Source organism: Photobacterium sp. 53610 (assembly GCF_036409375.1).
In the GTDB taxonomy this organism is placed as follows: Bacteria; Pseudomonadota; Gammaproteobacteria; order Enterobacterales; family Vibrionaceae; genus Photobacterium.
In genome coordinates, this window is the sequence record NZ_JAXOFS010000001.1 from 1 (window position 1) to 112431 (window position 112431).

The window sequence follows — 112431 nt, forward strand, 5'->3', positions numbered from 1 at the left end:
AGCCAGAGCCAGAGCCAGAGCCAGAGCCAGAGCCAGAGCCAGAGCCAGAGCCAGAGCCAGAAATAAACGTGGGTGGTTCTGAAGCACCTGCAGAGGTGATTGCGGAACCTGAGGCGATGTCTGCAGCTGATGAGCCAGTTTCTGGTGAATGGTCTGATGAACGGCCTGTGGACGATATTTCTCCGGAGTTCGGTGCTGAGCCTGCTCTGGTTGCCGCTGAAAAAGATGAAGCCGAAGACAGCCAGACCGAAATCTTATCTGACGATTTTTCTGAGTTACCTGATTTAACTGAGTCAGCGCTTGTGTCTGAGGAAGCGTCCCTGCAGGAAGAAGCAGTTGCTGATGATGAAGATGGTTTGAGTGAGGTTTTGGCAGCAGAAACGGAGATGGCCGCGGATGCTGAGGAAACTGTCAGTGCTGAACCGGATGCAGAACAGCTACCTGAACCCGTTGCTGATCAGGTTTCTGAACTGGTTTCAGATGCGATGCCTGAGCTGTCAGCTGAAGCACAGCACGAGTCAGCCGACGAGCCTGAGACAGTTTCTGACGAACTGGATACAGATACTGTTTCTGAGTTGCTGGTCGCAGCAGAATCGCCTGAGGATGAGTCTCCGGATGTTGAAATTCAGTCAATCCTGAACGATGAGCCTGCTGGTCATGATGACGTGAGTGATGTTGCTGATGAGACAACGACGCTGGATACGATTCATGAAGCTATTCAGGAGCCGATTCAGAATGAGGCTGACGTTGCCGAATCTGCTGACATCTTGCCTGATGAAGCTCCGGAAATACCGGAAGAAGAGTCTGGTGATAATGACACTTCAGCTCATTTGCATCGCGACAGTGACGAAGCATCGCAACAGATTGAGCAGCATCGATATGCCAGAGAGCTTCAGGATGAAGAGGTAACTCAGCCTGAAGATGAACTCGAGACGGTACAGCCTGAAGCGACGCTGGACCCGGCCTGGGATGAGGAGGTCGAGGGCCGTCAGACGCCGACGATCAATCTGGATGAGTTCCCTGAGTTCGATGAAGAAGATGCACTGTTGGATCCTGAAGCTGAGCCTTGGGAGGAAGAGGAACAGGCGTGGACTGATGAAGAAGCTCAGGCAGCACTGAACCGGGTCTCTGAGCAACTTCAGCTGGCCGCACAGGCTGCTGAGCGTAAAGATGAGCTGGCGCATGATTTGTCTCAGGTTGAGGATCAAGCAACTGATCTTGATGAAGCGCAATTCTCTGAAGTGTCCTCTGAGGACAGCGACGACGTCTTGCCTGAGGCGGTTCAGGAGAATATTCCTGAGGCAGCGGTTGAACAACAGGCGGAACCGGTTTCTGAACAGGCGGTGCCAATCCACGCACAATCTCAGTATGAGTATGCGGTCATTGATCCTGCGACATTGCCTGAGTTTGATGAAGATGATGCGCTGCATGCATCGTTTGAAGAGCAAATGGAGCTGGAGCAATATGAGCAGGAAATGAATAATGGTGCAGCCGATGAGGCAGACGCTGTCCGGCCGGCACCAGAACCAGAACCAGAACCAAAGCCAAAGCCAGCACCCGCGCTTCAGCCACAGCCGTCTGCTCCTCAGTTTGACTTGCTGAGCGATGAGGTCATCGATTCTGCGGGTCTGGATATGGCTGCGCTATTGGCTGAACCTGAGTCCGATGTCCCGAGCATGATGGCTGAGACAGACGATGGTGACGAATGGCCTTCATTTGCAGAGGAGGAAAGCATTCAGCCAATGGCGGATCAGGAACCTGAATTACCATTGACTCAGGATCTAACTGAAGCTGTTGAATTGGTTGATGAATCGGGTCTGAATGAAGTTGAGCCCATTGCTGAAAGTTCGCTGAATTCAGGGGAGCCTGAGCCATCGGTGCAGGCGCAAACGGAAGAGTTTGAGCACGAACAGTGGCTGTTGCACGAGAGTGTCCCGGCATCAGAACTCGAAGAGCAGGAATTGTCTCCGGAAGAAAGTGAAATCTGGGGCACGGATATTCCTGAGCCTGAACTGGAGAGTGAGGATTGGGGAGAACAGCCTTCATTGTCGGAAGAAACCGCCGAGGTGGAAGAAGACAAGCAGGCAGACAGCCAGCTGGTTCAGTCGCAGCACGAAAAAGAACCTTATATCAGTATTGATGAGCTGATGAAGGAGCTGGAAGGGGAGGCGGATCCGGATTTGGATACCGCGCCGCTGAAGCTGGATGTCGGGCTGGATGAGTTTCCGGATGTGCTGGCTGGTATTGGTGAGATTGATGTCGATGGTGCCGGTGAATACGCCAGCAAACTTGACCTGGCCAAAGCCTATCTGGAGATGAATGATATCGACGGTGCATATTTCCTGCTGGAAGATGTCGCTGAAAACGGGGATGGTGATGTCAGCCGGGAGGCGGCAAACCTGCTGTTAAAGATTGATCGATGATTTCATCGGGTGACAGTGAAGTGAATAAGAAGTCCGCAAGAGCGGACTTCTTTTCTTTTGGGGCTTTTTTTATAATCCCTGTTTTGATTCAGTCGGCCATCCGGCTGGCATGTACACCACAGAAGTAAGAGTTCAGAGATGCGAATTGCCTTAGGTATAGAGTACGACGGAAGCCGCTATTATGGCTGGCAGCGTCAGCGTGATGTTGACAGTGTTCAGGGGCGTCTGGAAGCGGCACTGAGCAAAATAGCCAATCAGGATATTGAGGTTCAGTGTGCCGGCCGAACCGATGCTGGCGTGCACGGTACCGGGCAAGTGGTGCATTTTGACTGTGATACGCCACGTAAGCTGGTGGCCTGGACCATGGGAACTAATGCTCATCTGCCGAAAGATATTGCGGTGCGCTGGGCGAAAGCAGTGCCGGATGATTTTCATGCGCGCTTCAGTGCTACGGCCCGGCGCTATCGTTACGTGATTTATAACCATGCCCTGCGTCCGGCAATTCTGGGTTCAGGGATCAGTCATTATCACGGTGCGCTAGATGCAGAAAAAATGCATGAGGCGGGACAGTACCTGCTTGGTGAGAATGACTTCACGTCTTTCCGGGCGGTATTTTGTCAGTCGCACAGTCCCTGGCGTAACCTGATGCATCTGAATGTCACGCGTCAGGGGCACTATGTAATCATTGATATCAAAGCAAACGCTTTTGTTCACCACATGGTGCGCAATATTACCGGCAGTCTGATTAAGGTCGGCCGTGGTGACGAGAAGCCGGAGTGGATTCAATGGCTGCTGGCGCAGAAAGATCGTACGCTGGCTGGCGCCACGGCAAAAGCCGAGGGGTTGTATCTGGTTCAAGTGGATTATCCGGATACATTTGAGCTGCCTGACGTGCCGGTGGGGCCGCTTTTTCTCTGATCTGAGTGCCGGGCATGGTTCCCTAAGAGGCTGATTCATTGTTTATAACGAAAAAATTATGCTGCTGAGTTCGCACTGCAACCAGAAAACACTAAAATTGAACAAAACTCAGACAAAGCGAGTGCATGAGTCATCAAACTGGTCGGTCTTTTTTCTTGAGCAAAGATCTCGTTAACTGTTTATTTCCTCAAGGTACTACCAGTTTTTTATCTACACCTCGCCGAGTTTGTGTTTTAATTCCTGACTTGTAATTATCGAATTGATTATCCTTTGCCTGCAGGGCGGGGGAGTTGTAAAAGAAAGGTCATTCATGAGCTGGCTTGAAAAGATCCTCACAAAAAGCAACATCGTAACGTCTCGTAAAGCGTCCATTCCTGAAGGGGTCTGGACGAAGTGTACCTCCTGTGAGCAGGTGCTGTACTACGCAGACCTTGAGCGCAATCTGGAAGTTTGCCCGAAGTGTGATCATCACATGCGAATGAAAGCACGTCGCCGTCTGGAAACATTCCTGGATGAAGAAGGGCAGGTGGAGATTGCTGCAGAGCTTGAACCGAAAGATCACCTGAAATTCCGTGATTCGAAGAAGTATAAAGACCGTATCGCAGCGGCGCAGAAAACCAGTGGTGAAAAAGATGCACTGGTCGCGATGAAAGGTACGCTGTTACAGCAGCCTGTGGTTGCCTGTGCATTTGAGTTCAGCTTTATGGGCGGCTCAATGGGTTCTGTCGTGGGTGCTAAATTTGTTCGTGCAGTTGATGAAGCCATCGCCAGTAACTGTGGTCTGGTGTGTTTCTCAGCCAGTGGCGGTGCACGGATGCAGGAAGCATTGATGTCTCTGATGCAGATGGCAAAGACCAGTGCTGCACTGGAGCGTTTGTCTGCCAAAGGGCTGCCGTTCATTTCTGTACTGACTGACCCGACCATGGGTGGTGTTTCAGCCAGTCTGGCAATGCTGGGCGACATCAATATCGGTGAGCCGAAAGCACTGATTGGTTTTGCAGGTCAGCGTGTTATCGAGCAAACGGTCCGTGAAAAACTGCCGGAAGGTTTCCAGCGGAGTGAATTCCTGCTGGAGCACGGTGCGATTGATATGATTGTTGACCGCCGTGAAATGCGTCAGCGTATCGGCGGGCTGCTGGCGAAGATGACTAACATTCCTTCACCGCTGGTGGTCCCGGTCGAACAACCGGCTGAGGCTGAAACGGACACAGATGCGGAGTCTGCCGAAGACAAAGCCTGATCGATTCAAATGAAAACGCCTGGTTCAGACCAGGCGTTTTTGATCCTGATGTCACACACCAACTCGCCATGTTAGCCAGAGGTCAAAACTGGCTGCGGGCTGCGCAATTTTGTCATTGTTCCACAATTCCTCGTATTGATGAGGATGCAGACATTAATTTCCGTGTACTTCGTGCTACATTATGCGACATCTTCTCAATTACATTAGTTAGTACAGTTTCATGTCTGATACCTCTGTAACGCCGCTGTCTGCACCTTCGGCAACCTCACCGTTGAATGATTGGTTAACCTATCTGGAGAATCTTCATACCAGCGCCATTGATTTGGGTCTGGAGCGTGTACAGACCGTGGGGGAGCGTGCCGGGCTGCGTAAACCGGCACCGACAGTCATTACCGTTGCCGGCACCAATGGTAAAGGGTCAACCTGTGCCATTCTGGAAAGCATTTTGCTGCAGGCGGGTTACACTGTTGGTGTTTACAGTTCTCCGCATCTGGTGCGATATAACGAACGTGTTCGCATCAATGGTCAGGAACTGGAAGACAGTGAACACAGCCAGGCTTTTGCGGCGATTGAAAGCTATCGTGAAACGACCAGCCTGAGCATGTTTGAGTTCGGAACACTGGCAGCCCTTCATTTATTCAAGACCCATCAGGTGGAAGTGGTTGTTCTGGAAGTCGGATTGGGCGGCAGATTAGACGCGACGAATATTGTTGATCATGATGTGTCTGTGATCACCAGTCTGGCCATCGATCATGTCGACTGGCTGGGCGATGACATCGAAGTGATCGGCTATGAAAAAGCAGGGATTTTCCGGGCAGGGAAACCGGCCATTTGCGGTCAGCCAAATCCACCGGCTTCTGTCGCAGCGCACGCCGACAGTATCGGTGCAGAGTTGTATCAGGTTGGCTATCAGTTTACCTATGAACAAACCGGTGAAACCTGGAACTGGAAGTGCGGTGCTTTTGATATGGAGCAACTGCCCCTGCCGGCTCTGCCGTTACCCAATGCCGCAACCGCATTGATGGCCCTGGGTGTGGCAGAACTGGATATCAGTGACCAGCATATTGTTGCGGGTCTGGTGAAGGTACGCCTTGCCGGCCGGATGGAAACCGTTGCCGATCATCCGCTGATTCTGCTGGATGTTGCGCACAACCCGCATTCGGCAAATTATCTGGCACGCCAGCTGAAAGCCCTGAAGAACATCCGTGAGGTTGGCAAGATTCACGGTGTGGTCGCAATGTTGCGTGATAAAGATATTCCGGCAACGCTTCATGAGATGCGTAAGGTCACGGATATTTGGTATCCGGCATCTCTGAACGGCCCTCGTGCAGCATCCGGTCAGGATATTGCTGCTCATCTGGATTACCGTGGCGAGGTGTACGATACACCGGTTGAAGCTTGTCAGGCTGCACTGTCTGCAGCTCAGCCGGAGGATGTCGTGATTATATTCGGTTCTTTTTATACAGTTGGCGAAGTGTCCAGCTACATGAAAACAATGCAGGAGTAAGTGTGGCGAGTAAATTTCAAAGCCGCCTGGTCGGAACAATTGTGCTGGTGGCTATCGGCGTAATTTTCCTGCCTGATTTTTTTGATGGTAAGAAGCAACACTTTCAGGAGCAGTTTGCCAGCATTCCGCTGCAGCCGCAGACCGGGGATGAAGAAAACTTCACGGTGATCCCGGAGCCGGTTGCCGCTGAAGCCGAGTTGCCACCGATGCCGGTAACCGAACAGATTGCCGGCAGTGACGTCCACTCAACGGTTGCTGAGCCCGTCAAAGTCAAACCACAGCCTGTCGGCGAACCACAGGCAGGGCTGAAGGACAGCGGCTGGGTGATTCAGCTCGGGGTTTTCAGAAACTTTGATAATGCTCATCAGTTGGTCGAGAAACTGAGAAGCAAAGGTTATCAGGCGCATGTGTGGCCCAAAGACCTGAAACCGGGTGATCTGGCCCGGGTCGTGGTGGGTCCTGAAATCGACAAAAATGCTTTGTCAGGGAAAGTAGACGAATTGCGTAAACTTACCGGACTAAACGGGCAATTGCTCAGATTTAACCCACTCAACCCTTAGGTAAACGTTTGCGTTCTGATTTTTTCTGTTAGAATACGCGCCAACAACAAGAAATAAGTAGAAGATGATCTGGATTGATTATGTCATTTTAGGGGTGATCGGCTTTTCCGCACTGGTCAGTTTGATCCGTGGTTTTGTGAAGGAAGCGCTGTCACTGGTAATTTGGTTTGCGGCATTTTTCATTGCCAGCAATTTTTACAAAGAGCTGGCGGTATATTTCACAAATATCCAGGATGAACTGATCCGAAATGGCAGCGCGATTGCGGTATTGTTCATTGCCACACTGATTGTGGGTGCCGTCGTGAACTATGTCATTGGGCAACTGGTCCAGAAAACGGGTTTGTCAGGCACCGACAGAGTTCTGGGGATAGTCTTCGGTGGTTTGCGTGGTGTGCTGATCATCGCTGCTGTCCTGTTTTTCCTGGATGCCTTTACCGGCTTTGCAAAAGCAGAATGGTGGCAGGCCTCTCAGTTGATTCCGCAATTTGGGGTCGTTATTGAGTGGTTTTTCTCTTACCTGAAAGAGAGTTCGAGTTTCTTACCCGGCGCGTTATAGCGCCGGATTTATATCAGTTGCATTGCGTAACAGTGATGGATAAGACACTGTTACTCAATACAATTATTGATGATCCATAACGAGGATTTAGGACATGTGTGGTATTGTCGGAATCGTGGGAAATACCCCGGTTAACCAGTCTATTTATGATGCATTGACCGTGCTGCAGCACCGCGGCCAGGATGCTGCCGGTATTGTTACCCTGGAAAGCAATCGTTTTCGTCTGCGTAAGGCCAATGGCCTGGTGCGGGATGTCTTCGAAGCAAAACACATGCAACGTCTTCAGGGCACTGTCGGGATCGGCCATGTCCGTTATCCTACGGCGGGCAGTTCCAGTGCTTCAGAGGCCCAGCCTTTCTATGTGAACTCGCCATACGGTATTTCACTGGCGCATAACGGTAACCTGACCAATGCCGCTGATATCCGGGATTCATTGTTTGAAAAGGCTCGGCGCCATGTCAACACGTCTTCCGATTCCGAGGTCCTGCTGAATGTTCTGGCGAACCAGCTGGAAGGTGCGACGAACTATCCGCTGACGTCTGAGGATATTTTTGCAGCGATCCGGGCTGTGCATAAAACGGTTCGTGGTGCTTATGCCGTGGTTGCGATGGTTATTGGGCATGGTCTGATTGCCTTCCGCGATCCGCATGGCATTCGCCCGTTGTGTCTGGGTAAACGTGAAATCGACGGCAAGATGGAATACATGGTTGCCTCTGAGTCTGTGGCACTGGATGCAGTCGGTTTTCAGTTCATGCGGGATGTTGCGCCGGGTGAAGCGGTCTATATCACTTTCGATGGACAGCTGTACACTGAGCAGTGCGCAGAAAATCCGGCCCTGAATCCTTGTGTGTTTGAGTTTGTTTACTTTGCTCGTCCTGACTCTTTCATCGATAAAATTTCTGTTTACAGCGCCCGTTTGAACATGGGTAAAAAACTGGGTGAGAAGATTAAGCGTGAATGGGATGACCTGGACATTGATGTCGTGATTCCAATTCCGGAAACTTCCTGCGACAGTGCACTGGAAATCGCCCGTACCCTGGATAAACCTTACCGTCAGGGCTTTGTGAAGAACCGTTATGTTGGCCGTACCTTTATCATGCCGGGTCAGCAATTACGTCGTAAATCTGTGCGCCGTAAGCTGAATGCGATCAGCTCAGAGTTTAAGGATAAAAGTGTTCTGCTGATTGATGACTCGATTGTTCGTGGGACGACTTCAGAACAAATCATCGAAATGGCCCGTGAAGCGGGTGCGAAGAAGGTGTACCTGGCTTCTGCAGCCCCGGAAATTCGCTTCCCGAACGTTTACGGAATTGATATGCCAAGTGCCAACGAATTGATTGCACACGGCCGTGAAGTGGATGAAATCTGCAAGATGATTGGTGCAGACGGACTGATTTTCCAGGATCTGCAGGATCTGGTGGATGCTGTCGGCGAAGGAAATCCGGATATCCAGCTGTTTGAGACCTCTGTGTTTAACGGCCACTATGTGACCGGGGATGTGAATCAGCAGTACCTGGAGTACCTGGAATCCTTGCGCAGCGAAGATGCCAAAACCCAGCGTGAGATTCAGCAGGAGCTGGCAAATCTGGAGCTGCACAACGAAGGTGTGTAAGACGGTTTGACTGCCATTCGGAGCAACCGAACTTAAAACAGAAAAAGGCAAGCTCACCGGAGCTTGCCTTTTTGTTTATTCAGTTACAGGTAGAAACGAATCATCTGAATGAATATCAGTGCATAAATTGAGGGCCTAAACCGACGTTCCACAGAATGACCGAGCCTGCGATGATAGAAACAAGTAATACGAGTCCGCAGGTTACGATAGAACTGGCATAGATAAAGCCCCGCTCTTCAGGAATATGCATCAGAATCGGTACACCGGTATACAGCAGATAAACGGAATAGGTAATTCCCACCAGACCGGCAATCATCAGGAACCAAAGTTGCGGGTAGAGCGCTGCGATGCTGACCATAAACAGAGGCGTTGCAGTGTAAGCGGCAAGTTCTAAAGCCTGAGTATAAGTTGGGGTTGACCCAAAGGTGTGACTCATCCAGTAGGTGAGGTAAGCCAGTGCAAAAACACCACCAATCAGCGCAACATACATGGCAACAGACATTCCCAGTGCGCTTGCTGGTGTCAGGTGAATCGGATCAACGGCACCCACGCGCCAGCCAATAAAAACACTTGAAATGTACGCAAAGATGGGGGGTAACAAAGCGACCAGCAGAATGTGGCTCAGGCTGCTTTGCACTCCTTCGTGTTGCTCATCAATGTTATGCCACTCTTTTTTGGGGTGAGTGTACAGCCCGAATAAATGTCCCAGAATCATAACCTATCCTCGTTATCTAGGGTGCTTCCGCACAACGCATTACAGGTTGTTGTTCAGAACACTGTCAGTGCATATCCGGACACCTGTGTGTTCCTTGTCTCTATAACATTTAGACGGGCTTCCGACACTTAGCAAGCCTGATGGTTAAGTCACCGGAGGATGATCAGCTTGTGCTGAAGAAGTGACTGGCAAATTCGATAAAGAGTCGCAGCTTTTCAGGCTGGTGATCTTTATGGTTATAGAGCAGGTAAACATTTCTCGGATTGGCTGACCAGTCACCCAGCACCCGAATCAGGTCACCGCTCAGAATATATTTCTCCAGCATGGCATCCGGCATCAGGGTGATCCCCAGACCCGCCACACAAGCCTTACGAACCACATTGAGCTGGTTGGACTCAAATCTGCCTTTGTCGTTGATTGTGATGGTTTCACCGGCTTTGTTGGTCAGGCGCCAGCGCAGCAGCGGGGAACCTTTCAGCAGGGCATGGCTGGATAAATCCTGCGCATGGGTCGGTGCCGGATGACGGCGCAGATAGTCCGGGCTGGCGACCAGAATATCTTCAACGGCGTTGATTTTACGTGCGATCAGTGCGGAGTCACGTTGTGGCCCGACACGAAAAATTACGTCCCAGTCTGTCGGGTCGAGTTGCTCTGGCTCATTACTCAGAAACAGTTCAATGCTGATCGCCGGATGTTCCAGCATGAAGGCATTCAGCATGGGTTGCAGCATGACTTTGCTCAGGTTGGTTGGCGCGGCAATTTTCAATCGTCCGCTCGCCCCTCTGGACTCATCGCGGATGTGCTCGGCGGTATCCAGCAACTGTTGCAGCAATGGTGTGCAGAGCTGGTAATACTGCTGGCCTGCCTCGGTCAGTGAGAGCTTACGGGCATGACGGTTGAGCAGCCGGAGATTCAGGCTGTCTTCAAGCGCCTGAATACGCCGGGTCAGGGTCGCAACGGGTACCTGATATTTGCGGGAAGCAGCGGTATAACTGCCTTCTTCAACCACAATGCGAAATAAATTTAAATCATCTAACTTCATAGGCGATGCGTGACTGGATATGAGAAAGTGGGAATTGTATAACAAAACACTCAGTGTGAAGAGGTTAAGATTTTGTGGAACGAAAAAACCAGAGGATATCCGTGACATCGTCAGATTTTGAGCTGGCTAACAGAACACTAAAACAAAAGTTTAAGGATAGCCTCAAGCCCTGACGTCGTGCGGTTTAGCGCCTATTCTAAATGAAAGCACCTACGGCGATGCTTCAGATTCAAACCAATTCACACGAAGGACGTGCCTGTTCTACAGAATCTCATTCTGCGGCACTTGGCCCCTTGCAACATGGAGGGCACAATCATTGTTAGAGGGTAAAGAAGTTCTCATTGTCGAAGATGATCCGGTCTTTCGACGGATGATCTCGGGGTTTCTGCACGCCCAGGGCTGTGAAGTCAGGGAAGCAGAGGATGGACTGCAGGGGTTACGGGCACTGCGCGACAGTATACCGGATGTACTTCTGTGCGATTTGGCAATGCCTGTGCTGACTGGGATGGAGTTTGTCGAGGAGGTTTCCCTTCACTATCCGATGGTGCCGGTCATTGTGATTTCCGGAACCGGTGAAATGGCTGATGTTGCGGCTGCGCTCCGGCATGGTGTGAAAGATTTTCTGGTTAAGCCGCTGGATAATATCATGGTGCTTAAATCGGCAATGATGTCAGTGCTCAAAGCGCAGGAGAACAGTGCAGAATACTCTGAATTTTCCAGTCAGCTGTTACAGCACGATGTTGCTGTGGATGAAGAACTGCAATGGCATCTCGAAGAGCTTGAATCTAACCCGGAAGCCGCGAGAGAATTGCTGGTCGGGCTGATGCCGGATACTCAGTCCCGTCAGGGAGACTGGCAGCTGAGTTATTGCGTTCTGCAATCGGCTGATGTTCAGCCCGTGTTGCTTGATTACACCTGGCTGATGGACGGACGACTGGCTTTTTATCTGCTTGATGCTGAGTCCGGCGGCCGGCATGGCGCTGCAACCGTTTTGTTGATTCGTGCTTTATTTAATGATTATCTGCGTAAGCATATGGCCACTGAAAATGATCTGAACAGCATGTTGAATGCTATTGAAAATGGGATGAAACAGTCTGGTTATGCCGTTGCAATTAAAGGGCTGTTTGGTATTTTTGATGCCTGTGACCGCAGTCTGTCTTTAATTTCAGCTGGCTCTGAAGCTGTGTTAAAAACCAGTGAAGGGGAATTCAGTGTTTCTGCCGGGTCATTTCTGGGGGAGGGCGCCCGAAAAAACAGGGTGTATGCCCAACTCCTTCCTCCTTCGGGAGCACGTCTCTCACTGAGTAAAATTGGAGCAGCGAATTTCAGCGTAACCATTCAGCGCCTGGAAGCGATGAAAGAAGCTGAAATACACCCTGCGGTCAAAGCAAAGACTACATTTCAATAAGATCTTTCTCTGTGCGAGACGATGGTTCTTTGTCAATCTCTGCTTTATATTCCTACGTTCTGCTGCAAAAACAGGCATAAAAGATTTGCTCCCCGAATCAGGGGAGGGAATCGGTTGAGGTTTAAGGCTCTCACCATATAATCATTTTGAGTGAAATTTTATCCGGGCAGAGGCGATATGAAAGATTGGTTTCTACTTTATTGCAAGCGCAGCGAGCAAGAGCGTGCGGTGGTCAATCTGGATCGTCAGGGAGTTGAGTGTTACTACCCTCAAGTGACTGTTGAAAAAGTCGTTCGTGGTAAACGGGTGACAGCTGCTGAACCGTTGTTCCCAAACTATATGTTTGTGAAGTTTGATCCTGAAGCCATCAGCTATACCACTATTCGTTCCACGCGTGGAGTCGCTGATTTTATTCGTCAGGGTGCGCATCCGCAAAAGGTACAGTCTGAGTTGATTGAACATTTAAGGTCGAATGAAGATTCTGAGGAGCAGAGGCAGAAATTGTCTAATCTGCCGATGCCAGGTGAAAGCCTGATATTAAATCATGGCCAGTTCCAAGGGCTTGAAGCGATTTATCAGGAACCCGATGGTGAAAAACGTTCTTTCATGTTGATTCATCTACTGGGTAAACAGGTTAAAGTCAGTGTGGACAATGCAGATATTGTCCGGCGTTGATCTGGGTACTGCCGGAACACTTCAGTATCCGGCGAATAGACTGTCAGCCATCATCACGAATGCACGGTGATAGGGGCGCAGGTCACGTTTTTACTGGCTTGATGCCTCGCTGTGCACCGCCAACTTTGTTATATTGCGGCTGACAATGACAACTTACATGGATAATGCAATGCAAAAATCTTCCCCAGTTCGTAAAGCGGTCATTCCTGTAGCCGGTTTAGGAACCAGGATGTTGCCTGCTACGAAGGCAATTCCGAAAGAAATGCTGCCAATTGTTGATAAGCCTTTGATTCAGTATGTCGTGAACGAATGTGTCGCAGCAGGGATCAAAGAAATTGTGCTGGTCACACATTCTTCAAAAAATTCCATTGAAAACCACTTCGATACTTCTTTCGAGCTGGAAGCAACATTGGAAAAACGCGTAAAGCGCCAGTTACTGGATGAAGTACAGAATATCTGTCCGAGTGATGTGACGATTATGCATGTCCGTCAGGGACAGGCGAAAGGACTGGGTCACGCCGTACTGTGTGCTCGTCCACTGGTGGGGAATGAGCCTTTTGCTGTTGTTCTGCCTGATGTGATTCTGGATGATACGGCTAGCGATCTTCACAGTGAAAATATGGCTGCAATGGTGAGACTGTTTAATGAAACAGGAACCAGCCAGGTTATGGTTGAACCTGTGCCAATGTCAGACGTGTCCAGCTATGGTGTGGCCGATGTCAATGGCGAGCAGATTGCACCGGGAGATTCGGCTCCTATGTCGAAGGTGGTTGAAAAGCCAGCCCGTGATGAGGCCCCGTCTAATCTTGCGATTGTCGGCCGTTATATTTTGCCGGCAGAGATTTGGGAACTGTTATCGAAAACACCGGTTGGTGCTGGTGATGAGATCCAACTGACGGATGCAATTGCCATGCTGATGGAGAAGCAGCCTGTCCATGCATTTCATATGACTGGTAAAAGTCATGACTGCGGCAGCAAGTTGGGTTATATGCAGGCGTTTGTTGAATATGGACTGCGTCACCCGGACTTAGGTGAGGACTTTGCAGCGTATCTGAAAACTCTGGCAAAGTAATTCACGAGATGACTCCGAAAAAGTAAAAGCGAGGCCTGGCCTCGCTATTTTGATTCTATTAACAAGAAAATATCTTCAACCTTCGTGGAACTGTTCGCAGGCAAGTAGGGTATTTTCAATCAGCGTCGCGACAGTCATCGGTCCGACACCGCCTGGAACCGGGGTGATGTGTTTAGCACGCTGGCGGGCAGCGTCATATTCAACATCACCGGCCAGAGTGCCGTTATCCAGACGGTTAATGCCCACATCAATGACCGTTGCGCCTTCCTTAATCCATTCCCCTGGAATAAAGTTTGGCTTACCGACAGCAACAACAAGAATATCTGCCTGACGGACATGGTTTTCCAGATCCTGAGTAAAACGGTGGCAGGTTGTTGTGGTGGCACCCGCCAGAAGAAGCTCCAGTGTCATCGGACGGCCAACAATATTGGAAGCGCCGACGATTACTGCATGCTTTCCGCGAGCCTGGATATTGTAACGCTCCAGCAGGGTAATAATCCCTTTTGGGGTGCACGAACGCAGCTTCGGAATGCGCTGGCACAAACGGCCTACATTGTAAGGGTGAAAGCCATCGACATCCTTCTCCGGATTGATGTGCTCCAGAACCTTAGTGGAGTCAATTCCGGCCGGGAGTGGCAACTGCACCAGAATGCCATCAATTGAACTGTCTGCGTTCAATTCTTCAATCAGTGCCAGTAATGTATCTTCAGTGGTGTTGCTTGGCAGATCAAAAGAGCGGGAGACGAATCCGACTTCTTCACAGGCCTTGCGTTTGCTGCCGACATAAATTTGTGAGGCAGGATCCTGACCAACCAAAATGACAGCCAATCCGGGTGCGCGTAAACCTGCTTCAATGCGAGCTTTGACACGAGCAGCAACTTCCTGTCTGACTGTTTGTGAGATAAGTTTTCCATCAATGATTTGAGCGGCCATGGTATTCCTTCGTGCAGAACTAATGAGCGGCGAGTATTGTCGCAGAGACCAAGGGGAAAATCCATAGCGCAAACGTTTGCTTTTTGTGGCGGCAGAGATAATGCGAGATATCTTTGTTAAAGATCAATTCAGTAACAGCCGGTGATTCATACAGTGAATTTGAAGTGATATGTTCAGGAAAAATTTGGCGTATAAAAAAGCAGCCATTTCTGAAAGCCGTTGCCTTAACTTTAACCGCTTGATTCATTTAGTTAAGGAAAATCACCTTTACCCGTTGACCTTGATCTCAGGCAACGTATAATTCCCCTCCGTTAACGCTGCTGCTCAGCAGCGATAAAGCGCCCTTAGCTCAGTTGGATAGAGCACGTGCCTTCTAAGCATGTGGTCGCAGGTTCGAATCCTGCAGGGCGCGCCACTTCCACTTCCTTTTCTTCATCAGAACTCCGATTGTTATTCATCTTCCAGAATTCATCCGATTTGTTTTGAAATGTTCGATTGCTGAACTTGCTCAATTTTCCTGCACTGAATCGATGTTTGAATAAAAAAACGCGCTTTGACAGTAATTTTTTCACGTTTTCTCTTGAAAATGCGAAATCAGTCCCTATCTTGTCGAAAGGCTTGCGCTTGGTGTGGCCCGGACGCCTCGACGAATGGGGGTGGGGCCGTTATAATACCGCGCTTTAATTTTAGTCTTAGATGCGATGACCAGCTAAGACTGAAATGGAATGAACAGAATTCAGGCGTTATGGTGTTGAAGCCGTAACACGAAAGGATGCCAGCGTCAGCAGAGCTCTGACGGGCAAAATAACTCAGGCAACCTGAGTCAGTTTTGAGGTTTATGAAAATGCAAGTTACCGTTGAAACCACTGAAGGCCTAGAGCGCCAACTTACAATCACTGTACCTGCTGCAAATATTGAAGATGCAGTGACTGCGCAGCTGAAGCAAATTGCTAAAACTCGTCGTTTCGACGGTTTCCGCCCGGGTAAAGCACCACTGAAGATGGTTGCTCGTATGTTCGGCGCATCTGTTCGTCAGGATGTACTGGGTGAAGTGATGCAGCGTCACTACATCGAAGCGATTGTGAAAGAGAAAATCAATCCAGCTGGCGCACCAACTTTCACGCCAGTAGACATGGCCGAAGGTAAAGATCTGGTATTCAAGGCAACTTTTGAAGTTTTCCCTGAAATCGAACTGGCCGGTCTGGACAAGATTGCAGTTGAAAAACCAGCGGCTGAAGTGAAAGAAGAAGACGTAGCTCAAATGCTGGAAACTCTGCGTAAGCAGCAGGCGAACTGGAAAGAAGTAGACACCGCAGCTGAAGCGAGCAGCCGTGTAACGCTGGATTTCACTGGCTCTGTTGACGGTGAAGAGTTTGAAGGCGGCAAAGCTGAGTCTTTCCCACTGGTGATGGGTCAGGGTCGAATGATCCCAGGCTTTGAAGAAGGCATCGTTGGTAAGAAAGCTGGTGAAGAATTCAATATCGATGTGACTTTCCCAGAAGAATACCACGCAGAAAACCTGAAAGGTAAAGCTGCAGTCTTCGCAATCAAACTGCACAAAGTTGAAGCTCAGGAACTGCCTGAGCTGACTGAAGAGTTTGTGAAGAAGTTTGGTATTGAAGACGGTTCTGTTGACGGTCTGAAAGCTGAAGTTCGTAAGAACATGGAACGTGAACTGAAGCAAGCAATTAAAGCCCGCATCAAAGATCAGGTTCTGAATGGTCTGATTGAGCAAAACAACATTGACGTTCCTGCTGCTCTGATTGATCAGGAAGTGAACGTACTGCGTCAGCAAGCAGTTCAGCGCTTCGGCGGTGATGCTGCGAATGCGCCAGAACTGCCACGCGAGCTGTTTGAAGAACAAGCGAAGCGCCGTGTCGTTGTTGGCCTGCTGCTGGGTGAAGTGATCAAGGCCGAAGAACTGAAAGCTGACGACGAGCGTGTTAAGGCGCTGATCACTGAAATGGCATCTGCTTATGAAGATCCATCAGAAGTTGTTGCATACTACGAGAAGAATGAGCAGTTGATGAACAACATGCGCAATGTTGCTCTGGAAGAACAAGCGATTGATGCTCTGCTGGCTAAAGCACAGGTTTCAGAAAAAGAAGTTGGCTTCAACGAGCTGATGAACCAGCAGCAACCAGCTGCTTAATTGACTGAAATGACTGTAAAGATTTGACTTCTTTTCAAATCTTCTGCTAACAATGGTCCGTATGAGTCAATCATTCGGGCCATTTATTTTTTAGGGAAATCAGGTTATGAGCTACCAAGATAATAATGCCATGTCGCCAATTATGAATGCGCTGGTTCCTATGGTGGTCGAGCAGACCTCGCGTGGTGAACGTTCCTACGACATCTATTCCCGGCTATTGAAAGAGCGTGTGATTTTTCTGACCGGACAGGTCGAAGATCAGATGGCGAATCTGGTTGTGGCGCAGCTGTTGTTCCTTGAGTCGGAAAACCCTGACAAAGATATTTTCCTGTATATCAACTCTCCTGGCGGCTCCGTTACCGCAGGGATGTCAATCTATGACACCATGCAGCACATCAAGCCGGATGTCAGTACTTTCTGTATGGGGCAGGCCTGTTCTATGGGCGCATTCCTGCTGGCCGGCGGTGCAAAAGGAAAACGTTTCTGTCTGCCGAATTCCCGTGTGATGATTCACCAGCCACTGGGTGGTTTTCAGGGCCAGGCATCGGATATTCAAATCCATGCTCAGGAAATTCTGACCATCAAAAAACGACTGAATCATCTGCTGGCTGACCATACCGGACAGCCACTGGAAATTATCGAAAGAGATACAGACCGGGACAACTTCATGTCTGCTGATCAGGCAGCGGAGTATGGATTGGTCGATGCCGTTTTGAATAAGCGTGACTAACCTGTCATTATGGTGCACAGTGTTCTGAATGGGCAAGGTGACAGCAAAATGACGAGAGTTGTTATACACTCAAAACAAGGCAAAGATGGGTGAAACCCAATATGAGGTTAGCGAATGACAGATAAGCGAAAAGAGAGTGGTAGTGGAAAACTGCTGTACTGCTCTTTCTGCGGGAAAAGTCAGCATGAAGTTCGCAAGCTGATTGCTGGCCCTTCTGTGTATATTTGCGATGAGTGCGTCGATCTGTGTAACGACATCATTCGCGAAGAAATCAAAGAAGTAATGCCAAAGCGCGATGGCAATGAACTGCCAACGCCACGAGAGATCCGCACGCATTTAGATGATTATGTCATCGGCCAGGATCACGCTAAAAAAGTATTGGCTGTAGCTGTCTACAACCACTACAAGCGTCTGCGAAACGGTGACACCACCAGTGATGGTGTTGAGCTGGGCAAAAGTAATATCCTGCTGATTGGCCCGACGGGTAGTGGTAAAACGCTGCTGGCGGAAACGCTTGCACGTATGTTGGATGTGCCGTTCACAATGGCAGATGCAACGACCCTGACCGAAGCTGGTTATGTGGGTGAAGACGTAGAGAATATTATTCAGAAGCTGCTGCAAAAATGTGATTATGACGTTGCTAAAGCAGAGCGCGGTATCGTCTACATTGATGAAATCGATAAGATTTCTCGCAAGTCAGATAACCCATCGATCACGCGAGATGTCTCGGGTGAAGGTGTTCAGCAGGCTCTGTTGAAACTGATTGAAGGAACGGTTGCTTCAGTGCCACCACAAGGCGGCCGTAAACATCCGCAGCAGGAATTCCTGCAGGTTGATACTTCGAAAATTCTCTTTATCTGTGGTGGTGCGTTTGCAGGTCTGGATAAAGTGGTTGAGCAGCGTGTTGCGACCAGCTCCGGCATTGGTTTCGGTGCAGAAGTCCGTTCAAAAGATAAACGCAACTCGCTCAGCGCATTGTTTGAGAAAGTCGAACCTGAAGATCTGGTGAAATACGGTTTGATTCCAGAGTTTATCGGTCGTTTGCCTGTGACCGCGATTCTGAGTGAACTGGATGAAGCCGCGTTGGTTCAGATTCTGCGTGAACCGAAGAATGCACTGACCAAGCAGTATGCAGCTTTGCTGGAACTGGAAAATGTTGAGCTCGAATTCCGTGAAGACGCGTTGCAGGCGATTGCCCGTAAGGCGATGGAACGTAAAACGGGTGCGCGTGGTCTGCGCTCAATTGTGGAAGCTGTTTTGCTGGATACCATGTATGAACTGCCATCAGCAGAAGGCGTGAGTAAGGTTGTTATCGACGAATCAGTAATTAAAGGTGAGTCAGAGCCTTTACTGATTTACGAGAACACTGAAAATCAAGCCGCAGGCGGCGAGTGAGTGGTTTCGAAACGTACAATTTGAGTCAATAAAGGAGGCATTGGCCTCCTTTTTAATTTTCTGGCAAATCGACCGTTGAATCTTGTCTGTCTGCCCCCATATACTCACTAAAAGAGACTGAACGGAAGAGAGAACAATATGAACCTGGAGCGTTCGGAACGCCTTGCTATTCCCGTTCTGCCACTGCGTGACGTGGTGGTCTACCCTCATATGGTTATTCCATTGTTTGTAGGCCGGGATAAATCGATTCGTTGCCTTGAAACCGCAATGGATAACGACAAACAAATTTTGTTGGTTGCTCAGAAAGAAGCAGCAACTGATGAGCCTACCGTTGACGATCTCTATGATGTCGGTACTGTTGCTACGATTCTTCAGCTTCTGAAATTGCCTGACGGCACTGTGAAGGTGCTGGTGGAAGGTCAGCAGCGTGCCAGCATTCATAAATTGACTGATGATGAATTTTTCAGCGCGGAAGCAGAGTTTCTGGTCACCCCTGAAATGGATGAGCGCGAGCAGGAAGTCCTGGTTCGAACCGCGATCAGTCAGTTTGAAGGCTTTATTAAGCTCAATAAGAAGATCCCACCCGAGGTACTAACTTCTCTCAACGGTATTGATGACGCTGCACGTTTGGCAGATACCATTGCCGCGCATATGCCACTCAAATTGGCAGATAAGCAAAAAGTGCTGGAAATTGTGGATATTACGGAACGTCTTGAGTTCCTGATGGCCATGATGGAATCTGAAATTGATCTGCTGCAGGTAGAAAAACGTATCCGCGGCCGCGTCAAAAAGCAGATGGAGAAAAGCCAGCGCGAGTATTATCTCAACGAGCAGATGAAAGCGATCCAGAAAGAGCTGGGTGAGCTGGATGATGCTCCGGATGAGTTCGAGTCGTTGAAAAAGAAAATTGACGAGTCGAAGATGCCGGCTGAGGCGCGTGAAAAAACGGAGCAGGAACTGCAAAAGCTGAAGATGATGTCTCCGATGTCAGCGGAAGCGACCGTGGTGCGTGGCTATATCGATTGGATGCTCAGTGTGCCATGGCACAAACGCACCAAAGTGAAAAAAGATCTGACGAAGGCAGAGGAAGTCCTGAATGCGGACCACTATGGCCTGGAACGCGTCAAAGACCGTATTCTGGAGTACTTAGCGGTTCAAAGCCGGATCAATAAACTGAAAGGCCCGATTCTGTGCCTGGTTGGTCCTCCGGGTGTGGGTAAAACCTCTCTGGGACAATCTATTGCAGCTGCTACAGGTCGTAAGTATGTGCGTATGGCTCTGGGCGGAGTTCGTGATGAAGCGGAAATCCGCGGTCATCGTCGTACTTATATTGGTTCAATGCCAGGTAAGCTCATTCAGAAAATGGCAAAAGTGGGCGTGAAAAACCCATTATTCCTGCTGGATGAAATCGATAAAATGTCATCAGACATGCGTGGTGATCCGGCATCAGCACTGCTGGAAGTTCTGGACCCTGAGCAGAATAATGCCTTTAATGACCATTACCTGGAAGTTGATTACGACCTGTCGGATGTCATGTTTGTTGCGACATCGAACTCAATGAACATCCCAGGTCCGCTGCTGGATCGGATGGAAGTGATCCGTCTGTCTGGGTATACCGAAGACGAGAAACTGAATATTGCCAAGCGCCATCTGCTTGAAAAACAAATTAAGCGGAATGGTCTGAAGTCAGGTGAGGTCGAAATCGACGACTCGGCCATCATTGGTATTATTCGTTACTATACCCGTGAAGCGGGTGTGCGGAGTCTGGAACGCGAAATTTCTAAGCTGTGCCGTAAGGCGGTGAAAGAAATTCTGTTGAATCCGGCTGTGAAGAAAGTCACGATTAATCAGAGTAATCTGAAGCAGTATCTGGGTGTCCAGCGTTTTGATTTCGGTAAAGCGGAAGAAAGCAACCGTGTTGGCCAGGTGACCGGTCTGGCATGGACCGAAGTTGGCGGCGATCTGCTGACGATTGAAACTGAGTCAATGCCGGGTAAAGGAAAGCTTTCCTATACGGGTTCATTGGGCGATGTCATGCAGGAGTCCATTCAGGCTGCAATGACAGTGGTTCGTACTCGTGCTGAAAAGCTGGGAATCAACAGTGATTTCTACGAGAAACGTGACATTCATGTCCACGTACCTGAAGGTGCGACACCAAAAGATGGCCCGAGTGCCGGTATTGCAATGTGCACAGCATTGGTTTCGAGTCTGACGGGGAATCCGGTTCGCAGTGATGTTGCGATGACGGGTGAAATTACCCTGCGCGGTGAAGTACTGCCAATTGGTGGCCTGAAAGAGAAGCTGCTGGCAGCTCATCGTGGCGGCATTAAAACGGTGCTGATTCCGAAAGAGAACGAGCGTGATCTGGAAGAGATTCCTGACAACGTGATTGCTGATCTGGAAGTGCGTCCGGTCCGCTGGATTGACGATGTTCTGCGAATTGCTCTGGAAAATAACCCTACTGGGATTGAGCTTGTAAACGCTCAAAACAGTGATATGCAGCAAAATTAGCACATGTAAGGGGCTGACTGTGATTGAAATCGCTTGTCAGCCTTTTTCTGTCTGGCTATAAGTGGAGTCTGATTTGCTGCAAGCTCAATAATAACAAGGCTTACAGCCCTGTTCAGCGTCATCATGACCTGATAAATTAGACCTGATACAACTTTTTGATTGTCCTTTGCCGTCACAGTGTAAAGTTTAGATTATGCTGTTGTCAGGAAGACAATGTTCATAGAGGGGAAGAAATCGTGAACAAAACTCAGTTGGTTGATAAAATCGCCGAAGGTGCTGACATTTCTAAAGCATCTGCTGGCCGTGCGCTGGACGCTTTCATTGAGGCTGTATCTGAGTCTCTGAAGGAAGGCGAGCAAGTTGCTCTGGTTGGTTTTGGTACTTTCTCTGTTCGTGAGCGTGCTGCCCGTACTGGCCGCAACCCACAGACAGGTGAAGAAATCCAAATTGCAGCAGCCCGTGTACCAGGTTTCAAACCAGGTAAAGCGCTGAAAGATTCTGTCAACTAATTTGGCATTATTGCCAGCAGTTGTAATGAACAAAACCTTACGCATAGTGTCATATCATGGCATGATTGCGTAACACGAGAGCGCATCGTAGTGATGCGCTTTTTTTAATTTGTATCAGGGTGAATGGATTGTGGTTCAGAATGAATCACGGCCAACCATTATTGCCAGCTCGAACAACTAGGAGATACGGCACGTTATGATGGAGCGAATGCGCGAAGGCGTAAGCAGTCTTTGGGTAAAGATTATTCTTTCCCTAATCATATTTTCTTTTGTCTTTGCCGGTGTAGGCAGTTATCTGGCAAATTCTAATCAGCCTGTAGCGGCAAAGATTGATGGCGAGGAAATCAGTCAGCGTCAGTTTGAAGAGGCATATCAAAACGAACGTAACCGTATGCAGTCGCAGCTGGGTGATTATTTCTCAACCCTGATGGGTGATCCTGGCTATGTGCAGCAGTTTCGTCGCAGTGTGTTGGATCGTCTGGTAAACGATGCACTGATTGAACAGCGAGCTAATACGCTGGGACTGCGTATCAGCGACGATCAGGTGAAAAAGGCGATTCGTGCAATGCCTGAATTCCAGCGTGACGGCCAGTTTGATAACGATGTTTACACCTCTGTGTTGCGTCGTTCTCGCTTTACGCCTGACCAATTTGCAGAGTACATGCGCACCAATATGTTGCGTCAGCAACTGCTGACAGCCATTCAGGGAAGTGATTTTGCACTGAAGAATGAACTGGCGCAGTTACAGCAACTGGAGCAGCAGCAACGTGAAGTGCGCAGCCTGACACTGAATCTGGAAACGTTTAAAAAGAACGTTGAGATCAGCGAAGAAGACAGCCAAGCCTATTATCAACAGCATGCACTGGAGTTTACTCGTCCGGAGCAGGTGAAGGTGTCTTATATCGAGTTATCCGGCAATTCGCTGAAAAATACTATGGCGGTAAGCGAAGATGAGCTGAAGACTTATTATCAGGACAATCTGGTTAAATTCTCTAAGCCTGAGCAACGTCATGTGCGTCATATTCTGATTCAGGGTGATGATGCTGAAGCAAAGAGCAAAGCTGATGCGATTCTGGCTGAGCTGAAAGGTGGTGCTGATTTTGCTGCAGTGGCGCAAGCGAAATCTGATGATACCTTCAGTGCCAAACAAGGCGGTGAACTGGATTGGTTTGAGCGTGGTGTGATGGATCCGGCGTTTGAAGAGGCGGCATTTGGCCTGAAGAACAACGGTGATGTCTCAGATGTTGTGAAGTCTTCTTTTGGCTATCACATTATTCAGCTTGAGGGCGTGAAAGCGCCAACGGCGAAGCCTTTTGCTGATGTTCGTGAAGATCTGCTGGCCGATCTGCGTGATCAGAAAGCAGCCGAAGCATTCTACCAGCAGCAGACGAAACTGGCTGAAACTGCATTTGAAATGCCGGATTCTCTGGATGACGCCGCGAAAGCCGTGAATGCCAAGGTACAGAAAACGAATTTCTTTGCGCTGAACAATGCTCAGGGTGTACTGGCGACTCCAGCAGTCGTGCAGGCTCTGAATACACCGGAAGTCCGTGAAGATGGTCTGAACTCTGAAGTTATTGAACTGGGGCCAGAGCATGTGATCGTTGTTCGTGTTGATGAGGCGCGTTCTGATCAATTGCTGCCGTTTGAGGAAGTGTCCGGACAGGTGCATGAACAGCTGGCGCAACAACGTGGCGAAGCAGCGGCTGAGAAGCAGGCAGATGAGATTCTGGCGGCATTACGTCAGGGAGACATTAATATTCTGGAGCAGCAAGACCTGAGTTTCTCTGAGCCTCAGACGCTGAATCGTCGCGGTAGTGATCCTGTCCTGACGCAAAAGGCTTTTGCCTTGGCGAAACCAGAAGACGGAAAAACTGTCTACGGCGTGACGCATGATCAGCAGGGCAATGTTGTGATTATTGCGCTGGATAAAGTGACAGAGCCAGAGGTTGAGCCTGCGAAATCAAATGGTCCGATGGCAGAACAACTGGCACAGATGAATGCTCAGCAGGATGTGATGGCGTTACTGGATGTGCTGCGTGCAGACGCGAAAGTGACGTATCCGGTTCTGGATGCAACTGCACAGTAAATGTAATTGATTATTGTATTAACGGGCCGCCATGTGCGGCCCGTCGTTTTTTGGGACCAGAAATTAATGGTGCCGTTTTCCTGCTTGTAAATTTCATTATTCTTCTTGTCGAACAATCGATAAGGAGAACCAATGAAGAATTCAATTGCGCTACTGATGTTGGCTTCAAGCCTAGTGATATCTGGCACGGCTGATGCCACGGATACGCATGAAGGGATTGAAATCGTTGTGAATATCAATACTGCCAATGCAGAGGAACTGGATAAATTATTACTGGGTGTCGGACCTGATAAGGCTCGGAGTATTATTGAGTATCGTGATCAGCATGGTGAGTTTTCGACAGCAGATGACCTGAGCAAAGTGAAAGGGATTGGGGCATCGACTGTAGAGAAAAATCGCGACAGAATTCAGCTCTGAAGATCTGAATATATACGCTGCTATCTTGTAAGGGGGGCATTTGCTCCCCTTGCAACGTTTCAGTGCTGGCTTACAGAGCGGTGGGATTGAATTTTATCGAACGTATAGGCCAGCGCCAGCCCGCCCAATGCACCAGCCAGATGGGCTTCAACTGCGATGCTAGCCTCAATGAGAGAAGCTGTTTCAGCAGAGCCTCCTGTGACAATATCCCAGCCGACCTTGACAAAGCCTGCGGCCAGTAAGAGTTTTCCGCCCGAGCGGTGCTGACGAATATCCTGCCAGGTACCCCAGATAAACAGACCATGGAGTATCCCAGAGAGCCCGGCATAACGATCCAGTTCAGTGAAAAATAAAGACAGTCCGACAATGATACTGAGTGCAAACAAAATTGTGACTAGTCTGGCTGTGGTCAGGTGAAACCGGAACAGCTGGGTCAAAATGGCCAGGCCGGCCAGATTCATCGCGAGGTGAGGCCAATTGGTATGTGTAATATTTCCTGTTAGGATCCTCCACCATTGTCCGGATGCAATTGCCTGCCGATCCCATTCAAGGAACGGATGAACCGGTGCAAGCTGGGCAAAGATAGTGAGCAGACTGATAGCTAACAATGACAGAAACAAAGATCGTGACAACAAGGGCACCTCAATGAGCCGCTACTGTGAGCGCTGTGGCAAAGCTGCAAAAGCCTGTATTTGCCAGTGGATAGAAAATGTTGATGCTAGAACTGAACTGTGGATATTGCAACATCCGTCTGAAGTAAAACAGCCTCTTGGGACGGCGCGAATCCTGACTTTGTCATTGCCCAATGCCCGGCTCTGGGTGGGCGAGGATTTCAGCAAGCATGATGAAATCAACACATTGTTGTCGGATCCGGCGCGGCATGCGGCTGTGCTGTATCCGGGGGAGGGTGCTGCTTCCCTTTCGCAATGGGCTGCTGAGTGCAGCCCTCAGCAACGGACGACTTTAATTCTGCTGGATGGAACCTGGAAGAAGGCCTACAAAATCTGGCAGCTTTCCGCAAATCTGCAAGCATTACCCTGTGTTCGCCTTGAAGCCGCTTTGGCAGGCAATTACCGGATCCGAAAATCACCTAAAGCATCTGGCTTGTCGACGGTAGAGGCAGCTTATGAAGCGCTGAGCCAGATTGAAGGTGAAAGTAACAAATTTCAGCCGTTGCTCAACACGTTTGACCGGATGATTGATTTTCAAATCAGCCAGATGCCGCCCGGTGTCTACGAACGGCATTACGGGAAAAGTTAAACGGTGGGCCCAAGCTTCCAGTCGCTGGCCGGATGGAACAGGTTGCCATAAAGACGCTGAGCAAAGCCGTCAGTCATTCCGGCAATATAGTCAGCGATAATCCGGTGCTCATTCTGGCCGTGATGGATGGCATCCCGCCACCGCTCTCGGGTCCCGGCGGGCAGTAGTCGTTCTGGATCGGACGCCAGAGCCTCGAAGGTTTCCATGATAATTTGCTGACCTTTGTATTCAAGTAGCTGAATCTCTGGCTTGCGAACTACATACTCACTGACAAATTCTTTCAGCACCGTCAGAACTTTTTCCATTGGTACGGAAAGATAGGCATTCCATTTCAGCAGCGGCTCGTCAAAACCGGTTTCATTCTCAGATGTGGTCGGTCCGATTTCAATCGCTGTGATCAGGGCGTTCACCAGTGCGCCGATGGCGTCTTTGCGCTGATGATGATCGGCAAACAACTGCTGACTGAGCCAGTCAATCCGCTCTGTCAGCCAGACGTCTCCACATAGGGCCAACTGGCTTGCTGCCGCGTCCTCCCATTGTTTCTGAGTCACAATTCCCATGACGATGGCATCTTCTAAATCATGCACGCCATAGGCAATGTCATCGGCCAGCTCCATGATGGAACAGTCCAGAGATTTAAAACGGGTCTTCAGGTGCTGGGAAGGTGCCTGTCGTTCGCCTCGCATTGTCGTACTGAGTAACGTCCTGTCTGTATCGGAGAGGGCAGAAAGGATCCAGTTGAACGTATCGTGATCATCCCGGTAGATCCCTTTCGCCGGTTGCCAGTCCTTCGCTCTCAGATGACGGAACTGACGGATGGCAGAGGGCAGTTCGGTTGCCCGGGTCTCACTGATGAATGCGGGATATTTTAACAGCCCAAGCAGGGTCCGGCGCGACAGGTTCATGCCGAACTTTTCTGTGTAGGGTTCCAGCAGTGTGACGATCCGAAAGGTTTGCGCATTGCCTTCAAAGCCGCCGTGGTCCCGCATCATATAGTTCAGAGCCACTTCTCCGCCATGGCCGAAAGGGGGATGGCCGATATCATGTGCCAGACACAGGCTTTCCATCAGGCTGTTTGAAGGCAGCAGTGGCCGAAAATCAGGTTGTTTGATCTTGAGCTGAGCCACGATTCCCGTTCCGATCTGGGAAGCTTCCAGCGAATGGGTCAGCCGGGTGCGGTAAAAATCATGATGTCCTGCACCATGAACCTGGGTTTTGGCCTGTAGCCGGCGAAAAGCGGCGGAATGCAGAATTCTGGCTCGATCTCGCTGGTAGGCGGTCCGGTGGTCCTGACGTCTTTCTTTTTGTTCCTGACTTTTTCTTGCCTGCCATAAATTGGCGGTAGGTTCTCTCTTTTCGCTCATCAGTTTATTTCGTCCAGTGTCAGGTTAAAGCTGGTGGCAAAAGTTGTCAGAAAATAATCCATTTCCGAGGTTTTGCGTTCTTCCAGCGTTTCTTCCAGGCGATTTTTTGCCTGCGTGAATTCATGGTTGCCGGCACTGAGCTCTTCCAGACACTTCAGGTAGGCGCACAGAGTGTCTGCCTGTTTAACGATGTGGTAATCCTGCTGGTTAATCTGTTCACTGACCAGCAACGGGGCATAGTCAGCTTGAAATTCGTCGGGCAGCATCGAGAGCAGCCGTTGCTCGGCCGCAAGTTCAATCTTTTTATATTCTTCGGCAATCGCCGGATTGAAGTATTTGACCGGGGTCGGCATATCGCCGGTTAACACTTCACTGGCGTCGTGGAACATGGCGAGTAAAGCAATTCGTTCCGGATTCAGGGCACCGCCAAAGTGCCGGTTTTTAATCAGGGCGAGAGCATGAGCGACAAAAGCAACCTGGAGGCTGTGTTCGGAGACGTTCTCGCTGGTGACAGATCGCATTAGTGGCCAGCGCTGGATGAGCTTCATTCGGGCCAGATGAGCAAAAAAATGGCTGGTTTTCATAGGGCTTCCAATTCATAAGCTTTCTATTAAACCTATCAGATTTTGGCCTGCCTAGAAATGACAAAGCCCCGGAGACCAGGGCTTTGTTTTGTCAGTGTAAGATTACTGGCGGTAACCATGCAGGAAGCGCTCGAGACGACCGATGGCCATTTCCAGATCATCCACCCGTGGCAGGGTGACAATACGAAAGTGATCCGGTTTCTTCCAGTTAAACCCGGTGCCATGCACGATCAGGACTTTTTCCTGTTGTAGAAAATCCAGTGCCATTTTCTGATCGTCAACGATGTTGAATTTCTTCTGATCCAGTTTCGGGAACAGATAGAGCGCGCCTTTCGGCTTCACGCAGGAAACCCCCGGGATCTGCGTAATCATGTCATAGGCTTTGTTCCGCTGCTCCAGCAAACGGCCGCCCGGCAGGATCAGCTCATTGATACTCTGGTAGCCTCCCAGCGCCGTCTGGACGGCATGCTGCATCGGGACATTGGCACACAGGCGCATGGATGCCAGCATATCCAGACCTTCGATATAGCGTTTGGCAACCTGACGGGGACCGGACAGCAGCATCCAGCCCGCCCGGAAACCACAGACCCGGTAGGATTTGGACAAGCCATTAAATGTGACGCAGAATACATCTTCTGCCAGAGGTGCAATCGAGGTGTGCTGCGCACCGTCATACAGAATTTTGTCGTAGATTTCGTCAGCAAAGATAATCAGTTTGTGCTGACGGGCAATTTCAATTACTTCCAGCAGAAAATCCCGGCTATAAACAGCCCCGGTCGGGTTGTTCGGGTTGATCAGCACAATACCACGCGTCTTCGGTGTGATTTTGCTGCGGATGTCATCCAGATCCGGATACCAGTCAGACTCTTCATCACAAATATAATGCACCGGGTTACCGCCAGACAGCGAGATTGCTGCGGTCCAGAGCGGATAGTCTGGTGCCGGGACCAGGATTTCATCGGTGTTGTCGAGCAGGGCTTGCATCGCCATAACAATGAGTTCAGAAACACCGTTACCGATATAGACATCTTCTACGTCAATATCGAGTAATCCGCGTCGCTGATAGTGCTGCACAACGGCCTTACGGGCAGAATAAATGCCTTTTGAATCGCAGTAGCCCTGAGAGGTTGGCAGGTTACGGATCACGTCCACCAGGATCTCATCCGGTGCATCGAAACCGAATGGTGCGGGGTTGCCAATGTTGAGCTTAAGAATTTTGTGGCCTTCTTCTTCCATGCGCTTGGCATGTTTCAGAACGGGACCCCTAATGTCATAACAAACATTATTGAGCTTGGTAGACATCCCGATGTTGTGCATGTGGTCATCCTGCAAAAAGTGAGCAATTCCGACAAATTACACTAAATACCACCTTCAGATAAAGGCTTTGCAGGAAAAAATTATGTGAAGATGGGGTATTTAATTAATTAGCAGAATAAAACGCTGGTAGGGTGATGTTTGGCCCATAATAAAAATGGTAGAGTTAATTATCCTGAAATCGGTATTTTTCTGGTTTTTGTGGCTACTAATGAACTCTGATTTAGTTGAATGAACTGGGTGTGGTTTGACTTAGGAGGCGAGAGCGGAAAGCGCGATATTCCGCGCTTTCCGTATTTACAGAGGTTCAGCGTGCTTCGCCGCGTAAGGCGATGACGGTTTCCCGTAATGTTGTACTGTTGGCCTCATGCGCATCAAGAGGTTCACCTGCCACAATTGTGACCCGGGACCAGAAACGCTTTGGCCACTTCAGTAAAGCCCGTCCGCCTTCCCGGCTGAAATAGCTTCCCCACAGCCCCTTTAGTGCCATCGGCAGTACAGGCGCCGGAGAGCGTTTGAGGATGAGATCAATGCCACGCATGAATGGGCCGATTTCACCGTCATGGGTCAGTTTCCCTTCCGGGAAGATGCAGACCAGCTCACCCTGAGACAGACAGTTCTCAACTTCCTCAAATGCCCGCTGAATTGAGCGGCGGTCTTTAGCGGCAATCGGAATCACTTTACAGGCGCTGCAGAAAGTTTTGATCAGCGGCATTTTGAAGATGTCTTCATCCATTATAAAACGGATTGGACGGGGACAGGCACCGGCCAGCAGAAGTGCGTCCATATAACTGACGTGGTTGCACACGATCAGCGCACCGCCTTGTTTGGGAATATTCTCCAGTTGCTGGTGACTGACCCGGTAAATGGTATGGCTGACAATCCAGACGATAAACCGCCAGAAAAAATCAGGTGCCTGCAGATAGATATACCCCAGAATCAGAAGATTCATGCCAGCCAAAAACAGGAAAAACTGCGGGATGGTCAGCGACAGGACCGACAGGAAGATGATGGCAACAATTGCACTGGCGACCATGAAAATCGCATTCCAGATGTTATTGGCAGCGATCACCTGTGCCCGTTCGTTTGGCTTGGCCCGGTTCTGCATCATGGCATACAGCGGGACGATATAAATACCGCCGGAGACTCCCAGCATGGTCAGAGAAAAGAAGACGCGCAGCAACTCAGGCTGGGTCAGAAATGCCCACAGAGAATCTGTCATCGGGGCAATATCCGGTGTCGCAAACATCAGGTCAGCACCAAAGAAGGTGATGCCCAGCGAGCCCAGAGGCACGATACCCGGTTCAATGCGGTGTCCGGACAGACGATCACAGAGCAGCGAGCCAATCGCAATCCCAATTGAAAACAGTGTCAGCAGGACGGAGACTGAGGCCGCATTGCCTCCGAGATGCAGCCTGGCAAAATTGGGGAACTGGGTCAGGTAAGAAGCGCCCAGGAACCAGAACCAGCTGATGCCCAGCACACACTGAAGGACTACCTTATCTTTAGCGGCAATTGACAGTGTACGGCGGGTTTGCCTGATCGGTTGCCACCGGAATGGTGGGGGTGTACCGCTGGGTTTGGCATCCGGTATGTAACGGGAACTGAGATAACCCAGGATGGCAAAACATACGACAGCAACGGCAGCAATCAGTCTGGCTTGCTCCTGACTGGCGATAATGCCTGCCAGCAGCGTGCCCATCAGAATGGCCAGAAAGGTGCCGGTTTCAACCAGCGCATTACCTGAGACCAGCTCTTCTTTTTTCAGGTGCTGAGGCAGCAGGGCATACTTCGCCGGGCCAAAGAATGCTGATTGGGCCCCCATCAGAAAGAGTAAAAGTAACAGAGCCATGTAATTTTCGGTCATGAAAGCAACAGCTGCCATGGCCATGATAATGATCTCCGCCAGTTTCACCTTCCTCATAATGAAGGCTTTATCGTAGGTATCCGACAGGACCCCGGCTGTTGCTGAGAACAGAAAGAAAGGCAGAATAAAGATGCCAGCCGCGAGATTGATAATCAGATCGGTTTCAAATGGCAGTGTTCCGGGGGCAGCAAAAGCGATCAGAATCAGCAGAACATTTTTATAAATATTATCGTTGAACGCGCCCAGCGCCTGAGTTAGAAAATAAGGTAAAAAGCGGCGCTTTCTAAGCAGTGCTGCTTGTGACTGACTGGCCATTGTTCCAGATTTCCTCCTTATACTTGCCAGACGCTGAGGTAGGTGTCTAACAGATTATCAATCAGTGCTTTCCCATCGACAGGCGTCGAGGTGAAGAGTTTGTCGTCAACCGTCAACAGCGTAATGCCATGGACTCCCGCCCATATAACACGGCTGGCTTCGAGCACCGCTTTTTCTGACTGAGTCGGGATCAGCTGGCGGATCAGGTCTTCCAGCATGCTGGTCATATTATTAATACGTTCATGCTGCCATTCAGGCAGTTCTTCGCCGTTCATGGTGTGCTGAAAAATCAGCTGCCAGCGGTAAGGGTGAGCTGCTGCGAAATTCAGATAACAGTACGCCAGTTTTCGCAGGGCATCTTTGGTTGAGCTGGCATGCTGCATTTCTTTTTCTGCTTCAGCAAAGAGCTCGTCCAGCGTCTGTGCAATGGCATGAAGCAGCAGTAGATTATAGTTACCGAATACATTCACCAAAGTACTGGGCACATAGCCAATCATGGCTGCAACTTTACGTAAGCTCAGTTCGTGATGTGGGTGTTCACTGAGAAATTGTTTCACTTGCTCCAGCGTCATGCTGATGAGTTCTTCCCGCGTGTGGTCGTTTCGTCTTGCCATGATATTCCCTACATGGTGCTTGAAAGCACGTACAACAGGCCGGGCATAATGCCGCCTTCTTTCAAAAGAGCTTACCGGCTCCAAAATAAGTATAGAATTAGAACAATGTTCAATATTCTAGGGGGAAGATTCAGTACCGGTCAAGGCAGGTGCGAACCGGTGCTGTCAGCCTCTCCGGGAGTTTTCGACGGATACCTGATCATTCAATGTCCAGAAATCAATCAGTAAACCGATCAGGAAGAAGCCACACGTCAGCAGATAAATGATGCCGGTAAGCCATTTTCCCATGTACATTCGGTGTACACCAAAAATCCCCAAAAATGTGAGCAGTAACCAAGCGATGTTATAGTCGAGCTCGCCACCCTGAAACCTCAGATCGGCTTCTTTGTCCATTCCCGGAATCAGGAACAGGTCTATCAGCCAGCCAATCCCCAGCAGACCCAGGGTTAAAAACCAGATGGTTCCCGTGACTGGTTTTCCATAGTAAAAGCGGTGAGCACCGGTAAACCCGAAAATCCAGAGCAGATAGCCTATCAGTTTACTGTGCGTATTCTGGTGTGTGGTTTCTTGCATGGCCTCATCTCTTCTGTGCTGTGGGCAAAAAAGTTCCCTGCTAATACTAGGTGTGAAACGAACTGCGGAACAAGTTATTTCATTAACTTAGCCGTAGAAGATCGCAATGCAGCTCTGGAATTGACTATAAGTTGACAATTCACAGGGGCAAATTGGCTACTTCTGCCAAATTTGGTAACAATTTGGCCAACTGAAGCAGATTGACTTTACATTCCCCCCGGCTAGGATGCATAAGGTCTGGTAAAACCATGCATTCACAAGGCAAAGGTAAAGGATTGATGAAAAGCTTTATTACCATGTTTGCGTTAATCGTTGCGGTATCATTTACTGCACCTCACGCAGAAGCGAAAAAATTCGGCGGCAGTAAGTCGCTGGGCAAAAGTTATCAAACAGCGCCGGCTCAGAAGCAGCAACCGCAGCAAACGGATACAATCAGCAAGCAGAACCCGACGGCTTCTTCAGGTAAAAAAGGCCTGATGGGCGGTCTGTTGGGCGGTCTGTTGGCGGGCGGCTTGTTAGCTGCATTCTTCGGTGGTGCATTTGAAGGTATCCAGTTCATGGATATTCTGATTTTTGGCCTGATTGCATTTCTGATCTTTAAGTTCCTGAAAGGGATGCGTAAAGCCAAGCCAACAGCAATGGGACATCAGCAGGCCTATGCGGGTGATTCACCACAGGATCAGGGGCAGTTCCGTCAGCAAACGAGCGGCTTTGGTGGTAACGCAGCGCAGTCACAGTATCAGTCAACCGACAGTGATGTGCCATTCAACTTGCCTCCGGGCATTGACATGAATGGGTTTCTGCACGGTGCTCGGGATCATTACCGCATTCTGCAGGGAGCATGGAACCATAATGAACTGGAGACAATTCGAGAGTATGTCAGTCCGGCGCTGTTTGACGATCTCAAGACAGAGCGTTCCAGACTCGAAGGTGAACAGCACACTGAAGTCATGTTTGTCGATGCTGAGCTGGTCCGTGCAGATTATGATGCTTCCTCTGCGCACCTGAGTATCAAGTTCTCAGGACGCTATCAGGACCGTCATGAAGGTGTAGAAGAAGAAATTACGGATATCTGGCATCTGGAACGTGACTTGACGACTCCGAACGCACCTTGGTTGATTGTGGGCATTCAGGCTTAAACAATCACTGTCAGCGTTAACAAGTGACTTGCCATGAACCGCTTATCTTTTTTAGGGATAGGCGGTTTTCTTTTTACTGAAAATCAGAGAATTGCCACGGGTTTGATCTAAACCCCAGCGTGATCCGGTTTCTATCGCTATGCTTGGGGGAAGTCATCAAGAAGTGAGGTCGATATGCCTTTAACACCAGATTTAGTGAATGAATTGAACCTGTTGGTGAAATTTCCGATGCACAGTGATATGGAGGGGGTCAAAGTTCACCATGAGGCCGGTGCTGACATGGTGTCGGCAGCACAGCGGCTGTATGACAAAGGATTGGTGACACAGCCTGATGGCGGTTACCTGACGCACTCCGGCCATCAGGCACTGGAGCATGCTAAAACGGCGCTGCGGATTTTAGCAGGTACTGTGAACGTCTGAGAGCCGCTCGAGCTCTGTCAGGTTCGAAAACGCCTGTGTATTGGTGTTTCCGCATACATCCGGGCAGGGCTTGAACTGATGGCAGACAGCCGGGCGCTCCGGTTGACCGAAAAGCTTGCACAGGTTTTTTTCATTGAGCTGAATGCAGCGGACACCAGCGGGCTTACCATTTGGCATCCCCGGTATCGGGGATGAAATGCTCGGGGCGATGCAGCAGGCACCGCAACCTAAACGACAGTCCATCACAACCTTCTATACTTTCTGTGTCAGCATGCGCTGAGTGTAGGCCGTGAAACCGGCCTTTTGCTGGTGGCGCAAACTACCATTCAACACAGCAGGGATCAACCTTTGCCTGCCGGTTGCACTCCTGTTGCCGGGCTGAAATTCTGACTCAAGGGTTGCACTTTGTCTGGCAGACGGCTATAACACCGCCTTTCTTTCTTCTTACTCAGCGAAGAAGGTGAATGTTCAACAGCAGCAGGACAGAACGATGGCAGCATTTTGGCAAGAGAAAGATCTGACAGCAATGACAGACGCGGAGTGGGAATCTCTCTGTGATGGCTGCGGGAAATGCTGTCTGCATAAGCTCATCGATGATGATACCGATGAGATTTACTATACCAATGTCGCCTGTAGCTTGCTGGATGATCAAACCTGTTCCTGTAAAGATTATGCCAACCGGTTTGAATCTGGTGAAGAGTGCCTCAAACTGACGCGTGAGCGTATTGATGAATTCAGCTGGTTGCCGGACACTTGTGCTTATCGCCTGCTGGCTGAAGGGAAATCTTTGCCGGAATGGCACCCGCTGATTACGGGCTCCAAAGAGGCCATGCACGCTGCCGATCAGTCGGTGCGGGATAAAGTGGTGTACGAAATCGATGTGATCGACTGGGAAGACCATATTCTCAATCATCCCTCTCGGGGCTAGATGTTCCAAGGGTTTTCAATGGGTTAAGTGTCACGCCTCAATCAATAATCACCATGTTTTATCTATATTGGGAAAGTGTGTAGACACTTTGTAGTCATTATAAAGAGTGTGTTGGGCCTGTTAATCAAACCGTAGTGGTTGATAAATCACACTCTTTTCAAGGAAAGATTAACAGCTGATATTCACTTAGGTACAATTGCTCGATTCTCACATAATAAATGGCTAATAACGGAATGACCAACAAGTTGAATCAAAAGAAATCATTTAGTATTTCATATGACATGGATGAAACTGGGAACCATAGTATTGACGCAGAAGTATTAGGTACTAGTTTAGTTAGCCTAGCAAAAGCAATTCGATATTCAGATCAAGTGCTTAACGGTGAAAGCTCTCAAGTAAAAGTTGAAGTTAAGGCTCACAGGGAAGGCTCTTTTACTGTTGACTTAGTTACTTGGTATCAATCAGGTGGTAGTGATGTTCTGAATGCTTTGGGTTTCACTACTTTAGGTTTTTCAGCAGCAGCTGGTACAGCTTTTGGTATTATCAAACAGATAAAGTCTCAAAAAATCGTTGCACGTGTTACTAAAGGTGGGAAAGCTGAACTGATTTTAGATAATGACGAAAAAGTAGAGTGCACTAAGGAGATAGCGGATTTAGTTTCAAACAAAACGATTCGTCAAGAACTTGCCAAAGTTATGAGTGATCCAATTGCTAACAAAGCAGGAGCTAAGTTCGTAATCAAAGGCGAAAATGATCAAGTCCTAGACTCTCTGGAAAGCGAAGATGCTTTAAGTTTTAGGTCATTGCCGAAAAGCACCTTAGAAGAAACAGACGAGACAACAGAACAAGTAACTATTACTTTCTCGCAAGTAAATTTTGATGGTCCAACTGGGTGGAGATGTGATTTACCAAATGGTGATAATGTATCTGTACGCATGAGGCACGAGGCATTTAGGAATCGTATCAATCAAGGTTATGAAACTTTTGCTAAAGGTGAACCTTATATTGTGAAGCTTATGGTAAAAGTTTCTACTAAACCAAATCAGTCGCCCACAACACGCTACTATATAGAAGAAGTTATTCGGCAAAAGTAGTTATATAAGGAACTAAAAATGCAACCAGAGGTTCAAGTGTACCTCCATATCTTGATGATTGTGGGGGTAATTATGTCAACTCCCTTGATATTCAAGCTGTTTGTGTTGCTAGGGAAAGTACTGGTCATGACTTTTTGGCCAGTGTCTACAGTCAGCCTTGAAGTTGTTGAAGAAGATGGGAGCGTGATTATTAAAAAAATCAAGCTTTCAAACACTGATGACTTGATAAAAAACTTGTTGAAAGCTAAGCAAAAGGGGAAGGCATGAGCGAGGTGAATTCTCCAGCAAAAGATAAAAAACTTGTAAAATCAAGTTTGTCAGTGGGTGGCGTATCGGCTGTTGTAATAGCGGCCTGTAACATTGCTTATTCTGCAGATGAATACCTTCCTGTTATAACTACGGCAGTTCCAATATTAATTGGTGGTGGTGTTTGGGGATTAGATTATTTGATTCATTTTTTTGGATTTAAATCTAAAGCTGAACTTGCTGTTCATTGGAAGCTACACCATAAAATTCGATTTTATGAAAAACGTATAAAAAAATACGAGAAAAGCATTAAACGGGCACAAAAGTTGGGTATATGCTATCAATCAGAAGTCACAAGTATCGATACCCTAAAGCATAAAATTAATGAAATTGAGTTGGCATATGGAAATGTTGATTCTGTGAAGATAAATCTTGCAACTGATTAGTTGTATTGTGACGATTATTAGCCACCCTGCTTATAGATTATTTAATGGGTTTTTAGACACCACATCTTCGAGGTGATCTGGGGCGAGGTGGGCGTAACGCATGGTTTGTTTAATGTCGCTGTGCCCCAGTATTTTTTGAAGTGCGATGATGTTACCACCGTTCATCATGTAGTAAGACGCGAAGGTATGGCGCAGAACGTGTGCAGCTTGCCGGGTTAGTCTTGGAACATGCTTCACGACAAACCGATAGATAGTCGAATACCCAATACTGAACAATGGCCCTGAGCCCGGCTGATAGATGAGATCGTAAATCTCTGGGCTGATTGGAACGGACCGGTTCTTTTTGCCTTTCGTTTGGGTGAACGTAACCTTGTACTTACTTAATTGCGCCCCTGTTAGGCTTGCCGTTTCCTTAAACCTTCCACCCGTCGCCAGGCAAAGCTTGATCACCTTGTGTAAATCTTGATGGAACTTGTGTGATTCTGCGGCAGAAATTATTACTTCCATTTCCTCAACGGTAAGAAACTCCATTTCTGTTTCATGAAGTCGAAACTGGCGAACAGACGCGAGTGGATTTGACCCTTTCCATTCGCCCATCCGAATCAACTCAACAATCACAGCATTTAGCAAGTCCTGTTCGTTGTTACAGGTACGGAAAGTAATCGCGACTTTTCGTCCGTTCTGATCGGCTATGTCACCAGCCAGGCGGGCACTTCTGTATTCGGTAAACATTGCGGGGGTGAGCTTCAGGTAAAACGGGTCGCTCATACCGAGCGCCATGGTCTTCAGCTTATTGTAGGTGTATTTGGCCTGAGTGAGAGACTGGCCGTGTCGTTCGTGCCACAGGTCAATCATATCTAGCAAACTACGGCGATCTGGTTTTTCACCCAGCCACGGTTTGTTATCAACTTCACTGAGAATATGTTTCTCATAGGCAAGTGCTTCACCTTTGGTGGTAAAGCGCTTACGAACTCGCTTACCTTTTCGGCCTTGCGGATAAACATCGCAAAGCCAAGGTTTTTTGTTGCCATCTTTTAGATTTCGGACAGTCATTGCAAACAGTATCTGTCAATTAGTAAAGAAATTTAACATAGCATAAGAAGATGTAAATAGAGCCCAATTACTTATGATTACATAACTAGATATCAGGCCCGTAAAAAATATAAAACAAAAGGGTATCCAGCGGAAAATAAAATAGTTGGATTGCTCGTCAATGGATAGTCTCTTTATATGGTTTAGGGCAGCATCTCTTTTTTCTTCACAAGCAAACCATTTAGCTTGCATTTTTTCTAATCTTGCCTTGTGGTCACGGTGAAAATCTGATTCCAGTTGAAAATATTTATGTTTTAATTCATCCGAAAGACCAAAAGTTCTACTTAGAATATCATGTAAGGTGTTGCTTTCATTATACATCTCATTTGTGTATATAGTTCTATTCAATAATGTCTCAATGTCATCGAGTCTTGATTTGATTTCGAATTTATCTTTACTCACATCCTCTTTTTCACAGGCATTAGTTACAAATCTTTCGATTAAATGCAAATCCTCGATAGCACTTTCTAGTACAGAGCTGCCTGAAAATGTGTCTTTTCTCCCCTTGACCCATTTCCCAGAGTTTCGAGCATTGTTCTTTAATGGATTGTGACTCTCTAGTCTTGTAATTAACTCAGAGACTTCATTGTTCAATTTTTCAATATCATCTTCTATTTTTTTTGTTGGAGAGGTTGGAGGTGGAGAGTCTATTTCACTCGTGAGGTGGTTAAATTCCTTAATTATTTCATTGAAACTGAAGGAGATGACTTTGTAGTCACTCTCTTTATCATTTCCATTTTTATCTTTAGTAGAGTTGTTTTTTTTGTTTTTCCAATTTTCTATCGACTCTTCATAGTAGTGGTTGTAAAGGAAGAATTGATATAGAGATATAATGAATGACGGTATCACTAAAACAATAAGAGGAATTTTTGACTCTGGGCTAAGTCTTATCATTCCGAATAGTGTGTGAATCTCGGCCTTATGGAAAATGCATAAGGCTATAGTAACAACACAAGAAAACAAAAAAACAAACTTTGTTTTCTTTGTATCTTCAGAAATCATATGTTCTTTTGCTTCCAAAAGAACAAAAATATTGTCGCTACTCATATTGGTGATTCCCCAATATTTCAAAGATTGTCAAAAATAAGATGTCCTCTGTGTGCTGCAGAGTCATAAGGTAGTAGCTGACCATCTAAATCATAAATTGCAGGTACTGGTAGACCAAGACCGTCCTTTTTATCCAAAACTTTACCACCGAGTTCAACGATATGACGATGCGCCTCTATCATCATTCGCTCTAGCTTTTGCAATTTAGATGGATAGTTTGATACAGGCGACAGACATTGATGAGCACCATACAATGTCATTGCAAATTCCCAGATTTCGGCATTAATCTCATCTTTCGTTTTTTCTTGATTCATTTTTCTTACTCCTTGCCAATAAATAAGCTGTTAATTTTTCTTCATTTCCATAGCCACCCGTCCCAAAACTTCTATGTCCTCCTCAGAAATGTCGATAGTTGAACCGCTAAAACCTACAGCTAACTTCTTGCCTGGTAGGCGCTGAACAGGGTTAATCGAAAGCGAGCCATCAATACTGATTAAGTAGCGGCCAGAGGTCGCATGAGTCTGTTCGGTATTGATAAAGTTCAAATCACCATCTTCATCAATGACCTTTGTTGTTGTTTGCTTTAGGTGATAGTTGTTTAGCGTGACAACATCAATCGTAATCCTACCTGCTTCTTCTAGTGAACCATTTATCAAGCGCTCAATAGCCATCGACTCAGTTGGGTCAATGCTCACCTCATATGGCTCACCTTCACCTGTAGCGAGCCACCGAATAGAGACACCTAATGCCATATGAAGACGAACCACAATCTCAAATGGGGTTACATCACGGTCAACCCAGGTTGAAATTGAGGACTTTGGAACCCCGATTACGTCCGAAAGCTGTCCATATGTATTGGTTTTTGTGATCTCCTTCAATCTTTCAACGATGGCAGTCCCACCTTGATAATCAAATGGGCCTATATGTGATTGTAAAATAGTCATTTGTGATCGCCGCGGTCCTTTGCTGTGAATTTTTCTATAGGATTGATGCTGCCGTTTATTCTTTACTCATCGTCATAGCCACACGGCCAAGCACTTGAATGTCATCCACACTCGCTTCAAAGCTGTTGTCACCGATGTTAATAGACAGCTTCTGTCCAGGTAATCGCTGAATGAAGTTAATCGACAGTTGGCCGTCAATATCGATCAGGTACTTGCCAGATGTCGGGTTGGTGGATTCTGTGTTCACGTAATAAATTGCGGCATCATCTTCAATCACTTTGGTGATCGATGGCTTCAGTCCGAATCGGTCCAGTGTGCTCAGATCCAGAGAGACTTTTCCTGCCTTAATCAAAGCCCCGTCAACTAAGCGGTGCGTTTGAAGCCCTTCAACTGGGTCAACTTTGCATTCAAATGGTTCTCCTTCACCCAGTGCCATATAACGAACCGACGCACCTGTTGCTAAATGCGTTCTGACAATTAACTCAAAAGCGGTCCGATCATGGCTATGCCAAGTCTGAATGGTCGATCTTGGGATTCCAAACTTGTCAGCTAGCTGATAGTTAGTTGTAGTCTCGGTCACATTTCTCAGCTTTTCCGTAAACTCTTTTCCTGAAAGATACGAAAAAGCCGGAATTTCGGCTTGAAGTGTTGTCATCTGCGATCTACCATTGTTGTCATATTCGGTTTGATAGTGTCATACCCAACCAATAATCATCAGAATTAGTCTCAACTTTGTAGGATACCACTTATGGCAAGTCTTCAAATAGCGCTCGACGCACCTTTTTGCACGAAAAAAGAGTTTCTTAAACGTACCGGCTGGTCATCTTCTTCCCTCGATCGCGCGATTGCTGCCGGTGATATCCCAATTCTGCCGAAAAAGGGCGAACGTGGCTCCGTGCTCATCAACCTAGTCAAAGTCTATGAGCGCGCTGCGGGCCAGAAAGTATGAGCCTTGTCACCTCTTCAAAATCAAACCCCGTGCCAGTTGCAAACAACACGCAACCGCACGGGGTCGGGCGCAGCAAACCCAACCACCCGGAGAAGTGCCCAATGTGGCTGAAAGTGGTCGCGTTTGCTGTGATTTTCGGCCCTTTCTTCTTTAAATGAGTTTAGCAATGGACGCAAACAGCTCAACGTTCGTATTCCGTGAGGCCGAACAAAAGGCATTTGACGAAGCTTGTTGCTCATTTGCGAAACAAGAAAACATGACGCAAATAGCAACGCAAGTTGGCATCAACCCAGTGGTATTGCGAAACAAGCTCAACCCGGGCAACGAGCGTCACAAGCTCACGGCGGTTGAGTTAGTCAAAATCAGCCGGGCCAGTGGGAATTACTGCATCGCCAATAGCCTTCTGTTCAGCCTTGGCATGGTGGGCGCGAAAGTTACCACCGAAGGGGAAAAGCAGAACCTCACGCACAGGGCACTGGAAAACTCAATGCATGCCGGGGAGCTTTCCCGCATGGCATTGGAAGCAGGCGGACACATTCGCCTGCCGCGTTCAAAACGAAACGCGCTTCTCGAACGCGCACACGACAGCGTGCGTAATCTCGTTTTACTCATCAGCGACATCGAAAACCGCAGTGCTGGTTTGCAGCCGCTTGTTTCTGCAAGCGTCGATTTTGTTACCAGCGGAATGCCGCTGCCTGGTTTGGCATAAGGAGAAATCACGATGGGATCCCCAGCAGAAAAGCTTCTACAAACACAGAAAAAAATCAGGAACCAGCGCCAGCCGCACTTGGTGCCGGTTCCCAGTGCACCACGTAGTTATCGAGAGCTACAGGCACATCACAAAAAACAGCCAGTGAAATCTGGTGCAGAACATCTGGCAGAGGCAAAAGCGCTCTTCAAACAATCTCACGCACGCAGCCGGGTGAAGATGGCCTATGAATCCCTCACCAAAAAGCAGCGCGGATTGGTGCTGATTGCAGGTGGTTTATCCCCGCACGACTTCAACCGGAATTTCGATGACTTCAGCGATCAGGAAAGGCAGAAAATCCGCGCCGGATTGTTGGAACTAAACACAATTGACCGCCAGTTCGAAAACACCGTCGGCAACGTGCAAAACCTGAAACCGCAACACTTCCATTAATCACACGGCAACACCACAACCGTGCCCCTGTCACAGGGGGCTTTTTTTCGTCCATTTGGTAGGAGAAGACCATGGAAACCGGAAAGAAAACAGCGCAAGAAATACTGGCAATGGATTCGGAAAAGCTGGCTGAGGCTATCCGCAATCGCAGTGTTCAGGATGTTGCTTTAGGCATCCTGCAATTGGCGATGGAGTGCAGGGATGTGCTGCACGTTTTTGTATGGTATGTGGCACATGTCCGCAGCTTAGATATTCAAGTTTACTCAAAAGACACCATTTACGTAGAGGGTATGGGGAAAGTCAGACTGCTTGAAGAAACGTTTAATTTCAAACGTGACGACATCAAAGACCTGCTGGCAATTGAAGACAAGCTGATAGAGCTGGTTGCTGAAGCACGCGACAAAGCGGAGGTGGTGGCATGAACTACCTTGCCGTTTTCCTCTGTCCTGATGGCGGCATCATCCGCCACAAACAAACCGCAGAACCCATGAATATTGAATTGGGCGAGTTTGAAAACCGTGGTGAAGCAGTACGCGAAGCCTGTGTAACCCTTGAATGTGAACACCTAATGAAAGGGGTGATCAGCAAAGGCCACAACAAAGGTGGTTTTCTGATTGTGGATGCACAGGAGTTCGTGACGGTATGAGTCACAACCTTTCCACCCTCACGAACGAACAGCGCCAACATATCGAGGCCGATAAGTTGGCCTGCCTCTACATCCTCCGGATGGAATCGGAACACAAACAGAAAAACCCAATGGGCCGGGGTTTTATTACGGTACCAGCAATGAGCAAACAACAGGTTGTGAAAGAAGTCCGCGCGAAATATCCGGCGCTTTCTGAACTGGTGTTTGACTGCATTCGAAGCCGCAACGGTAACAAGTAAGCATGACGATGAATCGCCCGGAACCTAAACAATCCCTCACAGAATCCAGCCCAGGGCGCCATGTTCTGTGGCGGGATGATTCTGCATGGGCGCAGAACCTTGTTGCCACTCTTCCAGGCGATATTGCCAGTTCTCTGTACAAGCAGTACGTCGCACGCTGGGAAAAGTACGTGACCAAAAACGGCCAGAGCCGCAGTGCAAATATCTGGCTGCGTCGCCAGGTCGAAATGCTCACTTCTGTAATTGCTCAGTTTCCGGTCCACATTAGCAAATTGCGTGATGAGGTGAAGCGTACCCAGTTGGCAAAAGACTTGGCGGGCCAGTGTCATAACGTGATCGCCAGTGGTGCTGAAACTGGAAAAACCATGCAGGAAACGTATCGGGAAGTGATGGACATTCCGAAACGCTGGCGTTTTTCTGTGGCTGTGCCAATGCAGACTATCGCAGCTGTTGAAGGTGAAAGCCTTCATGAGTATGAGGACCGAGTAAAAGAAATTCTGATTGCTGGTCAGTTCGTGCGTCTTATCACTGAAGAGTGGTGGGCGAACAAGCTTGATATCGCGTACAGACGTTTTTGCGAATACTGCCGGATTATTGCTGGCAAGGTTCGCAAAGGTGTTTCGGCGTATCTCAGTCGCATCGGATTGCGTGAATATAAAGAACGCAAGTTGGCAAGTCGTCGCGCATTGGCGCAGATGATTGCCAAGAATGAACTCACCGGTGAAGAAATCGCGCTCATAGAAGCGGTAGACGCATCGGTATCTAATCCTGAAATTCGGCGCCATGAACTCATGGTGCGTATGCGTGGTTTTGAAGATATAGCAGAGGAACATGGGTTGATGGGCGGTTTCTTCACCGTGACCGCACCCAGTAAGTACCACGCCTTCATTAAAGACAAACAAGGCAAAACCCACAGCAACCGCAAATACCAGGGCGCATGCCCACGAAAAACAAATCGCTATTTGGGTTATGTGTGGTCAAAAGCTCGCGCCAAACTCAACCGAATGGGTATTCAAATCATCGGTTTTCGTGTTGTCGAGCCACATCACGACGGCACGCCGCACTGGCACATGCTGTTCTTTTTCAAGCCTGAACACGAACAGCTAATCCGTTTTGTTTTTGCTAATTATTTCACTCAGGAAGACCGTGAAGAACTGCGCGTGTCCGACTTCGATATGGGCTATTGGGCTAGCAGCTTTGAGGAAGACGGAAGCTTTGCGCCTATGGCAGACCTAAACCTCATTGAGCAAACAGCAAAGCGCATTAGCCCGCGATTTGACTATCAGCCAATTGATCCGGAAAAGGGCAGTGCTACCGGGTACATCGCGAAATACATTTCTAAGAATATCGACGGTTTTAAAGTCGATGAAGACGATGAAGCTGAAACAGCCGCGAATATTACCGCTGAGGCGGTGACGGGCTGGGCCAGCACCTGGGGCATTCGTCAGTTTCAGCAAATTGGCGGGCCGCCTGTTTCTGTATGGCGTGAGTTGCGCCGGATGGAGCAGGATGAAGAAACAAAGACGGGCATAGCAGCAGCCAAAGTTGCAGGTGAAAAGTATCAACGCCCGGTGAAATCTTTCCTCGAATTAAAGGCAGAAAAACCACAAATCGAAGTGGCTCGCATTGCTGCTGATTCTGGCAGTTGGAGCATGTTCATTCAGGCTATGGGCGGTTTGTTTTGTTTACGCAGAAACCAACCGTTACGCCTCGTCTACAAGCCACAGGAAAACCAATACGGCGAAGCCGTGAAGAAATTGAAAGGGATTACGAATCAACGTGATCTCACTCTGATATCGCGCGCCGATGGCTGGGTAATTGCCAAGAAAGGTTCAGCGACCACCAAAAGCGGCGACAGCCGCGCCCCTTGGAGTTCTGTCAATAACTGTACGCAGTCCGATCCCGTCCCTCAGAAAGGGACTTTAGAAGATGCGGTATCACGAATTGTTGATATTTCAGCGCTGGGCGACGTTGTTCCGGCCGGAATAGAGGGCCGAACCTTTGATGTGCTGCTTAGCGGCGGCAATGTCGCGGTTGGCGATGGCCGCAGCATCAAGTTACGCGGTGGCGAACTCGACGAAAATGGCAACCGACGGCCCATGCGGCTGATTGAATTTGAACACGAACCGGTAGACCTGAACTGGCTGGATTTCAAAGGCTGGCCAGAAGACATGGAAACCGGAGAGCTGGCTGAAATTTGCACCACTTACGAACAACCACAGCTGTCACCTATTCCAGAACTGGTCTGGGACGATGACGGCTACCCAATTATTTAAGGAGAGACCATGCTTTTACCTGGTGAAATTGTTGTCGATAACTTTGCTGGCGGTGGCGGCGCTTCCACAGGAATGGAAATGGGCCTAAATCGTCATGTGGATATTGCTATTAATCATGATCAAGCAGCTATTGATATGCACCGCATGAATCATCCGGAAACAACGCACTATTGTGAGTCGGTTTGGGACGTGGACCCAGTGGACGCTTGTGATGGTCGGCCAGTTGGGCTTGCTTGGTTCAGTCCTGATTGTAAGCATTTTTCGAAAGCGAAAGGAAATCGGCCTGTAAATAAAAACATTCGCGGGCTTGCTTGGGTGGCGTTGCGTTGGGCTGCTCTGGTGCCAGTTCGCATGATTATGCTTGAGAATGTCGAAGAGTTTATGTCATGGGGGCCGGTTGTGAGCACGGGTGATGACAAATTCCAGCCTTGTCCTGATAGAAAAGGGGAAACTTTTGAAGCGTTTATTCAATGTCTTACCACTGGTTTACCAGAAGATCACCCGGCGTGGCCCGAAATTCGTGAAGCTCTTGGCGATTCTTTCCCGTACGAAAAACTGGAAAAAGGTTTGGGCTACGAGGTGGAATTTAAAACTCTGGCAGCATGCGATTTTGGTGCACCAACGATCCGAAAAAGATTCTTTTTGGTAGCTCGTAATGATGGTCAAACAATTGTGTGGCCTTCTCCAACGCATGGCCCTAAAGGAAGTGGATTACTGCCATATCGCACCGCAGCAGACATCATTGATTGGTCACTGCCGGTTAAATCAATATTTGGTCGCAAGCGACCGCTAGCTGACGCAACATTACGCCGAATCGCTAAAGGTTTGGAAAAATTCGTATTTAACACGGAGACACCGTTTCTGGTGCCGGAGTCGGGGAACACTGCATTTATCACTGAATGTGCTAATGCCTCGTCACAACGAAACATGCCAATAGATGAGCCGCTGCGTACTATATGCGCACAGGTTAAGGGCGGACATTTTGCACTTGTGACTGCGCAACTAGATAGGCAGTTTGGTTGTAGTACTGGGTCATCAGTGGAAGAACCTGTTGGCACTATTACCGCCGGCGGAGGGGGGAAAACGGCACTGATAACCAGTCATATGGTGAAATTACGCGGAACCAATATTGGGCATGGAACCAATGAGCCAGTACATACCATTTCAGCCGGTGGCTTACACCTTGGGGAGGTGCGCGCATTTCTGGTGAAATACTACGGTACAGCAACAGGACAAGAACTAGACTCACCGCTTGGTACTGTTACAACAAAACATCGCTTTGGTTTGGTTACAGTGCGCGGTGAACAATATCAGATAGTTGATATTGGTATGCGTATGCTTGAGCCTCATGAATTGTTTGCAGCGATGGGCTTTCCTGAGGGGTACCAGATATCACACGATAGTAAAGGTCGAAAGTTAACCAAAGCAAATCAAGTGGCTCGATGTGGGAATGCAGTATGCCCTCCTTTGGCGCAAGCCTTGGTGGAAGCGAATGCTGGTAGTAACCGACTCAATGAAATTGCAGCGTAGGGGTTTTTGAATGAGCTTTGACGCATTGGCTATGAAGGTCATCAAAGAGCAATGCAAAGAAAACCGAGAATCAAGCCGGGGATTGCAGCAAGAGGATACTGATAAACATTGACCACCATTGACAATGCGCCTGTATCGGGGCTAACCTACTAAGGTGCTGGCAAAATCCAGCACCGGAATTGGCGTTTCGAATATACATAGGCGCATTGTCGCCAGCCTTGTTGCTGGTTTTTTTATGCGTGATCTCGCACACCTGAATTATGGTGGGCTGAGTGAGGCCAGCTTTGCTGGGCCGATTCCTATGTGTCGGTTACGCCAACCTTGCTCAGCTCACCACCCAGTTAGTTGGCGTTATCTGTGTGGTGATAATTTAAATCACATAGGAGGCCATCATGGCTACAGCAATCACCGTTCCATTCCACGGATCCAACCTGTTCGTTGTCGAGCAAAATAATCAGCCTTACACCCCAATGAAACCCATTGTTGAAGGGATGGGGTTAAATTGGGCTTCGCAATTCACTAAGCTTAATTGCAACCCAGAACGATGGGGGATTGTGAAAATCGCAATACCCACCAATGGCGATGTACAAAGTGCAGTTTGTCTGCCACTCCGTAAGCTGTTCGGCTGGCTGCAAACCATATCGCCCAACAAAGTGAAAGCCACAATCCGCGATAAGGTCATCCAGTACCAAAATGAATGCGACGACGTGCTGTGGCAGTACTGGACCAATCAAACCACCACGCACCATCAACCCCAGCTGATTTCCGCACCGCAACCCAACCGACGGGTAAAACTCTCTGAACTGATTTTTGAACTGGCCGAACTGCGCGGCGTACCGGTTCACGATGTTCATATTCATTACAGCCAGGTATTCGGCAACCCATGCTGGCCGGAAGGCAGCGAAGTTTCCATTGCAATGGCGAACGCGAAACTCAAACACGACATTGCAGAGGCCCGAAAATACAAAGCCGCCCCGGTGGCTCAGCTGGAAGCCGTAGCCGCAGAACTGGGCATGAAAGTGATCAGCGAATACGATTTGCAGGCGCTGCACCGGTTGGTGCTGAAACAGCAGGCAGAGATTGACCAAATGAACAAATCGCTCATCAAACTGGCCCGGCAGCAAAGCCTGATTCTGGGGAGTTCGGTGTGGGGGTAAAATGATAAAGGCCGCGAAAGCGGCCTTTGTTATTCTGATGTTCCGTCTTTTGGCCTCGGCATCAAGCATTCAGGGGCGTAGCGGCTGCGATGAGTTCATCCCAGCTGTTAGGGATTTCCCCCTTGCCTAATAGCCCTTTGAATACATTGTACACGTCTGTTTTTGAGCCAGCCTTTCGTTGAGTAGACTCATCATTAAGCCAGGCATACACAATGCTTTTGGGTGGTGTACTCGTAAAGCGAAAAAAGAGGCGATACCGATCGGGTAACGACATCTTTTTTACTCTTCGCCAGGAGGTGTAGCCTTTGCCTAAAGTTTTGCCTAATCTGAAGTTTGCGGAGTTAGGGTCAATAGGGACTTGCCCTAATGTGACAAAACGAACAGCTTCAAAAAGCTTAATTGCAGGGCGAGATAGAATCTTTTCAGCTTCATCTACCTTATCTTCTTCGACAAGTTTTTCTGCTTTTGACGTGAGCCGGTCGACTTCAGCCTGTAATCTTCGGTACTCCTGGTTGAAGATTTTTAGCGCATAGAGGCCATATCCGTTGACCTGATGAACATTCATTGAAAGGATTACCCCTCAAGTAGTGTTGTATGTTGTTTCTCTGCAATTTTGGCACGTACGGCATCGATACGTGATTGCAGGTGATCAGCTTGTTGAATGAGTTCGATAGAAAGAGGCTCAACGTTGCCATCTTTCTTGGTTTCTTTATCAAGCAGTTTTGCGAATTCAGCCTCTGCACATGCTTCTGATTGAGCAGCAGCAAAGCTGACAACATTGCTGTTTGTGCGAGTGGACATGGGAAGCTCCTTTTTTGACGAGAACAAACAATAGAGACAAAAAAAGCACACTGTATTCAGAGTGCATAAATTATAAAAATTATAATGTTTGATCGAATTTTACACATGATCTGCATATTCGACAAACAATTCGTGTCTCAAATCGTGACGTATTGCGACAAATAGACACGAATAGATGCATATTGATTTCACCCGTCACTACGGTGAACCATGCCTTTGTAATTCCTCAGCTACCGTCACCATCAATGAGACAAAGCCCTCCCGAACCTGCCGGGGCAGCATCCGGGCCGTTGCCGCAATGTCTGCAGCAACGGTTTGGCGGTATCGCATTTCGCCCAGCGACACATCCAGCGACGTCACCCCGTAAAACGCACACATACGGCGGAACTGCGATAGCGTCATATCAGTCTTCCCTTGTTCAATGCGTTGCATTGTGCTCAGAGAAACCTGGCATTGCTTTGCCGCTTGCTCTTGAGTGATGCCGTTTTTCAACCGGATGCGTATGAAAAACAAAACGATTGGGTCGGCTTTGTTGGGTTTTTTAGACATTGTGGTTACTTCTATACGTCATATTTGACGTATTACAGCAGTAAATATTCCACTTAAGGCTAGCACAGCAGGAAAGAAGTGCAGGATCACAAACTTACGCGCATGGTTGCTGTACGTTTGATCGCCATATTGCGAAACCTGTGAGAAAAACAGGGCTAAACTGAACTGCGCGACGTGTAAAAAAAACAATAAATTGATATGATTGAAGATACTGTGTTTTTATACAGTAATCTCAGCTGTTCAGGAGGCTAGATGACAGAGCTACACAAAAACGCTGTCGCATTCATTCAGTGCGCCGCATCAATGGATACATGCGGTAATCATGATGAAAACAACGAGATTGCAATGTTTTTAATCGGTCTGGTGATAGACCATGAAAGGCAGCATCACGCTGCCATCGGGACTAAAAAAGGGAGATTTGCTGCTGAAGGTTGCGGCGTTGGTTTGGCGACAGCGCCTTAAATAATGCGACTGCCAGCTCATCGGTTGCCTTAGAAGAGGGACTAAGGCTGTGGCTGTAAAATAACGACATAACAAATTTATGGCCGCAAACCGGATTCTTACACACATAATACAAATCGGCACAGTCGTTCGACAGCCGATTTGTTTTTTGAATCACCGCACGTTCTCCGCAGCCGCAGGTTACACGGCTACCGTTCACAACAGGCAAACTCGCCGCAGTTTCTATTTTCGATGAAACCAGGGAATGTTTATAGCCCAACGGGCTGACAAAGGTGTGACCGCATTCCGGGTCGGAACACGAACAGAACAGATTCGAGCAATCATCCTGAACAGGTTCACTCCTGCTGATGATCGCGCGCTCACCGCATTTACAGAGAACTCGCATAACTGACCTGACTAAACTTTTGACTGACCAGATCAATAGTAATGATGGGCTGTGTTTTTGTACAGTAGTTGCAATGCTAATCTCTGATGATAATAATGAATTTGAAACTTTATATTCAGGTCAAAAGGTTAGGTGAAATGGTATTGGTAGAATTTTTAGATCATGAGAGCGAACTGGTATTTATTAACCCTGAACACGTTATAAAAGTAAATCGGGGGAGGCATAAAGGGACTACTAATATCTACTTATTAGGTAGTCACGGAACTCATAACACCCATGTGATAGTTGAGAAGAGTATTTACGAAGTAGTACAGATGCTTAAGAGTGCATCATAGTCAAAGCTTACATAATTTAAAAAAATCCCCCGGCTTGCGACCGGGGGAAAACTGCGATGGGACTATGCTGTGTCTTCATCGGGTGGCAGATTATCTTACTTTGGTACCTTGGCAATTGAGTCAATCATTAAATACTGGTTGGATACGGGGCGCATCTCTATCTGCATGAAAATTAATGATATTACGCATTGTAATTTGCGGCAGACATTTAAGATGCTTTTTCAAGCTCGGTATTAAATTTCAAATGCAGCGCTTTCGGCACTTCCGGGTCGTTGTTCACTTCATCCATAATCAGCTCGCATACCGGAATGATTTCATCACGGGCATACTCACGCCCAACTTTTTCAGGGTCGCCAAAACTGGCGGCACCTTGGGGCACCATACCGCCTTTACCTGGCGGGAACCGGTGGCCGACCAGAATGTCTTGCGCTGTGATGTTCTTGATCCGCTCGAACTCATCTTTGGTGGCAATGTCCCCCACCGGAATCAGCTGAAGGCCTTTCTCGTTTCCATTCGGGATGTTCACAAACATGCTGCGGAAGTTACCCACGCCTTTGCTGCTCTGGATTTTCTGCTTCAGGTCATCCTCATCTTTTTTGCTCAGGTTCGGGTCAGTTGCGTAAAAGATGAACCCCATGTGGGCACCGTTCAGATAATACCGCCGGCGGAACATCGTTGCGTCCTGGTTCAGCATGCTGCTTTGAATGCTGCCGAGGTAGTCCGGCATTCCGTAAATTTGCTGCTGAGGGTCATACTGACCCAGCCAGATAATGTCGTTCTCGTTGTAGTCTTTGAACTCATTATCTCGAAGCAGAAACCGGAATTTCCCGTTTTTTCGACGGCGCAAATACATGGACGAAATATGTTCAAGCCGAACAACCCGACCAAAGTGATCGCGTATTTTCAGCAAAGCGCCATGGCCGAAGGTGAAGTAATCCCGGTTGAATCCCTGTAATTGGCGTTTCCGCATACCGCCGCCGCTCTGAAATCGGCCTGTGACATAATTCGACCGGGCGATCAGCGCGCTGCCATGGTAGGCGTTTGCGCGGGCAATCTGTGCCAGCCCTGCGGGCGAAATTGGCGGTTCCCAGTAGTCGTCCATGTCGTTGTAAAACAGTTCGCTGTAATCGGTCAGCCAGCGTCCGGAGTCAACCGCCTCTGCATAATTATCAATACTGTAGCTGGATGCTGTCAGTTGTTCTGTCGCTGGGGTTTGTGCTTCTGTCATGCTGCGGTTGCCCATGTCGATTTACGTTTATTGGTGTGGTTCAGTGGCTCATTGATGAGTGCGTGGGCAATCGCCCAGAAAGCATCGGCATGCCCTGTCATTTCACTGCGTTCTGCACGATACGTGATAGCGTTACCGCTTTTGGTGTTGACGCGGTAGATTGCCATGAATGCCATAGAAATGTCTTTGTGTTCAGCATCGTACTGCAGTCGGTTGGCTTCAATGACGTCGGCCATCTTCAGAACCATGCGAGTTTTGCTTTCTGGGTTGTAGTGAATTGCCACGGCTTCACGCGGATGCTTCGCGCTGATGAGATCCCACACGCCGCTGCCGATACCTGTGGTATCAATGCCGATGTAGGTCACGTTGTAGCGTTCAAACATTCTGTCGATTTGCTCGGCCTGATATTGAAAGTTAAGTCCGCGCCAGTAGTGCTTTTCCAGAATCCGGAATTTCTCTGGGGCGACGATGGGCGGAGCAACCACGACTAAACACGCATTGTCTCGGGTTCGTGATGGGTCGTAGCCCAGCCAAACCTCACGGTTTTCGAATGGCCGCGGTGTGCCAGGTTTGAAGTCCTGCCAGTGGGATGTATCCACCATACAGCGTTCCATGTGGCTGAACTTGAAGACAGACAGTGAGCCATCCACAAACACACACATGAACAAGTTATTGAAATCATCTTCGCTGTATTCGTCGCGAAGTTCATCAATATCGAACAGGTCACAGCCACCGTTGGCGGCGTCTTCGATGGTAACCACATAACGCCACTGGCGATCAGGGCAGAGGCGGCCGCCATCACGGTATTCATCGAACGACGGAAAATCGACTTTTTCCCGGCTTTCTTTGCCTTTTTTCCAGCTGTCACCAGTCCAGAATGGGTATGCCTGGTGCGTTTTAGTCGATGGGGTGCTGAAGTAGGTTTTCCGCCATTTCTTGTGCGTTGCCATGGCAGAGGCCAGCTTGTTCAGCTCGTCGAACTTAGGGATCCAGAAGTATTCATCAACGTAAACATGGCCGTGGTAACTCTGTGCAGTTTTGCTGTTTGTAGACAGAAAGCGGAGTTCAGCCCCGTTGCTGAGGATGATGGGATTTCCGGTGAGTTCGATATCAAGAAACTCTTTCGCAATGGCGATGATGTAGCTGCGAAAGACTTCTGCTTGAGCACGCGAAGCTGAAAGGAATATCTGGTTGTCACCGGTCAGGATGGCATCTTCCAGTGCTTCACCACTGAAATAATAAGTGGCCCCAATCTGGCGTGATTTCAGAATGTTCCGAATTCGCTGCTTGAGGTTCTCACGCATGACCAGCTGATACTTAAACAGCGAGGCATGCCATTCTTTGAAGTGGTCAGCAGTAATTTCGCTGACATCATTTTTTTGTTTTTTCTTCTTCTGTTTCTTATTGCTGCTGCCACCACTGTTTGCATGTGCTTGATCATGCTTCTGAACACCGCTGTTCTGTGGTGGGGCTGATTTCAGCTTTTCCTGTGCCCGCAGCTTCTTCAGGTTGGTGTGATGTTTTATCAGCCGGTCCAGCATATCCAGCTGACTCGGGGTTGGGTCTGTTGTTTCCAGTAGGGTTTGAATACGTGTCGCGATCGCTTCATCCACGGTGAATTCGCGCAACATATCCCGCCAGCCATATTTGTCAGCCCAGTAATAAACGATGCGCTCATTACTCAGGCCCAATTCGGCAGCGATCTCTTTTGGCGTCCATGCCTTCAAATAGAGGGCTCGGGCGGCTTGTCTAACTTCAGGTGAATATGCCATGTCGCAATCATACGCCTCTGAGTAACTTGAATGACTCACTTTATTTCCAATGTGTTCGGATATGGCTGATATCCGAATTTTCAGGAATTCAAGTGAGTGCTTGATTGTTCTCAAAGGCGTATCTTTTCCGTGACTGATGAGACAAAAACTGACTTTGAACGGAATCGGGACTCAATGAGCAAATCGACTGGCTGGGTAATTGTGGCAACTGCTGGGGCAACCGTAGACGGGCGCACCATTACCGACAACTGGATTAAAGACATGGCGGACCAGTATTCAACTGACGAATACACCGCGCTGATCTGGCCTGAGCATTTCCGTTCTTCATGGGCGCCGTTTGATGGGAAAAACTGGGGAACGGTAGATGAAGTCAAAGCCGCGAAATTTAAAGACAAGCTGCGACTGTTTGCGAAATTAACTGCAAATGATTATCTGCTGGAAGCGAATAAAGAAGGGCAAAAGCTGTTCACGTCGATTGAGCCGAACCCAGATTACAAAGGCAAAGGTCGCTGTTATCTGATGGGCTTGGCCGTGACCGATTCCCCAGCCAGTACCGGTACCACTCGCCTGAAATTCTCTATTGGTGAAAACACGCATGAACGTGAATACAGCCAAATGGAAGAGCTGAAATTCTCCGATTTTATCGCGGTTGCACAAGATGACCGCAGCACGATAGCGAAAGCCTTCAGCACACTTGCTGAGTGGTTTTCCGCAGGCGGTGAAACGCCGATTCCACATTCAACCGCAACACCGCACGACGAGGAAACCGACGTGACCGAAGAACAATTAAAAGCCGCGCTGGCTGAACAGTTAAAGCCGTTCAATGCCCAGCTGGAATCGCTGCAAGAGCAGGTGAACCAGTTCTCAGCGCAACCCCCTGCAGATCCACCGAAAGACGACACTGAAGGCAAGACTGACGGTGAAAAACAGGGTGATACGTCCTCAAATTTCAGCCAGTTATTCGCCAGTGAACTGGAGAAGCAACTGAACCCGCTAACGGAAAAGCTCAACGGTCTACAGGACCAGTTCAACGAGCTGAAGCAAGAAAAGCCGGGGCAATCCCCGGACCAATCAGGCACAGGCAGCGATACGATGGAGGTATTTTAAATGCTGAACGCACTTTCAACCGGATACCTCATGGAATTTTGCGCAACGACAGTCACGGCTGCTGGTGCACAAGCAGGTTCGCGGATGTTCAACATTACACCGCCAATGGAAACCAAGCTGCGTCAGGCGATCATGCAGTCCCATGCGTTTCTGGGGATGATTTCTTTGCTGCCAGTTCAGCAGATTAAAGGCCAGGTGATTGATGTTGGTAGCGATGGCCTGTCAACGGGGCGATCAGCAGATGGACGTTTCAGTGTGGAAGTGGGCCAGGACGGGAACGAATACGAGCTGACCAAAACTGATTCCGGAGCGCATATTGACTGGGAAACCATGACTCAGTGGGCGAACTCCGGTCAGAAAGGCGAATGGCTGAAGCTGATGCAAAACGCCATTTCCCGCCGCTTTGCGTTAGACATGATCCGAGTCGGCTTCAATGGCGTTTCGATTGCAAGCCCAACGAACCCCCAGGCCAATCCGCTGGGGCAAGACGTCAACAAAGGCTGGTTGACGATTGTTAAAGAGAAAGCGGCTGAACAGGTATTGCCCGCCGCTCAGCTTGACCCAACCGGAAAAACTGCTGGCGCCTATAAAAACCTGGATTCACTGGTGCAAGACCTCATTAACACGACGATTGCACCAGAGCATCAGGAAGATCCCGACTTAGTTGTCTTGGTCGGTTCTGAACTTGTTGCCGCTGAACAACATCGTTTGCTGGAAGCCGCGGAAACGCCTACAGAGCACAAGGCAGCACAGTCGTTGGCGAAAACCATTGCGGGTAAGCAAGCCTATAAGCCGCCATTCTTCCCGAAAACAGGCATTTGGGTAACGAACCTGAAGAACCTGCAAATTTTGACGCAGACTGGCACCCAGTGGCGAAACCAAAAAAACAACGAAGACAAACTTCGCTTCGAGAGCAATCACATCCGTATGGAAGGGTATGCCGTGGGCAACATGCACAAGTTTGCGGCGATCGAAGACGTCACCGTTGTTGAACCTGAACCGGCAGCATAGGAAATAGCGCATGGTGAGTCCGTTAAAGAGACAACGTGAGGCCATCCTTGCCAAACAGCAAGCGGTAGAAACCCCGCAGGCTGAAACGGTGAATACAGACAGCCTGCACATCAAACTGATTGAGTTTGAAGAAGACCGTCAGGACATGCGACGTCGTTTCAATGCGCGTGCCGATCGTGAGGCTTATAAGCGTGATGTGCTGATTCCGAAATACCAGCCTTTGGCGGACGTCTACCTGAACTCTGGTGAGCGGTATCAGAACCCAATTTTCAGCACCGTGATTGTTTGGCTGTTTGATATCGGTGATTTGAATACTGCCATCGAGTGGTGTTTCAAGGCGATCGAGATGGACTTGCCGACGCCTGATTTTATCCGCCGTGACTGGCCGAGCTTTTGTGCTGATCAGGTGCTGGAATGGGCGGAAAAACAGTCCGAACGCGGGCAAAGCGTTGAGCCGTATTTCAGCCAGGTGTTCGGGAAAATCCAAAATGACTGGCGTTTACATGAAGAAGTGAATGCCAAGTGGTTCAAGTTTGCTGGCCTGTCGTTGCTGCGTGATGACGAAGGCAAACCCCGAGCGGCGGCGGTTGGTGACATTGAAATGCTGGAAAAAGCAAAAGCCCTGCTTGTTGAGGCGAACAACCAATACGACAAGATTGGCGTTGGCACCATGCTGACCAAAATTGACCAGCGCATCAGTGCGCTGAAAACCGGGAAGAATTTGTAAGACTCCCAAGCCACCCGCCTCGGCTGACGAGGAGAGGGCAGCCAACAGGCTAACCCGAATCCGTCGACTCAGTGGCAAGAGGCGCACTAATTGATAGGGAATGTGATGAGCTTTGGCGGAAGACTGAATACAGACATCAATACACCGATATCTGGGAATGGCTGGCCGGACTTAAGTACCGAAGAGTTTCGCAAAGTTCGTCGTATTCCATCTGTATTCGACGAAAGCTCAATTGTGATGGCGCTGGAAGCAGCCGCGTTTTATGTGCAGGGGCAGTTGAGTAGTTTGCTGGAAGGTGGTGAGCCGCCCGAGCTTTCAGCGCCATCGGTGTACAGGCGTGCCGTTTACAGTAGAGCTCATGCCGATTTGTTACCGGAGTTCGCGACTCAGGACCGTCGGGAAGTGGCTGAAAATGCGGCGGAAGATGCACCCGAACAGGATGCCCGCTTTCGTGCCCAATCAACGAGAGACATCTGTTTGTTGCTGGGACGCAGCGCCAATGGTGTGGAGCTGATTTGATGGAAACCAAACTGCAGTACTTACACGGATACCTGGTTGAAAGCCTCTCCGGCCTGGTTCACGAAGGCGAGATACATGCAACACAGGCAGGCGGCCAGGTCATCGTTGACGGTGAAGACAGAGGGAACGACGGATATCGGGTTGCCTACTGGCAGTACGATGCGGGTTTGTTAATTGAGGCTTTTCCGCACCTGAAGCTTGACCCCAAAAATCTGTTTGCGCTGCTGGCTTGCTGGTTGGATGAATACGACAGTGATCGGGATGTACTGGACGACCTGCGTGATCCTGAAATTGAAGTTGAAGAAAACAATGAGGCGACAGCTGATGTGCTGATTCGAATTACGTTTGCTGAACCGATCGAAATTGTTCCGGACGAAAGCGGCCTGATTGTATGGAATGGCAAACGTTACAAAGTCAATCCGGTAGATATCTGGGTGGCTGAAGAAAGCGAGATAAACAATGAAACCGGTAATCACGCTTAATGCCAGTGATGCGGTTTCGGCAAGGAAGGCGTTAGAAGCGTTAGCGCTCTCTCCGAAGAAGCGATTTTGGCTACTGAAAGATTTGGGCCGCTGGGAGATTCGCCAGACCAAAAGCCGGATTCGCAGGCAAAAGGATGTGAACGGCAAGCCATTTGAAAAGCGTAAGCAGGGCGAAGATCCGGTATTAGCCAGCTTTACCCAGGGAATGGAACCCTATGTGCAGGACCGGGTGACTTTGAACCTGACCTGGAAACGTAAGCTGAAAGGCAGTAAAGCCGCTGCCAACCAATTGGGCTTTATCGAGCATCAGAGCGCCGCAAAACACATCAAAAAAATGAATCGTCGTTTTGGTGAGCCGGACTACGGAGCGCCTGCCACAGATAAGCAGGCCATCGCTCTGAGGCGATTGGGTTACAAGCTGAAACGCAAAGGTGGCGGCTATAACCGACTGAGCAAGCGAAATATTGCCAGGCGAATGACGATAGGCCAGGCGGGCGTAATTATTCGCATGATGCGGACGGGGTCTCGAAAAGGTAAGCAGAGCTGGACGATAGAAAACCCACAACGTGAGTTTTTAGGAACATCAAAAGAACGTGTGCGTGCTCGACTGGTACAGAACATTGAAAAAGCCAGGCAGCGCAGATAACGACAAGCAAAGGATAGAGCAAATGGCAATCGGAACCGTTGATGTCAACAACCTCAACTTAGGGCAAGGCGACGTGCCGGAAATCGAGCGTCATTTGCTCTTTATCGGCAGTACGTCAAAAGCTGAGCTGAAGGGCAAGCTGACCCATGTGTCTGCAGCAACCAACTTGGATGATGTGGTGGCAGATGATGTCCTGGGCCGCAATGTGATCGCCGCGCAGCTCAATGGCAAGCAAAACTGGACCGCAGCTATCTATGCGCTGGCAGACGGCCAGACCTGGGAAGACGCGGTGGATGCGGCCAACCTGACCGGCTCTTTCGAAGGCATTGTGATTGTGGATGAAACCACAGACAAAGCCGGATTTGATGCCATGCAGGCCAAGCACACCGAACTGGTGAGCAAGCTGGGGCGCTGGGTGTTCTTTCTGGCTGCCGTACCGGGCATTGATAAAGCGGCGCAAACCTGGTCGGCTTATACCGGCTCAATGGTCACCTTGGTGAAGGATGTGGCAGCCAATATGGTGGTGCCGGTGCCCCAGCTGCATGGCAACAATATCGGGGTGCTGGCAGGTCGACTGTGTGACCGCAGTGTCACCGTCGCCGATACGCCCATGCGAGTGGCAACCGGCAATGTGCTGGGAATAGGGGATACGCCTGTCGACAGTGACGGTAAAGAACTGGATATGGCGACCATTATTGCACTGGCGACCGCCCGTTATTCGGTGCCGCAGTGGTACGCGGACTTTCCGGGGATTTACTGGGGGGATGCCACCACGCTGGAAGCCGCTGGCGGTGATTATCAGGTGCTTGAGTATGTGCGCCCGGTGCACAAGCTGAACCGCCGGGTTCGGGTGAAAGCGATTCGCCGGATTGGCGACAAAAGGCTGAATTCCACCCCGGCGTCTATTGAGCGCAATCGTCAGTATTTCAGTGCAGATATGCGTCGAATGTCGAAGACCACCGAAATTGGCGGCATCACCTTCCCGGGTGAAATTATGAAGCCACGGGAAGAAGATGTGATGATTCAATGGCAAACCAAAACCAAAGTGATCATTGGCCTGATGGCCCGTCCGCATAACTGCCCGAAACATATCGCAGTGAATATTGCACTGGATTTGACTAACCCAGCGGATACGGAGGCTTAATGCGAATTTCCGGAAAAAATATGCGATTCAACCTGGGCGACATCCGATTGAGCGCACAGAAGTTCACCTTGTCGATTACCGATAACAGCGCGGTGTCTAAAACCAACGGCGTGCCGGATGGCTACGTGGACGGCGATGTAGAGGCATCGGGCGAAATGGAACTGACCACCTCGCAGTTCAACCTGCTGAACAAGGCCGCAGCCAATGCAGGCGCCTGGCGCGCACTACCGGCATTCGATGCCATGGGTTACGGCAAGATTGATAAGGATGAGCTGAAAGTCGAGATGTTCGGCGTTCGCATCAAGATTTCTGACTTGCTCGATGTCGACAGTAACGGCGGCAGCGCCCTGGTGCACAAAATCCCGTTCGATATTACCAGTCCGGACTTCATCAAAATCAACGGTACATCGTACCTGCGTGATGACGAAACCGAAGATCTGGTTTCCTGAGGATAGCGAATGCCGGACGTATTTGATCATGCCAGTGCTATCGAAGCCAAATTCAACCAAATGGCGCTGGACCGACAGCTGGGTGCCGCGACCCGCCAGACGGGCAACCAGACCAGCGCGACAGAGTGCACGGAATGCGGCGACGCCATCCCAGAAAAGCGCCGCCAACACATACCGGGGTGTCTGTACTGCACCCCATGCCAGGAACTCGCCGACAAGGGGAAACTGTGATGACACGTGAAGAATTTATCCGCCGCTGGCCGAACTTCAAACCGGAAGAATTCGCCTGTAAATGCGGCCATTGCGGGCCGGAGTCCGGTCTGAAGATGCAGCCTGCCACCATGGACAAATTGCAGAACACCCGCAGCGACATGGACATACCATTCGTGATCACCAGTGGGTACCGCTGCCGCCGTCATCCGGTAGAAGCCCGCAAATCAGCACCCGGCGCGCACAACTACGGCCAGGCGGTTGATGTCAGCTTAAGCGGTGAAACCGCACTGAATTTGATTGGTAGCGCGCAGCTGTATGGCTTCACCGGCATTGGTGTGGCGCAGAAAGGTTCCGGCCGATTTATTCACCTGGATGACATGGCATCAGGAAAAAACCGTCCGCGTCCCTGGATTTGGAGCTACTGACATGTGGGACAAAGTGAAACAGCTAATCGGCACCGCAGCGCCCATGGTCGGCACCTTGATTGGCGGTCCGGCAGGTGGCGCAGTCGGCGGGCTGGTCGCCAGCGCGCTGGGTGTTGATAACACCCCGGATGCCATTGAGCATGCGATTAAGAATGACCCTGATGCCTTTCTCAAACTTAAGCAGATTGAGATGGAGCATGCCCAGGAGCTGAAACGCCTGTCGCTGGAAGAAGGACGGCTGGCGATGGAATCCGCCCGCATTGCAATGGCGGATACCCAGCACGCCCGTGAGCAGCATCGAGACCACTGGATGCCGAGCGCGTTGGCAATTTCCATGGTCGGCATGGTGGCCCTGATGTTTACCGCGCTGCTGTTCGGTCCGCCAATGCCGGAACGCTATGACAGCGTGCTGATGATCATTGTGGGCGCTGTACTGACCGCATTTTCGACGGCCATTGCCTACTGGCTGGGAAGCAGCAAAGGCAGTGTTGATAAAACCAAACACCTGAAAACAGGGGGATAGATGACCGACACCACACGCCAGACATCACCGGAACGGACGAATTTAAGTGCAATTGTCCCTGTGCTGAGTGTGGCCCTGACAATTTTGGCGGCTTGCATTGGCTATCTGTTTATTCAAACGGCGGCCAACAAGCTGGCAATTTCTGAACAGCGCGCCTATGTCGCTGAAAACTATGCTACGCGGGATGAGCTGAAAGCAGGCTTTGACCGCCTTGAACAACGCCTCACCGACGGGTTCAACCGTCTGGATGAAAAACTGGAGCGAGTAAAACCATGAGCAAAACGATCACCTTAACCGTTGCAGGTACTGACGTCACTTTTCAACCCACCCCGGACCTGTATGCGGAATACATGGGCCAGATTGCGCAGGGCAATATTTCCGATGGCGCCCACAACTTCATCATGCAATCGGTAGGTGAAGACGGGAAGGAATACCTGAGAAATTTGACTGAAGAGAACCCAGGCGCAGCCATACAGCTGGGGTCGACGTTGATGCAGGCATACGCGCCTAAAATCGCCATCTCCGTAAAAAAATAAACAGCAAGGTCACTGCACTGGATAACAGTGACCTTGCCCAGATGCTGGCATTTCGTCGCAAGTGGCTGCCGGGTGAGACGGATGATGAAACCAGTCTTGCCCAGGCGACCTGGCTGGAAAAACGCTACTGGGAAAACATGGCCGCAGCGATGGCCTCTGGTGTGAGCAAGGCATTTTCAGGATAAACCATGTCATTACCCGAACCGCTCCGATTTACCGTTGGACTGATTGACCAAATCTCTAAACCGCTGGGGAATATCCAGCGTCAGTTTAGCGGTATGGCCAGTTCTTATCGTGACGGCACCCATACCATGGTTGCTGGCGCGGCGGGTGTAGCCGGTGCGGGGATTGCCCTGCAGCAAGCGCTGATGCCTGCCATTGAAATGGACCGGGTGTTAGGAGAAGTGAAGTCTCTGGGGGTTGCTGATGAGCAGCTTCAGCAGCTCAGTGATACTGCACTGAATTTTGCCGTGGAGTATGGCAAATCTGCCACTGAATTTGTTGCGGCCAGTTACGACATCAAATCCGCTATGGGGGATTTGACGGGTGATGAGCTTTCAAATTTGTCGAGAACAGCCGCGATTACTGCTGCGGCAACAAAAGCTGATACCAAAACGATAACTGATTACTTCGGAACCATGTATGGCATTTTCCAAGATCAGGCGACGGTCATTGGGAAAGATGCATGGGCCGATCAGCTGGGTAGTTACACAGCATTAGCGGTGGAACGATTCAAAACTGATGGTGTGAAACTGTCTCAATCTTTCAGGGCGTTAGGGAATGATGCAACGGTTGCAGGTGCCGGTTTAGGTGAACAGTTTGCAATCCTTGGGCTATTGGGCAACCAAATGGACGGCGGTGTAGCTGCCACCAAATACCAGGCTTTCATCAGTAAAGCCGCCGGTGCTGGAAAATCACTCGGGCTTAATTTCTTAGACGCGAATAACCAGCTGCTTGATGCGGCCTCAATCATTGATGTCATCAAGGGCAAGTATGGCGACTCGTTAGATGCTTTAGAAAAAATGAAATTGGAGAAAGCTTTCGGTGGTAAGGAAGCGATGTCCTTCATTTCAACGCTGTATGGGCAAACCAAGGAGCTTAGGAAGCAAATTGCAGATTTCTCCCAGGTCAAAGGGCTTGATCAAGCCATGCAAATGGCCGGAGCAATGACAGACCAATGGGAGCGTTTAGAGCAAGGACTATTCGCTGTGCGTGCGGCATTCGGGCAGGCGTTACTCCCTTCCATTTTGCCTGTGGTCGAAATGCTTGCTGATGGCGCCAGGGAGGTGCTGCTGTGGACAAAACTGTTCCCCAACCTGACCAAATATATTGGTTATGCCGTGATCGGGTTTTTAAGTCTGACCGCTGTCGGCGGCGCATTCACCGTCATGGTCGGAGCCGCAAAAATGGCCTTTTCAACCCTGATGCTTCTGATGTCTCCCATTACCGGAACCGTGGCGCTCGTCGCAGCAGCATTCGCGGCAGCAGCGTTTGTGATTTATGAGTATTGGGACCCAATTGCTGCATTCTTTTCGGGGGCATGGGAAGCGCTGAGCGGAACATTTTCGAATGTCTTTGGCGTGAGCAACGAGACATCGGGCGCATTGAGTGAAGTGTTCAAAGCGGTGAGCCTTTTATGGGGAGCAGTGACGAACCTGTGGGACAGCACCTTCGGGCTATTTGCTGAGTTTTTGTCAGCATCTGATGGCTTGAACGCGTTTACCGAAGTCGGCCGTTTATTTGGCATGACGATGGCGAATTCATTCATGCTGGTGATTCAGGTGCTCAAGCTGGTTGCAGCCACCTTTACCTCAGTAATTACCGGCATTACGGCGTTGTGGAATTTTGCTTTTTCAGGGTTCAGTGACACCTCAGTCTTTGCGCCGTTTATTGAGGCCACTGAAGCATTTGGGCAGGCATTCTGGGGTGTGGTCGGCACTTTATGGAAACAAGTGACCGACATGATTAATTGGGTGATTAAACAGGTCAACCTGATCCCTGGCATTGAGATTGGCCTGATGGGTGAACAGCCGGACATCAAGATTGATGCTGTGGCAAAAGCTCAACCCCGAGCACAAGTGCAACCCGGTGGCGTGGCGAAAACACTGGCGAATTATCAGAGCAGCTCAACGCATTATGGTGGCGTCAGTATCTATGCCCAGCAGATGAACAACCCGCAGGACTTCGCGAACGAAATGGAGATGTATGCCGGATGACCTATCAGGACATTTTGATCGATAACGGTGATGTGGTGCTCGATGCCGGGCGAAACCCGGTGCTGATTCAGGACCGGGCCGTGATTGCGCAGGACATCAAGCACGCGATTATTGAATCCGGTCTGGCGGTAGCCCTGATTGCAGAGCGCAGCCGCAGCAAGCGCCGAGACATCAGCACCCAGATTGAATTGCTGGTTGAAGAAGATGTACGCCTGGTTCCGGGAACCGTCCGGCTCGAAGAGCCCACCCCCGGTACAATCTGGGTGTTTGCCACCACGCGGGATTTCGGCACGTTAGAACTGGAGGTCAGTCATGGCTGAGATCCCAAAACCTGACTATGCCCAAATTGTGAAAGATGCCGGGGTGCCCCTGGATAAAGACAGCTGGAAGCAGGTGCTGAAAGCCGAGATGACCGCTGAAGAGGCCATCATCAATAACGACTCGCCGTTCTCCCCGTTCTGGCGCCTGATTGAAAATGCGGTGATCAGCTGCACCGTGTGGCTGGTTGACCGGCTGATGGTCAAACATGTGCTGCCGAACACCTTTCTGGCAACGGCCGCCGGGGAATGGCTCGACCAGCAAGCCTGGGCCTGTCAGACCGACCGCAAAGGTGCCAGCAAGGCATCCGGCCATGTGGCGTTTCAGCGTGCCGCCGCGCAGGGACCGGCCCTGATGATTGCGGCCGGCACCTGGATTCAGACCGATGTGATTAACGGTCACATTTACAGGGTCCGGGTCACTCAGGACACGGAGCTCCCGGAAAACCAGACCCTGGTGCTGGCACCGGTTGAGGCGGAATTGCCCGGCGCGGCGTACAACCTGGGCGAAGGGTATTACCACATCCTGCCCACGGCCATTTCCGGCATTGCGGCGGCGACCAACGCTGCAGACTGGCTGGACAGCGCCGGTGCGGATGAAGAATCCGACGATGAGCTGCGTCTGCGGGTCCGTGACCAGTGGTCAGCCATTGCCAAGTGGCACATTGATGCAGCTTATCGGGCGCTGCTGACCAAACGGGCCGGGATCCAGGATGACAATGTGTACTTCGAGCACAACGCACCGCGCGGACCGGGCACTGCCAACGCCTACATTCTGCTCGATACCGGCGAACCGTCAGCGGCAATGATTGCTGACATGAACCAGCACATCCGGGACAACGGCCAGCACGGCCACGGGGATGATTTGCTGGTGATGGCGATGCCCGGTGTTGAAACGGATATTCAGGTCTCTGTCTGGCCTGTGACATCAATGACGCTGGAAGCGCGAGACGACCTGAAAGCTCAGATTGAGCATTTTATCCGGGCTGCTTTTCGCGAGAACTCTGATTATCAGCCGACCCGGACCAATCCGGTCAAACGCTTCAGCTTCTCGAAACTGGGGCAAGAGCTACACGCCCAGTTCCCTGGTATTGAATCGCTGGAATTTGCCCAGGTGGACATTCTGAACAACCTGACCATTCCCCGTATCGGGACGCTGGAGGTGACGCTTGAGAATGCCTGACATTGTTCTGAAGTGGTGGATGGGCCAGGGTGAGCTGGCAAAGATTGCCCGCGCCCTGCATCGCTACTGGGGCAAGGTCTCGGAGGCAGTGCAGCTGCCCCTGCAGCAACACGACCCGCTGACCGCACCCATGGGCATGGTCGAGCTGCTGGGCTGGCAGCGGGGTGTCACCCGGTTAGGCCAGGAGCCGGAAACCCTGTTTCGCATCCGGGTGGCCTACGCCTACCCGTTCACCAAAGAGGCCGGTTCGATTGCAGGCTGGGAAGATATGTTCCGAAAGCTGGGCTATCCGCATATCACCCAGGATGAACGGCTGCAAAGCGTGGATTGGGACGTGGTGAGTCTGCAGATTCAGGATGGTGATTTAACGGAAGTTCCCCGGTTGCTCGATACCGTGATCCGCCAGTATGGCCGCACCTGTCGGCGCTACCAGTACACCAGTTATGTGCAGATGCCTGTGGCTGCCAAAAGCCAGGCCATCGATGCCGGATTTGAGACGGCGCACATCAAAACCCGCATCAATGTACCCATGTTGCCCAAAGTGCTGAACATGGAATGTGAATACTACACAGCAACAGTGAAAGGCTGAGGAAAGAATGGCAAATACGACTGAAACGAAAATCCTGACCGCCGCTGGTAAAGCCTTATTGGCACAGGTGAACGCAGAAGAAAGCCCGCTCACCATTGATAAGCTCATCTTTGCTAATGTCCCCGACCGGGCGGATTACCCTCAGCCTGAAGATGTAGTGCCCACAGACTATGTGGTGTTTGAAAAAGCCGTGGAGCAACGCGGTCGGCTCAGCGCGGATGCGGTGATCTACTCGACCACCCTGAAAAGCGATGAAGGGCCGTTCCAATTCAACTGGACGGGCGCTTACAGCTCAGAGCAGGGCGTACTGGTGACCATTGACCATCATGCAATGACGCCGAAAACAGCCGATGAACCCGGTATTGCGGGCAATACTCTGGTGCGCTCTGTGGTGTTGGAATACAAAGACATTGCGGAAATCACCAACATCACCGTTGATGCCTCGACCTGGCAATATGATTCAGCCAAGCGACTGAAACGTATGGATGATGACAGTGCTCAGGCGCTGATCGACATGAACGGCAAAGACTGGTTCATGGACGATGGTTTTCTGGTGACGCCTCAGTCTACTGCCTTCAAGATCAAAGCCGGTGCTGGGTACGTGTCGGGTAATCGAGTTCAACTTGAATTTGACCGGATTGTGCAAGTGCTGAGTAAACCAGCATTTATCTATGTCGATGCCTATCGGGAAGGCTCACCTACCGGCGAACAGACTACCTTGTTTGATTTCGTGGTGACCGCCGACGAGAAAGACGACTACACCGACCCGCAAGGTGTGAAGCACTTTGTATGTCAAATTGCCCAGGTGTTGGCGGATGGTAGTGTGAGTGATTTGCGTCCGGAAGGGGAGAAAGCTGATAAGGCCTATGTGAATGCGAGAGCTGCACGAGTATTTACGTTGTTAGAGGCAAAGGCGTGCAAACTCGCAACGGGTTCGATAATTAATGTGCAGCGTGGCATTTGTTGTCGTTACAAAATAACAGATCTGGAAAGCCCTGATGGTTATTTTGATGTAACAATGGATGATGGACGGACATTAGAATTACAGCATGACGGTGTTGTGGATGTTCGTTGTGGTGATGCGGTGCCGGATGGCAACTATGAGCAGAACACGGGGACAGATAACACATCAGTCTTCTCAGCAATGCCATTCTATGCTGAGAATCATAATGGGGCTAAATTTGTTGCTCACGGATGTTACAAAGGTTCGGTTAAAGTGAATCGGAGTGACTACCAATTCGGGGGGACAGCAATCATATTTGATGATAAGAAAATACCAACCCTGGAAGTTGAATCGTATTACGGCAGTAAAAATTTTGGCCCATATATGGGGAGACCCTGGGAGTATCCGGAAGGTTTAGCACCTAATGTGACATTACATCGTTTGACAGCAAATGTGGTTAAGGGGCAGAACCGAATCACTGTAGATACAACGTCAGGACTGAAAAAAGGAATGACTGGTGTGTTGATATCTGGGGAGCATACGTTATCAACGCCAGATAAAAACCATGTTCCACAAAAGTTTCAATTTGTCAGAATTGCTGATATTGGGGCGAATACACTTTTGTTTGATGAGGAAATTTATTCAAACATGGATGTGACCAGCCTGGATACATATTTTGTTCAATGGAAAATGTTGGAAAATATTCGCATCACTGGACTGACGTTTAAAAATAAGGATGGTGCAGTTTACCTCCATAAGTTTGGTGGCTTTTATAATGCTCATATTGACATTACCATGGAAGCTGAAACGGCATGCGGCGCAGCGGCATGCTATAAGCGATTATATTTAGGTGCGAATTGCCAGAGAGGGTTTAACGGGTTGTCGACAGCACGAATGACCGAAGAGCTTATCGTCATGGCTTCGGTTAAAACTGGGCGATTAAACTCAGGCGGTTCAAGTGAAGAGTTGTCATTTTTCATCGAAGAAAATCCTCGTCGAGTACATTTAATTAACTTCACTGCCCGGAACGGCAGGCTTCATCTTTATGGTGGGAGCGAGCATACCAATATTACGGGCGAAGTAGATATTGATGGGTATAGCCGCAGTGCTTTATACATGACAACCTTAGAACAAGGGGCAAGAGTTTCATTGTCTGGAAAGTTAGCGAGCAGCAATGCCAGCTATACGGTTCATAGTAAGTATTTATCGAAATGTGATGTTTCATTCTCTGGTGTCATTTTAAATCATAGCAGTGGGAAGGCTTGGGATCACAATACAGGTACATCAAATGTACAACCAGTATTCACTGGTAAAACGAATGCAGATGTATCTAGTGTGAATTATATGAATGTGGTCGATATCAATTCGCAAAGTGAAGTGCCAAAATCAAAGTATATTTATATTCCGGATGGGATGATCTCCACTAAAATTTCATCCGGTGTTGTAACGACTTTGAAAAAAACTGGGCTGATTCAGAGCATAATTAAAATTTCAGAAGGCCGGTTCAGGGTCCAATTGACAGATGAGGTTTCCGGAGGCTATTTAGAAGATGTCATTTCTTCTTCAGAAGATGTGTCTGTGCCTGAACTCACAAAATACTCAGACGCGTTTGAGATTGTATGTAAAAACAGCAGCGGAGCATTACAAGATCCGTTAAGACTGCTGGTTGAAGTCTATATTTAGGAATATATATGCTCACCCTGTCCGGAACTCAGCTCCTTCTCAAATCCCTGCGCCTCAGTGTGCGCCAGCAACTTGCCGGACAGGACATGTCCGGCCAGACGGCTGCCACGGACCAGGCGGAAACCGGGGACAAAGCCAAGGTGCTGTCAGTGAGCGGCACCATTCCCTTTGAACGCCAGCAACACCTCAGCAAGCTGTTCGAACTGGCTGGCGCCAAAAACAACAACGCCCGCCAGGTGTATCGCATCAGCAACCAGACGGCACAAGCCCTGAAAATCCGTGAAGTGAAGTTTCAGGGCAACATCAGGGCGGATGAGCAGGAATCCCTGCGTCAGTGGGCGGTGAGCTTTGAGCTGGTTGAACACATGTCTGTGCCTGAGCGCGTCGAAAGCCGGGAGGCGGACAAAACAGCCTCTCAGCAAACGGTGCAGGGGGTGGAAACCCCGTCAAATCAGGTCACAGCGTCTGCAGACGTGCCACCGAAAACAACGGTTGAGCTCACTGGATTTATGCGGGTTTTGAAACGGGTGGATGACGCACTGGCATGAACACACAACGCTTTACCGCACAGGTCTATATTGGCCGTCAGAAAACCAAGGTCAGCTCGCACCGGCTGACCTTTGACGATACGGCACCAGGCCGGGCGCAACTGGTCATTGAAGGCACCCCGGAGGTAAACAGCATCGTCGCCGTTGACCTGGGGTGGGGGGAGAGTCTCAGCCGGGTGTTTCTGGGTTATGTGGAACGGGTGCAGCCGACTCAGAAAGGCTGGTCGAATCTCTTTTGCCGGGAGCTGGCTGCGGTGCTCTATCGGCCGCTGCCGGTCATCATGCGTCACCCGACGATGATGCAGTTGCTCAGCCATGTCAGTGAGAAAACCGGGCTGCAGTTCGTGGTACCTGAACGGGCCTACAGCAAAACTGCAGCACCCTGCTTTTACAGTGACGGTAATGGGTATCGGGTCATCAATGAGCTGGCCGCCACCTTCAGCGTGCCGGATTTCTTCTGGCAGCAGCAAGGCAATGGCCAGATTTTTGTCGGCAGCTGGCAGGACAGCTATTGGGCCGATAAACCCGTGACAATCCCCAATGAACTGATGACGGGTCACACGGCCAACAAAAGCGCCACAATCCCCTGTATCCCTAAACTCAAGCCCGGTGCCCTGGTCAATGGCACTCGCCTCAAGGCGGTGGAATTTACGGGCACAGAGGTGAAATTGACATGGACTTAAATACCATCCGGCGGATGATATACCGCCTGTTCCCGGAGTTGACCGCAAAAGCGCACCTGCCTCGCTGGGGTAAGGTGGTCGCCCTGCCTGAACTTCCCAAGGAAGGCGACCTGTCCGACCGGTTTTATCCCCATTATGCAGTCAATGTGCAGTTGCTGGATGAGCAGGGGAATAATTTGAAAGACTGCCCGCCGTTGCAGGCGGTTCCGCTGCCGGTGCCCGGCGTGGGCGAGATGGCCGGACGACTGGAGCCGCCCGCGAAAGGGAGCATCGTCGAAATTGGCTGGATGTTCGGCCAGGCGGATAAGCCATTTATCCGCTGTGTTCTGCCGCTGGGGTTTCGACTGCCAGCCATTTTGGAAGGGGAGTCCCGTTACCAGCAGCGAAAAGGGGTTTTCCACCTGGTTGATCAGGCGGGTAACTTTGAGAGCACCACAGATAAAAACGCCACGCTGAACTGCATTGACAGGAACGTGAACGCGACCAATTACACTGCAGTCATTGAGCAGCTGCGGAAAGTCCTCATCAAGCAGAATGAGGAAATCACCGTGCTCAAAGACAAAATCGAAACCATCGAAGGCCAGGCCAAACTAACCGTCAGCAAAGACCTCATCATCCAGGCGAAGAACATCACCGAGGATGCCGACACCATCAAACTCAACGGCGGTAAAGGTGTCTGCACCGGCGCGACCATCTGCCCGTTCACAGGCAAGCCGCATGTGGACGTATCAACCACCGTATTCGCAGGGAAGTAACCATGGCACTTAGCAAAGATTCATTGAAACAAAAAATCATCGACAACCTGAAAGCCAAGGGCTTTGTCACCGAAGGGGAGCATGCAGCTGCGGGTGATATGGCTGACGCGATCGCTGCGGCTGTGGTGGATGAAATCACGGAGAATGCTCAGGTGTCAGTTACAGGTGGCAGTTCTGAAGGAAGCTATAAAGTCACCTGAACATATTCACCGACCAGCAAGCGCCCACCATGGGCGCTTTTTTGTTGCCTGCAGTTAGCCCGTTACAACGGCCACGGAATGGAGCGAGCGCGTGACGAAATCCGCACTCCTCCTCCCCACCTGCGCGGTTTGCGATCTGGTTTTTTACGAAATTCTATTTTGCGAAAATCTGGAGCCTGCAACCCACGGCTTTGGCGTTCGAAGCTAGAGTTGATGCGGGGTATTCAGAGATTCAAAGCCCCTCAGAATAGCTCACAGAGCGTTCTCAAAATTTCAAATTATGAAATTCTTTCAGATTTTCTGAAATTTTCAAACATGAAAGCATGGATGCATGCATAGTTAAGTGATTGATATCAAAGGGGGTTGGATGGGTTTTGTCACGATCTCAATGATCATATTATGATCTCATTGGGTCGAAGTGGTGGGTTATAAATTATTGATATTATTTGTTTTGTGGTGGTTTGATGCAAAAATTTGAATTTCAATTTAGATCACGGGTTTCCATGAAGAGGAAACTAATCCAGAGAGGCTGACGGACGATATCAAGCCTCAAAGGATATAGGTTTCTATTTAAGATTAAGACTTGTCAGTCACGATATACTTGGAGAAAACGCCAAAAATCACCTCTCGGCGTATTTCCTCATTAGCTAATTTCAGCCCATTTTCGAAGTAATCATTCAGTTTTAATTTATCTTCTTTAGAAACTGGGAGGAACAAATGTGAACCTGAATAAGAAAAACCTATTACACCTTTTTCCTTATATTCCATGACATCGAATAGAGGGTTGTTCCTAATATACTTATCTAATGTATCTTCGACGGGTGACTCAACAATTCTGTCCATTTCTTCGAGAGTTAGTGCTAGTTTTTCATGAGTAATCTCATCTCCATCACTTTCATCAAAAGGTAAGAATGTTAGTGTTTCCCCTAATATATTTTTTAAAGTTTCAAAGAAATTTTGAGTTGCGTACCGTATTTCTGAGTTCTCGATGACCATGCGAGTTTTCTGCTCACCAACGCTTTCATTGTGCAAGTTCTCGACAAGAGACTCGAGTGTGGTTGTCGTGCCGACAAGTTTGTCGACAGCAAATAAAATATTCTCTACCTTATCCTGGTCTTTGCGTTTTTGTAGGAAAGAGAAGAACATCCCGGCCCATTGTTTTTTTAAGTGTTTTTCAATGTCAGAGAATGACTGGTATGTCTCAATCCCGTTGTTAGTGCTTGAACGATGAACTGAATCAATAAACTTAAAAATTGAAACTGAATCAGATTGTTTTGCTATTGCAGGGTAGGTGATTTGTTTTGCAAAACTTTCATCATTAGCGCGAATATTTTCTTTATAGTAGTGCTGTGCACTATGTACGTCTGCCTTAACGAATGTGAAGATCGGTAAGCCGAGATCACGGGCTTTGTTGTACTCAGCTTGAGTGATAGATTCACCATTTCCGCCCTGGAATTTTCCACCGTATCGGCCTGATATGATCAAAACAAACAAATCACAGTGCGCGACCTCGTTGACACATGAGTCGTGGGTATGTGCATCAACATCATAATAGACACCACTGTACTCACTAAGAACCGGGTTGAATCCATAATTGATTATGAAGCGCTCCAATTGAGCCCGCTCCTCCTGAAGGTCATAACAGGTAGAACTGACAAAAACTTTTGGTATAGCCATACTGTCACTCTTTTGATTCTAGTTTGTTCGTCGATATTCATCTATGTGTGCCAATATAACCCATTGATACAAAACGAGCTACGACCTATGCTACAAAAGCACTGGCAAAATCCAGTGCCGGGATTAGGACCCCGTTTTGATTTCCACAGGCACATGAGTGCCAGCATTTTGCTGGTTTTTTATGTGTGGCTTCAGCATACCTGTGTATGGTGTTTTGCTTGTTTACAGGCAAGATGTACCCGTATTTGGGTGAGCAGGGCAGCCTTCGGGGCGGCCGCGACCTGTGGAGCAGTAGTCCTAACACTGTTCAGTTCACCACCCAAAGATTAGGACCTTTGCGTGGTGATTAACTAAGCACCACAGGAGGTCGTTATGACCAATCAACTCACAATCATGGTTTGTGGGGGTAAGTAAAAAAGGCGATGGAGTGTAGACACTTTGTCGCCACTCATTCGAAGTCTTGCCTTTAAGTTATTGATTCAACAGGGTGTGATTTGGATATATTGATAAGACCATATTTTGAATCATCCCAACCGTTAATCACGCCTTTCTTCTTTATACGTGTTGAGCCTGTGGCTAACCGAGCGCCTGCTGGCTCAGTCTGCGCTTGATTTCTTCTGTACTCATGGCTTCCAGAGGCAGCATCAGCAGGGTATCAATATGATGCTTCAGAAGCCTGGTGGTTTCTTCACAAGCTTTTTCCTGTTCCACAGGGTCTTCACTGGAAGTCAGCGGATTCGGTAAGTCCCAGTTGATCCGAATGCCATCTGCCAGCCAGTTTGGGCAAGGTTCATCATGCAGGCTGTCACAGACAGAGATCACCAGATCCGGATGAAAACGGCTGAATTCCTCCCAGGATTTACTTCGGAAGTCGACTGGGTTCAGCCCCATCTCAGACAGATAAGTTTTGATTTGGGGGGATAACTCCCCGCTGGGATCACTGCCGGCGCTGGCTACTTCAAAACCTGAGGGCAAAAAGCGTTTGGCGACCGCTTCGGCAAGGATGCTTCGGCATGCATTATGGCGACAGAGAAACAGCACTTTCATGGTTTCACCGGTTTCTTTCACAAGGTTGGTTTAAACAGCCTAAGTCTTCCCGGTGAACTTTTTGTGTCAGTTTGATTACTCCGACAGCGCAAGCTGTGCTGAGCGCAAGATCTCAACGATTGGTGCTGCTTTGTTATGGCGGCGTACGTCGGCAAACAATTCTTTGGCCTGCGGATATTCGTGACGCAGATAGGCGAACCATTGTTTGACCCGGTTCGGGTAATACAAGCCTTTGTCGCCTTTGATTTCGTATTCTGAATACTTCAACAGCAGAGATACCACTTCGTGCCATGGCATGTGTGACTGGTTGTATTTCACCACATTGCCAAGGTTCGGCAGGTTCAGTGCTCCGCGGCAGACCATCAGGGCATCGGCTTGTGTTGCGGCCATGCAAGCGTTACTGTCTTCGTGGTTCCAGACTTCGCCATTGGCAACCACTGAGATGGCAGCTTTTGCTTTCACCTGGTGGATATAGTCCCACTTAATCGCTTCAGCTTTGTATCCGTCAGCCTTCGTGCGGGCGTGGATCGTCACTTCATCCGCTTTGGCTTGCGCAACGGCATCAACAATGTCAAAGCAATGAGCAGGATCATCCCAGCCGAGACGCACCTTCGCGGTGACAGGCAGCCGGGGATCCACCGCATCCCGGACAGCTTTTACAATGCGGTACATGAGGTCAGGCTCTTGCAGCAAAACCGCTCCGCCGCGACTTTTATTCACGGATTTGGCCGGGCAGCCAAAATTAATATCAATGCCCGGTGAGCCCAGTGAGGCGGCAAGGTGGGCGTTTTCAGCCATCCAGTCTGGATCCTGCCCGAGTAACTGAACTCGTACGGGGGTGCCCGATTTGGTTCTCCCGCCCTGCAGTAATTCCGGGCAGAGGCGATAGAACACGCTTTTGGGTAAACGCTGGTCGATCACCCGAATAAATTCGGTGACACACAGATCGTAGTCATTGATATCGGTCAGCATTTCCCGCATCAGGTGGTCAAGGACACCTTCCATCGGGCCAAGTATCAGTCTCATCGCTTCAGGGCACAGCAGGTCAATTCAGGGAGGCGAGATTGTAGTGCGGAACAGGGCGATTGTCACCTGCGATGTCCGGGATGTCTCAGGCTTGGGGCTGTTCTCCGTGAAACGGCGGATGTCTGAGCTCGTTGCTTTTGATGATTTGTGTAGCAGCAGTCGTTGTATCCAGTGACTGCAGGCCGGCATTGAACATAGCACGTGCCACGTCTTCCGCGGGGATGGGGCGGAGATGTGAAAGCGGGCCGATGAGCACGGGCTGAAAGAGTTCCAGTATTTTCTGGGTCAGAATTTCATCCTGACGGGGGTGTTCTCGTTCGCCAGTAAGTGGTCCGGGTCGGACAAAGATACAGTGTGCGAAACCCATATCACTGAGTGCTTGTTCCATCTCAGCTTTACAGCGTAGATAAAATGAAGGGGAGTACAGGCTGGCACCAAGACTGGAGATGACAACCAAGTGCTTCACGCCCAATTGATGCATGCTGCGTGCGACTGACTTGACCAGTTCCACATCGACCGCTTTCAGCCCGGCTTTTCCTCCGGCATTTTTCTTTGTTGTGCCCAGGCAGATAAAACCCAGTTCCGGAACAGGATCGGTTTCTTCCCACTCAGTAATTCTGAGCTCCGGATGAACAATCTGTACCAGATGCTTGCTGCGATAAGGCAAAGCGGACCGTGTTAAGGCGTAGACGCTTTCGAAGGTATCGCTGCCGAGCAGGATATGCAGCAGTTCGTTGCCGACCAGTCCGGTTGCCCCGGCGATGATTGCGCTGATCTGTCGTTGCATGTGGTTATCTCATGGTTGGTTATTGAGTCCATTTTGACGTTGCTTTGGCTGAAAATTCAACAATAAATCGTCATATTTGCGGCATTTTTGGGATGCGTTATACTCGCCGCGATAAATACAAGACAGGAAAAGACCATGACCACATTGATCACCCTTTCCAGAGACTGGGACGGTATGCCGCCAGCCTTTATTGAAGGCGCACTGTTAGCTGCGAATGCAAATCCTGCGGCAATGGAGCCGGATTCCTGGCTGCCGGTTCTGATTCACGGCGGTTTACCGGAAGAGGAATCTGCTGAGATCAGTCAGCCGGACAGAGCCGCAATTCTGGCGCATTTTGAAAATCAATATCTGATGATCAAAGCCGGTGAGTATGTGTTGCCTGAAGCTCTTCAGTGGCAGGAAGCTGACGGTGTGTCGGAAGCCATGGGGCATTTTGCGGAAGGATTTTTGTCTGTCTGGCCATATGTTGAAGACAATTGGGCAGATAAACCTCTCTCTGACGGTACGGCAAGAATGCTGTCAGCTTTACTGACGACCTGCATGCTGATGATGGATGAGGCCGATACGCTGGCACAAATGGCAGATGCAGGAGTGGACAGTATGCCGGAGCCCCAGACGCTGTATGCAAGCTTGCCGCTGATGATCACTGAAGTGGTGATGGCTGCGGATGAATTACAGCAGGGCGGTAGCGCAGCTCAGTCTGTGAATCCATACAAAGGGGTCGGCCGAAATGATCCCTGTCCTTGTGGCAGCGGGAAAAAATTTAAGCAATGTTGCGGGAAAAACTCGTGAACTTGAACAAGGAGGCTGAATGCCTCCTTTGTTTTTCTGAAGTCAGTGAGGAGACAGGTCTGACGGGCTTATTTACTTTTCACGAATTGTGAAATCACAATCACGGCCCAGGCAACCAGATTGGCAGCAAAAATGATGACCAGCCACTGCGGCATCGACTGTCCCAAGAATTGCCAGACTACTTTGCTGCAATCGCCATAGGCCTCAAACAGCCATGGAGCCCACTGGTTGAGGGGAGCCCAGTCAGGAAGCTTGACAAAGAGATCACAGGTGGCGAAAGGTGAGGGATTGAACTGATAGCCAACATGTTCCTGTGCCAGCGATAACCCGCGCCAGGCACTGAAGCCCCACATGGCAAGTCCAGCCCAGCGAAATACCGGTTTTTCTGGCGCGATCAGTCCGATGAGCGCCGCGATACCGATGCCAAACATGGCAATGCGTTCGTAGATACACATGACGCAGGGGGCCAGATTCATAACGTGCTGGAAGAACAGTGCGCAGCCTTCAAAGAAGACGACAAAAAGCAGCAACAATAGCCACGACAGGCGATGTTGGCTGAAGGTTTTTAACATCTGCATGAAATTCTCTCGGTCAAATCAAACAAAGGGGCTGTCAATACTTCGCATTTGCGAAAGCACTACAACCCCTTACATCTCAGCGTGTTGCTTCAGCTATGACAACGTAGAGAAACAGAAATTCCCTTTAGTGTCCAGCAACAGGTGCCAATTGTTGAATCACACCACTGGCTGCGGTAAGCCAGCCTTGCTGATACATCCATTCAGTGGCCGGAACCAGTGTCAGTTCAATACCCGCCAGACCAATCAGCGACAGGACCAGTGTATACGGCAAAGCCATATAAACCATCCGGCCATAAGACAGGCGGATGAGCGGTGCCAGCGCCGAAGTCAGTGCGAATAGGAAGGCCGCCTGACCGTTTGGTGTGGCAACCGATGGCAGGTTTGTCCCGGTATTAATCGCAACCGCCAGCATATCGAAACGATCGCGGTCGATCATGCCGGACATTAAGGCGGACTTCACTTCGTTGATGTAAACCGTTCCGACGAAGACGTTATCCGATACCATCGACAGCAAGCCATTGGCAATGTAGAACATGCCCATCTGCGCGTTTCCGTCCATTTCCAGTACGGCGGTAATGATCGGACTGAACAATTTCTGTTCGATGATCACGGCGACAACAGAGAAGAACACTGCCAGTAATGCTGTGAACGGAAGCGCTTCTTCAAATGCTTTCCCCAGTGAATGTTCTTCAATGATACCGGTGAATGCAGTTGCCAGAATAATGACGGTCAGACCAATCAGTCCCACAGCCGCCAGGTGCATTGCAAGAGCTACAATCAGCCAGACAGCAATGATGACCTGTACCCAGAGTTTTGCTACATCCAGATTGGTTCGGTTTTTCCGCTCTTCATTATTGAAATCGATCAGAATTTTACGAACGTTTTCCGGCAGTTTGGCGCCGTAACCACACAGGCCAAATTTCTCGACCAGCACACAGGTCAGCATACCGCAGATGAACACAGGGATCGTCACAGGTGCCATTCGCAGGAAGAAGTCACCGAATTGCCAGCCAGCCTGATTGGCAATAATCAGGTTTTGCGGCTCACCGACCATAGTCATCACACCACCCAGTGCAGTACCGACACCGGCATGCATCAGCAGGCTGCGCAGGAACGCACGGTAGTTTTCCAGATCATCACGGCTTAATTCGTGGATGTTGTGATCGGAAGTGTGGTCATGCGCTGCGTGTGGCTCCTGACCGGAAGCAACTTTGTGATAGATGCTGTAGAAACCAGTGGTGACACTAATCACGACTGCAATTACCGTCAGCGCATCCAGGAAGGCTGACAGAAAGGCGGCCATGATGCAGAAAGCCAGTGAGAGCAGAATTTTGGATCGGATGCCGATCAATATCTTTGTGAAGATGAACAGCAGCAGTTGCTTCATGAAGTAAATACCGGCCACCATGAAAATCAGGAGCAGTAATACTTCAATGTTGGCAACCAACTCGTGTTTGACCAGTTCTGGCGTTGTCATCCCAATTGCGACTGCCTCAATGGCCAGTAGACCACCGGGCTGCAAGGGATAGCATTTCAGTGCCATTGCCAGTGTGAAGATGAACTCAACCACCAGTAACCAGCCAGCGACAAATGGGTCAATCAGGAAAAAGACGATAGGATTGATCACCAGGAAGGCAATGATAGTGAGTTTATACCAGTTGGGCGCTTTACCCAGAAAGTTTTTAATAAGCGCGTTCCCTAGCGTGATAGCCATGTTGTTAATCTCGTGTTATTTATTGATGCAACCAAACAAAAACAGTGTTCCGCCAGAGCAACATGTGTTGCTTGGCTGACCATGGCAGAGTTTGATAGCAGGCCGCTTCCATGTCGGGCATGCTTATTTGGTAGGCTGCCCTTGTGTTATTGGCCGTAATTTTAACTGATTGTATGAATCGATTGTTAAAGCGTTAATGTTTCGTAACATAAATTTATGGCAGTTTCATAGGCAATAAACTACCAAAGGCAGATTGTAGCAGAAATATTTAGAAATATATTCGTCAGAACAATAAGTTGGGGCGAGTGTCTGAAAGCAGGATTTTGCGCCTTTGTTAACCTACTTCAAAACTCCCGGTGGCAACGTTTCTACTCGGCCAAAACTAGTGGTATGATGAGTTCATAAAAGATAGCAAGAAGCAAGTTTGGAAAACTAACTGATGGTTATAAAGGCGGATAGCCCAGCAACATTTGCTGAGAAATACATCATTGAGAGCATCTGGAACAATCATTTTCCGCAGGGGTCAATTTTGCCTGCTGAGCGTGAATTATCAGAACTGATTGGTGTTACGCGAACAACTTTACGCGAAGTGCTGCAGCGCTTGGCTCGAGACGGGTGGTTAACGATACAGCATGGCAAACCAACCCGTGTGAACAATTATATGGATACGTCCGGACTGAGTATTCTGGACACTCTGATTACACTTGATGGACAGGACGTTCAGCGTGTTCTTGAAGATCTTTTGGCCGCTCGCACCGATATCAGCACCGTTTATATGCGTTATGCTGTGAAATCGAACAGCGAAAAAGTCAGTCAGCTTCTGGATTATGTGATTCATTCCTGTGAAAAACTCATGGCAGCAGACAGCTTCGAGGCTTTTGTGGAAGACTGTGATGCAAAACCTGAGTTGCTGAGCGAAGTCAGGAAAATCGTTGATAAGTATGGTAAAGAACAGCCGGAACTGTGCGAGCAGATTTGTCGTGCACGTGCGTTCAACTATTTTGACTACCGCATGTTCCAGGGAATGGCGACCCATTCAGGAAACATTCTGTATGTGCTGACCATTAACGGCTTACGTAAAATTTATACCCGCGTGGGTGGTTACTATTTTATGAGCCGTGAAGCCTGCGAGCTGGCGCTGAGTTACTATCGTGATCTGAAGTCTATCTGTGATAACCATCAGCCTGAGCTGGTGGCTGATCGTATCCGTAAATATGGTCGCGACAGTGGTGCCATTTGGTACAGCAACCGCGTCGAAATTGCTCGTTTTCTGCACGAAGAAGAGCAGTAATAACTGTGCAGCGAAGAATTTACAGAAAACTGACAGAGCTCAGTTAAATGTGAAAAATAGAGATATGAAAAGAGAGGCAATTTGCCTCTCTTTTTTTACGCAGATGATTCCGCCGTTAAAGTTCAGTCGAATAACTGCTGCCCCGGCTTGGGCAGGTTGCCAGAATGTGACTTCTTCCGTCACTCAGCTCTTCTTCCAAAATGACATCAAAACCCCACAACCGGTGCATGTGTTTCAGTACTTCACTATAGCTGTCAGCAAGTGGAATACGGTTATGAGGCACATAACGCAGCGTCAGTGAACGGTCTCCGCGCAGTGCCACATTCCACACCTGGATGTTGGGTTCGTTGTTACTCAGATTGTACTGTGAAGACAATTTCTCACGAATGGCCCGGTAGCCTTCTTCATTATGGATTGCATTCACTTCCACATAGTTATTTCTGTCATCATCTTCTACAGCAAAGAACTTGAAGTCCCGGATGAGTTTTGGGGACAGGAACTGGCTGATGAAGCTTTCATCCTTGAAGTTTTCCATCGCGAAATGCACGGTATCCAGCCAGTTTTTACCCGCAAAATCGGGGAACCAGTATTTGTCTTCTTCCGTTGGATTTTCACAGATCCGACGAATATCCTGGAACATGGCAAATCCTAACGCATAAGGATTGATGCCACTGTAGTAGGGGCTGTTATAAGTTGGCTGCGCGACCACGTTGGTATGGCTGTGCAAAAATTCAATGATGAAGCGGTCTGTGACCAAGCCTTCATCGTAAAGATGATTCAGAATTGTGTAATGCCAGAAAGTCGCCCAGCCTTCATTCATCACCTGGGTTTGTTTCTGCGGATAGAAATACTGACTGATTTTACGCACAATCCGAACAATTTCACGTTGCCACGGCTCTAGAAGCGGCGCATGTTTCTCGATGAAATACAGGATGTTTTCCTGTGGTTCGGCCGGGAAACGAGCCTCTTCAAATCCAGTGTCTTTTTCTTCATGCGTTGGAATGGTTCGCCACAAAGCATTGACCTGGGTTTGCAGGTAATCTTCCCGGGCTTTTTGCCGGGCCTTTTCTTCAACCAGTGAAATTTTCTGAGGACGCTTATACCGATCGACACCGTAATTCATGAGCGCATGGCAAGAGTCGAGCAGTTTTTCTACTTCTACATCGCCATACTTCTCTTCACAATCCGTAATGTATTTACGGGCAAAGAGCAGGTAATCAATGATTGAACTGGCGTCAGTCCAGGTTTTGAACAGGTAGTTGCCCTTAAAAAAGGAATTATGGCCATAGCTGGCATGGGCCATCACCAACGCCTGCATGGTAATGGTATTTTCTTCCATCAGATAGGCGATACAGGGATCAGAGTTGATCACAATCTCGTACGCCAGACCCATCTGACCATGTTTGTAGCCGCGTTCAGTTTCAATGAAACGTTTACCGAATGACCAGTGATGGTAATTAATGGGCATCCCAATACTGGAATATGCATCCATCATCTGTTCGGCTGTAATGATCTCAATCTGGTTTGGGTAGGTATCTAACCGATAATGGCTGGCCACCCGCTTGATCTCTGTGTGGTACTCGTCAAGCAGATCAAATGTCCAGTCCGGACCATCACTGAGTGTCTTTCGCTTGGTGTCTGTTACCATAACCCACTCCCCTGATGCACTTTGGCCAATGAGCGCAGTCCTTTCCGTGCTGCATACTGCCGGGCGAGGTTTGATGTCGCCCGGTCAGTTTAATGGACTTGTTTCTTAAACAGTTCTCTGAATACCGGGAAGATATCTTCCACGCTGCGAATGTTCTGCATGGCAAAGTTTTCGTGGTTGCCCAGCAGAGATTCATATTCACGCCATAAAGTCTGATGCGCGCGACGGGTGATCTCAATGTAGGAGTAATAGCGTGTGACAGGCAGAATATGCTTGTCGAGCAACTCACGACATCCCGGAGAGTCATCCGCCCAGTTATCACCGTCAGATGCCTGTGCGGCATAGATGTTCCACTCTGAAGGCGAGTAACGTTTCTTCACAATTTCATCCATCAGCCGCAGCGCACTGGATACAATGGTGCCCCCGGTTTCCTGTGAATAAAAGAACTCGTGTTCATCGACTTCTTTTGCCTGCGTATGGTGCCGGATAAAAACGACTTCCACATTTTTGTAGGTTCGGGTCAGGAACAGGTAAAGCAGGATATAAAACCGCTTTGCCATGTCTTTTGTGGCCTGATCCATTGAACCCGAGACATCCATCAGACAGAACATGACTGCCTGACTGCTGGGCATTGGACGACGTTCATAGTTTTTATATCTCAGGTCAAAGGTATCAATAAAAGGCACACGGCTGATGCGATCCCGCAGCGTCTGAATCTCCTCCTTCACCCGTTGTTCATCAAAAGGTTGTGCCGGTTCTGTACTTTGCAGTCGTTCCAGTTCCTGCTCCAGCTCACGAAGCTGACGACGTTTCGCCGCTGTCATTGCGGTGCGTCGCGCCAGCGAGTTTTGCAGAGACTTCACGATGGCAATATTTGCCGGAACCCCGGTCGATTTAAAGCCGGAGCGGAAGGTTTTCCACTCAACAATTTTGTTGAACTGATTCTTTTTCAGATTCGGCAGTTCCAGATCTTCAAACAACAGATCCAGATATTCATCTTTCGAAATCTGAAACACAAAATCGTCCTGGCCTTCACCGTCGGGGCTGGCCTGACCATCACCGGCACCCCCTGAACCCGCTCCTCCCTGGGGCCGCTCAATGCGGTCACCAGGGCTGAACTGATCATTACCAGGGTGAACAATTTCCCGTTGCCCGCCGCGTCCCTGATGGAACGCGGGTTCACGGATGTCGCGGGAAGGGATACTGATACTTTCTCCGCTTTCCACGTCAGTGATGGAGCGTTTATTTACCGCGTCAGCAATTGAGTCTTTGATCTGCTGTTTGTGGCGACGTAAAAAACGCTGCCGGTTTACTGTGCTCTTGTTTTTCCCGTTGAGCCTGCGGTCGATAAAATGCGCCATAAGCTCTCCCCCTTAATCATCATCCATCTTTTACGATGACTTACGTACGCGCAGGTACCATTCGGACAGCAAGCGTACTTGTTTGCGGGTATAGCCTTTTTCCATCATGCGAGCGACGAAGTCGTCGTGTTTCTTCTGCTCTTCTGTGGATGTTTTGGCATTGAACGAGATAACAGGCAGCAGTTCTTCCGTATTCGAGAACATTTTCTTCTCGATGACGGTGCGCAGTTTCTCGTAACTGGTCCAGTTCGGGTTTTTACCAGCATTGCTCGCCCGGGCACGCAACACAAAGTTGACGATCTCGTTCCGGAAGTCTTTCGGGTTACTGATACCGGCAGGCTTCTCGATTTTCTCAAGTTCGTTATTCAGTGCAGCGCGGTCAAACAGCTGACCGGTTTCCGGATCTCGGTATTCCTGATCCTGAATCCAGAAATCGGCATAGCTGACATAACGGTCAAAGATGTTCTGGCCGTACTCAGAATAAGACTCCAGATAAGCGGTCTGAATCTCTTTGCCGATAAACTCGACATATTTAGGGATCAGATAGCCTTTCAGGTGTTCCAGGTATTTTTCCGATAGTTCTTGCGGGAACTGCTCTCGTTCAATCTGCTGTTCAAGCACATAGAAGAGGTGAACCGGGTTCGCAGCCACTTCGGAGTGATCAAAGTTGAATACCCGCGACAGGATTTTGAAAGCAAAACGGGTCGACAGACCTGACATGCCTTCATCCACACCAGCGTAATCACGATACTCCTGGTAAGATTTGGCTTTCGGGTCAGTATCTTTCAGGGTCTCACCGTCATACACGCGCATTTTCGAGTACGTACTGGAGTTTTCCGGCTCTTTCAGGCGCGACAGCACAGAGAAGCGGGCCAGAATATCCAGAGTGCTTGGTGAACAGGGTGAGTTGGCCAGTTCACTGTTTGTGAGCAGTTTTTCGTAGATCTTAATTTCTTCCGACACACGCAGACAATAAGGCACTTTCACGATGAACACACGGTCCAGAAACGCCTCGTTGTTTTTGTTATTTCGGAAGGTCTGCCATTCTGATTCGTTGGAGTGAGCCAGAATAATACCGTCAAAAGGCAGGGCAGACAGGCCTTCGGTACCGTTATAGTTCCCTTCCTGAGTTGCAGTCAGCAGCGGGTGCAGCACTTTCAGCGGTGCTTTGAACATCTCAACGAATTCCATCATGCCCTGATTCGCTTTACACAGTGCACCTGAGTAGCTGTAGGCATCCGGGTCATCCTGGGCGAAATGCTCCAGCTGACGGATATCCACTTTACCGACCAGAGAAGAAATATCCTGATTGTTTTCATCCCCTGGTTCTGTTTTGGCAATACCTACCTGATGCAGAATCGACGGACGAACTTTGACAACTTTGAATTTAGTGATATCACCACCGAACTCTTTCAGCCGTTTGGCTGCCCAGGGTGACATGATTGTGTTCAGGTACCGTTGCGGGATACCGTATTCTTTGTTCAGGATGTCTCCGTCTTCCTGCGGATCAAACAGGCAGAACGGATGATCATTTACCGGGCTGTGTTCGCCGTTGGCAGTCAGTACATATATAGGTACTTTCTGCATCAGGCTTTTCAGTTTTTCAGCCAGTGAAGATTTACCACCACCGACCGGGCCCAGTAGATACAGAATCTGTTTGCGCTCTTCCAGCCCCTGAGCAGCATGTTTCAGGTAAGAGACGATTTGTTCTATTGAGTCTTCCATACCGTAGAAGTCTTCGAACGTTTTGTAGCGCGAGATGACCCGGTTAGAAAAGATACGGCTCAGCCGTGGATCTTTGGCCGTATCGACCATTTCCGGTTCACCAATTGCCATCAGAAGACGCTCTGCGGCGTTCACGTAAGCACTGCGATCGTTACGACAAATCTCAAGGAATTCTTGCAATGAAAGCTCTTCATCCTTGGCTTCTTCATAGCGATGACGATAGTGGTCAAAAATACTCATGGTATGCCCCCTGAATCGTTCTTCAATCATTTAGAAAGGACGAAATCAACTATCTTTCACATCCCTCTTAACTAAGACTAGACCTAACTAATTAATTTGCTTCAGTGAGTGATTGGTTTTGCTATAAATTTCGCGGATTCGGAATTCACAGACAGGCGAAAAAACAACCAGCTGTTAAAGTTACTATCCTCCTATCCCTCGGGAACTGCAAGCTATCTTGTTCAAAAATGCATCAGCTCAGTAAGTGTGAAATCGGTTCAGAGGTGATTTAGTTATCAAAAAGAGTGTTACAGCGAGGAACGGTTCTTCGGCGGCACTAAATCTGGTTTCGCTATGTCGCTGTGGCGTAAAGTGGGGAGCACTCAAGAGATCTCAGTGGAAGATGGTTTTTTAGTTCTAAAGTTTGTTTGGATGTGTGCCTGCAGAGTGGGGTGTATGACAAGAGAGAACAGATTGCTTATTTTTTGAGCTGAATCAACAACTCTGACATAAGCTAGAAATGTGTAGCTTGAGGGGAGGGTTGTTCATGCCAATTTCACGGGTTGATACGGTGTCAATTCCGGTCTCGGATCAGAGCCAGGCGCTTCAGTTTTATCGTGATGCACTGGGATTTGAATTGATCAGGGATCATCAGGGAGACAGCCATAAGCGCTGGATTCAGCTGGCACCTAAAGGCGCAGAGACGACGATTAGCCTGGTAATGCCTTTTGGGGGAATGCGGGCCGGCTCGGTTCAGGGGTTGGTGGTTCATACCGATGATATCACCTCGACCTATGATGAATTGACGAACCGCGGGGTCAGCTTGTCAGAGATTGTTACTTTGATCGGTGGACGGTTTGCAACCTTCTCTGATCCGGATGGCAATGGATGGGTGCTGATTGAAGCAAGCACGACAATGCTGGCCTGAAAAACAGGCCAGCAATAAACTGGTTCAACCCTGAAATTGAGTCTGTATTCTTAATCCGCACTGATTTCTGTCGTGATGTGGTGCGACTGGCCCGGGGCGAGAGTGATCCCCTGATCGGCCAATGCGGATTCCACACAAAGCATGGTGATGTAGCCATCCGGTGTCATGTCAGCCATGCCTGCTGAGGCCTCTTGCCACGGATTCCACACGACCGCACTGTTATGTCCGCTGTTTTTGACGGTCAGCCGACGGTAGTGGGGGGGATCTTCAACCATTATGGATGGTTCCGATTCAGGATAGAGGCGGTCCACGGCATCATCAATCATAAGTGTTCCATTTGACGGAAAACGCTGATTCTCAGCTAGGCTATCGGTGTACTCATTCCCCAAACCGGTCAGTTTAGCCTGGGTGATATCCCCGACATTCAGATAAGTATGAAGTGCACCGGACATCGTCCATGGACGGTAATCTGTATTGGTACTGGTGATCTGAACTTTGAGTCTTTCGCCCAAGTCAAAATGAAGCCGGCTGAGAAAGCGGAAGGGCCAGATAGCGTGTGTTTTCGGCGAGTCATGCAGCGTCAGGGTAACTGTCACGCCTTGTTTATGATCATTGAAGCTTTCCAGTTGCCACAGGCTGGTTCTTGCAAAACCATGGGAAGGACTGGCCACTTTACCAAACCAGGGCCAGCAGACCGGAATACCACCACGAATTGCTGAGTGACCAGAGAAATCGGCCGCTTCGCTCATCCAGATGACATCTTCATGCCCTTTGGGACGGAAGCTCAGCAGATGGCCACCGAACAGTGAAATTGCAGCCTGACATTGCGGGTGGAGGATCCGAACTACGTCGATGCCGTCCAGCCGGCACAGACTGATGTGTTCTGAAAGCACTTTTGTTGTTGGGAGTTGACGTAAGTTCATCGTGTTTCCTTCATAAAGCCAAGAAATGTTCTGAACTCAGCTATCTGTCTGCGCGTTCTGGGCGTCAGATAGCAAAAAGGCGGCCAACAGCCGCCTTTTGAATCATCGTCTAAGGATTACTTAGAGATGTGAGCTACCAGATCCAGTACTTTGTTTGAGTAACCGATCTCGTTGTCGTACCAAGAAACGATTTTCACGAAAGTATCAGTCAGTGCGATACCTGCGTCAGCATCGAATACAGAAGTACGTACTTCACCGATGAAGTCCTGAGAAACAACTGCATCTTCAGTGTAACCCAGTACGCCAGACATCTCTGCTTCAGAAGCGCGCTTCATTTCAGCTTTGATTTCTTCGTAAGTTGCAGGTTTTTCCAGGTTTACAGTCAGGTCAACAACAGATACATCTGCAGTTGGAACGCGGAATGCCATACCAGTCAGTTTGCCGTTCAGCTCAGGAATTACTTTACCTACAGCTTTTGCAGCACCGGTTGAAGATGGGATGATGTTCTGAGAAGCACCACGGCCACCACGCCAGTCTTTCGCAGAAGGACCGTCAACAGTTTTCTGAGTTGCAGTCGTTGCGTGAACAGTCGTCATCAGACCGTCTTTGATGCCCCACTTGTCGTTCAGAACTTTCGCGATAGGTGCCAGACAGTTAGTCGTACAAGACGCGTTAGAAACGATGTCCTGACCTGCGTAATTTTCGTGGTTCACACCCATAACGAACATTGGCGTTTCGTCTTTAGAAGGACCAGTCAGAACAACTTTCTTCGCACCAGCTTCGATGTGTTTACGTGCAGTCTCGTCAGTCAGGAAGATACCAGTTGCTTCTGCAACAACATCAACACCGATGGCATCCCACTGCAGGTTCGCTGGATCGCGTTCAGCGGTAACACGTACAGTCTTGCCGTTGACGATCAGGTTGCCGTCTTTTACTTCAACTGTGCCTTTGAAACGGCCGTGAGTTGAATCGTACTTCAGCATGTATGCCATGTATTCAACATCGATCAGGTCGTTGATACCTACAACTTCGATGTCATCACGCTCTACAGAAGCACGAAAAACGAAACGACCGATACGGCCAAAACCGTTAATACCTACTTTGATAGTCATTATGTTGCTCCACAACTTAATTTCTAATGAAAGATAACTGGTAGTAAAATTACATAATCTCACGCGGGTCTGCAAGCAAAAACAGACCTCAAATTGTCTTTAATCAAAAAACTTTCGGATTTTTATTACAATCCGGGGCGAAGGCTGAAAATAGCCTGTGAAAGTGCTGGCAAAGTAATCAGTAATGTTGCTCAGTTTTAATTTAGTACCCGAAATATAGGTGGATATGCTTAAATGCAATGTTTTGGTGTAAAAACCTTTCGAGCAAAAGTATGTGCCATGGTTGCGAAAATTGGCAAATTTAAAGTGAGACGGGTTTGGGGAATTGTGTTAGCAGGACAGTGAATGACTTTTAAATCAGAAGCTTACTGGAAGGATAGATTATCCGACGAGCAATATTATGTCTGCCGTGAAGGTGGCACAGAAGCACCATTCTCAGGCACGTTATTGCATAATAAAAAAACAGGGATATATCACTGCATTTGTTGCAGTGTTGCATTATTTCATTCTGAACAAAAATATGATTCTGGTTGCGGGTGGCCGAGTTTCGATGCGCCGGTTAATTCCAGTGTAATCCGTTATTTAAATGACACCAGTCATGGGATGAAGCGGACTGAAATTCGCTGCGTTGCATGCGACAGTCATTTGGGTCATGTATTTGATGACGGGCCGGTAACCACAGGAGAGCGTTACTGTGTTAATTCGGTCTCGCTGGAATTTTGCGAGCAGGAATAGCACTTACACTCCCCCGTGATAAATGGGTTCAGCCTGAAGTTGGGGCTGCCTGAAGGCTGGGGAGTGCGTTCAGGTTTCTCTCGACAGTGATACTGTTGAAGTGACCAGTACTCAGACTCTGAATGATATTGTCAGCCTGCAGGTCAAGATGAATTTTATCTTCCGGAGGCATCGGGTAAAGGCGTGCGAGAGTCTCCGCTTTTGCAACGGGAAGGCCCATCAGGCTGCCAACCCGTGACCACAAATAGGCTTCAGCCTTATCCCCGCGCTGATGAGCTTGTGTCGCCAGTGTGAGAATAATATCTGGTTTGATCTGGTTTTTACCGTGATAAAGCTCTAATGCCCTGAGCAGAATTTTTCGGGTTTTGTCTTTATCTATATCGGTATAAAAAGAGGCCAGTGCCAGTTGTAAATCCGGCGTCTGCAGTTTTCCGGATCCTTCCAGTTTCAAAAACTCTGCTTTGGCTTCATGAATGCCCCGGCTCCAGCGATCATAAATGATTTCGGGTTCCTGAGAGCCAGCAAGTTCTTCGGTCAGTTGTTCGACGATTTCATAGCTGTTGACCAGCGCGGTTGCCCGGTTTGATTTTCGTTCTTTGTAGCGGGTCGGTTCAATTTCAGCCGCATACTCCAGACATCCCTGATAGGTACGGGTATACTGAAGCGTATGAAATTTCTCGATATCTGTCGGTGTCTTCATTTGTTTGTAGCGTTGCCAGATCAGATCCGTTCGCTGAATACGGCACTGGCCATCATTATTATTCAGGCCTTCGCAAAGCTGGGGATAAGCAGCGCAGAGGCTATCCGTCGTTTTAAATTCATCCTGACAGGCGGATAACATCAAAATAGCTGATAATAAAAACAATAGGTTGCGAGCTTTTAGGCCTGAGGTGGTCATGTGTGGTGCGTTGCTCATCAGTTGGATCACTACAGTCAAGAATACCCTAATAAAAGACGGCAGAAACGGGTCAAACAGGAAGAAAAATGTGACTTGGCTGCAGTGTGATCACGAAAACAAAAGAAAACTAAAATATCGCGGTCACTTGACTGAACGGCTCAGGTCATTATCGTAGCCCTACCATTGCGGAGTTGCCCGAAACCGGGCGAAAAGAGGAGTAAGGTAATGGATGTTCAACAGATCCTGGCGGCAATGACGCCTGAGGTATATCAGCGACTGCTGGCTGCGGTTGAAACCGGAAAATGGGCGGATGGCACCCCGTTGACGGAGGCACAGAAAGAATCAACCATGCAGGCGGTCATGTTATATCAGTCACGCCACAATGCGGATGCTGAACATATGACAGTTGCTGCCGGCGGGGAAATCCGCTTCAAGTCCAAAGCCGAACTGAAACGTGAGTTTGCGGTTGAAGATTCCGAAACACCTGTCGCCGATATTGCCCGCTTCCCGCTCAACGAAAGTTAAGCTTTTTCAGCCCCTGTTTTAACTGACAGAATCAGGATTCTGCAATAGTGAATGAGACAGGGGCACAGTAAAACCCGCTGAGTTCATGGTCTTCTTCCGTGATGAGGTTCGCGATCCAGGGTTCCTGCTCAATCCCCGCCAGATAAGCTTCCAGTTTCGGGTAATGATGGTTCAGCCTTAACCCGGCCATCCAGCCGCTTCGAAAAATACTCCAGAGTGAGATTTCTGCCATCGAGAAATGTATGGAGATGTACCCCGTGTCCGGTATTTGTTCTTCCAGATATCTGAGCACAGGTGGCAAGTGATACTGCAGACAGTCATCGATTGCTTCCTGATCGATTTCTTTTTTCAGAATCTGGCCCCGGAGTATCCGCTGATAAAACAGGACGCCGGCCAGAAGTGCACTCAGACGTGTATCCGCATACTCTTCCAGCCATCTGACTTTGGCCCGTTCCCCGGCATCTCCCGGGTAAAGTGGCGGGACGGGGTAGAGATCGTCCAGATAATGCGCAATCACCGTAGAGTCAATAATGGTCAGGCTGTCATGCTCCAGCACGGGAACTTTGCCCATCGGATGGCGTTTATGTGCCAGCTCTTTTTCAAGGTAGGGGTTGAGTGGCTGTAACTCATAGCTCAGCCCTTTATAGGATAAGGCCAGCATGATTTTTCTGACGAACGGAGAGATAGATGCGCCATGCAGAATCATAATCAGCGTTACTCATAACCAGTGGACGAAATTGTTATAAGTGTAGCTGAGATATAAAAAGAGCCGCTTCAGGCGGCTCTTTGAATTCAGATGATGTGATGCAGACAGCGGTCAGCGACTCAGCTCACCCCGGAGATCCTGCTGCATCAGTTCGCGCACTTTTTCCGTTGGCAGGTTCTGGCTCAGCAGATAATGCAATTTTGCCAGTGCGGCCTCCCGGGTCATGTCAAAACCGCTGAGCACACCGGCATCTGCCAGAGCACAGCCGGTTGCATAGCCATCCATGTTGACTTTTCCGGACAGGCATTGCGTCAGGTTCACCACAATCACGCCGCGGTCGCTGGCTTCTTTCAGCTGAGCCAGCAGTTCAGGATTCTGCGGGGCATTCCCAACGCCGAAGGTCAGCAAAATCATCGCATTGACGGGCTGACGCAGGGTGTTACGGATCACTTCAGGAGAAATCCCCGGATACATAGTGATCACACCAATTGGCTGGGGGGTGATTTTTTGTACGTGGAAATCCCCTTCCGGCTGCTTGTTCAGAATCGCAGTCTGTTTTACCTGAATGTTGATCCCGGCTTCGATCAGCGCAGGCAGGTTGGGTGAAATGAAAGCATTGAAGCCATCCGCATGCGCTTTGGTGCTGCGGTTACCGCGAAGCAGTTGGTTATTGAAGAATACCGTGACTTCGTTGATCGGATAATTGGCTGCCAGATGCAGGGCATTCAGCAGGTTGCTCTGGCCATCTGAGCGCAGCTCAGCCAGCGGGATCTGAGAGCCGGTTACAATCACGGGTTTGCCCAGATTTTCCAGCATAAAAGACAATGCAGATGCGGTGTAGGCCATGGTGTCCGTACCATGAAGAATCACAAATCCATCAAATTTGTCGTAGTTGGCCAGAATGTCATCTGCAATGCGCTGCCAGTCTTCAGGCGTCATGTCTGAAGAATCAATCAGAGGCGCATATTCATGGATCGTAAAGTCAGGCATTTCGGCGCGGTGAAACTCCGGCATGCTTTGTAGTTGCTGTTCCATAAAACCGGCGACAGGAATGTAGCCATGGGCTGATTTCTGCATGCCTATGGTGCCGCCAGTGTAGGCGATATAGATATGTTTTTTTGTCATTTGAGTACGGGTACAGCGTTGATTTGATGGTAGCAGCATTATACGGCGAAACGGGATGAAAAAAAGCCCGGTGAGACCGGGCTTTCAGGACTTTTCATCACGCTGAACAGGAAAGCTTAAATCCCTGTGCTGTTACAGTTGAGGCAGAAAGCATATTGCCCTTTCGGATCGTTAAAGCTGTTCAGACTGTTCACATCAGTTGCGATTTGACGGATTGCCGGTTGGAGGGCTGCCGGCATCTTGGTTGCAACCATCTGGCTGACTTTGACACTGGCTTCTGAAGTCATGTCCTGAAGCAATTGCTCTAACGGGCTGAGCGGCAGATCGATCCAGCGCAGTTCATAATCATCCAGTTTGGCCAGTTTTGCTGCCGAAACAATCGCATCATCGAAATCACCCAGACGATCGACCAGTCCCAGCTTCAGCGCATCCTGACCGGTCCATACACGGCCCTGTGCAATCTTGTCAGTTTCTTCCAGCGAAATGTGGCGATTTTCACTGACCAGACTGATGAAGCGCTGATAGCCATTTTCGATACCCAGCTGGAAAATTTCCGCGACATCTTCCGGCAGTCCGCGGGTGATACCGATGCCTGAAAATGGGGTAGTTCCTACGCCATCACTGTAGACACCGATGTTTTCCAGTCCTTTTTCAAAGGTGGCCAGAATGCCGAAAATACCGATTGAGCCGGTGATGGTGGTTGGCTGAGCAATGATCTCGCTGGCACTGGAGGAAATCCAGTAACCGCCGGATGCAGCCAGGCTCGACATGGAAACCACGACAGGTTTACCAGCCAGTTTCAGGGCATCCACCTCATTGCGGATGACTTCAGAAGCAAATGCGCTGCCGCCCGGGCTGTCGACACGAAGGATGACCGCTTTGATGTCATCATCCAGCCGGGCCTGACGCAGCAGTGCTGCCGCAGTATCACCACCGATGCTGCCCTGAGCCTGCTGGCCATCGACAATCGCACCGCTGGCAACGACGACAGCAATCCCGTTTTTACTTGGCTGGAACGGGCTGCCGACTGTCGGCTGGTAATCGTAGTAGCTGACTTGATTGAAGCCGTGATCACCATCGCTGCCGAATTCTTTGATAAACTGCTGGCGCAACTGGGTACGATTGATCAGCTCATCTACCAGCCCCATTTTCTGACTCAGCCGGGCAAAGTCGCCCTGAACACTTTTCAGCTCACTGACCAGATCTTTCACTTCAGGTGTCAGGATACCCGCATCAATCTGTCGATTGCGGGCGACATCTTGCGTGTAGGCGTCCCACATCTGGTTCAGCCAGACGGTATTTGCCTCGCGGGCTGCGTCAGACATATTGTCCCGGGTATAAGGTTCCACAAAAGACTTGTAGGTCCCAACCCGGAAAACATGCGTGGTGACGTCCAGTTTTTCCAGCAGGGTCTTATAATAAAGCGAGTAGCTGCCGTATCCCGTCAGCATGACCCCGCCATCCGGAGACATGTAAATTTTATCGGCGTAGCTGGCCAGATAATACTGGCTCTGGCGGAAGTGATCGCCCATTGCGTAGACCGGTTTTCCAGCCTGCTTGAATTCTTCAATGGCTTTAGCGATATAGCGCAGTTTGGTCAGACTGGTTTCCGGCATTCCTTTTAAATTGAGGATCAGGCCGGTAATTTTATCGTCCTTCGCTGCTGCACGAACGGTGTCTACGATATCGAACAGGACGTTTTCTTGAACAGGAACCTGCCCCAGCGCACTGTCAACAACCTGATCAAACGGATTGACGTAGCTACGCTTTTCTACAATTGGGCCATCCAGATCCAGCACCAGTGCAGCTTTGTCCGGCAGGGCTGGCGCTTCCGCACCTTCCTGAAATGCAAAGATAATAATCCCAATCAAAGCGAGAAATAACAGATTGAAAAATAACTGGCGGGTGAAACTGAGCAGTTTCCAGCATCCGCGCAGCACTTTAGCAATGCCTTTTAATAGTACTTTCATGGCCTTTCCCGAAAATGAATCTAAGTGCCTATCCTAACTGAGACACTGTACGAATACCTAATACTAGCTTTATTGCGACCTAAAAAGCACGGGACGAAAACAGGAAGGTGAGTGATGTTTGTTGAGATTATGTAAACAGGTGTTTGAATGACCGTTAACCCTATGCTATATAGGTGGTCTGACCTTATAAAAAATGAATGAGAAAAGGGAAGCTATGGACAATGTTACCTACCCGCACTTGCTGGCACCTTTGGATCTTGGCTTCACACAGCTGAAGAATCGGGTGCTGATGGGGTCTATGCACACCGGTCTGGAAGAAGCTCATGATGGCTTTAAAAAGCTGTCCGCATTTTATGCCGCCCGCGCCAGAGGTGGGGTGGGGTTGATTGTGACCGGAGGGTTTTCACCGAACTTCCGGGGCCGGCTGACGCCGCTCAGTGCTGAATTCAGCAGTGGCAGGGCCGTCAGAGCACACCGGGTAATTACCGATGCCGTTCATCAGGAAGGCGGTAAAATTGCCCTTCAGCTGCTGCATGCTGGTCGTTATGCGATGCATCCCTTTGCCGTCAGTGCATCAGGTATTAAAGCACCTATCTCAAAGTTTACCCCGAAGGAAATGAGCCGCCGCCAGATCCTCAAAACCATAGATGCATTTGCACGCAGCTCTGAACTGGCCCGGGAAGCCGGATATGATGGCGTGGAGCTGATGGGATCGGAAGGCTATCTGATTAATCAGTTCATCTGTCAGCGTTCCAATCACCGGACCGACGAATGGGGCGGCAGTTATGAAAACCGGGTCCGTTTCCCGATCGAACTAGTGAAAGCAGTGCGTGCCCGTGTTGGGAAAAACTTTATCATTATTTTCCGTCTGTCGATGCTGGATCTGGTCGAACAGGGCAGTACTTATGATGAAGTTGTTCAGTTGGCGCAGGCTTTAGAGGCCGCCGGAGTTACGATTTTAAATACCGGGATCGGCTGGCATGAAGCGCGTGTACCAACGATCGCGACCCAGGTACCGCGGGCAGCGTTTAGCTGGGTGACGGAAAAGCTCAAAGGTAAGGTCTCGATTCCACTGGTGACCTGTAACCGGATTAATACCCCTGAAGTGGCCGAGTCGATTCTGTCATCGAATCAGGCTGATATGGTATCCATGGCCCGGCCGTTCCTGGCTGATCCGGACTTTGTGGTGAAAGCAGAACAAAACCGATCTGATGACATCAATACCTGTATCGGCTGTAATCAGGCTTGTCTGGACCATGTTTTTGCTGGCAAGCGCGCGAGCTGCCTGGTGAACCCGCAGGCCTGTTACGAGACCGAGCTGGTTCTGGCACCTGCGGTTCAAAAGCGCAGAGTTGCCGTGGTCGGTGCCGGTCCCGCGGGTCTGGCTTTTGCGACCGCTGCGGCTGAACGTGGTTTTGAAGTCGACTTGTTTGAAAAGAATGATTATATCGGTGGCCAGTTTAATCTGGCGATGCAAATACCGGGTAAGGAAGAATTCCGCGAAACGATCCGCTATTTCAGCCGTCGTCTTGAGCAGACGGGTGTTCATGTCAAGCTGGGTCAGGCAGTCAGCGCTGAAACGCTTCAAGGTTATGATGATGTAATCGTCTCGACCGGCGTGAAACCCCGTATTCCGGCGATCCCCGGGCTGGAAGACAGTGATAAGGTCATTGATTATCAGACCCTGATTCGGGATAAAGTGCAGTTGGGACAGCGGGTGGCTGTCATTGGGGCGGGTGGTATCGGTGTTGATGTCTCCAGTATGCTGACCGAACCTCAGGATACCTCTCTGGAAAGCTGGCTGAAGGACTGGGGAATTGATCAAACCATCTCTCATGCCGGCGGTCTCTGTCCGCCACAAAGCGAGCACAGTGAACGTCAGGTCTGGCTGTTGCAGCGTCGCCCGGGCAAGATGGGGAAAGGACCGGGTAAAACAACGGGCTGGATCCATCAGAAAGTGCTGCAGAAGCGTGGTGTGGAAATGTTGTCCGGAGTCAGTTACGACAAGATTGATGCACAGGGCTTACATATTACAGTTGAAGGCCAGCAGCGGGTTCTGGAAGTCGATCATATTGTGCTGTGTGCCGGTCAGATCTCGGTTGAGGTGCTGTCGGAGCCGCTGAAAGCGCTGGGCGTTCAGGTACATGTGATTGGCGGTGCTGAATTTGCCGGTGAGGTCGATGCCAAGCGGGTGATCCGCCAGGGAACTGAGCTGGCAGCACGCCTGTAAACAGACCATGTTCCAGATGAAAAGAGGTTCCCCCCGGGAGCCTCTTTTTTGTTGTCGTTACTCAGTTAGCCGGGTATGGTATGTCAATTAACAAGAATCGTTATCATCAAGGAATTATCTTTTTATGGATGCGTTATCGCTGCTGCTGAATCGTCGCTCGCTGCCAAAAATGGCAGCCCCGGCTCCTCAGGGAGAAGTGCTGGAAAACATACTGCGTGCCGGTCTGCGGGCGCCGGATCATGGTGCCCTGACACCTTGGCGTTTTATTGTGTCTGAAGGCGAAGGATTACAAAAGCTGGCTGATATTCTGGTAGCTGCTGCAAAGGCAGATCAGGCGGAAGAGGCCGTCATTGAGAAAGCGTCGAAGGCACCTTTCCGGGCTCCGATGGTGATTACTGTCGTTGCGAAAGTACAGCCAAGTGAAAAAATTCCGACAGTTGAGCAGCATATCTCAGCAGGCTGTGCGGCCCACGCGATGCAGATGGCAGCGGTTGCTCAGGGTTTCGCGGGTTTCTGGCGCACAGGCAGCTGGGCTTATCACCCGGTCGTCAGAGAAGCGCTCGGCGTGCAGGGTGATGACATGATTGTTGGCTTTCTGTATCTGGGCACAGCAGATTGCCGTGAAGTGAAAGCACCGGAACGTGAGTTGTCGCAGTTTGTCGAATACCTCTGACTCAAAGCAGGATGACCAAAAGGCAGCGTCTGACGCTGCTTTTTTTGTTTTGCCTGATCTTCGGTGACAGAGTCCGCCATGTGGTGGCACCTGATTTCCGCTTAATTGAGTGAGACTCAGAAAGTTCGGTGTATGCCGGACTTCATCAGGGGATTCGTTTTGCCTCAAAAGGGTTGCTGCATGCCACGGTGAGCCGAAAACAGATGAATCCGGATGCTGGCTTTGTGAACTGGTACTGGGTTTATATCCAGTAAAGATTGTCTCCGCGTGGTGAATTCTTTATAGTGCTGGGAGTTTTTTCCAGTCAAATCAGGTTTCATGGCCCGTCTCTACATTGCCGAAAAGCCCAGCCTTGGCCGCGCAATCGCCGCGGTTCTGCCTCGCCCGCATAAAAACCATCAGGGATACATCGAAGTTGCCAATGGCGATATTGTGACTTGGTGTATTGGTCATTTGCTCGAGCAGGTTGAACCCGATGTTTACGATCCCCGTTATAAGAAGTGGGATATGGGTGATTTACCCATTATTCCGGCTCAGTGGCAGCTGGCACCGCGTAAATCGGCCAGGCAGCAGCTCAGTGTGGTCCGTAAGCTGGCGAAACAGGCGGATGAAGTGATTCATGCCGGAGACCCCGACAGAGAAGGGCAACTGCTGGTGGATGAAGTCATTGACTACATTAAGCTGGCTGCGAGTAAAAAAGCGTCCATGAAGCGTTTGCTGATTTCAGACCTGAACCCGGCAGCGGTTAAACGTGCGCTGGCGCAACTCAGAGACAACAAAGATTTTATCCCGCTGTCCGTTTCTGCACTGGCCCGCTCCCGGGCCGACTGGCTCTATGGCATGAATATGTCCAGAGCTTATACCTTGCTGGGACAACGTGGTGGTTATAAAGGGGTGCTGTCGGTCGGCCGGGTTCAAACGCCGGTGCTCGGCTTGGTGACACGCAGGGACGATGAGATTACAAATTTTGTTCCGGTGCCATTTTATGATGTGTATGCGCTGATCCCCTATCAGGACCTCGTCATTCGTGCCCGCTGGCAACCGAGTAAAGCCTGTGAACCCTGGCAGGATGAAGAGGGGCGTATCCTCAATCGAAAACTGTGTGAAAATGTGGTGGCCCGCATCCAGGGTCAGCCTGCGCTGGTATCGGATGCTGAACGGAAAGAGACCCGACAGGCACCGCCGCTGCCATATTCGCTTTCAGCGCTGCAAATTGATGCGGCCCGTCGCTTCGGAATGAGTGCGGCGGATGTTCTGGCTTGCTGCCAGACTCTGTACGAAAAACATAAGGTGATTACGTATCCGCGTTCAGATTGTCGTTATTTGCCGAATGATCATTACCGTCAGGCTGCAGATGTGGTGAAGGCGGTGGCCTCGACAGTACCCGGAATGGCGGGTGAAGTGCAGGGCGCGGATTTGTCTTTGCGTTCGAAAGCATGGAATGACAGTAAAGTGGATGCGCACCATGCCATTATCCCGACGCCGAAGGCTGTAAATCCTAATTCACTCAGCGATTGGGAAGCGAAGGTTTATCAGCTGGTCGCCCGGCAATACCTGATGCAATTTTACCCGCCGGCTGTGTACGCAGAAGCAAAGCTGACCTTTACGATTGCTGGCGGGATCTTTATTGCCAGAGGCCGGCAGTTGATGCAGTCGGGCTGGAAAACCCTGCAAGGCAAAGAAGATGCAGACAATGATCAGAATCTGGCCGAAAAAGTGCCGCCGCTGGAGAAAGGCACAGAACTGATCTGCACCGATGGTGAAATTAAAGACCGGGTGACGGAACCACCGAAACATTTCACTGAAGCAACACTGCTGCAGGCAATGACAGGGATTGCCCGTTTTGTCGCAGATCAGTCGCTGAAGAAAATTTTGAGAGAGACAGATGGCTTGGGCACTGAAGCGACACGAGCCGGAATTATTGAAATTTTATTCAAAAGGCAACTGCTTTTCCGTCAGGGGAAAAGTATTCACGCTTCGGAGGCGGGAAAAGCGCTGGTGTACGCTTTACCCGATGAAGCAACTTATCCGGATATGACGGCGAACTGGGAACATCAGTTACAGGATATGGCGGACCGAAAGTGTGCCTATCAGCCCTTTATGGCAGCCCTTCAGCAGCAGATTCAGCAGATGATGGACAGCGTGAAGCAGGGAGAGGTACCACCCAGTCTGCGTGGTCTTCAGGCCGTTTCACCTCAGGGAAGACAAAGTCAGGGACGGAAATATAAAAGCTCGGGCCGGAGCAAAAAAGGAAAGGGCCGCAGTCAACCTAGCCGAACATAAAGTAGCTGTCACGTCCGGATGATTTGGCCTGATAGAGTGCGCGGTCGGCCTGACTGAAAAGTAAATCAGCTGAATTCTGGCTATCCGGAACAATACTGCTGACGCCAATACTCACAGTGACATGACTGAACTGGTGCTCGTCAACCGGAATCTGAAGTGTTCTGACTGCATGTAGTGTTTTCTCGGCGGCCACAACTGCTGCCTGTGCATTCTGGCCTGGCAGTAACAGGACGAACTCTTCGCCACCGTAACGCGCAAAAAGTGCCCCTGCCCGGCGTTCCTGTGAAGCTAGCTTCGTCGCGATCAGCTTCAGACAGCGATCGCCGGCGGCATGACCATAGCTGTCATTGAATTTTTTAAAGTGATCGACATCAATCATCAGCAGCGAAACGGGCAGACGGTGACGTTTTGCCCGCCGCCATTCCAGGGGAAGCGTCTGATCAAAAACACGACGGTTTGGGACCTGAGTCAGCGGATCCTGACGACACGTGTGTTCGAGCTTCCAGTTGAGCTGCTGTAATTGTTGCGTTCGGTCAGAGACTCTTTGCTCCAGCTCGGTATTGAGCTGACTGAGACTTTCTTCTGCTTGCCTGCGAACCAGATGCTGGGACACAATAAAGCTGAATTGCTTCAGGATATGTGAGTGATAATCAGCCAGCGGTTTCCCGGTGACCAGATTATCGTATGCAATCCAGCCGACCCGCCGGTCACCGTCCCACAATGAGGTATAGGCACTCCATCCTTTGCCGACAGGTTTTAAATCATGGTAAAGCGGGGTGTTGTTTTTGATAGCCAGATATCCATGCAGTGCTTGCGGATGATCGCTATACCAAAGCGAAGGAATTGAGGTCTCGAAATAGTCTTCTTTGACCGTATTTCCCTGGATATCGGTGCCATAGGTGCCTTTCATTTTGTTTTCACCGGTGAGCAGGAAAATCGCAATCCGGTCAATTTGCAAGACTTGCTTACCGTGATCGACGGCTTTTAACAGCAGGTCATCAAGGCTGTTGGCCCGCCACAGCATGAAGGAAATGTCGTGTAATCCTTGCAGCATATTGAGCAGCGGTTGATGTGAAGAGGAGAGGCATTCCCGGGAAGTATGATGGTCAATTTCCGCACTCAGATGGACGGCGAGGGGGACAAAGTATTCAGGGTCGAGCGGCTGTGGTTGAGTTGGCAATTGAACCGTCAGTAGGCCAATGGCCTGCTGATGTCGATGCAATGGCAGCCAGAGCCCGGTTTTGTTCTGATAAAAAGGTTTTGTTGGCTGCAGCCATTCAGACAGGTCCTGCTCATTCTCTATCGGGAGCGGATTGAGATGCGGTGCGGAACCTGCAAAGTATTGCCAGCCTGATGCTGTTTTTACATACAGCTGGCAGGATTCAGCATGAAAATTTTGGCGTAACAGCGTCAAGAGATTTTCAATGGCCTCCGGGACGTCCGAACTGGTCTGCCATAGTGAAAAATAAGTTTGGTAAAAGGAATCCATTCCGTCTTCGCCGCAATTTAAGGATATTTTGAATGTGTTGTGAAGCTGATATGCAAGTATGGGTCAAAGACCTGCGACAGAAGGGCAGATAGAAAAAAATAGTTGCATAGAAAATCATTGTTTTAAGCAGCATCTCGGAAAAAATGTTTTTTATGAAACATTTATTGCAGGAATAATGTGAACATGACAAATAAATTTTGGTCTTTGAAGTACAAAAAATGACACTCGAACGGAAGTCATTGATTTTATTATTATCAATAGGATAGGGATAAAATTGCAGAATTGAAACCTGCAGAGATCTCAAAATGTCAATATTGAGACAAGTGCCATTAAGCCGTTTCACTAATTTTATCAGAGGGGATTTTTTGATTCGTGAATCCACTCAGGTGAGAACATGAAAAGACGATATGTGTTTTTATTATGGTTGATGATACCGCTATTTTTATCTGCCTGTAGCCAGACCCGCCATGATCAGCTGGCGGAGCTTGGATTCGCACGGAACTATCTTGATGGCTATCAGGACGGGTGCGACAGTCGAAAGATAGAAGCAACGACGTATATCAACGGCTTTCGTCAGGATCCGGAAAGAATGAAAAAAGAGAACAAATATGCAAACGGATGGAACGATGGCTACGAACAATGCTATGCCAGTAACCAGGATTATCATTAACGCCGCACAAAAGAGAGAAAAGCTGCCGTGGGCAGCCTTTCTTTCAGCTTATTTGCAGGTTACTTGGAGACAGGCTGATAGAACCGCTTCAGCTCATGCATGACTTGCATTAGCGTTGAGAGTTTTGGCTTGCCGTCATCCTTGAGTTTGTAATCCGGACTGTACACGGTGTAGTTGCCATATTTATCAACGATTGTTGTACTTTCCGGCTGAACGACAACGATATCAGTCCCGTCACCTGCCAGGACCCAGCGTCGTTTGCCGCTGTTATCAAACAGGCTGATACCACTGCTGTAGAACTCTGGCGCTGTCGTCGTGTTCAGCAAAGTCTCCATCAGGGTCGGTACAATATCCAGATGACTGGTGGCTCGCGTGATTTCAGCAGCCCGGCTGCCCGGCCAGTGAATGATCAGTGGTACTTTTAACTGGTACTGGCTGTAGTTCGTACCCGAGCCCCAAGAGTTGGTACCCGTTTCATTAAATTCCATTCCGTGATTGGCAGTAATCACGACAACGGTGTTATCCAGTAAATCACGCTCAATCAAGCTGTCGAAAACCTTAATGATCTGCTCATCTGCATGATAGGCGGCATTACGGTATGAATTTTTCAGCAACTGATCTGGTGTCGTGCCGGAGTGTTTTCCGGGTTTGGTTTCTGTCAGGGAAGGGGTGAACCTTGCCTGATAATCCGCACTGGCGTCTTCATAGTTTTGTACAGAAGTCAGTTCTAAATAGCCAAACCAGGGTTTGTCTGCAACCTGCTTGCTCAGCCAGGATTTCATATTGGCAATCGCAGTTTGATCGTTCTGAGTGTCACTGTTCAGTGCCATCGCTTGGCTCAGCTGTGCCTGAGTGAATATTGCCTGCTGATAGATAGCATCTTCAAAACCGGAACCGCTGAACAGCCCGAACCGGTAACCCCGCTTATTCAATGTATCCAGCAGCACCGGTTGATTGTGCTCTGCCCGAATACTGTTGCTGTAGACACCGGGAAGCCCGTAGAAAAGGCCAAATGTGCCCAGAGCACTGTCGTTTCCGGTGCTGTAGTGATCCGAAAAGTTCAGGTTCTGATGAGCAAACGCCGACAGATAAGGCATGGTGTCAGGTGTCAGCATATCGCTGCGCAATCCGTCGACCATGATGATCAACACATTTTGTCCTGTCCCTTTATCGCTGAACGAAAGCGGTTTCAGCGGATAACGAATTCTTTCACTGTTTTCAACGCCTTGCTCTTCAAGCAGACGGGTATATTCCTGTCTGTCCAGCAGCCCGTGGCGTTCCATAAAGGATTTGGCCGTCATTGGGTATGAGAGCGGAAAGTTGGATCGTTGTGCAGTGACCGGGCGGTACAGGTTGGCATCGGCCCAGATGTAGAGCAGGTGGCTGGTCAGAAAACATAAGCCAAAGACAGTTGCAATCGGCACACCCACATGTTTGCGGGTGAGTTTGCGAAGTTTGCGCCACAGCCATTCAGACAGGAACAGCTGTAACAGAAAAATGGCTGGCACCACAATAAACAGGTATTGCCAGCGGGCATTGAGGTCGGTTCGCTCGCCACTGAGCAGCAGATCCCAGACCAGCGGACTGAGATGAAGCTCCAGGCTTTGATAGGCATGGGTATCCAGCAGCAGCGCTGTCTGGCCGACGGTTCCAACCAGCACCGCAAACAATCGCATCAAACGCTGAGAGGGGATCAGAAAACTGGCTGGAAAAAGAATCAGGATATAGAAGCCAAAAACCAGAAAACCGAAGTGGCCAACCCAACTCAGCCCCAGGTAGAGTTGCCCTAACAGCGTTTCCGGCCATTCAGAATGAACGATATACCGGGTGCCCAAGAGCATGGCGGCGATGATGTTGAAAAAACTGAACCAGTGTCCCCAGCTGATCAGTTGGGACACGGTTTCTTTGTAGTTGTTTCCGCTGGCGACCATATACCTGTGTTCTTCTTCTCTCTTTGGTGCCGGAATCAATCTTTCTTGATTGAAGTCAGCAGAGCTTGGGCGAATTTTTCAGCAATTGCTTCACGCTGGGAGGCCTGAACATCAGCATTGATAATATTGGTTGCGACGTTACCAACAATCATCAGTGCGAGTTCTGCAGATGCGCCGTGCTTTTCAAACACTTCGAACACATCATCAAGGATTTGTTCCACTTTTTCATTGCTGTATTTTGATGTAATTGGCATATCAGGTCTTGTTTTATGGTGAAGAAAGCGACTTATAATACCCTACACTTTAGATTTACTGAAAAACTTTTCCATTATGAGTCTCACGCTTTCAAACGTCATCCTGCATCAGTTCCTGAAGAATGGTCAGGATGAGCTCTCCGTTCAGCTCAGAGAACAGGAGCTAGAACATTCCGACACTACGACAGAACTGGTTGCCGAGTTGCACCGTGTTTACAGCAGCAAAGGGGCCAAAGGTTTTGGGCGCTTTGCTGAGGACAGTGAATTTGGTTTCTGGCTGAAACAATACCGCCAGGGTGAACTCGATTTTCTGTCGTTTTCGAACCAGTCGGCGCAGCGTCTTCAGTCTGAATTAGTGAAATACCCTTTTGCTGATGCAGGTACTTTAGTGCTGGCACAGTACCAGTCGCTGGCGACTGATTATTTGTTTATCGGCTTGCTGCCGACCTGCCATAGCATGAAAGTGACTGATCAACTGGATATTAGCGCGACAGATTATCTGGATGTTAGCAAAATGGAAATTGTGGCCCGAATTGATTTGTCATCCTGGGAGACAGATCCAGAATGTAACCGCTACCTGACGTTTATCAAGGGGCGTGTCGGCCGGAAAGTCGCAGACTTTTTTCTGGATTTCCTGCAGGCGGAAGTTGGTCTGGATGTGAAAGTGCAGAATCAGGTCCTGATGCAGGCGGTTGAAGATTTTTGTGCTGATTCCCGGATGGACAAAGAAGAGAAGCAGCAGTACCGCAAGCAAGTTTATGATTACTGTAATGGCCAGTTGCAATCGGGTGAAGAGGTTGCGATCAAAGAGCTTGCGGGCGAACTTCCTGCTTCAGATGAAGGTGTGGATTTTTATCAGTTCACTTCAAATCAGGGATATGAACTTGAGGAGACCTTCCCGGCAGACCGATCGGCGATGCGTAAACTGACGAAGTTTGTTGGCTCCGGTGGCGGTCTGACCATCAATTTTGACAGCATGTTGCTGGGTGAGCGTATTTTTTACGATGCAGAAACAGATACCCTGACGATCAAAGGCACTCCGCCAAACCTGAAAGATCAGCTTCAGCGTCGGCTGAACAGCGACAACTGAAAACGGCGGCTGTGCTGTAATCAGTGCAGCCGTCATTTTGAAGACGATGATTTCAGGAACTTCACCATGCCACTTCACTGTGTTGGATACTGACTCAGTTTTCGAGTCTGCCTGCCGGAATCCCTGCTTTTTTGTTTAAGAATTGTGTAACTCTGTATGTCAGTCAGTCTGGTGCCAGAGATGTAGTAAAGTTGTGTTTATTTCATGTTTGATTCGGATTCAATGCCAAGTCTTTAAAAGACTATAAAAAAAATCAGATTTGTTGATGATGGATGTAAGAAGTCTGATGAAAATGTAAGAAGTCTTATTTCAGTGAATTTGGTATGGATTCCCGAGGAGAGCTGGCATGAAAAGCCAGCTGGTCTGTCATCATTGAGCGAAATGCTCTGTAAATACTGAATCTCTCATCATGCTCTGACTTCTGGTTGCTTTGATACAGGTTATTTGGGGCATTTTGTTGCGTTGGTAGGGGCTTTGCTTTATGGTATTTAGCTATCTTCGTTTCATGGTATCAGCTGTTTATCCTGCTGGTTTTTTCAAAATCTGCCATGAAGTTGTTTTTTAAAGCGTGATTGAAATGTATGCGGCTGTCAGTGTGTGACTGAGGGCCTTTATTTGACCAGATGCATGCGTGTGGCTTTTCTCCGTCATTGTTTTTGGAGGTGCCCAATCATGTCAACAAGGAGTGTAGCAAACTATGATGAAAGTTGGTTTGATCGGTTGGCGCGGTATGGTCGGTTCCGTACTGATGCAACGTATGGTGGAAGAAAAAGATTTCGACCATATTGAACCTGTTTTCTTTTCAACCTCTCAGGTGGGTATCCCTGCGCCAAACTTCGGTAAAGATGCGGGAATGCTTCAGGATGCGTTCGATATTGAAGCGCTGAAGAAGCTGGATGCCATTATTACCTGTCAGGGTGGTAGCTATACCGAGAAAGTTTATCCGGCACTGCGCCAGGCAGGCTGGAAAGGTTACTGGATTGATGCAGCCTCGACGCTGCGTATGGATGATCAAACGATCATCACTCTGGATCCGGTCAACTTTGATCAGATTCAGCAAGGTATTCACACCGGTGTTCGTTCGTTTGCCGGTGGTAACTGTACGGTCAGCCTGATGCTGATGGCTGTGGGGGGGCTGTTCCAGGCGGGTCTGGTTGAGTGGATGACTTCACAAACGTATCAGGCTGCGTCCGGTGCGGGTGCGAAGAACATGCGTGAGCTGATCAGCCAGATGGGTGTGATCAACGATTGCGTGACCAGTGAGCTTGCTAATCCGGCGACCTCGATTCTGGATATCGATCGTAAAGTTGCGCAAACCATGCGTTCAGCTGATTTCCCTGCTTCTGAGTTTGGTGTACCGCTGGCGGGCTCGCTGATTCCTTGGATCGATGTGAAGCGTGACAATGGTCAAAGCAAGGAAGAGTGGAAAGGCGGTGTTGAAACGAACAAGATTCTCGGCACTGGTAACAGCCCGATTGCGATTGACGGGACTTGTGTTCGTATCGGTGCAATGCGCTGTCACAGCCAGGCGCTGACCCTGAAGCTGAAGAAGAATGTTCCGCTGGATGAAATCGAAGGCATCATTGCGTCTCATAACGATTGGGTCAAAGTGATTCCGAATGAGCGTGATATCACGATGCAGGAGCTGTCTCCAACGAAAGTGACGGGGACGCTGTCTGTACCGGTTGGCCGTTTACGTAAACTGGCGATGGGTGATGATTTCCTGAATGCCTTTACGGTCGGTGACCAGCTGCTGTGGGGTGCTGCTGAACCGCTGCGTCGCACACTGCGTATTATCCTGGCCGAAAAAGCCTGAATCAAAGACTGATTCGTCAGATAAAGAAAAGGCCCGCACTGTCGTGCGGGCCTTTTTATACTCATCGATGGGTGAGCAGCATTAAGCAGCCAGGTTTTTCGCAACGAATTCCCAGTTTACCAGTGCCCAGAATGCGTTCATGTAGTCTGGACGCAGGTTACGGTAGTCGATGTAGTAAGCGTGTTCCCACAGGTCAACGGTCAGCAGTGGTGTCACACCAGCTTCAGTCAGCGGAGTGCCTGCGTTAGAAGTATTGACGATATCCAGAGAACCGTCAGCTTTCTTCACCAGCCAGGTCCATGAAGAACCGAAGTTGTTGATAGCCGCATCAGTGAACTTCGCTTTGAAGTCTTCGAAAGAACCGAACGCTTTTACAATTGCGTCAGCAACTTCGCCAGTTGGCTTACCGCCACCATTTGGGCTCAGGCAGTGCCAGTAGAACGTGTGGTTCCAGATTTGAGCTGCGTTGTTGAAAACGCCGCCAGTAGAAGTTTTGATGATCTCTTCCAGAGATTTATCTGCGTACTCCGTGCCTTCGATCAGGCCGTTCAGTTTCACAACGTAGGTGTTGTGGTGCTTACCGTGGTGATATTCCAGAGTTTCTTGAGAGATGTGTGGCTCAAGTGCATTTTTCTCGTACGGTAGAGCAGGTAGTTCGAATGCCATTACTCGATTCTCCATATTGATGGTGTGGTTTTCCCACGACATTGCTTCCGTTGGTAGGTTACGCCTACCTCACTTTAGATGTCTGTTATTGTATACAAGCGATTGGCTTGTGTGTTTGCAAAACATTTTAGCAAGTTTTTTCTTTATTAAAAGTACTCAGGAAGAAAAAGCGTATCATGGGCAATAGTCGTCAAGCAGACGTTCAGAAAGTATAAGCTTTAACCACAATTGTATTAGGCGTTTTTTTCCTTGCCGTGACAAAGTAGAATGTGGGTATCACACTTACTTTAGAGCTGATGTCGTTAGAGGAAGCTATGGAAACCATCGACAAAATCAAGCAACAGATCTCAGAAAACCCAATTCTGTTGTACATGAAAGGATCACCAAAACTGCCAAGCTGCGGTTTTTCTTCACAGGCTTCTCAGGCACTGATGGCTTGCGGTGAAAAGTTTGCTTATGTTGATATCCTGCAAAACCCGGATATTCGTGCTGAGCTGCCAATTTATGCGCAATGGCCAACTTTCCCGCAGCTGTGGGTTGAAGGGGAGCTGATTGGCGGTTGTGACATCATTCTGGAAATGTTCCAGAAAGGTGAACTGCAGCCATTGATCAAAGAAGCGGCTGAACGTCGTGACAACGCAGAAGCGTCTGAATAAGATTGCGTTGCGTAAAAAAAGACCCCGCTAGTGCGGGGTCTTTTTGTATCCGGTTAGAGGATCATCGATGCGATCCAGCCGAAGGCAATCAGCGGCAGGTTGTAGTGGATAAAAGTTGGCACCACGGTATCCCAGACGTGCTCATGCTGGCCGTCTGCGTTAAGCCCAGCCGTCGGACCCAGAGTGGAGTCTGAGGCTGGTGAACCTGCGTCACCCAGTGCGGCTGCAGTACCGACCAGTGCCACGGTTGCGAGTGGTGAGAAACCAAAGCTCAGGCACAGCGGAACATAAATGGTCGCCAGAATCGGGATAGTGGAGAATGAAGAACCGATGCCCATGGTGACCAGCAGACCAACAACCAGCATCAGCAGCGCTGCCAGACTCTTATTGTCGCCAATCGCATGTGCCAGTGAGCTGACCAGCGTTTCCACACCACCGGTAGCTTTCATGACTGAAGCGAATCCTGCTGCGGCAATCATGATGAAACCGATCATGGCCATCATGTGAACACCTTTGGTGAACACATCGTGGGTTTCCTTCCATTTGATCACGCCTGCAACAGTAAACACCATGAAACCAGCCAGTCCCCCGATGATCATCGAGCCACTGTAGAGTTGCACACCCAGTGCAGCAGCAATGGCTATCATGGCAACATAGACATGTTGCATGTTGATTTCGGCATGCTCCGGTTCACTGGCAAGGATTTGCTCTTCTGAATATTCACGCGGCTTGCGGTAGCTGACGAAAGTTGCCAGTAACAGGCCAAACAGCATGCCCGCCGCAGGAAGAATCATCGCGTAGGGCACCTGGCTGGCAGCGACATCCAGACCATTGTCGTGCAGGTTTTTCAGCAGGATGTTGTTGAGGAAAATTCCGCCAAAGCCAACAGGGAGAACCATGTAAGGCGTAACCAGACCAAAAGTCAGTACACAGGCGATCAGGCGGCGATCAAGTTTCAGTTTGGCAAACACATGCAGCAGAGGGGGAATTACAATCGGGATAAAAGCAATGTGTACCGGAATGGCGTTTTGCGACGAAATAGACAGCAGCAGCAAAATTGTCAGTACTGAGTATTTCACACCTGTCGCCGCAGCGGCATTGTGATGACCACTGATCCGTTTGATGACTTTTTGTGCCAGGACATCGGTAATGCCTGAACGGGAGATGGCGACAGCAAAAGTGCCCAGCATGGCATAGCTGAGAGCCGTAGTAGCACCACCGCCCAGGCCGCCTTCAAAGGCTGCAATGGTATCTGTGAGGGAGAGCCCTCCGACAAGTCCGCCAAGGATGGCACTGAAGGTCAGCGCGACCACGACGTTGACTCGCATCAGCGCCAGCACCAGCATGACACAGACGGAAATAACGACAGGATTCATAAAACTACTTCCATTTTGAATTCGTGTGATTGCATAAGTGAATAATCATTCTATTCAAACTGCAACGAGCAGGCCGTCTAGTTTGCTGAAATTTTCATACATGTCGAGAAAAAATTGTGCTCAAGGTAGGGTTTTTAGCCTCAGATAATCATGCAGCAGTCATGAGCAGGACAGGAAACCGCTTGGTTGTCAGATTTCAGGCAGAATATCCGGCGGACATGTCTTGCCGGACTATTCATTTTTCATTCACGGATAAAGAAAAGGCCAGCGAGCGCTGGCCTTTGGCAAAGAAACACATATCAACAATTATGGTGCTGGATTGATATGTGAGTTATCAGTAACTGTCATTGCAGTGCCATCACCGTTCAGGAATGAACTGATCTGGCTTTGCATTTCATTCGTTAAGCCATCACCGTTCAAGAGTGAACTGTGTGAACCGGTATTATCAAACAGCACTGCATTTCGCACGGTCTGACCGTTAATAGACGCGGTTGTCGGAACAAGGCTCATTGTCTGCAACAGCGGCAGCGTTCCGCCAAATGGCGAGTATGGCAGCAGGATGCTGGTGCCTGTGACGACAGAACCGGCAGTCCCTGGTTGTGCCAGCATATTTGGAATTGTGGAATCATCTTCAACCTGAGTCAGGTAGACCGGTAAATCGGCGGACACTTGCAGAGAAGTGTTGATTGGATCCACTGTATCCAGTACGCCCTGAGCAACGTAAGCAAATTGGCTGAATTGAGCATAGGCTTTTGCAAGAGCGCCTGCTGGATCCCCTTTGTTGACCAAATCGGTTTCAAATGCTTTGAAACAAGCTGCAGCATCGGCAATTGAATTATCTGCGCAGAACTTCTGGAAGTCTGCACTTGCTTTGTACAGCAAAGAACCCTTGATAAAGTCTCCAAACTGACCCGACTGCAGCAACAGGTAAGGAATCCCGGCGCCCGGATTAGCCAGTGCAACTTTATCGATCGCATAGGCAGCATCACCGGTTGCGTCGTTCAGGGTTCTGTTGGCTGCATCGGCGACATTAATGCCGGTGATTGCCCCTAATGAATGGCCGACAAAACCAACTTTACTGAGTGGGTTCAGTCTTGCCAGTGGTCCCATGGCGGCAATAGTCGCAGTGTCACCACTTTGAATCGCTGTTCCCAGTTTCTGGAAGACCAGCGCAACACCTGCACGGAGGTTTAGCACATCAATGGTGCTTTGGCGCATGTTGTCCCTGGCGACAGTGAGTGAAGCAAGGTTCAGATACATCTCCGGGTTACCTGAAGAAGCACTCTTACCACCAATGCCTCGGGTACCATGTAATGGATGATCAATGGCAAAAATCGCTTGGCAACCTGCCCCAATGACACTATCGGCCAACGCTGTGACTGTCGCTTTCGTCGAGGTAATACCATGTTGATAGATGGACACTGTACTTGTGCCGGTTGAGCAGGTTGCCGTATTTGATGGCAAGACTAATGTGTACTCGACAGTATCTACAGCCTTTAGCTTGGGCACAGGGCTGTAGCGGGTAATCAGTCGTTCTGTATCCAGCTGAGAACCATCTGCTTTGGTTAAGGTGGCACCAGTCAAAGCTTTCAGTACGCGCACTTGTGTTGCCGGATCGGTTTTCACCGTTTTCAGATCATCGGTTGAGATCTCTAAAGCAGCTAATTGTTGAGCAATCGTTGCTTTATCGGCATCAGAACCTTCGCTCAGAATGTTAGAGATTTTTGCCAGGCTCGGCATCGCGCTTTGCCATGGTGTATTGCTGAACTTGGTTGGATCTTTTTCCAGGAAGTAAGGCAGCTTGATCGTTCCGGTGTACACCAGATTACCACCACTAGTCGTACCGGAGCTGGTAGGTACTGTCATCTGGAACATTTCGTTCAAATCTGTCTGACTGATTCCATCAGCGATGGCACTGTCATGCCAGATATTGCCTGCACCAAACTTGAGCGCCAATGCTGAAGCAGATTTTGCAGCGTATAGCACTTCACCGACCGAAGCCGTGGTAAACCAGTTTGAGAAAATAATTTTATTTTTCTGCACACCAGCAACTGTCGCCATTGTTGTTTCAACAGCATGCGTGATGGCCTGAGGCTTTTTCAACAGCGGGTCAGGAACTTGGCCAATATTTTTGATCACAGCGTATGAGTTGGTCATACCCACGGGCTGTCCTTTGGCATCTTTTAAATCTTCAGTGACCGCATACATATAGTTGCTGGCCGGCTCTAAAGGCTTGGTGAGAATGACGGTCAGTGTTTTTCCGGAAGCGGTAACGACAAAGTCTCCGTTGGCTGCCGACAGAATTTCTGGTGTCGTGGTGTCAGACGAGTTTGTTGGATCACCGGATTTAATCAAGTAGAAACTGTCTGCCGCCGTTTCTGCTGCCAGATCATTCCCGGTAAAGTTGATGATGATTGGCTGAGTGGTACTCCAGCCATCTGTTTTACCCCAGGCTACAGCCGGATCACCGAGGTCGTTTACGTCGGAAGCTGCTTTACTTTCTGTTTTGAGAGTACCGTCAGGCAGATCCATCGCCATATAGCTCGGTGTAATGACGATTTTTTTTTCTGAGAGCAAATTAAAATCAATTTTTGTTTCAGCACTCAGGCTGTTTTTAATATCCGGATCGATCGTCGGAGAACCGCTCAGGCCTTGTTCATCACCACAACCGTAAAGTGCAAAGCTGGAAGCAACCAGCAGGGCGAGTAATTTTTTGTTCATTTTTAATCCCTAATTTTTAACTGAGAGCAACTGGCTTAGAAACGGTAGTTAACTTGACCGGAACCAATAATTGCACCGCCCCTGGATTCAAACTTGATGTCATCTTCGGTGAAAGTCAGTTCATCAGCGATCAGATAGGCGATACCAACGTCAACAGACAATTTTGAATTGACGTTGTAGGTGGCACCAGCCGTGAACCAGTTACGGTCAGTATCAGGAATGCTCAGTGTTGGCTGACCTGCTTGCTCGTCGTATGCGTATCCGCCACGAACTGTCCACTCCGGATTGATGGTGTAAGTGGTACCAATCGCGTAGCGGAAAGCGTCGTCATAATCTTCTTCTTTCAGCAGACACAGGCCAGCGTTGTTGTTATAACCCGGAGTACATTGGCTGCCGGTTGCGCGCAGCTCTTCAAATTTGCTGTACTGGGTCCATTGAACACTGTAATGGACAGCCCATAGCGAATTGAGCTGATGAAAACCAGAAAATTCAGCAATCGCCGGAAGGACAACGGTCAGATCGCCCGGGACTTTGTTATTTGGCGTGCCGGTAATACGGCCGGAGTAATCGGTGAAATCGCCGTCAAAGTCCAGGTCTGTTCGTGAGCGATAGCTCAGGCCGAAGCGGTTGTCTTCATCCAGCTCAAAGAGAGCGCCGACATTCCAGCCAAATCCCCAGCTGTCCCCTTCCATGCGAATAGTTTTGTCAGTTGGGTCTGCACCTGGGACAGCAAGTGCGAGATCACCATAATGGCGGTTCAGTTCAGCTTTGCCATAAATTGCGCTGATACCCACACCGAGACTCAGTTGCTCATTCACACGGTAACCAAGGCTCGGATTGAAGTTTACGGTAATCAGAGATGTTTTCCCTGCAAGTGAACCTGCATGGAAAGCTGGGCTGTAGTCTGTCGTAACGCCATAGTTTGAGAACATTCCCAGACCAAATGCCAGCTTGTCATTGATGGGCTGAATATAGTATCCCGCAGGTACAAAGCCCGGAGGTGCGATGTCATTGGCGATCTGATCGCGGTCGACACTTTCCACATCAATCGCCGGGTCAACAATACTAAAGGCACCAGAAATTGCGCGCTCTTTGAACATGGTCGATGCAGCCGGGTTACGGGCTAAAACTGCGGCGTTGTCTGCAATTGCGGCCTCACCTGCGAAAGCTCGGCCTAGTCCGCTGGCTGAGTGCTCGCCTACCTGGAAACCGGCACTTTGAGCCTGGAGGGACGTCAGCGCGGCGGCCACGGCGAGTGCGGTAACATGAAACTTTTTGGACATTATGCTGCCTCTCTTGTTGTTAATTATTTATCTGCTTCGCGTTCTTCAATCCATGAAGGAAAGGTGAATCTGCTCATACCGGTGAAGTATAAGGATTCGATACACTAATGTTAACCATATGTAACAGGTCGTTTTATGCCTGAACAGAGGTTTTGGACGGTGTATTATTAAATTATGTTTAAAACATATGTTTGACTTTTGTGCTGTGAATTAATTTGTCTCAGAAAAGTGCCCAGCATTGCTGGGCTTTGGTAAGAGGTCTGATGAGTATTGGCTCAGGAACGTCAGGCTTGTGCGGCATCATCTGTTTGAAGCGGTGCGACAGGCCATCCGCCTAATTTTTTCCATTTGTTAACGATCTCACAAAATAATTCTGCGGTTCGTTCCGTATCATAGAGAGCTGAGTGGGCTTCTTTGTTATCAAAT

116 protein-coding genes and 1 tRNA gene (1 of these 117 only partly in view) are annotated in these 112431 nt (G+C 49.3%); 72 read left to right on the forward strand and 45 right to left on the reverse strand.

The genetic code is table 11. The annotated features are described in order from the left end of the window. The 7 genes from SPK40_RS00005 to purF all read left to right on the forward strand — a co-directional run. On the forward strand, positions 1-2423 hold a 2423-nt coding region (locus SPK40_RS00005), incomplete at its 5' end, for a FimV/HubP family polar landmark protein (protein ID WP_330959012.1). A gap of 138 nt (positions 2424-2561) precedes the next feature. After that, positions 2562-3341: a tRNA pseudouridine(38-40) synthase TruA gene (gene truA, locus SPK40_RS00010; protein ID WP_330959013.1), complete on the forward strand. Its 780-nt coding sequence runs from the start codon at positions 2562-2564 to the stop codon at positions 3339-3341. Between the two features lie 310 nt (positions 3342-3651). After that, the gene (accD, locus tag SPK40_RS00015; protein WP_330959014.1) at positions 3652-4581 is read left to right on the forward strand and encodes an acetyl-CoA carboxylase, carboxyltransferase subunit beta; all 930 of its coding nucleotides are present in this window, start codon (positions 3652-3654) and stop codon (positions 4579-4581) included. Positions 4582-4801: 220 nt separating this feature from the next. Continuing rightward, positions 4802-6088 carry a bifunctional tetrahydrofolate synthase/dihydrofolate synthase gene (folC, locus tag SPK40_RS00020; protein WP_330959015.1) on the forward strand — a complete coding sequence of 429 codons (1287 nt, stop codon included), beginning with the start codon at positions 4802-4804 and terminating at the stop codon, positions 6086-6088. Between the two features lie 2 nt (positions 6089-6090). Then, the gene (locus tag SPK40_RS00025; protein ID WP_330959016.1) at positions 6091-6648 is read left to right on the forward strand and encodes an SPOR domain-containing protein; all 558 of its coding nucleotides are present in this window, start codon (positions 6091-6093) and stop codon (positions 6646-6648) included. Positions 6649-6712: 64 nt separating this feature from the next. Next, positions 6713-7204, forward strand: coding sequence for a colicin V production protein (gene cvpA, locus SPK40_RS00030; RefSeq protein WP_330959017.1), 492 nt, complete (start codon positions 6713-6715; stop codon positions 7202-7204). Between the two features lie 94 nt (positions 7205-7298). Next, positions 7299-8816 carry an amidophosphoribosyltransferase gene (gene purF / locus SPK40_RS00035; protein ID WP_248141106.1) on the forward strand — a complete coding sequence of 506 codons (1518 nt, stop codon included), beginning with the start codon at positions 7299-7301 and terminating at the stop codon, positions 8814-8816. Between the two features lie 115 nt (positions 8817-8931). Here the strand turns inward: purF and SPK40_RS00040 are convergent, their stop codons facing one another. Both SPK40_RS00040 and SPK40_RS00045 read right to left on the reverse strand, forming a co-directional pair. Further along, a complete protein-coding gene (locus tag SPK40_RS00040) occupies positions 8932-9531 on the reverse strand; it encodes a Yip1 family protein (protein WP_330959018.1) in 600 nt (199 codons plus the stop codon). A gap of 163 nt (positions 9532-9694) precedes the next feature. Beyond that, a complete protein-coding gene (locus SPK40_RS00045) occupies positions 9695-10573 on the reverse strand; it encodes a LysR family transcriptional regulator (RefSeq protein WP_330959019.1) in 879 nt (292 codons plus the stop codon). Positions 10574-10889: 316 nt separating this feature from the next. On the opposite strand from SPK40_RS00045, the gene SPK40_RS00050 reads away from it, so the two are divergent. From SPK40_RS00050 to galU, 3 genes are all read left to right on the forward strand, one after another. After that, positions 10890-11981 (forward strand): response regulator, encoded by a 1092-nt coding sequence (locus SPK40_RS00050; RefSeq protein ID WP_330959020.1) that lies wholly within the window; start codon positions 10890-10892, stop codon positions 11979-11981. A gap of 177 nt (positions 11982-12158) precedes the next feature. After that, positions 12159-12656, forward strand: a complete 498-nt coding sequence (rfaH, locus tag SPK40_RS00055; RefSeq protein ID WP_330959021.1) for a transcription/translation regulatory transformer protein RfaH — start codon at positions 12159-12161, stop codon at positions 12654-12656. Positions 12657-12825: 169 nt separating this feature from the next. Then, positions 12826-13728 carry a UTP--glucose-1-phosphate uridylyltransferase GalU gene (galU, locus tag SPK40_RS00060; RefSeq protein WP_330959022.1) on the forward strand — a complete coding sequence of 301 codons (903 nt, stop codon included), beginning with the start codon at positions 12826-12828 and terminating at the stop codon, positions 13726-13728. 75 nt (positions 13729-13803) lie between these two features. On the opposite strand, the gene folD is transcribed toward galU, so the two are convergent. Next, positions 13804-14661, reverse strand: coding sequence for a bifunctional methylenetetrahydrofolate dehydrogenase/methenyltetrahydrofolate cyclohydrolase FolD (folD, locus tag SPK40_RS00065; protein WP_330959023.1), 858 nt, complete (start codon positions 14659-14661; stop codon positions 13804-13806). 338 nt (positions 14662-14999) lie between these two features. Here folD and SPK40_RS00070 point away from each other — a divergent pair. From SPK40_RS00070 to SPK40_RS00105, 8 genes are all read left to right on the forward strand, one after another. Continuing rightward, positions 15000-15076 (forward strand) — tRNA-Arg (locus SPK40_RS00070). Between the two features lie 429 nt (positions 15077-15505). Further along, on the forward strand, positions 15506-16813 hold the full coding sequence (tig, locus tag SPK40_RS00075; RefSeq protein ID WP_330959024.1) for a trigger factor: 1308 nt from the start codon (positions 15506-15508) through the stop codon (positions 16811-16813). Positions 16814-16919: 106 nt separating this feature from the next. Further along, positions 16920-17543 carry an ATP-dependent Clp endopeptidase proteolytic subunit ClpP gene (gene clpP, locus SPK40_RS00080; protein WP_248141098.1) on the forward strand — a complete coding sequence of 208 codons (624 nt, stop codon included), beginning with the start codon at positions 16920-16922 and terminating at the stop codon, positions 17541-17543. Positions 17544-17657: 114 nt separating this feature from the next. Further along, complete coding sequence (gene clpX, locus SPK40_RS00085) at positions 17658-18938, forward strand: ATP-dependent protease ATP-binding subunit ClpX (RefSeq protein WP_248141096.1); 1281 nt, start codon at positions 17658-17660, stop codon at positions 18936-18938. A 138-nt stretch (positions 18939-19076) separates the two neighbouring features. Beyond that, on the forward strand, positions 19077-21449 hold the full coding sequence (lon, locus tag SPK40_RS00090) for an endopeptidase La (RefSeq protein WP_248141095.1): 2373 nt from the start codon (positions 19077-19079) through the stop codon (positions 21447-21449). A 236-nt stretch (positions 21450-21685) separates the two neighbouring features. Beyond that, positions 21686-21958 carry a nucleoid-associated protein HU-beta gene (hupB, locus tag SPK40_RS00095; protein WP_248141093.1) on the forward strand — a complete coding sequence of 91 codons (273 nt, stop codon included), beginning with the start codon at positions 21686-21688 and terminating at the stop codon, positions 21956-21958. 196 nt (positions 21959-22154) lie between these two features. Beyond that, positions 22155-24047, forward strand: coding sequence for a peptidylprolyl isomerase (ppiD, locus tag SPK40_RS00100; RefSeq protein ID WP_330959025.1), 1893 nt, complete (start codon positions 22155-22157; stop codon positions 24045-24047). Between the two features lie 132 nt (positions 24048-24179). Further along, positions 24180-24464 carry a ComEA family DNA-binding protein gene (locus SPK40_RS00105; protein ID WP_371929344.1) on the forward strand — a complete coding sequence of 95 codons (285 nt, stop codon included), beginning with the start codon at positions 24180-24182 and terminating at the stop codon, positions 24462-24464. 59 nt (positions 24465-24523) lie between these two features. Here the strand turns inward: SPK40_RS00105 and rrtA are convergent, their stop codons facing one another. Continuing rightward, positions 24524-25096 carry a rhombosortase gene (gene rrtA, locus SPK40_RS00110; protein ID WP_330959026.1) on the reverse strand — a complete coding sequence of 191 codons (573 nt, stop codon included), beginning with the start codon at positions 25094-25096 and terminating at the stop codon, positions 24524-24526. Between the two features lie 13 nt (positions 25097-25109). Between rrtA and SPK40_RS00115 the strand changes: the two genes are divergently transcribed. Beyond that, the gene (locus SPK40_RS00115; RefSeq protein WP_330959027.1) at positions 25110-25724 is read left to right on the forward strand and encodes a tRNA-uridine aminocarboxypropyltransferase; all 615 of its coding nucleotides are present in this window, start codon (positions 25110-25112) and stop codon (positions 25722-25724) included. Here SPK40_RS00115 and SPK40_RS00120 read toward each other — a convergent pair. From SPK40_RS00120 to SPK40_RS00145, 6 genes are all read right to left on the reverse strand, one after another. After that, positions 25721-27088, reverse strand: coding sequence for an anti-phage deoxyguanosine triphosphatase (locus SPK40_RS00120; RefSeq protein WP_330959028.1), 1368 nt, complete (start codon positions 27086-27088; stop codon positions 25721-25723). The genes SPK40_RS00115 and SPK40_RS00120 overlap by 4 nt on opposite strands. Continuing rightward, entirely contained in the window at positions 27088-27672 is a 585-nt protein-coding gene (yfbR, locus tag SPK40_RS00125) for a 5'-deoxynucleotidase (RefSeq protein ID WP_330959029.1), read from the reverse strand. Before yfbR ends, SPK40_RS00120 begins: the two co-directional genes overlap by 1 nt. Before the next feature lie 102 nt (positions 27673-27774). Then, positions 27775-28989, reverse strand: a complete 1215-nt coding sequence (locus SPK40_RS00130) for a pyridoxal phosphate-dependent aminotransferase (RefSeq protein ID WP_248141086.1) — start codon at positions 28987-28989, stop codon at positions 27775-27777. A 304-nt stretch (positions 28990-29293) separates the two neighbouring features. Continuing rightward, entirely contained in the window at positions 29294-31168 is a 1875-nt protein-coding gene (locus SPK40_RS00135) for an MFS transporter (protein ID WP_248141085.1), read from the reverse strand. A gap of 17 nt (positions 31169-31185) precedes the next feature. Further along, positions 31186-31782, reverse strand: a complete 597-nt coding sequence (locus tag SPK40_RS00140; RefSeq protein WP_248141084.1) for a TetR/AcrR family transcriptional regulator — start codon at positions 31780-31782, stop codon at positions 31186-31188. 165 nt (positions 31783-31947) lie between these two features. Continuing rightward, positions 31948-32355, reverse strand: a complete 408-nt coding sequence (locus SPK40_RS00145; RefSeq protein ID WP_248141083.1) for an NINE protein — start codon at positions 32353-32355, stop codon at positions 31948-31950. A 278-nt stretch (positions 32356-32633) separates the two neighbouring features. Here SPK40_RS00145 and SPK40_RS00150 point away from each other — a divergent pair, with 278 nt between their 5' ends. Together SPK40_RS00150 and SPK40_RS00155 are read left to right on the forward strand one after the other, a co-directional pair. Next, on the forward strand, positions 32634-33494 hold the full coding sequence (locus SPK40_RS00150) for a Tim44 domain-containing protein (protein WP_330959030.1): 861 nt from the start codon (positions 32634-32636) through the stop codon (positions 33492-33494). A gap of 174 nt (positions 33495-33668) precedes the next feature. Further along, the gene (locus tag SPK40_RS00155) at positions 33669-33914 is read left to right on the forward strand and encodes a TIGR02647 family protein (RefSeq protein WP_248141080.1); all 246 of its coding nucleotides are present in this window, start codon (positions 33669-33671) and stop codon (positions 33912-33914) included. Here the strand turns inward: SPK40_RS00155 and SPK40_RS00160 are convergent. Further along, positions 33891-34112, reverse strand: a complete 222-nt coding sequence (locus SPK40_RS00160; protein ID WP_330959826.1) for a YkgJ family cysteine cluster protein — start codon at positions 34110-34112, stop codon at positions 33891-33893. The genes SPK40_RS00155 and SPK40_RS00160 overlap by 24 nt on opposite strands. Between SPK40_RS00160 and SPK40_RS00165 the strand changes: the two genes are divergently transcribed. The 5 genes from SPK40_RS00165 (at position 34057) to SPK40_RS00185 (ending at position 36628) form a co-directional block, all read left to right on the forward strand. Next, a complete protein-coding gene (locus SPK40_RS00165) occupies positions 34057-34194 on the forward strand; it encodes a hypothetical protein (RefSeq protein WP_248141728.1) in 138 nt (45 codons plus the stop codon). The two genes, SPK40_RS00160 and SPK40_RS00165, sit on opposite strands and share 56 nt — an antisense overlap. 210 nt (positions 34195-34404) lie before the next feature. Next, the gene (locus tag SPK40_RS00170; RefSeq protein ID WP_330959031.1) at positions 34405-34842 is read left to right on the forward strand and encodes a YcgN family cysteine cluster protein; all 438 of its coding nucleotides are present in this window, start codon (positions 34405-34407) and stop codon (positions 34840-34842) included. Positions 34843-35075: 233 nt separating this feature from the next. Continuing rightward, positions 35076-35936: a hypothetical protein gene (locus tag SPK40_RS00175; protein ID WP_330959032.1), complete on the forward strand. Its 861-nt coding sequence runs from the start codon at positions 35076-35078 to the stop codon at positions 35934-35936. Positions 35937-35954: 18 nt separating this feature from the next. Further along, a complete protein-coding gene (locus tag SPK40_RS00180; RefSeq protein WP_330959033.1) occupies positions 35955-36203 on the forward strand; it encodes a hypothetical protein in 249 nt (82 codons plus the stop codon). Then, entirely contained in the window at positions 36200-36628 is a 429-nt protein-coding gene (locus SPK40_RS00185; RefSeq protein WP_330959034.1) for a hypothetical protein, read from the forward strand. The genes SPK40_RS00180 and SPK40_RS00185 overlap by 4 nt, the downstream gene beginning before the upstream one ends. A gap of 30 nt (positions 36629-36658) precedes the next feature. Here the strand turns inward: SPK40_RS00185 and SPK40_RS00190 are convergent, their stop codons facing one another. The 5 genes from SPK40_RS00190 to SPK40_RS00210 are packed head-to-tail and all read right to left on the reverse strand — an operon-like array spanning position 36659 to position 40366. Further along, the gene (locus SPK40_RS00190; RefSeq protein WP_330959035.1) at positions 36659-37681 is read right to left on the reverse strand and encodes a phage integrase; all 1023 of its coding nucleotides are present in this window, start codon (positions 37679-37681) and stop codon (positions 36659-36661) included. A 15-nt stretch (positions 37682-37696) separates the two neighbouring features. Next, complete coding sequence (locus SPK40_RS00195; RefSeq protein WP_330959036.1) at positions 37697-38767, reverse strand: hypothetical protein; 1071 nt, start codon at positions 38765-38767, stop codon at positions 37697-37699. A 20-nt stretch (positions 38768-38787) separates the two neighbouring features. Continuing rightward, positions 38788-39081, reverse strand: coding sequence for a hypothetical protein (locus SPK40_RS00200; protein ID WP_330959037.1), 294 nt, complete (start codon positions 39079-39081; stop codon positions 38788-38790). A gap of 30 nt (positions 39082-39111) precedes the next feature. Then, positions 39112-39711: a phage repressor protein CI gene (locus tag SPK40_RS00205; RefSeq protein WP_330959038.1), complete on the reverse strand. Its 600-nt coding sequence runs from the start codon at positions 39709-39711 to the stop codon at positions 39112-39114. Between the two features lie 55 nt (positions 39712-39766). After that, complete coding sequence (locus SPK40_RS00210) at positions 39767-40366, reverse strand: helix-turn-helix domain-containing protein (RefSeq protein WP_330959039.1); 600 nt, start codon at positions 40364-40366, stop codon at positions 39767-39769. Positions 40367-40459: 93 nt separating this feature from the next. Here SPK40_RS00210 and SPK40_RS00215 point away from each other — a divergent pair, with 93 nt between their 5' ends. The 9 genes from SPK40_RS00215 (at position 40460) to SPK40_RS00255 (ending at position 47649) form a co-directional block, all read left to right on the forward strand. Beyond that, positions 40460-40660: a Rha family transcriptional regulator gene (locus SPK40_RS00215; protein WP_330959040.1), complete on the forward strand. Its 201-nt coding sequence runs from the start codon at positions 40460-40462 to the stop codon at positions 40658-40660. A gap of 166 nt (positions 40661-40826) precedes the next feature. Beyond that, on the forward strand, positions 40827-41369 hold the full coding sequence (locus tag SPK40_RS00220) for a phage regulatory CII family protein (RefSeq protein WP_330959041.1): 543 nt from the start codon (positions 40827-40829) through the stop codon (positions 41367-41369). Positions 41370-41381: 12 nt separating this feature from the next. Further along, the gene (locus tag SPK40_RS00225) at positions 41382-41801 is read left to right on the forward strand and encodes a hypothetical protein (RefSeq protein WP_330959042.1); all 420 of its coding nucleotides are present in this window, start codon (positions 41382-41384) and stop codon (positions 41799-41801) included. Positions 41802-41872: 71 nt separating this feature from the next. Next, on the forward strand, positions 41873-42223 hold the full coding sequence (locus tag SPK40_RS00230; RefSeq protein ID WP_330959043.1) for a hypothetical protein: 351 nt from the start codon (positions 41873-41875) through the stop codon (positions 42221-42223). Then, positions 42220-42447, forward strand: a complete 228-nt coding sequence (locus tag SPK40_RS00235) for a hypothetical protein (RefSeq protein ID WP_330959044.1) — start codon at positions 42220-42222, stop codon at positions 42445-42447. The genes SPK40_RS00230 and SPK40_RS00235 overlap by 4 nt, the downstream gene beginning before the upstream one ends. Then, entirely contained in the window at positions 42444-42686 is a 243-nt protein-coding gene (locus tag SPK40_RS00240; protein ID WP_330959045.1) for a hypothetical protein, read from the forward strand. Before SPK40_RS00235 ends, SPK40_RS00240 begins: the two co-directional genes overlap by 4 nt. Before the next feature lie 2 nt (positions 42687-42688). Next, positions 42689-44962 carry a replication endonuclease gene (locus SPK40_RS00245; protein ID WP_330959046.1) on the forward strand — a complete coding sequence of 758 codons (2274 nt, stop codon included), beginning with the start codon at positions 42689-42691 and terminating at the stop codon, positions 44960-44962. Between the two features lie 9 nt (positions 44963-44971). Beyond that, positions 44972-46492, forward strand: coding sequence for a DNA cytosine methyltransferase (locus SPK40_RS00250; RefSeq protein ID WP_330959047.1), 1521 nt, complete (start codon positions 44972-44974; stop codon positions 46490-46492). A 392-nt stretch (positions 46493-46884) separates the two neighbouring features. After that, positions 46885-47649, forward strand: coding sequence for a phage antirepressor N-terminal domain-containing protein (locus SPK40_RS00255; RefSeq protein ID WP_330959048.1), 765 nt, complete (start codon positions 46885-46887; stop codon positions 47647-47649). Positions 47650-47710: 61 nt separating this feature from the next. On the opposite strand, the gene SPK40_RS00260 is transcribed toward SPK40_RS00255, so the two are convergent. The 3 genes from SPK40_RS00260 to SPK40_RS00270 all read right to left on the reverse strand — a co-directional run bounded on the left by SPK40_RS00260 (position 47711) and on the right by SPK40_RS00270 (position 48999). Then, a complete protein-coding gene (locus SPK40_RS00260; protein WP_330959049.1) occupies positions 47711-48214 on the reverse strand; it encodes a type II toxin-antitoxin system YhaV family toxin in 504 nt (167 codons plus the stop codon). Between the two features lie 8 nt (positions 48215-48222). Then, positions 48223-48450 carry a hypothetical protein gene (locus tag SPK40_RS00265; RefSeq protein WP_330959050.1) on the reverse strand — a complete coding sequence of 76 codons (228 nt, stop codon included), beginning with the start codon at positions 48448-48450 and terminating at the stop codon, positions 48223-48225. A gap of 198 nt (positions 48451-48648) precedes the next feature. Next, complete coding sequence (locus SPK40_RS00270) at positions 48649-48999, reverse strand: helix-turn-helix domain-containing protein (RefSeq protein ID WP_330959051.1); 351 nt, start codon at positions 48997-48999, stop codon at positions 48649-48651. 252 nt (positions 49000-49251) lie between these two features. On the opposite strand from SPK40_RS00270, the gene SPK40_RS00275 reads away from it, so the two are divergent. Beyond that, the gene (locus tag SPK40_RS00275; RefSeq protein ID WP_330959868.1) at positions 49252-49461 is read left to right on the forward strand and encodes a hypothetical protein; all 210 of its coding nucleotides are present in this window, start codon (positions 49252-49254) and stop codon (positions 49459-49461) included. Here SPK40_RS00275 and SPK40_RS22955 read toward each other — a convergent pair. The 3 genes from SPK40_RS22955 to SPK40_RS00295 form a co-directional block, all read right to left on the reverse strand. After that, positions 49403-49846 carry an ogr/Delta-like zinc finger family protein gene (locus tag SPK40_RS22955; RefSeq protein WP_442957534.1) on the reverse strand — a complete coding sequence of 148 codons (444 nt, stop codon included), beginning with the start codon at positions 49844-49846 and terminating at the stop codon, positions 49403-49405. The two genes, SPK40_RS00275 and SPK40_RS22955, sit on opposite strands and share 59 nt — an antisense overlap. A 543-nt stretch (positions 49847-50389) precedes the next feature. Continuing rightward, positions 50390-51409: a phage portal protein gene (locus tag SPK40_RS00290; protein ID WP_330959052.1), complete on the reverse strand. Its 1020-nt coding sequence runs from the start codon at positions 51407-51409 to the stop codon at positions 50390-50392. After that, positions 51406-53181 (reverse strand): terminase large subunit domain-containing protein, encoded by a 1776-nt coding sequence (locus SPK40_RS00295; RefSeq protein ID WP_330959053.1) that lies wholly within the window; start codon positions 53179-53181, stop codon positions 51406-51408. Before SPK40_RS00295 ends, SPK40_RS00290 begins: the two co-directional genes overlap by 4 nt. A 174-nt stretch (positions 53182-53355) precedes the next feature. Between SPK40_RS00295 and SPK40_RS00300 the strand changes: the two genes are divergently transcribed. From SPK40_RS00300 to SPK40_RS00410, 23 genes are all read left to right on the forward strand, one after another. Next, positions 53356-54288, forward strand: a complete 933-nt coding sequence (locus SPK40_RS00300) for a GPO family capsid scaffolding protein (RefSeq protein WP_330959054.1) — start codon at positions 53356-53358, stop codon at positions 54286-54288. Next, positions 54289-55299, forward strand: a complete 1011-nt coding sequence (locus SPK40_RS00305) for a phage major capsid protein, P2 family (RefSeq protein WP_330959055.1) — start codon at positions 54289-54291, stop codon at positions 55297-55299. 10 nt (positions 55300-55309) lie between these two features. Next, positions 55310-56026, forward strand: coding sequence for a phage terminase small subunit (gpM, locus tag SPK40_RS00310; RefSeq protein ID WP_330959056.1), 717 nt, complete (start codon positions 55310-55312; stop codon positions 56024-56026). 105 nt (positions 56027-56131) lie between these two features. Then, complete coding sequence (locus SPK40_RS00315; RefSeq protein ID WP_330959057.1) at positions 56132-56545, forward strand: head completion/stabilization protein; 414 nt, start codon at positions 56132-56134, stop codon at positions 56543-56545. Beyond that, positions 56545-57027 (forward strand): phage tail protein, encoded by a 483-nt coding sequence (locus SPK40_RS00320; RefSeq protein WP_330959058.1) that lies wholly within the window; start codon positions 56545-56547, stop codon positions 57025-57027. The genes SPK40_RS00315 and SPK40_RS00320 overlap by 1 nt, the downstream gene beginning before the upstream one ends. Next, a complete protein-coding gene (locus SPK40_RS00325) occupies positions 57005-57673 on the forward strand; it encodes a hypothetical protein (protein ID WP_330959059.1) in 669 nt (222 codons plus the stop codon). The genes SPK40_RS00320 and SPK40_RS00325 overlap by 23 nt, the downstream gene beginning before the upstream one ends. 22 nt (positions 57674-57695) lie before the next feature. After that, the gene (locus SPK40_RS00330; RefSeq protein WP_330959060.1) at positions 57696-58817 is read left to right on the forward strand and encodes a DUF2586 domain-containing protein; all 1122 of its coding nucleotides are present in this window, start codon (positions 57696-57698) and stop codon (positions 58815-58817) included. After that, positions 58817-59266 (forward strand): phage protein, encoded by a 450-nt coding sequence (locus tag SPK40_RS00335; RefSeq protein WP_330959061.1) that lies wholly within the window; start codon positions 58817-58819, stop codon positions 59264-59266. The genes SPK40_RS00330 and SPK40_RS00335 overlap by 1 nt, the downstream gene beginning before the upstream one ends. A 9-nt stretch (positions 59267-59275) precedes the next feature. Continuing rightward, on the forward strand, positions 59276-59497 hold the full coding sequence (locus tag SPK40_RS00340) for a TraR/DksA C4-type zinc finger protein (protein ID WP_330959062.1): 222 nt from the start codon (positions 59276-59278) through the stop codon (positions 59495-59497). Then, a complete protein-coding gene (locus tag SPK40_RS00345) occupies positions 59497-59904 on the forward strand; it encodes a D-Ala-D-Ala carboxypeptidase family metallohydrolase (RefSeq protein ID WP_330959063.1) in 408 nt (135 codons plus the stop codon). The genes SPK40_RS00340 and SPK40_RS00345 overlap by 1 nt, the downstream gene beginning before the upstream one ends. 1 nt (position 59905) lies before the next feature. Next, positions 59906-60427: a hypothetical protein gene (locus tag SPK40_RS00350; protein ID WP_330959064.1), complete on the forward strand. Its 522-nt coding sequence runs from the start codon at positions 59906-59908 to the stop codon at positions 60425-60427. Next, complete coding sequence (locus tag SPK40_RS00355) at positions 60428-60703, forward strand: hypothetical protein (RefSeq protein ID WP_248141881.1); 276 nt, start codon at positions 60428-60430, stop codon at positions 60701-60703. Continuing rightward, on the forward strand, positions 60700-60963 hold the full coding sequence (locus SPK40_RS00360) for a putative phage tail assembly chaperone (RefSeq protein WP_330959065.1): 264 nt from the start codon (positions 60700-60702) through the stop codon (positions 60961-60963). The genes SPK40_RS00355 and SPK40_RS00360 overlap by 4 nt, the downstream gene beginning before the upstream one ends. Positions 60964-61004: 41 nt before the next feature. Beyond that, the gene (locus SPK40_RS00365) at positions 61005-61148 is read left to right on the forward strand and encodes a DUF6890 family protein (RefSeq protein WP_248141885.1); all 144 of its coding nucleotides are present in this window, start codon (positions 61005-61007) and stop codon (positions 61146-61148) included. A gap of 3 nt (positions 61149-61151) precedes the next feature. Continuing rightward, positions 61152-63179, forward strand: coding sequence for a phage tail tape measure protein (locus tag SPK40_RS00370; RefSeq protein ID WP_330959066.1), 2028 nt, complete (start codon positions 61152-61154; stop codon positions 63177-63179). After that, positions 63176-63499, forward strand: coding sequence for a DUF2590 family protein (locus tag SPK40_RS00375; RefSeq protein ID WP_330959067.1), 324 nt, complete (start codon positions 63176-63178; stop codon positions 63497-63499). The genes SPK40_RS00370 and SPK40_RS00375 overlap by 4 nt, the downstream gene beginning before the upstream one ends. Next, the gene (locus SPK40_RS00380; protein WP_330959068.1) at positions 63492-64679 is read left to right on the forward strand and encodes a baseplate J/gp47 family protein; all 1188 of its coding nucleotides are present in this window, start codon (positions 63492-63494) and stop codon (positions 64677-64679) included. Before SPK40_RS00375 ends, SPK40_RS00380 begins: the two co-directional genes overlap by 8 nt. After that, complete coding sequence (locus SPK40_RS00385) at positions 64672-65268, forward strand: phage tail protein (RefSeq protein ID WP_330959069.1); 597 nt, start codon at positions 64672-64674, stop codon at positions 65266-65268. The genes SPK40_RS00380 and SPK40_RS00385 overlap by 8 nt, the downstream gene beginning before the upstream one ends. A gap of 7 nt (positions 65269-65275) precedes the next feature. After that, the gene (locus SPK40_RS00390) at positions 65276-67894 is read left to right on the forward strand and encodes a phage tail-collar fiber domain-containing protein (RefSeq protein ID WP_330959070.1); all 2619 of its coding nucleotides are present in this window, start codon (positions 65276-65278) and stop codon (positions 67892-67894) included. Positions 67895-67902: 8 nt separating this feature from the next. Then, positions 67903-68442: a baseplate complex protein gene (locus tag SPK40_RS00395; protein WP_330959071.1), complete on the forward strand. Its 540-nt coding sequence runs from the start codon at positions 67903-67905 to the stop codon at positions 68440-68442. After that, positions 68439-69125, forward strand: coding sequence for a hypothetical protein (locus tag SPK40_RS00400; protein WP_330959072.1), 687 nt, complete (start codon positions 68439-68441; stop codon positions 69123-69125). The genes SPK40_RS00395 and SPK40_RS00400 overlap by 4 nt, the downstream gene beginning before the upstream one ends. After that, on the forward strand, positions 69116-69880 hold the full coding sequence (locus SPK40_RS00405; RefSeq protein WP_330959073.1) for a hypothetical protein: 765 nt from the start codon (positions 69116-69118) through the stop codon (positions 69878-69880). The genes SPK40_RS00400 and SPK40_RS00405 overlap by 10 nt, the downstream gene beginning before the upstream one ends. A 2-nt stretch (positions 69881-69882) precedes the next feature. Then, entirely contained in the window at positions 69883-70080 is a 198-nt protein-coding gene (locus tag SPK40_RS00410) for a hypothetical protein (RefSeq protein ID WP_330959074.1), read from the forward strand. A gap of 576 nt (positions 70081-70656) precedes the next feature. Here the strand turns inward: SPK40_RS00410 and SPK40_RS00415 are convergent. From SPK40_RS00415 to SPK40_RS00430, 4 genes are all read right to left on the reverse strand, one after another. Then, positions 70657-71757, reverse strand: a complete 1101-nt coding sequence (locus SPK40_RS00415) for a DUF4062 domain-containing protein (protein ID WP_330959075.1) — start codon at positions 71755-71757, stop codon at positions 70657-70659. Between the two features lie 576 nt (positions 71758-72333). Next, the gene (locus SPK40_RS00420) at positions 72334-72804 is read right to left on the reverse strand and encodes an arsenate reductase/protein-tyrosine-phosphatase family protein (protein WP_330959076.1); all 471 of its coding nucleotides are present in this window, start codon (positions 72802-72804) and stop codon (positions 72334-72336) included. A 75-nt stretch (positions 72805-72879) separates the two neighbouring features. Further along, positions 72880-73830 carry a tRNA dihydrouridine(16) synthase DusC gene (gene dusC / locus SPK40_RS00425; protein ID WP_330959077.1) on the reverse strand — a complete coding sequence of 317 codons (951 nt, stop codon included), beginning with the start codon at positions 73828-73830 and terminating at the stop codon, positions 72880-72882. A gap of 85 nt (positions 73831-73915) precedes the next feature. Next, complete coding sequence (locus SPK40_RS00430; protein ID WP_330959078.1) at positions 73916-74617, reverse strand: NAD(P)H-binding protein; 702 nt, start codon at positions 74615-74617, stop codon at positions 73916-73918. 135 nt (positions 74618-74752) lie between these two features. Between SPK40_RS00430 and SPK40_RS00435 the strand changes: the two genes are divergently transcribed. Continuing rightward, positions 74753-75409, forward strand: coding sequence for a YecA family protein (locus SPK40_RS00435; RefSeq protein ID WP_248141075.1), 657 nt, complete (start codon positions 74753-74755; stop codon positions 75407-75409). A 68-nt stretch (positions 75410-75477) separates the two neighbouring features. On the opposite strand, the gene dsbB is transcribed toward SPK40_RS00435, so the two are convergent. Together dsbB and nhaB are read right to left on the reverse strand one after the other, a co-directional pair. After that, positions 75478-75981 carry a disulfide bond formation protein DsbB gene (gene dsbB / locus SPK40_RS00440; protein ID WP_248141700.1) on the reverse strand — a complete coding sequence of 168 codons (504 nt, stop codon included), beginning with the start codon at positions 75979-75981 and terminating at the stop codon, positions 75478-75480. Between the two features lie 130 nt (positions 75982-76111). Further along, positions 76112-77701, reverse strand: a complete 1590-nt coding sequence (gene nhaB / locus SPK40_RS00445; RefSeq protein WP_330959079.1) for a Na(+)/H(+) antiporter NhaB — start codon at positions 77699-77701, stop codon at positions 76112-76114. 439 nt (positions 77702-78140) lie between these two features. Between nhaB and fadR the strand changes: the two genes are divergently transcribed. Further along, the gene (gene fadR / locus SPK40_RS00450) at positions 78141-78992 is read left to right on the forward strand and encodes a fatty acid metabolism transcriptional regulator FadR (RefSeq protein ID WP_248141072.1); all 852 of its coding nucleotides are present in this window, start codon (positions 78141-78143) and stop codon (positions 78990-78992) included. 115 nt (positions 78993-79107) lie between these two features. Here the strand turns inward: fadR and SPK40_RS00455 are convergent, their stop codons facing one another. From SPK40_RS00455 to SPK40_RS00465, 3 genes are all read right to left on the reverse strand, one after another. Then, a complete protein-coding gene (locus SPK40_RS00455; RefSeq protein WP_330959080.1) occupies positions 79108-80640 on the reverse strand; it encodes a SpoVR family protein in 1533 nt (510 codons plus the stop codon). 89 nt (positions 80641-80729) lie between these two features. Then, the gene (locus SPK40_RS00460) at positions 80730-82001 is read right to left on the reverse strand and encodes a YeaH/YhbH family protein (RefSeq protein WP_330959081.1); all 1272 of its coding nucleotides are present in this window, start codon (positions 81999-82001) and stop codon (positions 80730-80732) included. Positions 82002-82031: 30 nt separating this feature from the next. Continuing rightward, positions 82032-83966, reverse strand: a complete 1935-nt coding sequence (locus tag SPK40_RS00465) for a PrkA family serine protein kinase (RefSeq protein ID WP_248141066.1) — start codon at positions 83964-83966, stop codon at positions 82032-82034. A 526-nt stretch (positions 83967-84492) separates the two neighbouring features. On the opposite strand from SPK40_RS00465, the gene SPK40_RS00470 reads away from it, so the two are divergent. Then, positions 84493-84873: a VOC family protein gene (locus SPK40_RS00470; protein WP_248141064.1), complete on the forward strand. Its 381-nt coding sequence runs from the start codon at positions 84493-84495 to the stop codon at positions 84871-84873. A 50-nt stretch (positions 84874-84923) separates the two neighbouring features. Here the strand turns inward: SPK40_RS00470 and SPK40_RS00475 are convergent, their stop codons facing one another. Together SPK40_RS00475 and gap are read right to left on the reverse strand one after the other, a co-directional pair. Continuing rightward, a complete protein-coding gene (locus tag SPK40_RS00475) occupies positions 84924-85796 on the reverse strand; it encodes a D-hexose-6-phosphate mutarotase (RefSeq protein WP_330959082.1) in 873 nt (290 codons plus the stop codon). A 116-nt stretch (positions 85797-85912) separates the two neighbouring features. Beyond that, positions 85913-86908, reverse strand: coding sequence for a type I glyceraldehyde-3-phosphate dehydrogenase (gap, locus tag SPK40_RS00480; RefSeq protein ID WP_248141060.1), 996 nt, complete (start codon positions 86906-86908; stop codon positions 85913-85915). A gap of 345 nt (positions 86909-87253) precedes the next feature. Between gap and msrB the strand changes: the two genes are divergently transcribed. Next, positions 87254-87643, forward strand: a complete 390-nt coding sequence (gene msrB / locus SPK40_RS00485) for a peptide-methionine (R)-S-oxide reductase MsrB (RefSeq protein WP_248141059.1) — start codon at positions 87254-87256, stop codon at positions 87641-87643. A gap of 28 nt (positions 87644-87671) precedes the next feature. Here msrB and SPK40_RS00490 read toward each other — a convergent pair whose 3' ends face one another. Next, on the reverse strand, positions 87672-88484 hold the full coding sequence (locus tag SPK40_RS00490; protein WP_330959083.1) for a DUF2989 domain-containing protein: 813 nt from the start codon (positions 88482-88484) through the stop codon (positions 87672-87674). Positions 88485-88766: 282 nt separating this feature from the next. Between SPK40_RS00490 and SPK40_RS00495 the strand changes: the two genes are divergently transcribed. After that, on the forward strand, positions 88767-89066 hold the full coding sequence (locus SPK40_RS00495) for a YeaC family protein (RefSeq protein ID WP_330959084.1): 300 nt from the start codon (positions 88767-88769) through the stop codon (positions 89064-89066). Positions 89067-89097: 31 nt separating this feature from the next. Here the strand turns inward: SPK40_RS00495 and SPK40_RS00500 are convergent, their stop codons facing one another. The 3 genes from SPK40_RS00500 to sppA form a co-directional block, all read right to left on the reverse strand. Then, positions 89098-89772, reverse strand: a complete 675-nt coding sequence (locus SPK40_RS00500; protein WP_256549295.1) for a glutathione S-transferase family protein — start codon at positions 89770-89772, stop codon at positions 89098-89100. A gap of 111 nt (positions 89773-89883) precedes the next feature. Continuing rightward, positions 89884-90897, reverse strand: a complete 1014-nt coding sequence (ansA, locus tag SPK40_RS00505) for an asparaginase (RefSeq protein WP_248141054.1) — start codon at positions 90895-90897, stop codon at positions 89884-89886. Positions 90898-91013: 116 nt separating this feature from the next. Continuing rightward, positions 91014-92867: a signal peptide peptidase SppA gene (sppA, locus tag SPK40_RS00510; RefSeq protein ID WP_330959085.1), complete on the reverse strand. Its 1854-nt coding sequence runs from the start codon at positions 92865-92867 to the stop codon at positions 91014-91016. Positions 92868-93081: 214 nt separating this feature from the next. Between sppA and SPK40_RS00515 the strand changes: the two genes are divergently transcribed. The 4 genes from SPK40_RS00515 (at position 93082) to SPK40_RS00530 (ending at position 98053) form a co-directional block, all read left to right on the forward strand. Continuing rightward, entirely contained in the window at positions 93082-95097 is a 2016-nt protein-coding gene (locus SPK40_RS00515; protein WP_330959086.1) for an NADPH-dependent 2,4-dienoyl-CoA reductase, read from the forward strand. Positions 95098-95221: 124 nt separating this feature from the next. After that, a complete protein-coding gene (locus SPK40_RS00520; RefSeq protein WP_330959087.1) occupies positions 95222-95770 on the forward strand; it encodes an NAD(P)H nitroreductase in 549 nt (182 codons plus the stop codon). A 128-nt stretch (positions 95771-95898) separates the two neighbouring features. Further along, positions 95899-96024 carry a hypothetical protein gene (locus SPK40_RS00525; protein ID WP_330959088.1) on the forward strand — a complete coding sequence of 42 codons (126 nt, stop codon included), beginning with the start codon at positions 95899-95901 and terminating at the stop codon, positions 96022-96024. A 64-nt stretch (positions 96025-96088) separates the two neighbouring features. After that, positions 96089-98053, forward strand: a complete 1965-nt coding sequence (locus SPK40_RS00530; RefSeq protein WP_330959089.1) for a DNA topoisomerase III — start codon at positions 96089-96091, stop codon at positions 98051-98053. Here SPK40_RS00530 and SPK40_RS00535 read toward each other — a convergent pair. Beyond that, on the reverse strand, positions 98040-99467 hold the full coding sequence (locus tag SPK40_RS00535; RefSeq protein ID WP_330959090.1) for a GGDEF domain-containing protein: 1428 nt from the start codon (positions 99465-99467) through the stop codon (positions 98040-98042). The two genes, SPK40_RS00530 and SPK40_RS00535, sit on opposite strands and share 14 nt — an antisense overlap. A 469-nt stretch (positions 99468-99936) precedes the next feature. Between SPK40_RS00535 and SPK40_RS00540 the strand changes: the two genes are divergently transcribed. Then, a complete protein-coding gene (locus SPK40_RS00540; protein ID WP_248141046.1) occupies positions 99937-100212 on the forward strand; it encodes a hypothetical protein in 276 nt (91 codons plus the stop codon). Positions 100213-100271: 59 nt separating this feature from the next. Here the strand turns inward: SPK40_RS00540 and SPK40_RS00545 are convergent, their stop codons facing one another. Both SPK40_RS00545 and SPK40_RS00550 read right to left on the reverse strand, forming a co-directional pair. Next, positions 100272-102143 (reverse strand): DUF3413 domain-containing protein, encoded by a 1872-nt coding sequence (locus SPK40_RS00545; RefSeq protein WP_330959091.1) that lies wholly within the window; start codon positions 102141-102143, stop codon positions 100272-100274. Between the two features lie 35 nt (positions 102144-102178). After that, on the reverse strand, positions 102179-102397 hold the full coding sequence (locus SPK40_RS00550; protein ID WP_330959092.1) for a YejL family protein: 219 nt from the start codon (positions 102395-102397) through the stop codon (positions 102179-102181). A 76-nt stretch (positions 102398-102473) separates the two neighbouring features. Here SPK40_RS00550 and yejK point away from each other — a divergent pair, with 76 nt between their 5' ends. Together yejK and asd are read left to right on the forward strand one after the other, a co-directional pair. Then, positions 102474-103487: a nucleoid-associated protein YejK gene (gene yejK / locus SPK40_RS00555; RefSeq protein WP_330959093.1), complete on the forward strand. Its 1014-nt coding sequence runs from the start codon at positions 102474-102476 to the stop codon at positions 103485-103487. A 700-nt stretch (positions 103488-104187) separates the two neighbouring features. After that, positions 104188-105303: an aspartate-semialdehyde dehydrogenase gene (asd, locus tag SPK40_RS00560; RefSeq protein WP_248141699.1), complete on the forward strand. Its 1116-nt coding sequence runs from the start codon at positions 104188-104190 to the stop codon at positions 105301-105303. A gap of 81 nt (positions 105304-105384) precedes the next feature. Here the strand turns inward: asd and sodB are convergent, their stop codons facing one another. Continuing rightward, a complete protein-coding gene (gene sodB / locus SPK40_RS00565; protein ID WP_330959094.1) occupies positions 105385-105969 on the reverse strand; it encodes a superoxide dismutase [Fe] in 585 nt (194 codons plus the stop codon). A gap of 314 nt (positions 105970-106283) precedes the next feature. Between sodB and SPK40_RS00570 the strand changes: the two genes are divergently transcribed. Further along, positions 106284-106625, forward strand: a complete 342-nt coding sequence (locus tag SPK40_RS00570) for a Grx4 family monothiol glutaredoxin (RefSeq protein ID WP_330959828.1) — start codon at positions 106284-106286, stop codon at positions 106623-106625. 53 nt (positions 106626-106678) lie between these two features. Here SPK40_RS00570 and SPK40_RS00575 read toward each other — a convergent pair whose 3' ends face one another. The 4 genes from SPK40_RS00575 to rnt all read right to left on the reverse strand — a co-directional run. Next, complete coding sequence (locus SPK40_RS00575; protein ID WP_248141039.1) at positions 106679-108001, reverse strand: Na+/H+ antiporter family protein; 1323 nt, start codon at positions 107999-108001, stop codon at positions 106679-106681. Between the two features lie 306 nt (positions 108002-108307). After that, positions 108308-110722 (reverse strand): VolA/Pla-1 family phospholipase, encoded by a 2415-nt coding sequence (locus tag SPK40_RS00580; RefSeq protein ID WP_330959095.1) that lies wholly within the window; start codon positions 110720-110722, stop codon positions 108308-108310. Positions 110723-110757: 35 nt separating this feature from the next. Beyond that, positions 110758-112005 carry a porin gene (locus SPK40_RS00585; RefSeq protein ID WP_330959096.1) on the reverse strand — a complete coding sequence of 416 codons (1248 nt, stop codon included), beginning with the start codon at positions 112003-112005 and terminating at the stop codon, positions 110758-110760. A gap of 284 nt (positions 112006-112289) precedes the next feature. Further along, positions 112290-112431 carry the 3' portion of a ribonuclease T gene (gene rnt / locus SPK40_RS00590; RefSeq protein WP_248141036.1) on the reverse strand. Its footprint extends 524 nt past the window's final position, so 142 of the gene's 666 nt are visible here — the last part of the coding sequence; the start codon falls outside the window, past its right edge; the stop codon is at positions 112290-112292.

What these genes read in the sequence shown, in the direction of transcription:
- dusC (WP_330959077.1), bottom strand. Translation starts at nt 73,830, where the DNA reads ATGAGACTGATACTTGGCCCGATGGAAGGTGTCCTTGACCACCTGATG.
- SPK40_RS00370 (WP_330959066.1), top strand. Translation starts at nt 61,152, where the DNA reads ATGTCATTACCCGAACCGCTCCGATTTACCGTTGGACTGATTGACCAA.
- SPK40_RS00325 (WP_330959059.1), top strand. Translation starts at nt 57,005, where the DNA reads ATGAAACCGGTAATCACGCTTAATGCCAGTGATGCGGTTTCGGCAAGG.
- SPK40_RS00355 (WP_248141881.1), top strand. Translation starts at nt 60,428, where the DNA reads ATGACCGACACCACACGCCAGACATCACCGGAACGGACGAATTTAAGT.
- SPK40_RS00135 (WP_248141085.1), bottom strand. Translation starts at nt 31,168, where the DNA reads ATGGCCAGTCAGTCACAAGCAGCACTGCTTAGAAAGCGCCGCTTTTTA.
- SPK40_RS00320 (WP_330959058.1), top strand. Translation starts at nt 56,545, where the DNA reads ATGGAAACCAAACTGCAGTACTTACACGGATACCTGGTTGAAAGCCTC.
- SPK40_RS00455 (WP_330959080.1), bottom strand. Translation starts at nt 80,640, where the DNA reads ATGGTAACAGACACCAAGCGAAAGACACTCAGTGATGGTCCGGACTGG.
- SPK40_RS00150 (WP_330959030.1), top strand. Translation starts at nt 32,634, where the DNA reads ATGAAAAGCTTTATTACCATGTTTGCGTTAATCGTTGCGGTATCATTT.
- yejK (WP_330959093.1), top strand. Translation starts at nt 102,474, where the DNA reads ATGAGTCTCACGCTTTCAAACGTCATCCTGCATCAGTTCCTGAAGAAT.
- sppA (WP_330959085.1), bottom strand. Translation starts at nt 92,867, where the DNA reads ATGAAAGTACTATTAAAAGGCATTGCTAAAGTGCTGCGCGGATGCTGG.
- clpP (WP_248141098.1), top strand. Translation starts at nt 16,920, where the DNA reads ATGAGCTACCAAGATAATAATGCCATGTCGCCAATTATGAATGCGCTG.
- SPK40_RS00240 (WP_330959045.1), top strand. Translation starts at nt 42,444, where the DNA reads ATGAGTCACAACCTTTCCACCCTCACGAACGAACAGCGCCAACATATC.
- SPK40_RS00435 (WP_248141075.1), top strand. Translation starts at nt 74,753, where the DNA reads ATGACCACATTGATCACCCTTTCCAGAGACTGGGACGGTATGCCGCCA.
- SPK40_RS00255 (WP_330959048.1), top strand. Translation starts at nt 46,885, where the DNA reads ATGGCTACAGCAATCACCGTTCCATTCCACGGATCCAACCTGTTCGTT.
- SPK40_RS00410 (WP_330959074.1), top strand. Translation starts at nt 69,883, where the DNA reads ATGGCACTTAGCAAAGATTCATTGAAACAAAAAATCATCGACAACCTG.
- lon (WP_248141095.1), top strand. Translation starts at nt 19,077, where the DNA reads ATGAACCTGGAGCGTTCGGAACGCCTTGCTATTCCCGTTCTGCCACTG.
- SPK40_RS00250 (WP_330959047.1), top strand. Translation starts at nt 44,972, where the DNA reads ATGCTTTTACCTGGTGAAATTGTTGTCGATAACTTTGCTGGCGGTGGC.
- SPK40_RS00185 (WP_330959034.1), top strand. Translation starts at nt 36,200, where the DNA reads ATGAGCGAGGTGAATTCTCCAGCAAAAGATAAAAAACTTGTAAAATCA.
- SPK40_RS00120 (WP_330959028.1), bottom strand. Translation starts at nt 27,088, where the DNA reads ATGAGCGAAAAGAGAGAACCTACCGCCAATTTATGGCAGGCAAGAAAA.
- purF (WP_248141106.1), top strand. Translation starts at nt 7,299, where the DNA reads ATGTGTGGTATTGTCGGAATCGTGGGAAATACCCCGGTTAACCAGTCT.
- SPK40_RS00420 (WP_330959076.1), bottom strand. Translation starts at nt 72,804, where the DNA reads ATGAAAGTGCTGTTTCTCTGTCGCCATAATGCATGCCGAAGCATCCTT.
- SPK40_RS00470 (WP_248141064.1), top strand. Translation starts at nt 84,493, where the DNA reads ATGCCAATTTCACGGGTTGATACGGTGTCAATTCCGGTCTCGGATCAG.
- SPK40_RS00115 (WP_330959027.1), top strand. Translation starts at nt 25,110, where the DNA reads ATGAGCCGCTACTGTGAGCGCTGTGGCAAAGCTGCAAAAGCCTGTATT.
- SPK40_RS00130 (WP_248141086.1), bottom strand. Translation starts at nt 28,989, where the DNA reads ATGCACAACATCGGGATGTCTACCAAGCTCAATAATGTTTGTTATGAC.
- SPK40_RS00330 (WP_330959060.1), top strand. Translation starts at nt 57,696, where the DNA reads ATGGCAATCGGAACCGTTGATGTCAACAACCTCAACTTAGGGCAAGGC.
- SPK40_RS00415 (WP_330959075.1), bottom strand. Translation starts at nt 71,757, where the DNA reads ATGGCTATACCAAAAGTTTTTGTCAGTTCTACCTGTTATGACCTTCAG.
- SPK40_RS00475 (WP_330959082.1), bottom strand. Translation starts at nt 85,796, where the DNA reads ATGAACTTACGTCAACTCCCAACAACAAAAGTGCTTTCAGAACACATC.
- SPK40_RS00190 (WP_330959035.1), bottom strand. Translation starts at nt 37,681, where the DNA reads ATGACTGTCCGAAATCTAAAAGATGGCAACAAAAAACCTTGGCTTTGC.
- dsbB (WP_248141700.1), bottom strand. Translation starts at nt 75,981, where the DNA reads ATGTTAAAAACCTTCAGCCAACATCGCCTGTCGTGGCTATTGTTGCTG.
- SPK40_RS00335 (WP_330959061.1), top strand. Translation starts at nt 58,817, where the DNA reads ATGCGAATTTCCGGAAAAAATATGCGATTCAACCTGGGCGACATCCGA.
- folD (WP_330959023.1), bottom strand. Translation starts at nt 14,661, where the DNA reads ATGGCCGCTCAAATCATTGATGGAAAACTTATCTCACAAACAGTCAGA.
- SPK40_RS00380 (WP_330959068.1), top strand. Translation starts at nt 63,492, where the DNA reads ATGGCTGAGATCCCAAAACCTGACTATGCCCAAATTGTGAAAGATGCC.
- SPK40_RS00530 (WP_330959089.1), top strand. Translation starts at nt 96,089, where the DNA reads ATGGCCCGTCTCTACATTGCCGAAAAGCCCAGCCTTGGCCGCGCAATC.
- tig (WP_330959024.1), top strand. Translation starts at nt 15,506, where the DNA reads ATGCAAGTTACCGTTGAAACCACTGAAGGCCTAGAGCGCCAACTTACA.
- SPK40_RS00570 (WP_330959828.1), top strand. Translation starts at nt 106,284, where the DNA reads ATGGAAACCATCGACAAAATCAAGCAACAGATCTCAGAAAACCCAATT.
- SPK40_RS00575 (WP_248141039.1), bottom strand. Translation starts at nt 108,001, where the DNA reads ATGAATCCTGTCGTTATTTCCGTCTGTGTCATGCTGGTGCTGGCGCTG.
- SPK40_RS00210 (WP_330959039.1), bottom strand. Translation starts at nt 40,366, where the DNA reads ATGACAACACTTCAAGCCGAAATTCCGGCTTTTTCGTATCTTTCAGGA.
- SPK40_RS00195 (WP_330959036.1), bottom strand. Translation starts at nt 38,767, where the DNA reads ATGAGTAGCGACAATATTTTTGTTCTTTTGGAAGCAAAAGAACATATG.
- SPK40_RS00105 (WP_371929344.1), top strand. Translation starts at nt 24,180, where the DNA reads ATGAAGAATTCAATTGCGCTACTGATGTTGGCTTCAAGCCTAGTGATA.
- yfbR (WP_330959029.1), bottom strand. Translation starts at nt 27,672, where the DNA reads ATGAAAACCAGCCATTTTTTTGCTCATCTGGCCCGAATGAAGCTCATC.
- SPK40_RS00260 (WP_330959049.1), bottom strand. Translation starts at nt 48,214, where the DNA reads ATGAATGTTCATCAGGTCAACGGATATGGCCTCTATGCGCTAAAAATC.
- gpM (WP_330959056.1), top strand. Translation starts at nt 55,310, where the DNA reads ATGGTGAGTCCGTTAAAGAGACAACGTGAGGCCATCCTTGCCAAACAG.
- SPK40_RS00550 (WP_330959092.1), bottom strand. Translation starts at nt 102,397, where the DNA reads ATGCCAATTACATCAAAATACAGCAATGAAAAAGTGGAACAAATCCTT.
- SPK40_RS00430 (WP_330959078.1), bottom strand. Translation starts at nt 74,617, where the DNA reads ATGCAACGACAGATCAGCGCAATCATCGCCGGGGCAACCGGACTGGTC.
- SPK40_RS00580 (WP_330959095.1), bottom strand. Translation starts at nt 110,722, where the DNA reads ATGAACAAAAAATTACTCGCCCTGCTGGTTGCTTCCAGCTTTGCACTT.
- SPK40_RS00345 (WP_330959063.1), top strand. Translation starts at nt 59,497, where the DNA reads ATGACACGTGAAGAATTTATCCGCCGCTGGCCGAACTTCAAACCGGAA.
- SPK40_RS00245 (WP_330959046.1), top strand. Translation starts at nt 42,689, where the DNA reads ATGACGATGAATCGCCCGGAACCTAAACAATCCCTCACAGAATCCAGC.
- sodB (WP_330959094.1), bottom strand. Translation starts at nt 105,969, where the DNA reads ATGGCATTCGAACTACCTGCTCTACCGTACGAGAAAAATGCACTTGAG.
- SPK40_RS00585 (WP_330959096.1), bottom strand. Translation starts at nt 112,005, where the DNA reads ATGTCCAAAAAGTTTCATGTTACCGCACTCGCCGTGGCCGCCGCGCTG.
- rfaH (WP_330959021.1), top strand. Translation starts at nt 12,159, where the DNA reads ATGAAAGATTGGTTTCTACTTTATTGCAAGCGCAGCGAGCAAGAGCGT.
- SPK40_RS00460 (WP_330959081.1), bottom strand. Translation starts at nt 82,001, where the DNA reads ATGGCGCATTTTATCGACCGCAGGCTCAACGGGAAAAACAAGAGCACA.
- SPK40_RS00340 (WP_330959062.1), top strand. Translation starts at nt 59,276, where the DNA reads ATGCCGGACGTATTTGATCATGCCAGTGCTATCGAAGCCAAATTCAAC.
- SPK40_RS00220 (WP_330959041.1), top strand. Translation starts at nt 40,827, where the DNA reads ATGGACGCAAACAGCTCAACGTTCGTATTCCGTGAGGCCGAACAAAAG.
- clpX (WP_248141096.1), top strand. Translation starts at nt 17,658, where the DNA reads ATGACAGATAAGCGAAAAGAGAGTGGTAGTGGAAAACTGCTGTACTGC.
- SPK40_RS22955 (WP_442957534.1), bottom strand. Translation starts at nt 49,846, where the DNA reads ATGCGAGTTCTCTGTAAATGCGGTGAGCGCGCGATCATCAGCAGGAGT.
- SPK40_RS00515 (WP_330959086.1), top strand. Translation starts at nt 93,082, where the DNA reads ATGGACAATGTTACCTACCCGCACTTGCTGGCACCTTTGGATCTTGGC.
- SPK40_RS00350 (WP_330959064.1), top strand. Translation starts at nt 59,906, where the DNA reads ATGTGGGACAAAGTGAAACAGCTAATCGGCACCGCAGCGCCCATGGTC.
- SPK40_RS00500 (WP_256549295.1), bottom strand. Translation starts at nt 89,772, where the DNA reads ATGATTCTGCATGGCGCATCTATCTCTCCGTTCGTCAGAAAAATCATG.
- SPK40_RS00375 (WP_330959067.1), top strand. Translation starts at nt 63,176, where the DNA reads ATGACCTATCAGGACATTTTGATCGATAACGGTGATGTGGTGCTCGAT.
- ansA (WP_248141054.1), bottom strand. Translation starts at nt 90,897, where the DNA reads ATGACAAAAAAACATATCTATATCGCCTACACTGGCGGCACCATAGGC.
- SPK40_RS00395 (WP_330959071.1), top strand. Translation starts at nt 67,903, where the DNA reads ATGCTCACCCTGTCCGGAACTCAGCTCCTTCTCAAATCCCTGCGCCTC.
- SPK40_RS00235 (WP_330959044.1), top strand. Translation starts at nt 42,220, where the DNA reads ATGAACTACCTTGCCGTTTTCCTCTGTCCTGATGGCGGCATCATCCGC.
- SPK40_RS00545 (WP_330959091.1), bottom strand. Translation starts at nt 102,143, where the DNA reads ATGGTCGCCAGCGGAAACAACTACAAAGAAACCGTGTCCCAACTGATC.
- SPK40_RS00165 (WP_248141728.1), top strand. Translation starts at nt 34,057, where the DNA reads ATGCAGCGGACACCAGCGGGCTTACCATTTGGCATCCCCGGTATCGGG.
- SPK40_RS00465 (WP_248141066.1), bottom strand. Translation starts at nt 83,966, where the DNA reads ATGAGTATTTTTGACCACTATCGTCATCGCTATGAAGAAGCCAAGGAT.
- SPK40_RS00170 (WP_330959031.1), top strand. Translation starts at nt 34,405, where the DNA reads ATGGCAGCATTTTGGCAAGAGAAAGATCTGACAGCAATGACAGACGCG.
- SPK40_RS00495 (WP_330959084.1), top strand. Translation starts at nt 88,767, where the DNA reads ATGGATGTTCAACAGATCCTGGCGGCAATGACGCCTGAGGTATATCAG.
- SPK40_RS00230 (WP_330959043.1), top strand. Translation starts at nt 41,873, where the DNA reads ATGGAAACCGGAAAGAAAACAGCGCAAGAAATACTGGCAATGGATTCG.
- SPK40_RS00405 (WP_330959073.1), top strand. Translation starts at nt 69,116, where the DNA reads ATGGACTTAAATACCATCCGGCGGATGATATACCGCCTGTTCCCGGAG.
- SPK40_RS00300 (WP_330959054.1), top strand. Translation starts at nt 53,356, where the DNA reads ATGAGCAAATCGACTGGCTGGGTAATTGTGGCAACTGCTGGGGCAACC.
- SPK40_RS00295 (WP_330959053.1), bottom strand. Translation starts at nt 53,181, where the DNA reads ATGGCATATTCACCTGAAGTTAGACAAGCCGCCCGAGCCCTCTATTTG.
- SPK40_RS00520 (WP_330959087.1), top strand. Translation starts at nt 95,222, where the DNA reads ATGGATGCGTTATCGCTGCTGCTGAATCGTCGCTCGCTGCCAAAAATG.
- gap (WP_248141060.1), bottom strand. Translation starts at nt 86,908, where the DNA reads ATGACTATCAAAGTAGGTATTAACGGTTTTGGCCGTATCGGTCGTTTC.
- SPK40_RS00315 (WP_330959057.1), top strand. Translation starts at nt 56,132, where the DNA reads ATGAGCTTTGGCGGAAGACTGAATACAGACATCAATACACCGATATCT.
- SPK40_RS00275 (WP_330959868.1), top strand. Translation starts at nt 49,252, where the DNA reads ATGACAGAGCTACACAAAAACGCTGTCGCATTCATTCAGTGCGCCGCA.
- accD (WP_330959014.1), top strand. Translation starts at nt 3,652, where the DNA reads ATGAGCTGGCTTGAAAAGATCCTCACAAAAAGCAACATCGTAACGTCT.
- SPK40_RS00140 (WP_248141084.1), bottom strand. Translation starts at nt 31,782, where the DNA reads ATGGCAAGACGAAACGACCACACGCGGGAAGAACTCATCAGCATGACG.
- SPK40_RS00385 (WP_330959069.1), top strand. Translation starts at nt 64,672, where the DNA reads ATGCCTGACATTGTTCTGAAGTGGTGGATGGGCCAGGGTGAGCTGGCA.
- SPK40_RS00390 (WP_330959070.1), top strand. Translation starts at nt 65,276, where the DNA reads ATGGCAAATACGACTGAAACGAAAATCCTGACCGCCGCTGGTAAAGCC.
- SPK40_RS00215 (WP_330959040.1), top strand. Translation starts at nt 40,460, where the DNA reads ATGGCAAGTCTTCAAATAGCGCTCGACGCACCTTTTTGCACGAAAAAA.
- SPK40_RS00200 (WP_330959037.1), bottom strand. Translation starts at nt 39,081, where the DNA reads ATGAATCAAGAAAAAACGAAAGATGAGATTAATGCCGAAATCTGGGAA.
- SPK40_RS00045 (WP_330959019.1), bottom strand. Translation starts at nt 10,573, where the DNA reads ATGAAGTTAGATGATTTAAATTTATTTCGCATTGTGGTTGAAGAAGGC.
- SPK40_RS00180 (WP_330959033.1), top strand. Translation starts at nt 35,955, where the DNA reads ATGCAACCAGAGGTTCAAGTGTACCTCCATATCTTGATGATTGTGGGG.
- SPK40_RS00225 (WP_330959042.1), top strand. Translation starts at nt 41,382, where the DNA reads ATGGGATCCCCAGCAGAAAAGCTTCTACAAACACAGAAAAAAATCAGG.
- SPK40_RS00305 (WP_330959055.1), top strand. Translation starts at nt 54,289, where the DNA reads ATGCTGAACGCACTTTCAACCGGATACCTCATGGAATTTTGCGCAACG.
- nhaB (WP_330959079.1), bottom strand. Translation starts at nt 77,701, where the DNA reads ATGGCTATCACGCTAGGGAACGCGCTTATTAAAAACTTTCTGGGTAAA.
- SPK40_RS00145 (WP_248141083.1), bottom strand. Translation starts at nt 32,355, where the DNA reads ATGCAAGAAACCACACACCAGAATACGCACAGTAAACTGATAGGCTAT.
- SPK40_RS00270 (WP_330959051.1), bottom strand. Translation starts at nt 48,999, where the DNA reads ATGTCTAAAAAACCCAACAAAGCCGACCCAATCGTTTTGTTTTTCATA.
- ppiD (WP_330959025.1), top strand. Translation starts at nt 22,155, where the DNA reads ATGATGGAGCGAATGCGCGAAGGCGTAAGCAGTCTTTGGGTAAAGATT.
- SPK40_RS00155 (WP_248141080.1), top strand. Translation starts at nt 33,669, where the DNA reads ATGCCTTTAACACCAGATTTAGTGAATGAATTGAACCTGTTGGTGAAA.
- msrB (WP_248141059.1), top strand. Translation starts at nt 87,254, where the DNA reads ATGACTTTTAAATCAGAAGCTTACTGGAAGGATAGATTATCCGACGAG.
- SPK40_RS00040 (WP_330959018.1), bottom strand. Translation starts at nt 9,531, where the DNA reads ATGATTCTGGGACATTTATTCGGGCTGTACACTCACCCCAAAAAAGAG.
- folC (WP_330959015.1), top strand. Translation starts at nt 4,802, where the DNA reads ATGTCTGATACCTCTGTAACGCCGCTGTCTGCACCTTCGGCAACCTCA.
- SPK40_RS00400 (WP_330959072.1), top strand. Translation starts at nt 68,439, where the DNA reads ATGAACACACAACGCTTTACCGCACAGGTCTATATTGGCCGTCAGAAA.
- SPK40_RS00205 (WP_330959038.1), bottom strand. Translation starts at nt 39,711, where the DNA reads ATGACTATTTTACAATCACATATAGGCCCATTTGATTATCAAGGTGGG.
- galU (WP_330959022.1), top strand. Translation starts at nt 12,826, where the DNA reads ATGCAAAAATCTTCCCCAGTTCGTAAAGCGGTCATTCCTGTAGCCGGT.
- cvpA (WP_330959017.1), top strand. Translation starts at nt 6,713, where the DNA reads ATGATCTGGATTGATTATGTCATTTTAGGGGTGATCGGCTTTTCCGCA.
- SPK40_RS00265 (WP_330959050.1), bottom strand. Translation starts at nt 48,450, where the DNA reads ATGTCCACTCGCACAAACAGCAATGTTGTCAGCTTTGCTGCTGCTCAA.
- fadR (WP_248141072.1), top strand. Translation starts at nt 78,141, where the DNA reads ATGGTTATAAAGGCGGATAGCCCAGCAACATTTGCTGAGAAATACATC.
- SPK40_RS00175 (WP_330959032.1), top strand. Translation starts at nt 35,076, where the DNA reads ATGACCAACAAGTTGAATCAAAAGAAATCATTTAGTATTTCATATGAC.
- truA (WP_330959013.1), top strand. Translation starts at nt 2,562, where the DNA reads ATGCGAATTGCCTTAGGTATAGAGTACGACGGAAGCCGCTATTATGGC.
- SPK40_RS00360 (WP_330959065.1), top strand. Translation starts at nt 60,700, where the DNA reads ATGAGCAAAACGATCACCTTAACCGTTGCAGGTACTGACGTCACTTTT.
- SPK40_RS00290 (WP_330959052.1), bottom strand. Translation starts at nt 51,409, where the DNA reads ATGACAGAAGCACAAACCCCAGCGACAGAACAACTGACAGCATCCAGC.
- SPK40_RS00365 (WP_248141885.1), top strand. Translation starts at nt 61,005, where the DNA reads ATGCTGGCATTTCGTCGCAAGTGGCTGCCGGGTGAGACGGATGATGAA.
- asd (WP_248141699.1), top strand. Translation starts at nt 104,188, where the DNA reads ATGAAAGTTGGTTTGATCGGTTGGCGCGGTATGGTCGGTTCCGTACTG.
- SPK40_RS00540 (WP_248141046.1), top strand. Translation starts at nt 99,937, where the DNA reads ATGAAAAGACGATATGTGTTTTTATTATGGTTGATGATACCGCTATTT.
- SPK40_RS00490 (WP_330959083.1), bottom strand. Translation starts at nt 88,484, where the DNA reads ATGTTATCCGCCTGTCAGGATGAATTTAAAACGACGGATAGCCTCTGC.